Source organism: Kangiella sp. M94 (assembly GCF_054926195.1).
Map to the genome: position 1 here is coordinate 2,415,083 of NZ_CM142903.1, position 115,343 is coordinate 2,530,425.

Here is a 115,343-nt window from a genome sequence, read left to right on the forward strand (position 1 = left end):
TTTATTGACTGTATGCCAGTTCTATTTTGAGTTGGTTCATTCATATAAATAGCGAGCAGCTGCCTTGCTCATGGCCCGATAATCGTGTCCCACCCCAGGGATTATTTTTATATTCCAGTTAAAATCATAATCCCTGTCTTGCGCTAATTGCTTGGCTTTTTGGAAAAAATATTTCCCTCTGGCAAGTCGGTATGTTCCCTGCTCATCGATCACATCATTGCGTACTAAGTGACCTCGTGTTTCGCTTTGATCATCCTTCTCGCCTAAAAACACCGTCAATTTTTGCAGAAAGCTTTTATCAAGTGTTTTATTAACAACTGGAGCTTGCTTCAATCCATAGGGAAAAACCTGCGAACAATCTGGCACAGTGTACCAACCAGAATTACTGGCAAGAATTCTGTTTGCCTTGTTCGTCGGATAAAAAAGAGCAAACCGATGCAACACTTGTCCCCCGGCAGAATGACCAAACATATCGTATGTCTTAGCTTTTAGTGAGAGTGAGCTCATCACAACATCAAAGATTCTATCGAAATCTGAATATATCCAAGCATTCTTATCCTGTACCACCTTGTATGAGTCAATAGCCGTCCGCTGCTCATTGATCACGACATCGTCAATCATCCCAGCAAGGTTATAACTCCAAAATTCTGGATAATATTTTTCAGAGTAACTGGGGGACAAAACCAATACGTTGTATTGTTCCGATGCTTCCTTCCATGCATCTCGGTAACTCCAACCATTTCTTCCTGCTCCGGGAATTACAAATAGAACCCTGGTATCACGACTGAATGAATTTGGCTTGTGGTAATAAACTTCTAAAGTCTTGTCTGGATGTTCTTTACCACCCGCTATAACAAAACTGCCAGAGCCCGATTCAATGGTTATCTGTTCTGCAGAAACAGTCGTAGTACTCAAGATTAATATGACAACTATTGCCCTAATTATTGATTTCATATCGTTTCCTTATTGATTTGATAAGTTTCAGTTCGCAGTAAATGCTTGTCGGTATCTAAGAGGAGATATTGATAAGTTTCTCTCAAAAGCTCTTTTAAATCCGTCATAGGATCCGTAACCAACCGAAAGCGCAATTTTCTTCAGGTTTTCATCCGAACTGACTAATAATGTACGCGCCAGATCCATTCGCAGCTCTTCCAGATAATGCGCCGGTGGCTTGCCAACCTCCTTTAAAAAGGACCTGTATAGTTGCCGCTCACTCATATTTGCTTTATCTGCAATCATCTGCACCGTTAATTGCTTCTGTAAGTTTTGTTTAAGCCAGTCAACGATGGCAATAAGGCGCTCATCACTTGGTGTCTGAAGTTCCAAAAATTCTGAATACTGTTGCTGAGAACCGGTTCTTTTCAGATAAACCACCATATGTTGAGCCACATGCATAGCAGCTGTTTTGCCATGGTCTAATTCTATTAATCGCAAGGTCAGATCAATACAGGCAGTTACGCCTGCTGATGACCAATACTTTCCGTCCTGAACATAGAGGCTCTTCTTATCGACCTCCAACTCAGGAAAACTTTTGGCCAGCACATCAACAAAGGCCCAGTGAGTAGCAACTTTTGTTCCTTTGGGTAAACCGGTTTCTGCCAATAAAAATGCACCGGTACAGATGCTAACCACTCGTTTACATCGAGCCATTAACTGCTTGAGCTTTGCCATTGAATCAGTAGTAAACACATTGTTTCTAGCACCTTTACCACCGGGAATAACGAGTGTGTGGCAGTTTTGTAAAGCATCAATGGTCATATTGGGTTGTATTTGAGTTCCAGCTTCACTAACAACTAGGCGATCATCAAACCCCACAACTTCCACCGAATAGCTCTCTTCAACGTATTGACTGGCTTCGTAAAAAGCTGTCTGTGAACCTGCCATATCTAGCAGTTCCATATCGTTATAAACTAGAAAAGCGACTACTTTTTTTCGCATTGTTTTCTCTGCTGCAACTCGTAATAAGATCCTATTATAGTTACGAATGTCATAAATGACATAGAAACTACCATTTCTGCCAAGAGTTAAATTCTAGTTATGGGGAGATTGCAGTTAAAAATCTTCTAACGCTATCCAATTTGTTTGACTACTAGAGCTTTAAGCTCAAAAATATTCGCTAATATTTACAAGATACTTAAAGCTGTTTCTTCAACTCATCTTGTTATATATTGCCTTGATAACTCTAAGACAACTTCACTAAGGGACTAGTCATGACTACTGCACTATTACCAACATCTTCTGAGCAGCGTTTTCACGCACTAGACTTGATCCGTGGCGTCGCAGTTTTAGGTATTCTGATTATGAATATCTACGCCTTCGCCAATATTTTTGCCTACTACATGAATCCTTATGCGTTAGGCGAGCCGTCCACTTCAGACGTTTGGGTTTGGTCGATTACGCATATTTTTGCCGATCAAAAATTCTATACGCTTTTCTCCATGCTTTTCGGTGCTGGTATCATGCTGATGGCTGAACGAGCCAAAGCACAGGGTATTTCTGGGGCCAAGTATCATTATCGACGTATGTTCTGGCTCATAATATTTGGTCTGATACACGGCTTATTTATCTGGCTCGGCGATATTCTGTTTATTTATGCCTGTATGGGGCTTTGGGTATTTCTGTTTACTGATACGAGTCCTAAAACCAAGCTGATTACCGGTGTCGTGTTGATAGTGCTTTACAGCGCCTACATGTCGATGGCCAGTATTTATATCGATAGAATCCCCGCAGAAGATTTAGAGTTTATGCTCAGCATGTTCTACCCCGACCAGGCAACTATTCAAGAAGAGACTCTGCCTTACTTAACCAGTTATACCGCGCAAGTCGATGACAGAGTTGATTTCTTCCAGGAAAATGTTTTGTCCATGGGGCTAACCTTTGGCATTTTCCGCATTGGTGGCTCTATGTTAATTGGCATGGCACTCTATCAGTATGGGGTATTAACTGCTGCTCGTTCTACTAAGTTCTATTTAGTATTGTTAATGATTTGTTTTGCTATCGGTTTTGGCTTAACCGCTTATGACGTAAATAATTTATTCAGCAATGAATTTTCTTTTGCAGAGCTAATGTTTTCCTACATGACCTTAACCAATGTGGCAGCTATATTTATTTCTCTGGGTTACGTAGCTCTGTTGGCATTATGGTGCAAATCAGATTCAAGAGGCAGAATAAAAAAATCGTTTGAGGCCGTTGGACGAATGGCTTTCACCAACTACATCGCGCAAAGTTTAATTTGCACCAGTATCTTTTATAGCTTTGGGTTTGGATTATTTACCGAGCTCTCACGCTTGCAGTTAATGGGCATTGTTGCGATAGTGTTTTTATTGCAACTTATCTGGTCACCCTGGTGGTTAAAACGCTACCACTATGGCCCTCTCGAATGGTTATGGCGCTCACTGACGTATGCAAAAATCCAAGCTTTTAGAAAACACTGATATACCCATTATTGATCTGCGCCCTGTCGAACAATATCGGCAGGGTCATATACAAGGTGCTACCAATATTCCTTTATCTGAAATTGAAGATTGCTGGTTCGAATTACCCCCTAAAGATACGACGCTGATATTATTTACCAATACCACTGATCAGCAGGACGTTCGGAGTTTATTTGAGCGACAGCAATATCCAATCGAAGCGGTATTTACGGCCGAGGAATTTACTCAACAAGATCACTCTCAGACCAACTGGACCACCGATCACAACAGCCGCCGCCTGTGGCGAGCAAGTCCTTTGCTCGAAGATTACATCGAACTAATTGAGCAACACTTACCTGCTAGACCTGCTAGCGATCCGCTAGCCTTTGATATAGGCTGTGGTTCGGGCAGAGACAGTATTTTCCTTGGCCTGCATGGTTTTCGAGTGCTAGCAATTGATCGCAATCCCATGGCCATTGAACGCATCACCAGCTTTGTTGAACGCTGGGAGGTTGATGTCACGCCAATGAAGTTAAACTGCGAAGAAGAATATCAGCAGCTGATCCAGCTAATTGATTTACAAAAGCCATCAATGATTCTGCAGTGCCGCTATCTACATCGTCCTTTACTTGATCTGTATCACCAGCATTTGCCCGCCGGAAGTCTGGTCGCTATTCATACTTTTATGGAAGATGCTGCCAAGTACGGCAGTCCTAAGAAACCGGCATACTTGCTTAAGCCCGGTGAACTGGCAGAAAAGTTCGCCGACTGGGACATATTGCTGGATCAAACTCATGTACTTCGCGACAAACGGCCGCTATCCTTATTCATAGCCCGAAAGCCTTTTTAATCTTCACATTTTAATGACGCGATAAACCTGATAGTCGTTGACTTCTTAGCGCCACTTCTTGATCATAGATAGGCAGAGGCTATCACTTATGACATTAACAGAGTTTAGATATATTGTTGCAGTTGCCCGCGAACGCCACTTTGGTCGTGCCGCAGAGGCCTGCTTTGTCAGCCAACCGACCTTAAGCGTTGGCGTGCGCAAGCTGGAAGAGCAGCTTGGCGTGATTCTGTTTGAGCGTAGCAAATCCGATGTCAAAGTAACCCCGGAAGGCAAACCGATTATCGAACAAGCTCAACACATCCTTGAGCAAGTCAGCCAGTTAAAACAAATGGCGAAACAAAATTCTGATCAACTCGATGGCCCCTTAAAAATCGGTGCCATTTTTACCATTGGTCCTTATCTCCTTCCTTCGCTCATCCCCATGCTAAAAAAATTGGCCCCCAAAATGCCACTGCATATTGATGAGGATTACACCCACAATTTACGCACCAAACTTCGCAACGGCGAGCTGGATGTGATTTTCGTGGCGCTGCCATTCGATGAGCCTGAAGTGGACGTTGTTCCTTTGTATGAAGAAGAATTCATCGCTTTGCTGCCTGAAAAGCACCCTTGGGTGAAACGTGACAAATTGCATATCGTTGATATCGCCGATGAAGTCATGATTATGTTGGGTGCAGGCCACTGTTTCCGCGATCAGGTCATCGAAGCCTGCCCGCAATGCAAAGACTCCAGCCTGAATCCGCAAAAAGACTGGATCACTGGCAGCTCCATTGAAACCATTCGCCAGATGGTCGCCAGTGGTTTGGGAATCAGTGTCATTCCTCGTTCGGCTGCCAATTTCCACAATGAAAAACTGGGGCTGGTCACGCGAGAATTCGACACCCCAAAACCTAGCCGCAAAGTGGCGCTGGCTTTTCGTCGTAGCTTCCCACGCAAGAAGGCTTTGGAAATCATTAACAATGCGCTATCGCAAATCACCATTGAAGGTGCCAAACCACTCGACTAATGGCTATTTCCAAACTTGCAGCTGATATCAATTTAGAAAACTTGCCCTGCACCAGTCTGAAAGGGGTAGGGCCGAAGGTGGCCGAAAAGCTTGAGAAGCTGCATATCCAATCGGTACTGGATTTATTGTTTCACTTGCCATTGCGCTACGAAGATCGAACTCGGGTGCGCACCATTGCTTCCTTAAAAGATGGTGAGCGCGCCCTAATCAAAGTCACGGTCGAGTTAGCGCAGGTCAAATTTGGCAAACGGCGCTCACTTGTCTGCCGCGCCAGCGATGAAAGCGCCAGCATCGATTTTCGTTTTTTTTATTTTAATAAAGGCCAGCAGCAGCGACTGCAACGCGGTGCCGAATTTTATGCGTTTGGCGAAGTCCGGCGTTTCGGCTTTCAGTTCTCCATGGTTCATCCTGAGTTAACGGCAGTTAATCCAAGCACCGCCGCACCTTTGCTGGAATCTTTGACACCGATTTATCCTGCCACCGAAGGCCTGCATCAGGCCAGCTTTCGGCATATGATGCGCCAAGCTGTAGCGCTTCTTAAAAAGCATCCAATTGATAATTTATTACCGCAGCCACTGCTGCAAACACTTAAATTACCGGACATCAATGCATCATTGGCCTGGATTCATTCACCGCCAAAAGATGCTGACTTAGTACAGCTACAATCCAATCAGACACCGGCCGTGCGACGCCTGATCAGCGAAGAGTTATTGGCACAGCAGTTGAGCTTACTGCTGCAACGTAATCAGCAAAAAGATTATTCAGCACCTGTACTTAAGAGCTCAGGAAAATTACAGGGTCAGCTGTTGCAGCAATTGCCTTTCCAGCCGACAAAGGCGCAGCAAAGAGTTTCTCTGGAAATTATTAAAGATCTGGAACAACCGCACCCGATGCTACGACTATTGCAAGGCGATGTTGGCGCAGGAAAAACACTGGTCGCTGCCCAAGCTGCGCTGCAAGCGATTGAAGCGGGTTATCAGGTGGCGATTATGGCGCCCACCGAGCTGTTGGCCGACCAACATTATCAGTCATTTGCTCAATGGTTTGAGGCGATGAATATTCCCTGCGTTTTCCTAGCCAGTAAATTAACCGCCAGTCAGCGCAAAAGCGCACTCGAATCGATTGCCAGCGGTGAAGCCAAGTTGATCGTAGGTACTCATGCACTGTTTCAGAAAGGCGTGGAATACCACAAACTAGGTTTAGCCATTATTGATGAACAGCATCGTTTCGGTGTCAATCAGCGTCTGATGTTGAAGCAAAAAGCGCCTGCTGGTTTGCAGCTGCATCAGTTAATGATGACGGCCACGCCCATTCCGCGAACTCTGGCGATGACCGTCTATGCCGATATGGATGTTTCCATTATCGATGAATTGCCGCCGGGACGAACGCCGGTGCAAACCGTAGCCCTTTCCGATCAAAAACGCGATCAAGTCATCAAGCGCATCGAAACCGCCTGTCGTGATGAAAATAGGCAAGTCTATTGGGTCTGCACCTTGATTGATGAGTCCGAAGAAATCCAATGTCAGGCGGCCGAATCCGCAGCCAACCAACTGACTCAACAGCTGCCCAATTGTCGTGTCGGCTTATTGCATGGCCGCTTAAAGCCGGAACAAAAACAACTGGTCATGGATAAGTTCAAGCAAGGCGATCTGGATATTCTGGTTGCCACAACCGTTATCGAAGTTGGCGTTGATGTACCTAACGCCAGCTTGATGGTTATAGAAAACCCGGAACGGCTAGGCTTGTCACAACTGCATCAGCTGCGTGGCCGAGTTGGCCGTGGTTCCGTAGAGAGTCATTGCGTTCTACTGTATCAGCACCCTCTATCCGATAATGCAAAGGCACGCATTCAGGTCATGCGCGAAACCAATGATGGCTTTGTCATCGCCGAAGAAGACCTGCGTTTGCGTGGCCCCGGCGAAATGCTGGGAACCCGCCAGACCGGTGAAGTCAGCTTACGTTTTGCTAATTTAGTGCGCGATGCTGAGCTGATTCCGGCCATTCAGCAGCAAGCACATGATTTAATTACTGAAAATAATGAGCTTGCCCATAAAATCTGCCAACGCTGGCTAGGCTCCCGTCAGGAATTTGCCGACGTTTAGTTCCAACCGTACTATAAAAATTTACCGCTAATTTTTTGCTTAAACCCCGCTTTATAGCCCGTCGATCATAGGATTTAGCCTTATTTTATGCTAAAGTTGCGCCCTTATTTCATCATCTCAAATAACTGAGGATTCAGGAATGAAACAGCCTGTTCGCGTTACTGTTACCGGTGCAGCCGGCCAAATTTGTTATTCACTATTATTCCGCATCGCCAGCGGTGAAATGCTTGGCAAAGATCAGCCAGTAATTCTTAACCTTCTAGAAATCACTCCAGCACTTAAAGTGTGTGAAGCGGTTGCTATGGAGTTGAATGATTGTGCATTCCCATTAGTTCAAGACATCGTTGTTACTGATGATCCAGCGGTAGCCTTTAAAGACGCTAATATCGGCCTGATGGTTGGTGCTAAGCCTCGTGGTCCAGGCATGGAACGTAAAGACCTGTTAACTGATAACGGCAAAATCTTCAGCGCTTTAGGTAAAGTGATTGATCAAGTTGCTGACAAGAACATCAAAATTTTAGTAGTGGGCAACCCTGCTAACACCAATGCATACATCCTTGCTAAAAATGCCCCAAGCATTAATCAACGCAATATCTCTGCATTGACTCGTCTTGACCATAACCGCGCGATTTATCAATTAGCTGAAAAAGCGGATTCTGATATCGCGGGAATCAAGAAAATGATCATCTGGGGTAACCACTCAGTAACTCAGGTTCCAGACATTTCTTTCGCTACTGTTAACGGTGAAAAAGCAGCAGATAAAGTTGATGCTACCTGGGCAAAAGAAGAATTCATGCCAATCGTTGCTAAGCGTGGCGCAGCAGTAATCGCTGCACGTGGAGCTTCATCAGCTGCTTCGGCTGCCAACGCTATCCTTGATCACATGCATGATTGGGTACTAGGGTCAGCAGAAGGCGACTGGGTCAGCATGGCCGTTCCTTCAGATGGCAGCTACGGCATTGAAGAAGGCTTAATCTACTCTTACCCAGTAGTCTGCAAAAATGGTGACTATGAAATCGTTCAAGGTCTTGAAGTGTCAGACTTCATCAAAGACAAAATGATCGAGTCACAAAAAGAATTGCAGGAAGAAGCAGAAACTTGCAAAGACTTGTTCTAATCAGTCTTTATGCAGTTTAAAAAACCGGCTCAAGTAGCCGGTTTTTTTATGCCTGACATTTTCCTTTGATTAGATCTATTTTGTACGGACAAGTCATGACTTGTCCCTACGCCCTCATATCTCGGTAGGGATGGTTCCTATGTGCCCGCCCATTGATGCATACACCATTCCACCAACACTGTCATACCGCGGCTTGACCGCGATATCCAGTGCCGTTAAATATACGACTACATCTATAGATGTGATTTATTTCAATTCATACATAATCAGTAAGCCTTTCAAATTCTTTCTATCTCTATAACAAAAGCCGCGGTATGACGTATAATTTGGATTTATAGTATTTCTTTTATCCTAGTATTTATGGCAAAGTAATCGCACATAAATTATAAATTACCCACCATGATCATCTCTGAAACAGAACGCCTTCGAATACGCCATCTTCAACATTCAGATGCGAACTTTATTTATCAGCTCTACAACCAACCGAACTTCATTAAATATATTGGTGATCGCGGTGTCCATTTACCCAAAGATGCCGAAGTTTTCATTAAAAAAGTACAAGATAACTATCAACAATTTGGGTTCTGGCTTTATCTTATCGAGCGAAAAGACAATGGACAGGCGGTTGGAGTTAACGGACTGATTCAGCGCGATTATCTGGACGCACCGGATATTGGCTTTGCGCTGACGACTCAATTCTGTGGTCAGGGTTATGCCAAAGAGTCTTCATTAGCCATTCTCCAACACAGTAAAGCACAAGGACATAGCCACCTTTACGCCATTACTTCTCCTAATAACCATGTTTCAGAACATCTGCTTATAAAGCTTGGTTTTCAATTCCAACGTCAGGATTATTTCGACAATAGCACTTCGCCTATTAACCTGTTTCAATTGTTCCTTCAATCGTAATTGTTTCAGGCACAAAACTACTAAATGTCCGACGGCTTGTTAAAAAAGGTTTTGTCTAGAGCTTGACCTAAGTTGGTTGAGAAACTATGATTTCGAAGAAATGGATTTCAAGGTCAATCATATAAATGAATCGACAAACACTATTCAATGGACTGCAACTGCTGTTGTTACTCTTCATCTGTTACAAAGTATTAGAGCTTGATAAGCGTACATCTAAACTTCAACAGACGACAATAACCGGCACTCAAGCAACTCCTACATCTAAAGCAGATCAATTAAATACTGATAAAAATTCTTATTCACTATCATTAACCTCTGATCAAGTTCGAACCGTGATTGCAGAGGAGCTTGATAAGGCTTTAGCTAATCAGCCGGCAAGCTCTCAAATAATTCCAACCGATCAAAATCAACAAACTCGTTCATCAAACCCAGCCGCTGTGGCAGAAGTTAATAGCCAAATTGTTAATTATATGAGCGATGGGACGCTTACTGAGTCAGAGCTTGCAACTATCGAGCGCTCAATGGCCCAGATGAACGAATTAGAAAGGAAAAAAATTATTCAGCTGCTTGCAAAAAACGCGACAGATTTTTCTGTAATAATCACTCACTAAAATAGAAGGACTTTACTATGTTTTTAAGATCACTATTAGCTGCTATGGCTCTTTCACTTTGCGTTACCTCTGCCAATGCTGGCTCCACTTCAGAAGTACCGGTAACCATCGATACTGAAAACTCAATAGCTTTTGGCAACATGGTCACAGCTCGCTTTTCAGATAATCCTGATGAAATTATCGGCTGTGGTGTACGTCACTATGCTTTCGCAGATGGAACCGAGTATTCATGGGGGTTCTGCCAGGCACGTGTTGAACCGGGTGTTCTCCAACTATGCTCAACAACTAACCCGGTTTTACTGGATAAGATGTCTAATATTAACGACTTTTCATACATCAGCTTTGGGTGGGATGAGAATGATGAGTGTACTAACGTAGGTTTCTCTACTCAGTCGCAATATATTCCTGAATTCAAAGGGAAAGATAAAAAGAATAAATAATTACCTTTTAAGAGAGCTCCTTCGGGAGCTCTTTTTTTATCGAGGATCTGCAATATTTACTAACACTTTGCCTCCCTTTGTTTCTTTTTACTGCTTTCAAATTAATCTTCCTTGCGCTTAAATAAAACTATAGATTCAGTGAGGAACACACTATGTCATTATTATTAAACATTCTATGGTTACTGTTTGGCGGTATTTTCGTCTTTCTAGGTTATATCGCAGGTGGTATCGCGCTTTGCTTAACTCTGATTGGTATTCCGTGGGGTGTGCAGCTGTTCAAGCTGGCCATCTTCTCGCTATTTCCGTTCGGGCAAGACACTCGAATGCGCGCCAACCAACCGCTGGCAGGTATACCCAATGTTCTCCTTAACATTATCTGGCTAGTCTTCGGTGGCGTTTGGGTAGTGCTCAATCACCTGTTCTGGGGTTTATTCCTGTGCTTAACCATCATAGGCATCCCATTCGGTATCCAGCATTTCAAGATGGTCAAACTGGCAGTATGGCCATTTGGGCGCGTGATTGTGGACTTGAAATCATTGCAGCCAGCTTAGTACAAAACAGATTTCATAAACTCTCTCCAAAGAGACTGTTCGGCCTGCTTCGGCAGGCTTTTTTTGTCTGATAGTTTCTTATCTTCATTTTTCTGCCACATTTGGCAATCACTCTCCATTTTCCCAATCTATTCACGTCACAGTCTATTGTTCTAATAACTCATAACAACTAATGAGTCAGGAGCAATCATGAAGCGGATATTATTTTTTTTATTGTGGGGAGCATTTTTTCTAGGTCTTAATACTAGCAGCCATGCTATCGAAGAAGCTTTTCCTTCGAGCATCAGCTATCGTTCACTAGAAAGCGATTTGACCTTTAAGCAACTACCTCTTTCTACCGACATCGAGATGCACATTAATAGCGTCGTTTCTCGTGTATCAGTTAAGCAAACCTTTTCCAACCACTCGGAACAATGGCTGGAAGGTGTCTATCAATTTCCCCTGCCAGAAAATGCAGCTGTCGACACTTTGAAAATGCATATTGGGCAGCGCATTATTGAAGGTGAAGTCCAAGAAAAACAACAAGCGAAACGTACTTACGAAAAAGCCAAAGCCGAAGGTAAGCGAGCCAGCCTGGTTGAACAGGTGCGTGATAATTTATTCACGACCAAGCTGGCCAATATTGCACCGGGCGAAAGCATCACCATCCATATTGAATTTCAACAACTGGTACATAATGATGGGACTCATTTTTCTGTGCGTATGCCTTTAGGTATTACGCCACGCTATGAACCTTCGCAAGCAATTTCTACGACTAAAAATGACTATGATTATTTTTCGTCGGATGCCAAGCCTGTAAGTTCTGAAACCTTTATAGCTGATCATGATAGTGCTCAACTTTCACCAGCCACGACCTTATTTAACACCGGAGAACAACCTCATCGACCCGTCAATGTCACGGTCCATTTAAACCCAGGTTTTGATCTGTCATTATTGGAAAGCCCCTATCACCAGATAGTAACGCAACAGAATGGTGATCAGTACACCATTCAGCTGGAAGATCCAGCCCAGGCTGAGCGTGATTTTGTGCTTAACTGGCAACCACAGTTAGGGCAAAAACCTGGAGTAGCCCTGTTCAGTGAAAGTCATGGCGATCATAATTATCATGTGCTGATGATGTTGCCGCCAACCCATGATTTTGTGCAACAGAAAACTCAACCTCGTGAAATGATTTTCGTTATCGACTCTTCTGGCTCTATGTCAGGTGATTCAATGCAACAGGCCAAACAAGGTTTGTATTATGCACTGACTCAATTGGGTAACGAGGATACCTTCAACATTATCGACTTTGATCACGATGCTAATAAGTTGTTTGATGAAGCGGTTCCTGCCACACAATCTAATCTAGAAATGGCTAAATATTTTGTCGCTACTCTGGAAGCGGATGGTGGCACAGAAATTGCCAAAGCCATTAATTTAGCATTAGATAAACCCCACAGCTCACAATTGCGTCAGGTGGTGTTTTTAACAGACGGCAGCATCGGCAACGAACGTCAGATTTTTCAGATGATCGAAAATCAGCTCGGCAATAACCGTTTATTCACCATCGGTATTGGTGCGGCTCCTAATAGCTATTTTATGAGCAAGGCAGCCAACTATGGACGTGGCACTTTTACTTATATCGGTAAGGCTTCTGAGGTTCAGTCTCAGTTGGAAAAACTCTTTAAGAAACTTCGCTATCCTGCTTTAGAAAACCTATCACTAGAGAATGGTGCAGCTGGCAAGCTAGAACTGTATCCTGGTCGCCTACGTGACCTTTACCTTGGCGAACCTTTGTTCGTGTCCTATCGCACGGCTAAAGGTGGGCAGAACTCCATCCAGGTCAAAGGGCAGGCTGATTCGTATGATTGGTCATTTAAGTTACCGCCTGTTACCAACGGTAAGGACAAAGGTATTGCACGACTGTGGGCGCGTATGAAAATAGATTCGATTAAAAGTGATTTCAATTTAAGCCATAAGCAATCGCGCGAGCAAATCTTACAGACCGCTCTCAACTATCATTTAGTATCTGACTACACCAGTCTGGTCGCCGTTGATAAAACCCCGGCAAGAGTTATGGAAGAGCTGAAAAAATTGCAGCTGGCAAACCGTACCCCAGCTGGCTGGAAAGCGCCGCATGGTTCTCAACACGGGTACCCTCAGGGCGGTACAACAGCTAACCTTGCCATGCTGATTGGTTTACTGTCGCTACTGCTAGCTTTAACTTATCAGTTCACACTGAGCCGTCGTAACCGTAGCAATGCCTAAGAGAGTAAAAATGAAAAGGTTCTTACGCAAATACGGTGTTCTCTGTGCCCTACTGACCATAAGCCTCACGGCTTTTGGTCAGGCCGGTTACATCAAAGCCAAAGCCATTCTCGCGCAGTACCTTTTAGATGATGCATGGCAGCAAACCTTAGCTGATGGGCAAGCGCACAAACCCTGGGACTGGGCGGATACCTTCCCTGTAGCAAAACTGACTGTGCCCAGCCAAAACATCGAGCAGTTAGTGCTATCCGGTGCCTCGGGGCGCAACCTCGCCTTTGGCCCCGGCCACCTGCTATCTAGCAGTCTGCCCAGCCAACCCGGCCACACTATCCTGGGCGGCCATCGCGATACTCACTTTGAATTTCTACAATACCTCAAAGCAGGTGAGCAGATTTCAATACAGGACAAACATGGTGTTAGCCACCAGTACATCGTCACGCAAATAGAAATTCACAATATCGAAACCGATCAGATTCAAGACAGAGGCATCAACCAGCTTACATTAGTCACCTGCTACCCCTTCAATACGCTAGAAGTTGGTGGACCATTACGTTATCTGGTTCATGCAGAGAAGGTTTGATTAAATTCTCTTGGAATGGAATAAATCTCAAGGCTCTTCGTTATATAAAAACATTAACGGTGAGGAGTGTGCTATGAAGCGATTAATTCAGGGGATTTTATTAGTCTTGATGTTGGTTGGGATTGTGATTTTGTTGTTGCGCTAAAGATCAAAGTCACTGGATCCCGCTATCAAGTAGCGGGATGACAGAACAACAATTAATTGCGTGCTATTTGTTTACTCTTTGCAACTCTACAAACTGATAATGATAGGGATTTTTGTCATCCGGCTGATGCTTTTCGCGCGAGACTTCCTGCCATTCTAAATGGGTCCAGTCGGGGAAGTGGGCGTCGCCGTCTGTATCTAAATCAATGAAGGTCAGGTAGAGCTTATCGGCATGATTAATCATCTGATAGTATATATTGGAGCCACCGATAATCATGACTTCTTCAGCATCACCGGCTGCGTTAAAAGCTTGTTCAAGGCTGGTAACAATCTGGCACTGTTCGTTATGAAATGCTGAACGGTAATCGGGGTTGCGGCTGATGATGATATTTTTGCGGCCCGGTAACACCATGCCAATCGATTCATGAGTTTTACGGCCCATGATCACAGGCTTGCCTAAAGTGACAGCTTTGAAGTGCTTCAAATCAGCGGGCAGGTGCCACGGCATTTGATTATCTTTACCAATGACCCGTTCATTGGCCATAGCAACGATTAAGCTGATGCTCGGTCTGCTGAAGGTCGGCTTGCTCATATCCGTACCCTAAACTGCTACCGGAGCTTTGATGTGCGGATGACTTTCGTATCCGACAATTTCAAAATCTTCAAACTGATAATCAAACAATGAATCTGGCTTACGTTTGATATTCAATTTCGGTAACGGCAATGTTTCGCGCGACAATTGTTCTTTGGCTTGCTCAAAGTGGTTGCTGTACAAGTGGGTGTCTCCACCTGTCCAGATAAACTCACCCACCTCTAAACCTGTTTGCTGTGCCATCATATGAGTTAACAGAGCATACGAAGCGATATTAAAAGGTACGCCTAAGAATATGTCTGCGCTACGCTGATACAACTGGCAGGATAACTTGCCGTTGGCCACATAAAACTGAAACAGTGAATGACACGGCGGTAAAGCCATTTCATCAGCAACGCCCGGATTATAGGCCACCACCATCAGGCGACGGCTGTCTGGATTGCTTTTAATTTGCTGTAAGACATTTGAAATTTGATCAATAGTGGTGCCGTCCGGTTTTTTCCAGGAACGCCATTGCTCACCATAGACAGGACCCAGATCGCCATTCTCATCGGCCCAATCGTCCCAGATAGAAACGCCATTATCTTTCAGATACTTGATGTTGGTATCGCCATTCAAGAACCATAACAATTCATAAATGATCGAGCGAAGGTGTAATTTTTTAGTGGTAACTAATGGGAAACCATCCTGCAAATTAAAACGCATCTGATAGCCAAATACGCTGCGCGTTCCGGTTCCGGTTCTATCGCCTTTATCTTCGCCATTGTTGAGTACATGGCGCATCATATCGAGATATTGTTTCATAGTGACTACCGTTTCTACCCTGTCGTCGTGTCAATTAAGTACAACAATCAATTAAGCCTGTTTTTTTGGTTTGCTGTAGGCCATTACCAATAAAATTAAACCCGCTACAATCATTGGCGCGCTTAGCACCTGCCCCATCGTCAGCCAGGAAATGATTTCGCCTAAATGCGCATCCGGCTCACGGAAAAATTCTACGCCAAAACGTGCCGTGCCGTAACCCAGCAGGAATAACCCCGACACCGCCATGCGTGGACGTGGCTTGGCTGAGTAAATCCACAGCACGATAAATAATACTAAGCCCTCAAATAGCGCCTCGTACAATTGCGATGGGTGGCGCAACAAACCCAGCTGGTCGCTCGGAAAGCGCATCGCAAGGAAGAAGTCTGCACTTGCTTCGCGTCCCCATAATTCGCCATTGATAAAGTTACCAATACGGCCAAACATTAAGCCCAGCGGTACCAGAGGAATAATAAAGTCGGTTACTTCAAAGAAAGACTTTTTGCTTTTTCCTGCAAAATACCAGGCGCCGCCTGCAACGCCAAGCATACCGCCGTGGAAAGACATGCCACCTTCCCAGATTTTAAATAGATACCAGAAGTCCTGTTTCCACCATTCGAGACCATAAAACAACACGTAACCAATGCGGCCACCAATGATGACACCGATGAAGGCATAAAATAAAAAGTCGGCGACCTGATCTTTGGTCCAGCCCGAATTGGGGCGCCCTGCACGATAATTGCCCAGCATCCAGGCTGCGATAAATCCCAGTAAATACATTAGCCCATACCAACGCAGGGCAATCGGGCCTATTTCAAAAATGATTGGATCAATCTGTGGTAAATTCATCTATCTCTCTAACATGTTATAAGTATTCTGTGATAATTTTAATGCCGACTACAATGAGCAATAATGCAAAAAATCGTTTAATAACCTTGGTTGGCAAGCGGTGCGCCAGATAGGCACCAAAGGGCGCGGTTATGATTGAGCCGACGGCAATCGCAATCATAGCAGGCAGATAAACATATCCCAAATGATAATCGGGTAATCCAGCCACATTCCAGCCCAGGGCAATATAACCGACAGCCGCCATCACCGCTAATGGCAAACCGCAGGCAGCAGCAGTGCCAATAGATACAACCAGTTTTTCCTTATGGAACAATAAGTAAGGCACCACCAGACTACCGCCACCGATGCCTACCAATGAAGACAAGGCACCCATTACTACAGCGCTGGGACTAGCCTGTTGCCAGTGCAGGCGCTCGCCTTTAGCGACTGGCAACTTGTCGATCATCATGCGTAAGCCCATCAGTATCGAGAAAAAGCCAAAGATCCAGGCTAGCCACTCGGTATTCATCAGCTTGGCTAAATAAGCTCCCAGCAAGGCTCCGACCATAATGCCCGGTACTAACAACTTCAATAGCCTTACAGAGACAGAATCGCGGCGGTAGTGCGCCACAGCAGATGAGACAGCGATAAAACAAATGGTTGCCATCGAAGTGGCCAGTGCCATATGCATGATGTGCTGTTCTGGTACGCCGATTTGCGGCAACAGCCAAACCATCGCCGGCACAATCACCAAACCACCGCCGATACCGAATAAACCAGCAAGAACACCGTTTAAAAGGCCAAGGCCCAGTAGTAATAGCAAAAAGTAAGGTTCTAGCGCCATGCAAGCCACTTAGATTATGGTTTTCGTTGCTGGGCATTATGACGAATGATGCCAAGTTAGGCAAAAATCGAATTCTTCAATGAGCGGTTATTCAGTGTACCGTAGGTTGGCGATGAACGAAGTGAATCCCAACAGGTGTTGTTTGGCTAGAAAGATGTTGGGATTCACTTCGTTCATCGCCAACCTACCCTTGGATACAACATACCTAGATCCTCATAAAATTTTTTTAACTGCCAATCAATAACTTGTTCTGATAAAGCGCGATCAGTTAACATGAAACCATATCAGTTCTATCGAAAGGATGACTCATGCGCCGATTCAGCGAAGCGTGCGAACGTAATAAAGGGCCAATTCTGGATGCCATCAAGCCCTATTTACAACACAGTAATGAAGTTCTCGAAATAGGCTCCGGCACCGGCCAGCATGCGGTGTGGTTTGCTGAAGCTATGCCGCATCTAACCTGGCACACTACCGATTTGCGAGAAAATCATCCTTCTATCATTGCCTGGGTCGAAACCAGTGAACTGCCGAATCTGCGCAAACCACGGACACTGGATGTTGGGCAAGGCGTTTGGCCAGTTAATCAGGTTGATGCTATTTTCACCGCCAACACCTGCCATATTATGCCCTGGGAGCGAGTGCGCGATATGTTCCAAGGGGCAAGCCGTGTGCTTAAGCCCGGTGGCCATTTGCTTATCTATGGGCCCTTTAAGGTCAACGGTGAATATACTTCAGAATCCAACAAAGAATTTGATGCCTCTTTGAAGCAACGGGATCCTGAAAGTGGACTGCGCGATTATGACGATATGAATCGAGCCGCTCGCCATAATGGCTTCTCATTAATCCAGCGTCATGAAATGCCCGCTAACAATATGCTGTTGGCCTACCAAAAGAATTCAGCTTTTTAATTTCGATAATCAGAATTCATCACTTTTCAGCCATCAGAACCTCCTTTTTTCAGCGTCTAATACGAGCTTTAAGAAGGAGGACTTATGCTTACCAAACTTACTGTTTCCATTTGCTTGTTATCTTTAAGCTTCAATGCGTCCGCCTGCGGCGGCTCTAACTCCTCTTTGATGGAGGATCTTCTTATCATTATCTCTTTCGGGCTGATTCTGGTCTGCGTCTTCATTCTGCCGCTCAGCATTGTTCTGTTTAACAGTCGCAACCACTCTCCGCATACAGCTTATTTTATTGGCTATTTTTCTTGCGCAGTTGGAACTATTGTACTGATGTTCTACGCAAGTAATGAGCTGGGGGTATATCTAGTGGTAGTTCTGTGTTTATTTTGTGCCCTGCCGACGTTCCACGCCCTGGTGCTGGCAGTCCTCCAAAATAACCTCCAGAATAACCACACAGGCAAAAAAAGAGCAGCTGATTAGCTGCTCTGTTGGTCTTTGTTGCCTCGGTAGGGATGGCGCGGACGGCGCTTCCGCTTACCCTGCTTGTTGCCCCCATCATTACGATGCTGATGGTTAGGGCGAGCTCTTGATTCCTCGCTAGGTGGGGTTACACCACGCTGATTGGCGTCATTCTTTTCCGAACGATAGTGCTTGGAAGGTTTACCCTTAAACTGAAAGCGGAACATGCTGCTCATCAGTTCAGACAAGGCAGCGCGATAAACATCGCGCTTGAAATTCACCACATTACGCACTGGATACCAATAGTTCACCCAGATAAATCCATCAAATTCTGGATGGTCGGTGGCAGCAAAATCAATTTTACTTTCATCAGCCATTAGCTGGAGCAAGAACCACTTTTGCTTTTGCCCAATACATAACGGTTGAGAGTTTTGTCTTACTAAACGCTGGGGCAATCGGTATTTATACCAATGCTGCGTACTCCCTAGAATACGGACATCATCTTTTTCAAGGCCGACTTCTTCGTATAATTCTCGGTACATGGTCTGTTCCGCGCTTTCGCCGGGATGCACTCCTCCTTGAGGGAACTGCCATGATGTTTGTCCGAAGCGGCGTGTCCAGAGCAACTGGCCCTGGTCATTACAAATGATGATGCCGACGTTGGCTCTAAAGCCTTCTGCGTCGATCATCGATCTATCCAAATCATAAAACTTTGTTATCATTGTTCCACAGACTTGGATTTTCGACAATAAAAAAATATATAGCCTATGAAGCAGCAGACTTACGCAACGAAACAAGAGCTACTCGACAAAGCTCAATCACTGGCAGGCTTTACCCTCGGTGAACTGGCGGCACAATATCAGTCCGAATTGCCGCAACACCTGTTGCGTGAGAAAGGGCGCATAGGACAATTCTTCGAATATTTGCTCGGCGCTACCTCTGGCTCACTGGCACAGCCGGACTTTCTTGAGCTGGGTATCGAGCTGAAAACCTTGCCCATAGATAGCTCGGGCAGGCCTCTCGAATCTACCTATGTCAGCGTTGTACCACTGACCGATCTTCATGGGCTAACCTGGCACAACTCAGTGGTTCGACATAAGTTAATGCAGGTGTTATGGATTCCGATTCTCGCTGAACGCACAATTCCGGTTGCCCAACGGCAAGTAGCCATGCCATTTATTTGGCAACCAAACACTCTACAGGAAAGCTTATTAAGAAAAGATTTTGAGGATACGATTGAGACAGTCGCAATGGGCCAAATTGAACAAATTGATGCACGCTTCGGTGAAGTGATGCAAGTTAGACCAAAAGCAGCAAACGCCAAAGCATTAACGGAAGCAGTGGGACCAGAAGGCGAAATGATTAAAACATTACCAAGGGGATTTTATTTAAGATCGTCATTTACTAGTCAGATTATATCAAGCCAGTTTGCCTAATCAATTTGTACACTTGCCATATAGTGAGCCATCTTGCGCTGATTTGTAATGATTTCTAACTGTTTTTCTAACTGCATATATTCTTGATAATATTGAACTGACTTTTCAAGATCATCTTTTGAAGAATATATATTGGCAAGAATTTTGCATGATTCCATCAAACGAGTTGTATCATTATATTGTTTTGCCCGTTCGTATGCAGAAAGGGCATACTTTAAAGCTTCGTCTATTTCTTTTGCTTTTAACAGCGATTCAGACAACTTTATTTCGTACAAATTTCTTAAGTTTTTGTAGTCCAACTCCTTAACTCTATTTTCCCAAGGCTTTAAGGTTAACACTGCAGCTCCAGGGTTTTCTAATAATAAATAGTGCCTCGCTCTAATTTCAGCTACCAGGATCTTGAAAAGGTCGTCGCCTGTCTTATCGCAATAGTCCTCTGCTGACTTAATTCTTAAATCGGCTATTTCAATTGAGCTTTTTTCTACTTCCCAGCTCGCCATTTCATAATGGCCAACACATAGCCGAAGAACATCTTTTTGCTTCTCAGCAATACTCAACATTTGTCGGCTATACTCCATTGCTTTTGACAGAAGGCCCGACTGTTTATACAGACTGGATGCATTTTGCAATACCGCAAACTTATGCAATTTTTTCTCATCTAGATCATTTAAATTCTCAAGTGAATGAGCAGAATGAATAAATGCTTCTTTATATTTTCCTTCGAATAAATATATATTGGAGAGTAAAGAATGGGCCCTTGATTTTAAATCTATAGTTGTAGCAGTAGATGTAAGCTTAATGAGTTCTTGTTGTGACTGGTTATAGTCACCAGCGATAGCTAAGGAATGGGCAAAGTAGAGGTGATATAAATCCCTTTGTTGTAAATTCAATCGCTCCATTTCCCCTTTAAGTTCTTCTAGAATACTTCTTGCTAATTGAGGATTTGAAGTCTTAATCAGCTCAACTGTTGCTAATTGAGCATCATAATCACTTGAGTTAATCTCAGAGCCGTGACTAACCTGACAAATCAATACAGTTAAGCTTATGATTAAACTAATTAAAAATTTATGTTCCATATATTTCAATCCATTATTACCTAGAGTCGAGCTTAGTTTTTAAGCTTATATTATCTGTTTCACGTATAGACTGGAAAGCCAACTTTCTTTGCCTAACCTTAGTCCTTAGCTCATTATTGAGCTCCATATATTCTTTGTAATATTTGATCGCTGATTCATTGTCATTTGCTACAGAATAAATTTTTGCTAACATGCCTGCTGCGCCTAAAACCCTCTTCTTATCATTATTCTTTTTAGCAATTTGATAGCCACTTAACGCGTACTCCTCGGCTTTCCCTAACTTGTCTTTAGCTAAGTATATTTCTGCGTAAATTATTTGTGCCCTAGCAGTTAATACGTCCCAACCAAAAAGCTTAACCCTTTTATAAGTATCTTCCATAATGCGGTCTGCTTTTTCATAATGCTCATTTAGCATAGCTATCTCTGCTAAACTTGCTTCTATTTCAAGTAACGCCAATTGCTCACTGGCACTTTCACAGTAAGGCTTTGCTAGCTTCAATCTTTCTTCTGCAATTTTGGTTTTCTGCGCCATGATTTCGATTGAAGCCAGCTCATAATTTGCATGACATAGTGGCTCATTTTTGTTGCTTCGGTTTGCTTCTGTTAAGTGTCTTCTAGAAAGTTCTAATGCATATTCAATAAGTTCCGCTTCTTTATAAACTCCTACAGCATTTTGCAAAATATCCAATCGATAAATCGGATCTGAAACTTCTGAAAGCTGACTTAATGAATTGTCCAGTGCGACAAAGGCATCAATATCATTACCCCGGATATTTTCTATTGCAGCAAGTATTGAATAAGCTCTGGAACGGATATCAATGGAGTCACTTTCGAGCGTTAGAGACGTTAGTATCTCTTTTGCAGAGTCATACTCTGCTTGCATGGCTTTAGAGTGTGCTTTCAGGAGGCGATATAGATCTAGTTCCTTTTGATCAAACTCAGATTCAAAGCGGCTCAGTTCTTCCAATCTTTTTCGAGTATCAGCAAGACCATTTAACCTAACAGATTCAATATATTTTAATTTGCCATAGTAATCCTGTCCCTTATCAGCAGCTTTTGCATCTAAAGGTATAAATAATAATACACAAATAAGTATTGGCAGGTATTTTTTCATTTCCATATGATAGCAGAATTTCCTGATTGGTTAACTATTGACCAACCTTTTAGCTATATCCTCTTCCTTAATCGTAAATTGATCAAGAACTTTTTTGTTCGCCGATAACTTTACGGCTGGCGGCACTACTAGCGTCGAATAGAGTTTAAGTGTTTGTTTATGAAGATCTTTCAATCTAACTTTATCCTTGCGGACAGGTTCAATTGGTAACACAGAGGCTTCATAAATAATGACTTCATGTTCTGGCGGATACCACTCAAGCATGTGCTCACAAAATTGTTTTACCCACTTAGCGCTAGTGCTGAGTTTGGTAGCCGTATGCTCACCTACCAAACCTATTTGCCATAAAATCAAATATCCCCGGTTATTCGGGATATGGTCGTAAAACAAAAACTGTGAGGCTTCAAAGTGTTGCGCACCACAGGTGCCAGGATCTATTCCAAGGTCTGCATAGAGACAGGCTTCCGCAGAAATTCCAGGCTCCATGTGTGCTTTATAACCTTCGGCAGTGGCCTGTCGCACTGTTTCATGTGGCGCCCAGGCAAAGACACCAGCATGACCATAAAATGCACCACAAACATTTTTCCCAGCCCGAACTTCCGCCATCATCATAGAAACCATTTCTTCATAAGTATCCATGCGATGTTTACCTTCTGCATACAAGCTTTGCAAGCTAATCACATTGGGATTGATCTGTTTTAACCAGGTCTCGATCAGCGGATGAGGTACTAAGCAGAATATCACGTCGGCATGTTGTAAATAACTGCGCGCACGCACTGAAATATGTCCAGCCAACAACATGCCGGTACTGACGGCTACAAATTGTCCTTGCTTATTTGGCACGGATTAATCTTTCATCATCTTAATAATTGTAATCAAGTGAGCTTTCTCACCAATCAGTTTTTTTATCTGCTTTTGATCGCCAGACATTACTGCCTTTATTTCATCCTGATCGAGTCCCATCTGCCCCATCACAGCTTCTGGGTTTTCAAGGTAAGACTGATTTAACTGGCTATCTTCGGATAATTTGATAATGAATTCTTCTAACTTTTTCTTAGACATAGGTCCCTCCTGTTATTTTTAAGCCTTTCTTGTATAAACGATCATGCACTAAAAAGCCAGCAAACGCTGGCTTTTCTCTTTCTGATTAGTCCTGATCCTGATAACTTTCAATGCTTGGGCAGCTACAAATCAGATTACGATCGCCGTACACATCGTCAATACGATTGACCGTTGGCCAGAACTTCGATTCGATAGTTGATGGCGATGGATAAACCGCTTCGGTGATTGAGTAGGGCTTATCCCAGTTACGGATATCGGATTGGGTATGCGGTGCATTTTTCAACGGGTTGTTTTCCGCATCCCACTCGCCTGAGCGTACTTTCTCAACTTCCTGACGAATACTGATCATGGCGTCAATGAAGCGATCCAGTTCGTATTTCGATTCACTTTCAGTTGGCTCAATCATGAAGGTACCGGCTACCGGGAAGCTCATGGTTGGTGCGTGGAATCCGTAATCCATCAAGCGTTTGGCGAAATCCACTTCGCTGATACCAGTTTCAGCTTTAATCTGACGCAGGTCGATAATGCACTCGTGCGCAACCTTGTCGTTACGTCCCATATACAATACTGGGTAATGAGGTGCTAATTTATTTTTTAAGTAGTTAGCGTTCAACAAAGCTACTTCCGTGGATTTACGCAAGCCTTCACGGCCTAGCATTTTAATATAAGCCCATGAAATCGGTAGAATCATGCCACTTCCATAAGGAGCAGCTGAGACCGCTCCGTCACGTGCTTCAACACTGTGGATTTTACGCACCGCATGGCCAGAAACAAATGGAGCCAAATGCTTTTTAACACCAATCGGCCCCATGCCAGGGCCACCACCGCCGTGTGGAATGGCGAAGGTTTTGTGTAGATTCAAGTGCGATACGTCAGAACCAATTTCGCCAGGCTTTGAAATACCAACCTGAGCATTCATATTGGCGCCATCCATATAAACCTGGCCGCCGTTGTCATGAACAATCTGACAGATATGCTTAATCTCTTCTTCAAACACACCATGCGTTGACGGATAAGTCACCATCAGTGCCGCCAGGTTATCTTTTAACTCAACCGCTTTGGCTTCCAGATCTTCAACATCCACGTTTCCTTTTTCATCACATTTAATGATGACAACTTTCATGCCGGCCATCTGTGCAGATGCAGGATTGGTACCGTGTGCTGAACTTGGTATTAAGCAGATATTACGGTGATCTTCGCCGATACTTTCAAAGTATTTTTTAATCGCCAATAAACCAGCATATTCACCCTGCGCACCTGAGTTAGGCTGCATGGACACAAAGTCATAGCCGGTAATTTCGACCAGGTCGGCTTCCAACTCTTTGATCATGTCGAGATAACCAGCTGTTTGCTCTTCTGGCGCAAACGGGTGGATATTGGCAAATTCAGGCCAGGTCACTGGAATCATTTCGCTGGTGGCGTTCAATTTCATGGTACAGGAACCCAATGGGATCATGCCGTGTGCCAATGAAAAATCTTTATTTTCCAGACGCTTTAAATAACGCAACATATCTGTTTCAGAATAGTAATCATTAAAAGTAGGGTGCGTTAAGAAATCTGAGGTGCGCTCAAGGCTAGCCGGAATGCTGCTCTTGGCTTCTGAATCCAGTGCAAACACATCAGCCTTGTTGCCAGTTAATACTTCAATCAGCTCTTCAATGTCGGTCTGGTTTTTCGCTTCGTCAATTGAGAAACTGACCTGGTCACCATTATAGCGCAAGTTAATCAAAGCAGCGTTAGCGCGCGCCTGAATCGCATCCACACCTTTGGCTTTAAAAGTCACTGTATCGAACCAGCTATCATTAACCAGCTCTAAGCCTGCGTCTTGCAACGCTTTAGCAACTATCGTGGCATAACGGTGAATGCGGTTAGCAATAGTGGTTAAGCCTTTCTTACCGTGGTAAACCGCGTAGAAACCAGCAATGTTTGCTAGCAACACCTGCGCAGTACAGATGTTGGAAGTCGCTTTTTCGCGGCGGATATGCTGTTCACGAGTCTGCATCGCCATACGCATGGCCTGGTTGCCGCGAGTATCCACTGACACACCGATAATACGGCCAGGCAATGAACGCTTGAATGCATCACGAGTCGCAAAGAAGGCTGCGTGTGGACCACCAAAGCCCATCGGTACACCAAAACGTTGCGCAGAACCGAAGACCACGTCCGCGCCCATTTCACCCGGCGCTTTCAAAAGCACAAGACTCATGATGTCCGCGCCGACACAGGCAATCGCCTTGTTATCGTGCAATTTACTGATGATAGGTTCTAAGTCGGTAACCTGTCCGTTGACGTCGGTGTATTGCAACAAGGCTCCAAACACATCGTGGTTAGTTGCTTCGGTGACAGGCCCAACAATCACATCCCAGCCATAATGCTCGGCGCGGGTCTGCACCACGTCCAGAGTTTGCGGAAATACTTTTTCATCCACAAAGAAGCTGTTGGATTTCTTGTTTTTTGACGAACGCTTGGCCAAAGCCATCGCTTCGGCAGCCGCAGTTGCTTCGTCCAGCAATGAAGCGCTGGCCAATTCCATGCCAGTTAAATCCATGGTCATTTGCTGGAAGTTCAAAATAGCTTCTAGACGACCCTGAGCAATTTCAGGCTGATACGGCGTATAAGCAGTATACCAACCAGGATTTTCCAGCACGTTACGCAAAATCACGGTGGGCGTAATGGTGTCGTAATAGCCCATACCAATATAGGATTTGGCAATTACGTTTTTGTCGGCTAACGACTTAAGGTATTTCAAAGTCTCCGCTTCTGAGCGTGACTCTTCAACCGCCAAAGGCGCATCAATTTGAATTTTGTGTGGGACAGCCTTATCCACCAAATCATCCAGCGAGCTTAAGTTTAGCTCTTGTAACATCTCCTGGATTTCGTCCTCACGAGGGCCTAAGTGACGACGAATAAAGTCATCGGACTGTTGCAGTTGTTGCAAAGGTGCCCCTTTCAAACTCAATGTGTCAGCCATAGCTTTCAAATACCTACTTTGGTTAAACGGCTAAAATCAGCCACTAATTAAAACAGAAAAAGCCCCGATATTGATTCGAGGCCTTAAATCAAACTCTTACTTGTATATCCAAAACCTGATGAACTCTTTTTGATTCACCGGGCTTACTCCCAACGGCTTATCGCGCAAAACTTAAGGAAATTTTTCTTAGGCTAGACTAGTTTCCTAAAAGCTAAAAAGTATTCAGGTTTCTAGCGCAAGGCAAACGTGCCATCCTGGAAATTATTCAAGTTTCTGATGCTAGGCAAATGTATTAATTACGAAGCGTGGTTTACTTAGGTAAACGAGCTGAGTAATTAACACATTTAACGACGCAGCAGGAAGTTGAATTAGTCTTCAGCAATTTCGTCAGCGTACTCATCTGCCGATAATAGGCTATCCAAATCACCCGCATCGACCAGCTTCATCTTGAACATCCAGCCATCACCATAAGGATCACTATTAATGTGCTCTGGTGAGTCTTCCAGCTCTTCGTTCACTTCTAAAATGGTACCCGCCAATGGCGCATAGATGTCAGAAGCTGCTTTAACAGACTCAACCACTGCGATCTCATCGCCGACATCCACTTCGCTGTCAACTTCTGGTGCGTCTACGAACACAACGTCACCCAATAATTCTTGTGCGTGGTCAGTAATGCCTACTGTTACAACTCCGTCACCCTCATCACGGATCCACTCATGGCTAGATACGTATTTTAATTCTGCTGGAATCTGGCTCATTTAAACATTCCTCAATGATTAGCCTGTTGTCGGCTTGATGTTAATTGACTATCAATTGTCGCTCAAAAAGTAAGCGTATTGTATATGAAACTTTTCATCTGCCCAAGCAGAAACCACCGCCTGGGCCGACTGAATCGATTATATTAGTGACTTGCCCTGACGCACGAAACTGGGCTTTACCACCTTGGCTTGGAGCTGCTTTTTACGCACCTGAACTAAGACTTGCTCTTCATTCAGGTCACGATTAACGCGCGCCATGGCGATACTCTTGCCAGTGGTTGGTGACATGGTGCCTGAGGTGACCACACCAATGACTTCATCATTCACTACTATTTCCTGACCTTCACGCATGATGCCTTTATCTTCTAATACCAGGCCAATCATTTTGCGTGGCGCGCCTTGTGCTTTTTGCTCAGCGAGTGCTTTACGACCCACAAAATCTCGGTCTTCTGGTTCCCAGGCGATGGTCCAGCCCATGTTGGCTTCCAGTGGCGATATACTTTCGTCCATATCATGACCATACAAATTCATACCAGCTTCCAAACGCAATGTGTCACGCGCCGCCAGGCCGCATGGCTTAACACCCGCTTCAACCAGTTGATTCCAGAATTCGATAGCTTGCGAATCTGGCACCATGATTTCATAACCATCTTCACCCGTGTAGCCAGTACGCGCTACAAACAGGTCGCCGGCTTGAGCTGCCACAAAAGGCTTTAATTCGGCGACAGCGTCTTTTTGCTCATCGCTCATAACACTTTGCGCTTTCTCAACCGCATTCGGCCCCTGTACCGCAACCATGGCCACATCAACGCGCTCTTCGATCGCTACGTCAAACTGTTGTGCCACGTTTTCCATCCAGGCCAGGTCTTTATCACGAGTCGAGGCGTTAACCACCACACGATAATGCGTATCAGTAAGATAATAAACGATAAGATCGTCGATAACGCCAGCTTCTTCGTTCAACATACCGCTATAGAGAGCTTTGCCAGGCAGTTTTAGCTTATCCACATCATTCGCTAACAAGTAACGCAAATAGGCTTTGGCTTCGCCACCTTTGACTTCAACCACTGTCATGTGAGAAACATCAAACATTCCCGCGTCTTGGCGTACTGCGTGATGTTCATCAATTTGAGAACCATAGTTAAGCGGCATATCCCAGCCACCAAAATCCACGATACGTGCATTGGCGTCGACATGAGCTTGATAGAGAGGGGTTTTGTTGGCCATTAAGGTGTGTTCCAGTCGTTCATTTAATGGCCAGCGATTATACAGGGGAAAAGGGCTTAAAAGAACCCTGCGACACTAGAATTATAGGGCTAAATAACCTTTGATTATGCCTTGCTTATTGTATGATTGGCTGTACTTAGAGACAAAGCCAATTGTTTACACATAAAGGCCGCTGAGGAAGGGCAAATTCCAGCGAACTGTTTCGACTGAGCAATCGGTTCTGGAGCGCTTGCTCGATCCATTAGCACGTAGCCCATTCTACTGAAAAAGTCGGTAGCTGTGGTGGTCAGTAAATACAGATCCTTCACACCCAATATCTGTGCTGCTTCTTCTGCATGTTTCAACAAGAGTACTCCCAAACCCTGTCCACGCTCACTTTCAGCCACAGCCAATGAGCGAACCAAGGCGCTGTCACCATGTAGCTCTATGCCGACAACTCCAATGATTTGTTCATCTTGCTGCAACGTAAACAGCTGAACTCCTTTTTGATATTCGCTGTCCTGCAAATCATCAACGGGTAATTGCGTTGCTTTTAGCAATGTTTCCACAGCAGAATTGTAGGCGACCGAGCCAGAGGAAAGTTTATACATGGTGTGTCACTGATGAGCCAAATAAGGGGAAGACTGTACTAATTTTACGCCTGTCAGTAATTTTTAGAAATAAATTTCAGCAACTATCAATACTAAGATTCACTTTTCCTGATCAGATATATTACCGGCAGGATTCCAACCGCGACTAATAATACCGCAGGCAAAGCGGCCACTTCCCACTCGCCTTCGGAAGTTAATTCATAGATGCGCACTGCTAAAGTGTCCCAACCAAAGGGGCGCAACATTAAGGTTGCCGGTAACTCTTTCATTACTTCGACGAATATCAGCAACAAGGCGGTAAACACACCTGGGCGCAATAATGGAATATAGACGCGCCAGAAGCGCTCTTTCTGATTGGCGCCAAGGCTGGCTGCCGCCTCTACTACACTCGGCTTAATTTGTGACATAGAACTGGCCACTGGGCCATAGCCAATGCGCAAGAAACGGATAATGTAAGCCAGAATCAATGCAAACAGACCACTGGCCAACCATTGGCCTTTAATGCCAAATAAACTGGCAATGCCACCATCGATCCAGTTCAAAGCCATCATGATGCCTACTGCCAATACAGTGCCGGGCAGCGCATAGCCTAATTGCGAAAATTCAATGGCTAAGTTGCGACCTGTAGACTCCTTGTTGCGCTTAGCCCACACCATAATGGCTGCTACCATTAAAGTTATCAGTGCAGCGACAATTGCTAGGATCATGGTATGGCTTAACAACACCAGGGTTCCATCGGTGTGACGCTCATAAGTTTTAATTGCCCACACCAATAGCTGAATAACCGGCAACACAAAACCAAACGCGAATACCGACCAGGCAAAAATTTGTACCAAGACACCCCACCAGCCGATCAGCGGTTGGCGATATTCTTTCAGAGCGATACCCGTCTGTTCATAGCGACTTTGACCACGTCCCCATTTTTCCACCAGCACCGACAAAGCAACAAACAATAGCAAAATACAGGCCAGTTGGGCCGCTGTGCTTGCGCTGAAAAAACCATACCAGGATTTATAAATCGCCGTCGTGAAGGTATCAAAGTTAAAAATAGCTACTGCACCAAAATCGGCCAGAGTTTCCATCAAGACTAAACCTAAACCTGCAATCCAGGCTGGCCTGGTCAGTGGAATCACCAATCTCCAAAAAGCTTTAGCACGACTATAGCCTAGCGTTCTAGCACTTTCATAACTGGTGCGGCCCTTACGCTGCAGGGCGCTTCGCATCAGCAAATAAACGTAGGGGTAAAGTGACAGAGTGAAGATTAAGGCCACGCCGAACACATTTCGCGTATCAGGTAACCAGGCAATACCAAGCCCTACCGACTCCAGCACATACTGTAAAGGCCCTTCGTAATCGGTAAAACCAAGCAGGGTAAAGGCCAGAATATAAGGAGGGATCGCCAGTGGTAGCATTAAGCCCCATTGCAGAATCGAACGCCCAGGAAAGTCATGCATCACAATCAGCCAGGCCAGCGATACGCCGATCAGGAAACTGCCGGTGCCCACTAACAAAACGAGCCAGAAGGTATTGCTTAACAATTGCGGGATTTGTGTATCCCACAGGTGTTGCCACAACTCTGGCTCAAGATCGAACCAGGAAAACAGCAGTGGTAACAGTGGCAATAAACAGATCAACAGAATAGCCCATAGCAAAAAGCCATCCACTTTCTTCAAAACGCCAAAACGCCAGCCTTTAGAGCTGGCGTTCTGCGAGTGCTGTTGATCAGTATTGTCGGTCAATATAATTAACTTTTCTGCATTTATCGATAACCTGCGCGATCCATTAATTTAACGGCAGCAGGCTGTAATTCACCGGCTTTGGATAAGTTGGTGCTATCCGCTTTAAACTCACCCCAGGCAGCAACTTCTTCAGTTGGCTCAACATTTCGATTGGCCGGATATTCCATATTCAAACCGGCAAACATTTGCTGTGCGTCTTCGCTAGCCAACCACTCGATCAATTTTAGCGCATTTTGTTCGTTATCAGAATGCTTTGTGATCCCCGCGCCAGAAACATTGACATGCACACCGTACCCTTCGTCGGTTTGATCAGGCCAGAATAAAGCCAGAGGCAGGTCAGGGGTCTCTTTTTGCAAACGACCAAAGTAGTAAGTATTTACTATACCCACATCACAAACACCGGCAGTAATAGCATTCATTACTTTAGTATCATTTGAGAAAGGATCAGTGGCTAAATTAGCAACCCAGCTTTCAACGATTTGCTGTGTCTTTTCTTCACCATAGCGAGCAATTAACATAGCAACCAATGACTGGTTATAAACCTTTTTCGAAGTACGCAAACATAAGCGGTCATTCCATTGCTCTTCACCCAAAGCCTCATAGGTACTTAAGTCTTCGGGGTTAACACGTTCGGTACTGTAGACCATGGTACGGGCACGAACAGTCAAACCAAACCAGTGGTTCTGTGGATCCTGTAAGCTCTCTGGGATAACGGCTTCTAACGCTTGTGACTCGATAGGCTGTAATACACCTTCTTCAGTTGCCAGCCACAAATTTCCCGCATCCACAGTCATCAACACATCCGCCGGTGTACGCTCACCCTCAGCCTTCAAGCGGCTGATCAAAGCAGCTTCGCTGTCGGTGATGTAATTTACTTCAATGCCGGTTTCGGCTGTGAATTGCTCAAAGAAAGGCTTAACCAGATGCTCCTTGCGCGAGGTGTAAACCACGATTTCTTTATTATTATCCTGAGATTGTGTGACAGCTTGCGATTCTTGAGATTGGGCTTTAGTTTCATTTGATTGTGCAGACTCGTCAGAACAAGCACTCAATACCAATAATGCAGTTGCCGACAAGCCGCTAAGCCATGTTTTCTTCATAATCATAACACCAGTTATAGAATTCGTGAGAAGTCCGCAAATGATAATTATTATCATTAAGTATTGCAATAGGTGGAGGGTATTATTTCAGGTTTAAGATGTGTAGGGATGATGTGGATCAAGAGTTCCTCCTTACATTCTCCTCTTCTCGCCAAACTTTAACTCTTCTTTATTGCCCTTTTCTTTGTACCCGAGGCATTCCTGTCAGTCACTCTCCAAAGAAAAGGGCGAAAAGAAAAGACGCCCCAGTCGTTAGGTCCTTCGGACTACCCTCGCTCATAAAAGTTATAAACGCGCCGCCAATACGAAACGTCCTGTTTCGAAGTGGCTAAATTGGGCGTTACCCGAGGGCACTTCCTTTGGTCGCCTTCCAATTTGCCCTATAACTTTTCTTCTCTCAGCTAACTCTAAGGGGGGTTCTTGGTGCAAACCGTCTAATTTCGTTAAACAGAATAATGTGAAGTAAATTTTAGGCTGACTTATAAGACCTTTTTACTTCTACAACTTCCACTGAGTAAGATTCATACCAGCGTTGTTTGCCGAGTTTTTGTGCGGCTAGGTGTTCAGTATGTTGTTTCCAGGCTCTGATATGTTCTTCTGATGGCCAGTAGGATAATGCAATTTCCAAATCACCTTCGGTGACGGCGTTAAACTCGAGACAGCCAAATTCTGTTAAAGCCAGTTCACGCATGCGTTGTGCGGTTTGTGAATACTCATCATCGAATTGACGAACTTTTGCTTTAAAAATTACGACGAACATTATTCAGTTTCTTCTTTGAGTTTTGTGTATGTAAAAGTATTTCCTGAAGAAAGGTTTTGATAGGTCAATTCATTCTTAGAGACTTTTAATAATTTATAAGTATCATAATTATTTGCGTCCACTGGATTCGAATATACAGGCTCATCATTTTCAAACCAGCCCTGATATATAGTGAAGTAGATCCCGCCGGACACTCCCCACATACCAAATTCTTTTCGGCTATATATTAAATCATCATTTTCAGAGTAAAACTCAAAATCAATGACATAAGTGCCATTAGGCGCTCTCCTGATAGTGGCTTTTCTTGTCGCACCACTTTGGGTTTTTTGAACCGAAACCCATTCCCCAGTAAAGGTTAACCTTTGGAGCTGCTTCTTTTCTGAAACCAGGGGTTTAATATCAGTTACTGGGCTTAACTCTGCCCCAGTAAGATTCATTGAAAAAATTAGGATTATGACTGTTATTATATGTTTCATTATAGCCTCATTGGTTTTTCACTAGAGCCCCATCGCCTGTTTAATCAGCTGTTGTTTCAGTAATGGATGCTGATTGGTTAGCGCCAGTCCATAGCTCCGAGTCATTTGTATTAAAGGGATTTCCTGCTCAAATAATACTTTAAATCCCTGCATGGCTTTTTGCATCATAAATATCTCGCCTTTACGCGCTCGCTCGTAAGGGCGAAGATTTCTTTTTAGGCCGATGTCCTGTTGTTTTCCAAGGTTTTTTTCAATGGTCTGCGCTAGCTCTTCAACATCGCTGAAGCCGAGGTTAACACCCTGCCCAGCTAAAGGATGAATAGTATGCGCTGCATCGCCAATCAATGCGATTCGATCTTTGACCAGGCATTCGGCAGTACGCTCTATTAATGGGAATGCTACTCGCTGACTGGTTTCCAGACATTGCCCCAGCGTGTATTCAAATGTCTGTCCCAGTCGCTGCAAAAACTCTTTATCTTTTAAGGCCATCAGTTGCTCGGCATAGTCGCTTTTGACTGACCAGACGATTGAACAATAATGTTGATCAGTTAAAGGTAGAAAAGCTAATGGCCCATTATGGTCAAAGCGTTGCCATGCGGTTTCTTGATGCGGCTTTTCAGTTTTGATGGTGGCTACAATGGCTTTATGGCCATAAGGCTTTTGCTGGATATCTATACCACTTTTTTTTCTCAGCCAGGACATGGCACCATCGGCAGCTACCAGTAATTTCGCCGAAATACTTTTACCATCAGCAAGCTCGATAATCGCCTGCTCCGACTGATACGACACCTGGACACATTTTTGTGGCGATAGAAAATCAATATTTCGATAAGATTTTATGGCTTGAAACAGGCTTCGACGCAGAACACGGTTTTCGATGATATATCCCAGGTTTGGCTCAGCCAACAGCTTTGCATCAAACTCAATATTGCCACGACTGGCTTCACCGTCCCACACATACATTCTGCAATAACCGGTTTTCTCATCCTGCTCGATCAAACTCCAGGCACCAATCTCATCAAGCAACTGCTGGCTGGCCCGAGTTATGGCGCTGACTCGCAAATCATATTCTGTTTTATCCCAGCTCATAGCGACAGGCTTGGGATCTATAATGGCAATCTTAAGTTGTGTTTGTGCCAGACGGGCAGCAAGCGCCAGGCCAACCATGCCGCCGCCGACAATAATCAAATCATAATCTGGATTACTGTTTGGCATACTGATCTTCCTCAAAACAGCCGTTAATGACCTGCTCTTCGAGTTTGTTTTGCTCCAGAAGACGCCATAGCTCAGGCATCTTTTGCTCGACATCAGCGTATAATGTTTCTTTGTAATGCTGTCGTTTCTGGCGTGCCAACTCAAGTTCCATACGAATCTTTTGAGCAGCAGCCTCGATCATGGCATCAGTAATATCATCGCGTTGATAACCTGGCTTTAAAATCCCTGCAAATCGCTGAGCAAAAATATCATCGACATCTTTAGTCACTTCTATCCAGCCAAGCAGTTTTAATCTTAATCGCAATTGCTTCTGCGATGGCTCTCCTTGATCTTTAGCCATTTGTTTAACCACTTTCTCTCCATAACTACTGATCATGCAGCTGGTCATGGCACTGAAGCCATCTGCTAGTGCTATATAACAGTATTGTTCTGCATCGCTAAGATTTCCACCGAGAAAGTAATAATTACGTTGTGCCAGTTCTAAATTGGCCGCTTTATCGCCGTCCTGAGCCAATTGCCTCAGAGTTTCGGTTGAAAACTCATCGTAATCTGTTGTCTGATAAAACTTCGAATCTTTTACCAGATAGCCCTTGCTGACTTTCCATTGATATCGCTCATAATCAAAAGCTTCAGAGACCCAGAGATCATGATAAAGCTGCCAGTCATCATAACGTTCAACTTCGCTGCACAGCTCAGATGAAACAGTTTCGGTCTTTTCGCTAGCATTCGGGGGAGTATGCCTGGCATCTGCCACTGTCGAACACAGGCAGAGCATTATCCCGCTTATGGCAAATCTGAAACTGTGTATGATTTGTTGTACTGTCATCTGATGTTTCATCTCATTATACAATGCTCTATTCAAAGCACTTGGCAACCGCATCTTCCTGAATATTATGTTCCACCGCATAAACAATAATGTCTGGCGCTGGCTTGCTATCGAAAGCCCCTAGCCCTAAATTATTTCGTTGTGCAACTAAGTCAGCATAAAGCGCCTGCGCTTTTGCCTCGACCTCTTCATCACTAATCTCAACACCCTCTACCGCAGACATAAGCGGAGTGGTAAAAAGCTCTCCGAGCGGATCTTTTCTAAGCTCATACATTTTCTGCCATGCTTGCACTTCAATGTGAAGCTCCTCAATTCGCTCCACCTCAGGTTCTTCTGAATTTTCATGATTCGCCAATAAATGATGGAGAAACGAGACTTTACAACGATGCATCGCAGAATATCCATCCACAATCGCTCTTTCACAATATGGCTGTGCTTCTTCTAATGAGCCAGGATCGCCTTCCAGGAATAGTCGGTAAGCCAACTTAACATTCGCTATAGGATCGCCTGCGTCTGCCATCTGTTTTAAATCATCCGTTTCATAGTAGTCATAATCTGAAGTCTTTTTGATCTCCATGCCACTACCGTTATACTCCATTTCAAAGTAACCACGAGTATTACCCCAGCCCCGGATATCATCGATCAGCTTTTGTGAGTTGTATCCTGATGATGTTTTTTGCCAGTCGTCATAAGTTTCCACCAGGTCACACAATTCAGGCTCAGTAACTTCCGTCTCCCGGGAAGCCTCTTCGACTGCAGTTTGTGTTTGAGCATCTTCTGTCTTGCTCCCCTGTACCCGCTCTTCTTGTTGTAGTTGCTCGCTTTGTTTGTTTATTTTTGGTGTGTTAACCGTTTGCTGCTGAGCACTCTCAATATCTTCCTCGCCAAGCTTATTGCCATTGTCTTCTGATAAGGTCTGCCAACTGATAATGACGAGAACCACAACCAAAACAAACATTAATAAGATAATAATTTTATTCTTCATGACTCGCCATTTGACTATTATTAAATCCAAATCCCATCGCCTGATTGGCAAAGATGCCTTTTCCCATCGGCGCAACATCCATTGCTTTCAACAATAGATTTCGGGCTATCGACATTGGCAACCAGGGATTACTGAAAAGACGGGCTAAAGACTCCGTCACCCATAAAGTTTGTTCTCGATCTGACTGCCTGCTCTCTTGGTATTGTCTTAACACCTGATAAGCACCCAGTTGCTGCGTTAATGATTCACCACTGTCTGCAACAAGCTCTTTTACAGATGCCAATATCTCGGTTAATTCCGCCACATCACGCAGGCCCAGATTAAAACCTTGCCCAGCGATGGGATGCAAAGATTGAGCTGCGTTACCTATTAAAACGCAGCGACCGCGAAAAAGGGTTTCAGCTTTGAGTTGAATCAGTGGAAATGATTTTCTCGCACCGACTTTGGTAATCTTGCCAAGACGCGCACCGAAGGCTTCTTCCAGCTGTTGAGCAAACTCAGCCTCATCCAGCTCCACCAGCGCCTGCGCCTCTTTTGAAGGCTTCGACCAGACCAGCGCCATTCGATTTTTAGTTAAGGGTAGCAATGCCAAAGGCCCATCTTGGGTGAAACGCTCATAAGCGCAGTTTTGATGGGGTAGTTGCGTGGTCAGGTTACAGATAATGGCCGACTTCTGATAATCATTCACTTGAGCATCAATATGCAACTGCTGCCGTAAAGGCGAACGCGCACCGTCAGCCAACACCACTAACCCTGCTTTAACTTCTTGCGTGCCATCTTTCAATTCAATGCGCAGGGTGGCGTAATTTTCTGCTTGCTCAATATCAATGACCTTAGCCGGCGCATGATAGTCAATTAAAGCTTGTTTGCTAATCGCCTGATTCAGCGTCTGCCCCAATTGCCAGTTTTCAATCACCGCACCCAAGGCTGCTACACCACACTCGTCTGCATCAATTCGAGCAAAGCCACAATGCCCCTGATCGGAGACATGAATGGTCTTGATCGGTGCCGATACCGAATAAAGATCTTTTTCCAGTCCGAGCTTTTTTAAAATGTTCAGCGATGCCGCAGAGAGCGCCACCGTTCGGTCATCAAAACCCGGCTGAGCGTTTGACTCCGGTGCAAATGCTTCAAATACAGCATTTTCAATACCCGCATTAGCCAACGCCAAAGCCAAACTGGCTCCAGCCATACCGCCGCCAATAATCACCACCGGATACTGTTTCATTTCAGATACTGTTTCACCTTTTAGATATTCTCGCTTATCTGCTTTATTTGGCCATCAGACTTTCAATTTCTTCGCGTTTTTTAGGCACATCTTTTGACAGGATGTCATAACCATCACGAGTCACTACCACATCATCTTCAATTCGAATACCAATGCCGCGCCACTTTTTTGCCGCTTTGGTATTATCTTGTGCGATATAAAGCGCCGGTTCTACCGTTAAAACCATGCCAGGCTCCAGCACTCGCGGTTGGCCATGCACCTGATAATCACCAACATCATGCACATCCAAGCCAATCCAGTGACCCGTTTTATGCATAAAAAAATCACGGTAAGCGCCGCGTTTAATGAGATCTTTGACACCACCTTTCAATATTTTCAGTTCAACCAATCCCTTAGTAATGACCTCAACTGCTTTATCATGGATTTGCGCCCAATGATTGCCGGGCTTGATCATTTCAATGGCTGCTAACTGCGCTTCCAGCACAAGATCGTACAGTAGAGCCTGCTCCTTGGAGTATTGCCCATTAACAGGAATAGTACGCGTAATATCCGAAGCATAATGCTCAAACTCACAACCGGCATCTACTAATAATAAGTCACCATCATTAAGCACATCACCATTTTCCACATAATGCAGAATATTAGCGTTATCGCCACCAGCCACAATCGAAGGGTAAGCTGGAAAGCGACAGCCGCCTTGCACATAATGATAGTGCAAAACCGCTTCCATCTGCATTTCTGTCTTGTCTGGCTCACAGGCTTTCATCAACTCACAATGCGCTTTGGCGGCAGTTTTTGCCGCGTGGCGCAGGCGCTGAATTTCAGCAGATGATTTTATCAATCGCATATCATGTAGATGATGACGCAAATCAACCAACTCCCCGGGCGGCTCCGAGCCACGAACCGACTGTGACTGCAGCTGGCTGCGCCAGTCCATAATATGTTGATCGAACTCAGGGTGGGCACCAAAAGCGAAATAAATCCGCTCCTTGCCTTCCATCAGGCCCGGCAAAATGTCGTCAATGTCCGAAATCGGAAAAGCATCGTCCGCGCCCAGCTGCTCAACAACGCCCTCCTGCCCCAGACGCTTACCATGCCAGATTTCCTGAGTAACATCCTTTTCCCGATTAAACAGAATAAACTCACCGTGCTTACGCCCTGGAATCAGCACTGCCACCGACTCCGGTTCGTTAAAGCCGGTCAAATACCAGAAATCGTTATCCTGGCGAAAGGGATAATGCACATCATGACTACGTACCTTTTCAGTGGCCGATGGCAAAATCGCAATAGAATTAGGTCCCATCCATTGCATCAGTTTTTTTCGTCGGGCGGCAAAATTGATTGCTTGCATCAAGTATCCTGTTTGTCCAAATGAATCCGGGAGGGCTAATGAATGTTTTTATTTTGTGGCTTTACAGGCACAGCTTTATTAGATTGAAAAATGATTTGCGCGGACATCTTCACATGCTCAGAAATCGTCACATAAGCTGACTCTAGCTCTTCTGAACTACCATCCTCAATAGAAATATCAATTTTGGCGATTTCACTCATGTCTCTTAATGCTTCTTTAGCATCATCATCCAATTCTTTTTCCTGTTTAATTAAGCCGTAGCCGGTCAAGTAGCCCTGACACCACTCGCCTAATGCCTGAGCTCGCTGGTCAATGGGTGATTCATCTTCGGGTATTAGAAGGTCAATAGAAAAGGAGTCTGGCTGATAGTCTTTTTGAGTAAAGGCTATAATTTGCTCAAGTATATCTTCTGCTTCTCGGCCAAGCGGCTCGCCATTGGCTAAAAAGTCGCTCATTTGCTGTGGCCAACGGCCCGCTTCAGGCACAAAGCCATGACCCACCAGCCCATGCAACATTCCGGCCAATTCAGCACCGGACAAGTCGGGCAAAAAATTTTGGCAGAACTCGTTAATTTGTAAATAATTCATTAAGTTAAACGCTTTTCATCTTGTAATTTCGGTTGCAGGCCCATAGTTTAACCCGCTAAACGGTTAAAACCCAACACTCTTGCCCTGCATTTATTAGCAAAAAAGGTGGTAGCGGCATCACAAGTCGAGCTGATTAAACATTGACCAAAAACCAGCTTAACTTTATAGTGTGCTTTAACAAAATCGGGTAACTCACTATGACACAAGGTCAATTAGAGAAGCTAGAAGATAAGATCAACGCCTTGTTAGCGCGCTTCGAGAAGATCAATCTTGAGAATAATCAGTTACGACAACAGATCAACGAGTTGCGTAATGAGCGTGATCGCCTGCATAGCAAAAATGAAACTGCACGCAAGCAGATTGATATTATGATCTCTCGACTGAAGTCGATGTAGATCGCATTTAAGGTTTTTATAACAATATGGCAAAACCAAAAGTTACACCCATAAACATTACTATTTTGGGGAAAGAGTTCCAGGTTGCTAGTCCTGAAAGCGAACATCAGAAGCTTTTGCAGGCGGCAAGCTTTTTGGACAAACGAATGAAAGAAATTCGCGAAGCGGGCAAGGTGCTTGGTCTTGAGCGAATTGCTGTTATGGCAGCCTTGAACTTAAGCTATGAATTAATCAATACGCCAGCACTGGATAGTGATCAAGCACAAGATATAGAGCAAAGACTCAGCCATATGAGTCAAAAAATTGACCAGGCTCTAAAACACAGTGAGCAGATAGAACTTACAAACTCTTAACATAAAATATAAATAGCATTCTCAATCGAGCAGGAACGCCACTTCACTTTTAACTTTTGTTGAAAGTGTCAGACAGTTAGCGCCTTTTCGCCAACTGACGCCCGGAAGGACCCAGCTAAACTTGAAACATCGGTCAAGGTCTATGTTACAATAGATCTTCCTGGGCTGTTCGTCAGTAGCGACCGTCCTCGAGCCGATAATACTTTACTTGGGACTCCTCAATGGAAGTGTTGCGCAAGTCCGCTTCGACCGGAAAGCCTGATCTTCTACATGGACTCCCCCCTGAACCTCTGGGTTCATGGGCTATTACCTACAACGGCAGTCCGGGGTTTTATTTTAGACGCAATGAACGAAGCAGTTGCACAAAAACATTATCTTAGAACCAGAATTAAGCATGAACGCTTAACGCTGACCAAACCCTTTATGGAGCGAGCAGCTCTAGCCCTCCTCGGTCATGCCTCCGAAGCCAAACTCATTGAAGATCACCACTCTATCGCCTTTTACCTGCCAACTCGTGGCGAAATCAGTTGTATGCCAATGATTGAATATGCGCTAAAACTAGGTAAAAAATGCTACGTCCCTAAAATTTATCCCAATAAAAAGCGCGGCATGTGGTTTTTGCCCTATACCGGCAAAGAGTCGGTCAAGGAAGGAGCCTTTGGCTTACTGGAACCAACCGCCGCCATCAGCAAAGCCGTTCGCCCCAGTGAGCTCGATACTATCTTTATGCCACTGGTCGCTTTCGACCTGAAGGGTAATCGTCTCGGCATGGGCGGTGGCTATTACGACACAGTACTTGCCAACATCCCTAAGCACGAACAACCCAAACTCATCGGCCTTGCCTACAACCTACAACAGGTACGCGACATCCCACAAGAAAAATGGGATATCCAAATGGACGCCGTCATCACCCCCAGCAACTACCGCGTATTTGACCGCAAACCGAAAGCGCTCATAAAAACAATCCTTACCCCTAAGCCTTAACTAACAATTTTACAGCTCATGCTTTATACTTTGCGCTTTAGTCATCAACAAGCCTAGAGCACTATGAACTATTGGTTAATGAAGTCTGAGCCGGATGTCTTCGGCATTGAACACCTCAAAGCCCTGCCTAACAAAACAGATCACTGGGATGGCGTTCGTAATTACCAGGCGCGCAACATGATGCGTGATGAGATGAAAAAAGGCGATAAAGTTTTCTTCTATCACTCCAACTGCAAACCACCAGCAATCGTAGGCATCATGGAAGTGGTCAAAGAAGGTTATGTTGACCATACCGCTTTTGATCCCGACCAAAAATACTACGACCCTAAAAGCAATCCTGACAATCCTCGCTGGTATATGGTCGATGTCAAACATGTGCGTGATTTGAAGCGGGAAATTCCGTTGGATGAACTCAAACAATACCCTGAACTTGCCGACATGAAGCTGGTGCAAAAAGGCAACCGCCTTTCAATCATGCCTGTCACCAAGGACGAGTGGGACTTTGTTTTAAGTATTGAAAAACAATAGGAGAAAATTATGACACAGGACGAATTGAAAAAATTAGTCGGCGAAGCTGCTCTTGAGTATGTCGTCGAAGATTCGATTGTTGGTGTAGGCACTGGCTCTACCGTCAACTACTTCATTGATGCACTTGCCACCATGAAGCACAAAATCAAAGGCGCTGTGTCCAGCTCTGAAGCATCAACTGAGCGCTTAAAGAAGCACGGCATTGAAGTTTATGAACTCAATGAAGTGGGTAAGCTGCCAGTCTACGTTGATGGCGCAGACGAATCGAACCATCTATTAGAACTCATTAAAGGTGGCGGTGGCGCTCTAACTCGCGAAAAAATTATCGCGGCAGCTGCCGACCAATTTATCTGCATCGCCGATGAATCCAAGCTGGTACGTCGTCTCGGTGAATTCCCGTTACCAATTGAAGTCATCCCCATGGCGCGCAGCTACGTGGCTCGCCAAATTGTTAAGCTAGGCGGAGACCCGGTTTATCGCACTGGCTTTATCACTGACAACGGCAACGTTATTCTTGATGTTCATGGCCTGGTTATTAATGAGCCCATCAAGCTTGAGCGCATTTTAAATAATATCGTCGGTGTTGTGACTAACGGATTATTTGCTGAACGTGCTGCGGATGTTTTGCTGCTTGGAAAAGATGGCAAGGTTGAGACCATGACGCGATAGGTTAATATTTGCCTAAGATGAATCCAATACTACAGGTCAGATTAGGTATAGCCACCATCTGACACAGAACAGGGCGAGCGCAACTCGCCCCTACAGAGTAGGTAATTAGATTATTTTCAATTTGAAACTATTTTCGCCTTTAGGCGACCTACTTTTCTTATTTTAATTGTAGCTGGGCAAGTATGAAGGAACTCTCAGAATAATAGTCTTAATATGGGTATGATCCTTTTCCTTAAGAATCAGCTCCCTGCAATTCATGTACGAAGATATACAACATCCCCCACAACAAGCTCCCCAATCGAAATTTAAACCCTGGTTTTGGCTTTTGCTCCTTCCTTTATACCTGTTCGGCTGCCTTTGGGCACTTAAAGGATCCGCTTCATCTTTGCAGGACATGCTAGTCAGTTCCAACGTTTCTACTCTATCGCTGATAGTCATTATTTTTTCCATAGTAATGCTGGTTTGGCTTGGTTTTGAGCTAATCAAAGGATTTAGCAAACTCGCTGAGTGTTCCAAATACGAAGTCTATCTAGCCGAAGTGTTTGAAAACCGGGATCGGCAACGACCCGCACAAAATGCGATGCGTTTAGATTACTTAAGAAAACTACGGAAAATGAATAGCGAAGTGCGCGGAGCGACAGCAAGCAAGCAAAAGCAGCTATTAGGTATGGCTATTATAGGTTTGTTGATATTGCTGGCTGGAAGTATTGGACAGCTAGTGAGTCAGTTGGTGATTGCTTAGTCTCTTAGTTGAATCGGGCGAGCGCAGCTAGCTGCTACAGTATCTAGCCACTGGATCCAAATGGTCAAAGTAGCTTGATGACAATTTGTCCCTAACTACCAAGCTCGCACCAATATCCCCTTAGATTGTGCTGAGGAGTAGCCAAGACATAGCAATTCAAATCTGTGACTGAAAGGAATCCCTTTAGGGAGAAGATTTGAATAGTAAAATTCGGGCAGGTAACCGAAGGAAATCCCTTTAGGGGGATGGAACGTATTTTACGGTACCCAAGGGGGCAGACCCTGCGTTAAGTGGCTTGGCGGATACGAAGGGAGTTTCGCTTGCGAAACCTCAATCTCCGGGGTGGCCTTCTTTTATGAAGTACATCCTGTACTTCACCCTTCGGGCTAGCTTCGCTATTCAAAATCGTTCCCGACGATTTTGTGGTTACTAGAAGCAAGACAAATTTGTCTGGAACAAATTTGAACAGCGGAGTAAAGCGACGCTGGCTTAAGCGGAATACAGGGATGTATTCCGTAAAAGGAACTCGCTGAGTAGCGAAAAAAATATTGGAAATTATTAAAGTGTCTTGAGAGTCCAACTCATCTTAAAAGAGCCAGTCACTGGATCCCGCGGTAAGCGATCGAAAGAAGTACCCTTGGTACCGCGGGATGACAATTCAAAAACTCAACTACTAATACTATATTTATCCATCAAACTGTAGAGTGTGGGGCGGGTTAAGCCTAATAATTTTGCAGCTTGTGAGATATTACCGTCGGATAAAACAATGGCACGTTGGATGGCGCGGGTTTCGGCGGCTTCTCTGACCTGTCGTAGGTTCAAAGGCATTTCGCGCAGTTGGGCTTCGTCAATTTGCAGATCTTTGGCTGTGATCTGGTTACTGTCGGACATGACCACGGCGCTTTTAATTTTATTTTCAAGTTCACGAACATTACCTGGCCAGGCATAAGCTTCCATTGCCTGCACTGCGTCTTTAGAGAACCCTCGTATGTTGCGCGAATACTGGCGATTAAATTTTTCTAACAAGGCACGTGCAATTAAAACCACATCACCATTTCGCTTTGCCAGCGTGGGGATTTCCAGTACCACTTCACTCAGTCTATAGTAGAGGTCTTCGCGAAATTTTCCTTCGTTAACCAGGTCTTCAAGCGACTGATGAGTAGCGGCAATAATTCGAACATCAACGGGCAGCGATTCCCGACCACCAACTCTCTCGACTACGCGCTCTTGCAAGAAACGCAATAGTTTAGCCTGCAGGGCCATAGGCATATCGCCAATTTCATCGAGGAATAAGGTTCCGCCATTAGCATATTCAATCTTACCGATGGTGGTTTTATTGGCACCAGTAAATGCACCGGCCTCGTATCCAAACAACTCACTTTCCAGCAAATTATCGGGGATGGCGGCGCAGTTTATTGCCACCATATTCTTGCTACGGCGCGGACTGATACCATGCACGGCTCTAGCCAATAATTCTTTTCCTGTACCGCTATCGCCCAGCAATAAAACACTCACATCGGTCGGCGCAACCTTTTCAATTTTCTGGCACACTGCCATCATTTCTGGGCTGGTGGCGATGATGCCGTGGAAACTTTCTTTTTGTTGCTGAAAGTGGCGACGGTTTTCGTCTTCCAGCTTTGCCAGTTCAAAAGCCCGCTTGATTATCAACGTTAACTCTTCTGGCTGGATTGGTTTTTGATAATAATCGTAGGCACCAGAATTTACAGCCTGCATAGCGATTTCACGCTGATCATTACCGGTGACCACAATGACTTTACTGGTCGGTGATAAGGATAAAATTTCCTCAAGTAACTCAAGTCCAACGGTGGCATTTGCAGGATCAGGCGGCAGGCCTAAATCAAGCGTAATGACCTGAGGTTGATAGCGTCGGAGCTCTACCAACGCACTGTCACGGTCTTCTGCAAGAATGACGTTATACTGATCGAATGACCATTTAAGCTGTTTTTGCAGCCCTTTGTCATCCTCAATTATTAATAAGTCGGGGTTGTTTGATTGTGCCATCCTGTCCTCTTTATTTTCTATTCTCCGGGCGATAACGTTTGCAAAATAACGATGCAACGTGTTCCTTTCCCCAGTTCACTTTGTATTATTAAATCACCACCGAAGCTTTGGAGCAAATACCGGCACTGATAAACACCAATGCCCATGCCCGCATTGCCTTTAGTGGTGGCAAATGGTTTGAATAACTGCTTGCGCACAAAATCTGCATCCATGCCCTTGCCCTTATCCACAATATGCCAGTGCAGCTCTTGCCCCAGCTGGTCAAATCGATGATGAATTCTATCATTCTCATTACTGGCATCAATCGCATTCTGGTGCAGATGCTGAATAATATTGATCAACTGATCCTGGTTAGCATACACCTCAACTTCAGGAATATCTCCAATCACATTCAATCGATTGGCAGCCTCTTTAAACTTGGCAAAGACCTCTGGGATATAGGCTTGTACAATTTCTTTCTTCGGCAATTGCTTTCGCTGCAGCTGCTCTAACATTTTATTCAGCCGCTGGGTCGCACTGGCCACCGTTTCAAAAGTATCATCCACAAACTCAGGATTATCGCGATAGCGATGGGCATTATGAGTAATCAGCTCTAACTGAGCGGTGACATTCTTTAGATCATGTACCACAAAGGCCGACAGTCGGTTAAAGGCATCGAACTGTTCCTGCTCGTAAATTTGCGTAGTTGCTTCAAATAGTGCCAGATAACTAGCCATCTGCTGACCTGCCGCTTTAAGCAAGTCATGGTCTTCCCAATTTAAGCTTGGTTTTGAATAACTGCTACGCAAGCCCACCACCGCGACCAGCTCTTCACCGCGACGTAGTGGAATGAATATTTGATGCTGTTGAAACAATGGCGAACGTGATTCTAACTTAAGTCCTTGATACACATTACTATTATTTTGATATTCATTAATATCAACCACCCAGTTAGTGCGCTCAATAAAGTCCACCAGTTCGGTTGGTAACTGGTAGGCCAGTTCACCGTTTAAAGGTGAGTTTAGTGGTGATTGCCAGTTATCGGTATAAATAAACAAGTCACCACGACGACTCCACAACTTGCCTGCCGGGCTACTGATAATATTCGCCAGCGCCTTAATTGATAACTGATAAAAATCGCCGCGCACATTCGCCTCATCTAGCGCACGGTTAAAACCTAACCAGCTTTCCCGATAGTCGTATTTATAACTGGCAAACAACTTGGTGAACATAATTTTGAGTTGGCTGAGCAGTTTTTTCTTATAAGCCAGCCAGACAAAACCAATCAATGCAGAAGCCAAAATTATTGAGCCCAGCAATGGTTGTTGCCAAGCCACACCAATCAGCATGTATCCGACTACCGCCAACCAGCATAAAATGGCAAAAACGTTGAGGCTGCTGTGCGGACGATAGGTTTGTTGGATATTCTCCAAATCAAGGCGTGATTGATCGATCCGCTGAATATGAACCAGGCTGAAAGCCATAGCGATGCTGACAATAATTGCACGCGATACATCCAATGCTTCCACATCCACATTCAAGTTCAGCATCAACACCAGCATCGACAACAGATCCCAGATCAGGACTATGCCCAAAGCACCGCCCAGAGTTGAGATTTCTGCTCTTAAGGTTTCTGCGAACTCATTGCCTGCCCGTTCCATCATCTGCATCATCAGAAGCAAAATAAATCCCGCAATTGCCGGATTTATGATCCGCTTCATATCACCAGAATAGACCACAATAAAGCCAATCCAACCAGCAAAAGCGAGCAATATAATGAAACTTAATAATTTATGGTGAGCAGCAAAATAGAAGAGAAAGAAGGACAAGGCCGCATAGATACCAAACAAACGACCCCATTCAATCATCCAGTGATTAAGCTCAAAACCGGTATCAACCAGTTTCAAGCCACTCCAGCCGATAAATGTCAACGCCAATAGCAGGATCGGCCAGCCAAGCGTAGAGCCACGCCAGCGTAAAAGAACGGTCATGAACAACAAGCCTGCCAAAACGATACAGGCAATAAATCCGGCCATTTCCCTGCTTATCTTATTTGTTTGGAGTCTATGGGCTGTTATAAAAGAAAAAGGCCGAAAAAGCTACTTTTCGGCCTTAAAAATCAATTATCTATAAGGACTGACTAAATCGCTGTGGCTGCCTGCTGCACTTCCACAAACTCAGTCAGGGTGGTTACGGACTCAAAAATCTCGCCCGTCAGCTCATCATCTGATATTTCGATGGCAAAGGTTTCTTCAATTTGCATCAAAATGGAAACAATGGCCATTGAATCAAATTCCGGCAAATTACCCAGCAGCAGGGTCTCTGCCGACAACTGATCGGCATCAATCGATAAGGTCTCGCTGAGCAAGATTATCATTTTATCGATGTTGGTCTGGTATGCCATTCGGCAAGTCTCCTCAAATCATACCCTGAAACCAGGTGCTTAATAATGCGCTTTTATCGTGCAAGAGCGCCGCTCCGTTGCGGCAAGGCGGCAGATTGTAGCAAAAATGCCCCTTTTAGACACCTATTTTGCACTTATGACCAATATTTATAGTTAATAACTATTGCCTACTTTTACATGCTGATCGGATCTGTTTTAATAGACTTTCGTTGCCTATCTACCACTAAATAATCCAACATGGCAAACACATCATTTGATAAACAACAACTGAAAGTTTTACTCCTAGAAGGAGTCCACCCTAAAGCAGAACAATTGTTCAGGCAAGATGGTTACCATCAGGTAGAAAACCTAAAAACCGCTCTATCAACCTCAGAGCTGAAAAGTGCTCTGCAGGACTGCCATTTCCTGGGCATTCGTTCGCGTTCGCAGATCTCTCCTGAAGTACTGGCCGAGGCTAATAAACTGGTCGCTATCGGTTGTTTTTGTATTGGCACCAATCAAGTCAACCTCAATGCCGCCCAGCATAAAGGCATTCCGGTTTTCAATGCGCCTTATTCCAATACGCGCAGCGTAGCGGAGCTGGTGTTGGGTGAAATTATCATGCTATTGCGCGGCATCCCCGCTAAAAATGCTGCAGCCCACCGTGGTCAGTGGCTTAAAACGGCTCAGAATTCCAATGAAGCTCGCGGCAAAACATTAGGCATCATAGGTTATGGCCATATTGGCACTCAGCTTGGCATTCTCGCCGAAGGCATTGGTATGCAGGTTAAGTTCTATGATATCGAAACCAAGTTAACACTTGGTAACGCCAATCAGGTTGCCGATTTAAATCAGCTGTTAGCTGAATCCGATGTAGTAACTTTGCATGTGCCAGAAACGCCACAAACCAAGGGCATGATGGGCAAAGCACAATTAGCAGCCATGAAGCCAGGCAGTATTTTAATCAATGCCTCGCGCGGTACCGTGGTGGACATTGATGCGTTGGCAGAAGCTTTACGAACAGAGCACCTCCTTGGAGCTGCAATCGACGTTTTTCCGACCGAACCTAAGTCCAATACCGAAGAATTTCAGTCGCCCTTGCGTGAATTCGATAACGTTATATTAACGCCGCATATCGGTGGTTCGACACTTGAAGCGCAAGAGAACATCGCCATCGAAGTAACAGAAAAGATGATCAAATACAGCAACAACGGCTCAACCGTCTCAGCAGTCAACTTCCCGCAGGTTGCATTACCGGAGCACGTTAATACTCACCGGATTCTGCATATTCACCACAACAAGCCCGGCATCCTGTCGCAAATTAACCAGATCCTGTCGCTTAACGATATCAATATCTCCGCACAGTACCTGCAAACCCAAGGCGACATCGGCTATGTAGTTACCGACATAGACAAAGGCTCAAGCCAGTTTGCGCTGGAAAAGATGCGTAAAATTAATGGGACTATTCGAGCGCGGGTGTTGTATTAGCACCGGTCAAAATCAGCCCACAGTATTGGACTGGTGCCGCCAGTCCAATACTGTGGATTAAGACAATGCCATGCTTATTGAAAATAGAGAGTGTCGCTAACGCCGGTTACCGCTTCATCATTTTTATGTAACTCTCTAACCAATATATCGTTGTCAGAATCATATTCGTGACATTGACCCAAGGTGTCTGACCAGCTAATGGGTTTATGCACTAAAGCTTCGCTATTGTTCTTCGTATAACCAAGCGTCTCATTATTTACCCTTAACACCACGCCTGCTACTGCATTTACATACACTGGTCCATTGCAGCTCGACTGAATGAAGTAACGCTTAAGTTCGTTATCGGCGACTTTGCCCGCAGCATCAACCACAAACAAGTAACCCTGTTTGCTTCGAGTGGTGAGCAAGCTACCCGCTTTCTCCATCCCTATCACGACACCTGCTTTACCCTGGCTATGGTATAGAGCTAACGCTTCCTGTTGCGACTGACTTTGTGTATTCCTTTCTTGTTCTAAAAAGCGCTCAACCGCAGCTGACTGATGTTGAACTTCTTGAATGATGCGTTGTTCCTGCTCTGTAAAATTATCGCCTAAAACATAAAGAGTATCTCTTAAACCTTGTTGCTCTGATTTCATGCTGATTAATTCGAAGGACTGCCAGATTAATCCTGCAATCAGCAATATAAATAGCACAATAAATACCCTGCTGATGCGCTGATACTGTTTGAAGGACGTTGCAAAAAGTTGCTTCAAATAATCGGTCTGTCCTTTAACCTCTTTGATCATTTGTTGCTGCTTGTCTGTTTTTGCAATTTCATCCAACATCCTTTTGCCATAATGGATGGTGTCTCGACGTAAGTCATCAGTTGCCTTACGCACTTTATTAGAGAGTTGTGGTGAAAATTGGTTTTCCAGAAAAGATTCCAACCAGACTTTGAGTTTTTCATCTGAGCCAGGCTGAAGAACCTCTTCATTTACCTTGTCAGATGATGCTACACCCGTGACAGGACTCCATAGCTTTAACTGAATCAGTACCTCTTCCACTTCATCGACGGATAGCTCTTTAGGTAATACGCCTTCAGCACCCAGCTCTTTGACCGCTTGCAGGTATTCTTGCCCACTTCTGGCAGTAAACATCATCACGGGAGTATCAGCATTCGAGCTGCTTTTGATTTCTTTAATGGTTTCAATACCGTCTTTGCCTGGCATGGCCTGATCGAGAAAAATCACGTCGACTTTATGATCTTTAAGGTAAATCAGAGCTTGATCGCCGGAATTGGCATGAATGCCTTCGATATTATAATTTGCCAATATTCTTGTCAGAACCATATAGGCAGTTCTGGAATCATCCACAATTAGAGCTTTGTATTTTTTTGTTGCCATAGCCAACCCCCAAGAACTAAAGTCCGGCTACCATAGCGTTTATAGGTGGTTACACTATTGCAATACTGTACTTTTACAGCCTGGTTCACGAAACAGCTGGCTTAACGTTTCTTTGGAGTTTTTGAATAAGCAAAAATAGAGCCAGCGATTGCTGGCTCTGAAATGATGACTTGACCCTGAGGTCAAGCCGGGTTGCGCTGGATGTGTCCTACCATTTTTAATGAACAGTTACCGGTAATTCCTTTGGGGCCTTTTTACCTATCCAAATCTGTGGATTGGAAAATTCATAGCCTTCCTTCTCCTCCCAGCCCTTTACTTTTTCGACTGCCTTGGCAAATTGCTCTTTTAAATCAATAGTATCGCTTGGTAACTCTGAGAAAAAGGCCTTCGCAAACCAGGTTATGTCGCTCTCATTGCTGCACCCAAATGAGGTGGTCGTTGCTGAAGCTGCCGTGATCACTGTGGTAGTTTCACCTTTTAATTCAGGAATATAAGTTCCGGAGTAACAACTGGAGATGAAGATTATTTTATTATCGATTGATAGCTGGTCTAGACTATCTGCCAAAGTTTTATGATAGATATTGTTCAACCGGAGTGGGCTTTTCTTAATGCTAAAAGCTCCCTCTTTCGAGCCATGACTGGTCATATATAAAAATAACACATCTTCTGGGTCCATTTTTTCCTTGATTGCACTTAATGCAGCGTCGATGGTTAATGTTGTTGCCAGTGGATATTTACCGTCATATTCCTGTTGGTTAACTAGTAATAATGATCGCTCTTTATCAAAATATTGGCTGATAGTTTCTACTTCTTTTTCAAAAACTTGCTGCGTACCATCACCCGCAATAAAGAGACTGAAGTAATCTATTCTGCCAGCAATCCCCGCTTCAAGTTTTTCAATGACATCCTGTAAGACAATTCCATTTTTATTCAGCATCCTTTCAGAGTCATCGGATTTCTCAACCAGCCTAATGTTTTCTTCACTATTTTGAAGCTCTCCATTTAGCCACTCCCCTTCATAAACGCCTCCATTATTTTGCGCCATCACTCCTGTCCCATTAGGTAAACCACCCCTAAACTCCCCTTCATAGGTAGTGCCATCTGCCTGCGTCAGTTTCCCAACTCCATGATAAAGGCCGTATAAAAAATCTCCTTCATAGTGCTCTCCATTATTCTTTGTTAAAACGCCTTTACCATGATATTCCCACGCTTCAAACTCACCTTTATAGTGCTCACCATTTCTGCCGAAATACTCGCCATCTCCTTCAAAAATCCCTGCGACAAAATTGCCTATATAGCTTTCTCCCGATTCTAATTTATAGGTTCCATAGCCATCAAAGTTGCCCTCCTTGAACTCTCCAAAGTAAGCATCTCCGTAAGGATAAATCAGATTACCTTTTCCACTAAAACTGCCGTTTTTAAACTCACCTGTATACTGAGTACCATCTGCATTGGTTAGTACTCCATTACCATCAAATACACTATTTTTAAAACTTCCTTTATAAACGTTTCCATGGCTATCGGAATAGACTCCCTTTCCTTCCATAATGCCTTTTACAAACTCTCCTTGATATTCAGTTCCGCTACTATAATCAAAGCGTCCCTCACCATGTTCCAACCCGTGCTCAAAGCTGCCGGTATAGGTACTTCCATCTGCCAGCACCATCGTTCCCTTGCCGTGCATCAAGCCATCTTTAAACTGTCCTTCATACTGGTCGCCACTGCCCCATGTTAAGACACCTTCACCATGAGCCATGCCATCATCATTAACTGTTCCCTGATAAACACTACTATCGGCAAATCTGAGCTCCTTAACTTCAACAATCTGATAGTTTAATAAGTCCCATCGCTCAAATGTAAATTTGGCGATTAACATTCCAATAATAAACGTTAGTAGGTAGCTAGTTATTTTCATGATCACTCCATGTTTTTTCTATTCTTCGTTTTTCTTTACAGGCTTTCTAAATCTCATGATGAAATCTACGATCGTCGAACGGCCGAATAGCAACAATAATCCAACAATGAGAGAAACCAGTGAAGGAGCCAATGCAAACCATATTATTCCAGCCATCTCTGACATGACAGAATGAAATACCATAGAAAGAATATCTATTAGAGCTTGCAGCGTAAAATATAAACCCAATAATGCTACCAAAGGAGTCATAAAATCCGTTTGACTGCTAATAGGTTTCTCTTTCGGCAACCCCGAAATTTTAGATAGTAAAATATTTGGGAAGAACCAAAATATAACAACTACAATTAATTGAAGAGATAATGCATATAAGGTTCCGATATGAAGAATATTGTTATCTAACACCCTGCCAAAGCGTTTAAAGTTTTCCGCTTCCTGAAACATCCGTCCCAAGTCGCTCATCATTGAAATAAACAGTAATATAGCAGCTATTCTTAGAGTTATTATCAGAATGCCTTTCTGACTCATTATTATTCCCCTTCTATCTCGTAAAAAAAGAGCCGGCATTTGCCAGCTCTTTTTTCATCGTCTTATTACTTAACGCGTGGCTCAAGCTTACCCGCTTTGTAATCCAGCGCCATCTGTTCCATATTGATCGGCTTAATTTTGCCTGCGTTGCCGGCCGTGCCAAAAGCTTCATAACGCGCTTTACAGATTGCCTGCATCGCATCTTGGGCAGCTTTGTTGTATTTGCGTGGATCAAACTCTTTTGGATTATGCTTCAAGAATTTGCGCACCGCACCAGTTGCTGCTAATCGTAAATCAGTATCAATGTTGACCTTACGAACACCGTGTTTGATGCCTTCCTGGATTTCTTCAACTGGCACACCATAAGTTTCACCCAGGTCACCACCGTATTCATTGATGGTCGCCAACCAGTCTTGGGGCACTGACGATGAGCCGTGCATGACAAGGTGCGTATCTGGAATGCGCGCATGGATTTCTTTGATGCGCTTAATGGCCAAGACATCGCCTGTTGGTGGACGGGTAAATTTATAGGCACCGTGCGAAGTACCGATGGCGATTGCCAGTGCATCCACTTTAGTGTCTTTCACGAACTGAGCTGCTTCTTCCGGATCTGTTAGCAGTTGGTCATGACTTAATACGCCTTCTGCGCCTGAGCCATCTTCTTCACCAGCCATGCCCGTTTCCAATGAACCCAGGCAACCTAGCTCACCTTCTACAGAAACACCACAGGCATGAGCCATCTCGGTGGCCAGCTTAGTTACGCGAACGTTGTACTCATAGCTTGCTGGCGTTTTCATATCTTCTTCTAGAGAGCCATCCATCATTACTGATGAGAAGCCAAGCTGGATTGACTGCTGACATACTGCCGGCGATGAACCGTGATCCTGGTGCATACAGATTGGGATATGCGGGAACTCTTCGGTTGCTGCCAAAATCAGGTGGCGCAGGAAGTTTGATCCCGCGTATTTACGAGCACCCGCAGAAGCCTGAATGATCACTGGACTGTCAGTTTCATCCGCTGCCTGCATAACAGCACGCATCTGTTCAAGGTTGTTTACGTTAAATGCCGGAATACCATAATCATGCTCTGCTGCATGATCGAGTAATTGGCGAAGTGTAATTAAAGCCATTTTCTTTCCCCTTAACTTTGTATCCTGTTCGACAGTCTTTTAAAGTTAGCCTTTCGCTCGCTCTTCTAAGATTGCCACTGCTGGTAATTCTTTGCCTTCCAGGAACTCCAGGAAAGCACCACCACCAGTTGAAATGTATGAAACCTTATCTGCAATACCGTACTTATCAACCGCCGCTATGGTGTCGCCACCGCCTGCGATTGAGAAGGCATCACTGTCAGCAATTGCTTTAGCAATCACTTCCGTACCGTGACCAAACTGGTCAAATTCGAAAACACCTACTGGACCATTCCAGACAATAGTTTTCGCTGCTTTTAGAATCTTGGCAAGATGTTCGGCTGACTGTGGGCCAATATCGAAAATCATATCATCTTCTGCCACATCATTAACTGACTTAGTCTCCGCGGCTGCCGATTCTGCGAACTCTTTACCGGTTACCACATCAACCGGCACTGGAATGTCGCCACCTTTGGATTGTGCCTGTTCAATTAAACGCTTGGCTTCCGGCATCAAGTCTTCTTCGTACAACGACTTGCCCACCGGGTGACCTGTCGCAGCAATAAAAGTATTGGCAATACCACCGCCGACAATCAATTGATCAACAATGTGTGATAGTGAATCCAAAACTGTTAGCTTGGTCGAAACTTTTGAGCCACCAACAATCGCAACCATTGGACGTGCCGGATTATCCAGAGCTTTGCCTAAAGCTTCCAGCTCACCCGCCAGCAATGGGCCTGCGCAGGCAACTGATGCAAACTTAGCAACGCCATGAGTGGATGCCTGAGCGCGATGAGCAGTACCAAAAGCGTCATGCACAAATACATCGCATAAATCAGCGTACATTTTAGCAAGGCGATCATCATTGGCTTTTTCACCGACGTTACAGCGAACGTTTTCAAACAAAACCACTTCGCTCTGATTAACTTCAACGCCATTTAAATATTCAGTAACCAAACGCACCGGAACATCCAAAACCTCGTTTAAATAATCAGCCACGATTTGCATGGAATCGTTTTTAGTCAGCACACCTTCAGTCGGACGACCACGGTGCGACATCACCATCAGCTTAGCACCTTTTTCCAGAGCCAGCTTAATGGTTGGTAATGCCGCCTGAATGCGAACATCACTGGAAATTTTGCCGTCTTTCACTGGCACATTAAGATCTTCACGAATTAAAACGCGTTTTCCCTGAAGATCCAGATCAGACATTTTCAACACATTCATAGTCTTAAACCATTCATGGTAGTTAAATAACCAAAGCTGATTTAGCCCTGGTTTAGCTTTAATTTAGAAAAACAAATGGTGGGCCAAGGCCCACCCTACAAAAGACAATGCCTTCCAGAATTAATACTCTGGATAGCTTAGATTTTGAGTATCACGACAAAAAAATATCACTAATCTAAGCTAGAATTTTTGGTTTTAGGCGAGGCGCCTGTCATTTTTAGAGTGTGCGGTGTACAAGAGTACATAATCACGATAAAAATGACAGGCAACAAAGCATAAAAACAAAAAGACTGCTTAGACAGACATCATCTTGATGGCAACGTCTAACATACGGTTACTAAAACCCCATTCATTATCATACCAGGTCACTACTTTCACGAAGTTGCCGTCTTGTACGCGAGTCAAACCAGAATCAAATGTTGATGATGCTGGGCTGTGGTTGAAGTCTACTGAAACCAATGGTTCGTCGTTGTAGCACAGTACGTGACCGTCTGCCGCTTTCTTAACGATGTCGTTAATTTCTTCGGCTGTAGTGTCGCGACCAGCTTCAAAAGTCAGGTCAACACAAGAAACGTTGATGGTTGGCACGCGCATAGCGAAACCATCTAGCTTGCCGTTCAATTCTGGAAGTACTAAACCAACTGCTTTAGCGGCACCAGTTTTAGTTGGGATGATGCTTTGTGCTGCAGCACGCGCACGACGCAAGTCTGAATGCTGATTATCTATCAGGCGTTGATCGTTGGTGTAAGCATGAATGGTGTTAACCAAACCTTTGTTGATACCAATGGTGTCATTTAAGACTTTTGCCAATGGTGCCAAGCAGTTTGTAGTACAAGAAGCATTCGATACCACGCGGTGTTCTGGCTTAAGAATGTCATCATTAACACCAAATACAACCGTAGCATCCACGTCTGCAGCACCTGGGGCTGAGATAAGAACTTTCTTCGCGCCACCTTTGAAGTGCTTGGATGCGCCGGCCTGATCTTTGAACACGCCCGTACATTCAAAAACAACATCTACGTCCTGCTCGCCCCAAGGAATGAGCTCTGGGTTACGCTCGGCATACAACTTAATTTTGTCGCCATTAACGATCATGTATTCGCCGTCGGTTGAAACGTCGGCATTAAAACGACCGTGAGTAGTATCATACTTCGTTAAGTGAACGGTGGTTTCCGCTGGGTGTGAAGAGTTGATAGCAACTACTTGAATGCGATCACGATAACCGTGCTCGTAAATCGCTCGAAGGGCGGTACGTCCAATACGTCCATAACCATTAATTGCAACTTTAACTGTCATCTTTGTCTCCAAAAATTACTCACGCGTTTAATCTAAAAGTTCTTCGGCTACAGCAACTACATTGTCTACTGTAAAACCAAAATGTTTGAATAGGTCACCGGCAGGGGCTGACTCGCCAAAGCTGGTCATGCCAACGATGCGACCGTCAAGGCCAACGTACTTGTACCAGTAATCTGCAATACTCGCTTCGATGGCAACTCGACTTGGTACATCGCTTGGCAACACCGCTTCTTTATAGCTGGCATCCTGTGCTTCAAAGACATCGGTTGATGGCATAGAAACTACACGCACCTGCTTGCCTTTTTCGCTCAAGACTTTTGCTGCCTGAACCGCCAGTTCAACTTCTGAACCGGTGGCAATGAAAATTAATTCTGGTTTGTCCGCACTTTCCACCAGGATGTAACCACCACGCTCAACATTAGCAAGCTGCTCTGCATCACGCTGCTGATGCTCAAGATTTTGACGGCTCAGACTCAAAGCTGTTGGGCCATTGCGACGCTCAATAGCCGCTTTCCAGGCCACTGCAGTTTCCACTGCATCGCATGGACGCCACACCGACATGTTCGGCGTAGTGCGTAAATTCGCTAACTGCTCGATAGGCTGATGGGTCGGGCCATCTTCACCGAGGCCTATAGAGTCGTGGGTGAATACATAAATCGCCTGCTGCTTCATGAGCGCTGCCATGCGCAAAGCATTACGCGCGTATTCCATAAAAATCAGGAAGGTGCCGCCATAAGGCATCAAACCGCCATGTAGCGCCATGCCATTCATGATGGCGCACATACCAAACTCACGCACACCGTAATACACATAGTTACCACTGGCGTCTTTCGCTTCAATGCCTTTGGAGTGGCTGTGAATGGTCAGGTTTGAACCTGCCAAGTCGGCAGAACCGCCAACTAACTCAGGTAATAATGGTGCATAGGCGTTGATTGCCATTTGCGAGGCTTTACGAGAAGCGACTACCTGGCCATCTTCTTGCAGCTTACTGATATAAGCTTGTGCTTGCTCTGCAAAGTCTTCCGGCAAACGGCGACTTAAGCGACGCTCAAGCTCACTGCCTAATTCCGGGAAAGCCTCTTTGTAAGCAATGAATTTCTTGTTCCAGTCTGCTTCCTGCTGTTGGCCCACTTGGCGCGCGCTCCATTCTTCACGAACAATTTCAGGAACTTCAAAGGCTGGGTGTGGCCAGTTTAGCTGTTTACGGGCCAGTTCAATTTCATCATCTCCTAATGGCGCACCGTGACACTCTTCTTTACCTTGCTTGTTAGGCGAGCCGAAACCAATAATGGTTTTGCAGCAAATCAGGGTTGGACGCTCACTATCCGCACGCGCTTCTTCGATGGCTGCCTTGATAGCTTCTGGATCATGACCATCTACCGCTGGAATCACCTGCCAGCCGTATGCTTCAAAACGCTTTGGCGTATCGTCAGAGAACCAGCCGTCCACTTCACCATCAATCGAAATGCCATTGTCATCGTAGAAAGCGATTAACTTGCCCAGACCTAAGGTACCGGCTAGTGAGCAAACTTCATGGGAAATGCCTTCCATCATGCAACCATCACCCATAAACACGTAAGTGAAATGGTCGATAATGTCATGCTCAGGTTTATTAAATTCTGCTGCCAGCTTCTTTTCGGCAATCGCAAAGCCTACCGCATTGGCAATGCCCTGACCCAGCGGGCCAGTAGTGGTTTCAACACCGGGGGTATAACCGAACTCTGGGTGGCCAGGCGTTTTTGAATGCAGTTGACGGAAGTTTTTCAGGTCATCAATAGAAATGTCATAGCCAGTAAGGTGCAATAACGAGTAAATAAGCATTGAGCCATGACCATTAGACATCACGAAACGGTCACGATTAACCCAGTCAGGGTTTGCTGGGTTATGGGCTAGATAGTCATTCCACAGGACTTCAGCGATATCAGCCATACCCATTGGCGCGCCGGGATGACCAGATTTGGCTTTTTGCACCGCATCCATACTTAAGGCACGGATAGCATTCGCAAGTTGAAAACGGGTAAGCGAGTCATTACCTGACAATGACATGAGGTCTCCTCAAAAGGCAGCATTTTTTAGGCCGCATATTGTCGCAGACCCGCCCTGACCAATCAAATGATTTGCCTGTTTTTTATTCAGTTTTTTTATATCACAAGGCAGTCAACTCGGGCTTTATAGCCAGATTCATGCAAATCTCTCTTTGCCATTAGAACAATTAGTCTGATTCGTTATGAGCTATAAATTCATCCAGATCAAAGTCAGTGATATTCAACATGGTCTCAATATCCCAGGGCGGAACAGGACGACTGAATATGAAACCCTGAATTTCTTCACAGCCCATTTCGCGTAATGCTTCCACCTGGTTACGATTCTCGACACCTTCTGCCACCACCTTAATATCAAGGTTATGGGCCAGCGTCACAATCGAAGCGACCAAGTTCCGATCACGATCAGAGTCTTCCAGATCCCAGACGAAGGTTCGGTCAATCTTTAAGGTATCAATGGGGAAATCCTTAAGATTGCCGAGCGAGGAATAGCCAACGCCGAAGTCATCTAGTGCCAGACTAATGCCCATATCTCTTAAGGTACGCATTTGTTGTAGCGATTGAGCCAGGTCTTCCATTACCATACCCTCGGTAATTTCGAACTCTAACGCATCTGCCTCAATTTTGGCTAAATGCAGTGCATTTTTGACCGTTTCCCACAAATTTTCATGGTAGAACTGAACGGCAGACAAGTTGACTGCTACTTTGCCATGGAAGATGCCGCGGTTTTGCCAGTCACGGATTTGCAGGCAGGTTTTTTCAATAACCCTTTGGCTAATCGGAATGATAAAGCCAGCTTCTTCAGCTAACGGAATGAACTCACCCGGTAACACCAAGCCTCGTCGAGGGTTACGCCAGCGCACCAAGGCCTCCATGCCAGTAATCTTGCCGGTTTGCAGGCTAACCTTAGGCTGGTAGAACATGACAAACTCATCTTTTTCTATCGCTTGCCGTAACTCACCTTCCAGATTAATACGCAACTTGGCCTGCTCGTTCATCTGACGGGTATAGAATTGATAGGTATTCTTGCCCTTTTTCTTAGCGTAATACATTGCCGTATCCGCATTCTTTAATAACTCTTCTGCGGTCAGGCCATTTTCTGGATACATCACAATCCCAATACTGGGCGATACCACTACCTCAGTTGTTGAAAGTGATAGTGGCTTGGCAAACTCATCCAGTATCCCTTGGGCGATTTTGGCCGGCTTGTTCCAGGTATCTACTTCCTGCAATAGCACAGTAAATTCATCGCCACCCAAGCGAGCAACAATGCCATGCTCTTCACTGACTATATCTTGTAGAATCTTTGCTACATAAATAAGCAGTTGGTCACCAATACCATGCCCCAGTGAGTCATTAATCCGCTTAAAGTTATCCAGATCAATAAACAGCAGCGCATGCTGATCACCACGTCCCGAATTATCAATAAGTTGTTCAAAGTGAGAACGGAAGCTGGTTCGATTTTTCAGATCGGTCAACTGATCGACGGTAGCTAATCGGCGTAACTCTCGTTCCGCCTGTTTGCGGAAGGTAATATCTGAAAAAACACCCACATAGTTGATAATTTCTCCGTCATTATCCCTCACAACATCAATGTTAATTTCAATTGGGTAAGAAGTTCCATCTTTGCGCTTGGCAATCAATTCTCCGTACCAACACCCTTTTTCGGCTAACTCTGCACGTAAAACCTGAAATTCATCATCCGTTATCTGATGCAACGCACTGACCTTCATCAACTTGCCCAGCACCTCAACCTCTTCGAAACCGGTAATCTTTGTGAAGGCTTTGTTTACCGCAATGTAATGGAATTTCTCATCCAGAATCCAGACGCCGTCCGAAATATTATCAAAAGATTTGGCAATCATACTAAGCTGCTGCTCAGTACTTTTTAACTCAGTAATATTCTTTAAGGTGCCCGCCATGCGTAACGGTTTCTGATTTTCATCGCGACTGACCACCTTGCCCCGATCTAACACCCAGACCCAGCCTCCTTTTTCATCACTGATACGGTAAGTGCTTTCATAGTGCATAGATTTGTCAGTTAGATGAGCATTCAGAGCCTGACGAACAAAAGGTAGGTCATTGGGATGTATATTCGAGTTAGCCATTGAATAACCACTTCGAATGCCGTCCCTGGGGAAATCGTAGGGCCATTCATTGGACAAATGCAAAGCTCCTGACGGAATCTGCCAGTCCCACAACTCATCACCGCTTCCCCAAAGCGATAATTTCAAACGCTCTTCACTTTGCGTTAACTGCAAAGCGGCTGTTTTACGCTCACGCATTCGCGCCCAAATCAAGTAAGAGAAGGCCATAATAATCAGGCCCAGAATAAATCCATATAACGTGAACGCCGAAGCGGTTAACCAACTGGATGTTTTTATATGAACCTTGAGCTGCGCCGGTTTTTCACTCCAGACTCCATCTTTATTAGAAGCCTGGACCTGGAAAAGATAATCTCCCGGCTGCAAGTTAGTGTAGGTAACGCGGCGTCCTTTAGCATCCGTTTCAATCCAATTATCATCATGCCCTTCCATGCGATAACGATAGCGATTATTTTTTGGATCCGCATAATTCAAACCCGCAAACTCAAAGCTTATGCTGGTATCCTCTGGGAAAAAGGTTACTTGCTCGGCTAGATTTGCTGGTTTATGCAAACGTTTTTTATGTTCATCCTCAATAACAATTGGATTGTTATTGATCAAAATCTCCGTAATTACCGGAGTCGGCGGCTGTTTATCCGGTTGATAGGCTTCTGCACGGAAATTAACGATACCATTTATACCACCAAAATATAGGTTGCCATGGCGATCTCGAGTACTTGCTCCCGTATTAAACTCAAGAATAGGTTGATCTTCGGCGAGCGTAAACTGAGTCAAGCTGAAATCATCTGGCGAGACTCTGAACAACCCCCGTCCTGTCCCTATCCAGACAAAACCATTCGAATCCAGCTCCATGCTGTATATGCTGTCATGAATACCTGAGGTTGTGCTATTCAGAGCTGTTGCAACCTGTTTGGTTAAATCGATCACAATCAATCCATTACCAAAAGTGCCAACCCATAATCGATTAAATTTATCAAGCTGCAAACTCAACACTACATCTTTCGTTTCTTCGGGTGGATCTTTTATTAACTGGTCAAGCCCGCTAAAGCTCGACTTATCAATATCAAACAAATGAACACCGCTTTCTGTGCCAATCCACAAAGAGCGCTGATCGGCTGTTGGTAAAATCGCATTAATACGATTGTTACGATGAAAGTCTGCATCAATGACTTTATAACGTTCCACCCGGTAATTCTGATCCAGCTTCCATAAACCTTCAGTCGTCCCTAACCACAAATTTCCCTCGAGATAATATGCGGTTAGCAATTCTGCAGTATAACTTTCATTCTCAAAAACCTGCTGTAAAGCCTGAGTGTTAAGATTAAGTAACCACACTGAATCATAGGTCACCACCCATACTTTTCCCGAGCTGGCGGAACCAATATAGTTAATGCTTTTATTATTTAATTCAGGGGGAGCAATAAGCGCCAGCCGTTTTAAGTCAAGCGGATCTCTTGCATCCATTACAGTCACGCCATGCCCGTCACTGCCTACGACTAATTTGTCATCAATGGTCGCTTGAAGTGCAAAAGACACATCCCCGGCCAATGAGTCAACCGAGTCAGGTTGATAATAGTTATGGTTGAATAGTATAGCGTTGGGATTGATTTTATTGATATAAGCTGAAGTTCCAACCCATAAAATATCATTGCTGTCTTGAAACAGATGATTAATGGTGTTGCTGCCAATCGAGCCAGGTCGACCATAGCGATAATGATTTGAACGACCCGTTTTATGCTCAATTGAATAGAGTCCTTCTCTCACCGTACCCAGCCAAAGATTCTTATCTGCATCAAAAAAGACATTACTGGCCTGGATGCTAGTATCTCCTAAACCAAGTTCAGAATAATTAATGGTTTCAAACTCATTCTGTTCTGGTCGGTACTCAATAATTCCCTGTTGATAAGAGACCAGCCATAGATTACCTTCCGGAGTTTCTTTTATATCGCCAATGGTACCGAACTGATTGCCTGTTGATGAGTGAACGATGAAAAACTGCTCACTGCCAGGGTTAAACTCTGCCAACTCACCGCGAGTGGTTATTGCCCACACGCGCTGCTTACTGTCCACATAAATCTGACGTAATTCACTAACGGTAGCTGTGACTCGTCGGCTTAGCATGATGGGGTAAGTTTTGAAGCCTTCAATCGCAGGGTCATAATAAGAAGGGCCATTAAAGGTTGCTACCCAAACGCCACCCTTATCGTCTTTTGCCAAACTGGTGACATAGTCATTAGCCAGAGTGAAAGGCTCTAAAGGATTATGATGATAATTTATTATCTTTCCGGTCTGTTGTTGATAAATATTGAGTCCGTTCTCGGTAGCAATCCAGACGTCACCATTATCCGCAATCAGCAGGTCATGAATGGTGGTATGTGAAAGGTTGCTATTCTGCTTCTGAAATACCTTTATTTGATAACCATCATAGCGATTCAAGCCATCTTCGGTGCCAATCCACAAAAAGCCTTGTTGGTCTTCCACAATGACAGTAATGACACTTTGTGATAATTGATCTTCAATACCAATAGCATCAACAAGCTGTTGGTTAGCTTGCATCTGCTGGCTAAAAAAAATGGTCCCAATAAAACAGAAAAGAAAAAGAAGTCGTGTCACTATTAATGGCCCTTTGCGACGTTATTTACGCCTTTATGTGATCCTACCCAATAGGCTGCCCTCTAGTTTCGGTTAAAACGTCCTAAAAATCAAAGTTCTTACCCCTGACAGCTGATTTTGCTTATATTATGATGATGTTTAGACTTCACTCGATTGATTTGGAAAGGGAGAATTATGAAAAAGATTGCAGTTATATTATCTGGCTGTGGTGTCTATGACGGCGCTGAGGTTCATGAAAGTGTACTAACGCTGTTGGCGCTCGAACAGAATGGCCTGGACTATCAATGTTTTGCACCCAACATTGAACAAATGCACGTTATCAATCACCTGACCGGCAATGTTGCCGAAGGTGAGTCCAGAAATGTGCTGGTTGAAGCAGCTCGAATCGCACGAGGAAATATCAAGGATTTAGCAGAGGCCAAAGAATCCGACTTTGATGCGGCTGTATTACCCGGTGGCTTTGGCGCCGCTAAAAATCTGTGCGACTTTGCAGTGAAGGGCAGCGATTGCACAGTTAATCCCGAGCTAGAACGCTTTATCAAAGCCATGGCTGCAGCTAAAAAGCCGGTTGGCTTTATCTGCATTTCGCCAGCCATGATCCCTAGACTGTATGGCGAAGGTAGCAAGCTGACCATTGGTAATGATAAGGATACTGCCGAAGCCATTGAAGCCATGGGCGGTGTGCACATGGCCTGCCCAGTCGAAGACATTGTTTATGATGAGGAACACAAGCTACTTTCAACACCGGCTTATATGCTGGCCGGCAGTGTTTCCGAAGCCGCCAGCGGGATCAGCAAGCTCATCGCAAAATTGGCCAGCTTGCTGAAGTAAGTAGAAGCTTACTCTGCTTGCACAAACTCCCGTATCGCATCAAATGACTCCAGTGCAGGGAAGCACTGGCGTTTTCGACAACAATAAGCCACTGTTTTTTCTTGTGCAGGATACTTGTCCTTTAATAGATCACAGCTCGATTCAAGGCTAAACACCCAGCGCTGACCATATTGGCCAGTACTCAGATACTCTTGCCAGCCAATGGTCTGATGAAGCTCGCCTCGTAACACCCATATTTCTGAACCTTTTTCATAGGCATTTAAAGCACGCACCACCGATGGATACTGCAACGGCGCTTTGATAGCTTCTGCGCTCGCCTGTTGTAAGCTTTTTTCGATGAAATCCTGCCAATCCAGCTTGCCGGTCAAGTCGCTGACCAGCCATAACACCTCCAGTGCCTGGCAGGCGCTGTTAGGCATCGCATCATCGCTCCAGCTTTTATGGCGGGTAATGACCGTTTCAGCATCATTACTGGTATAGAAGAACCCGCCATTTTTCTGGTCCGCAAATTGAATCCATAACACATCGCACAGCTGAAGCAGCCACTTCCAGCTGCGTTCATCAAAATCAATACTTAACCTCATCAACAAGGCTTTTGCCAAGTAGGCGTAATCATCCAGAAACGCTGATTGATAGGCCTGCCCCTTTCGATAACAAGCCTTCAGTTCTGTACCATTCCAAACAGTTTGATATAAACCCTGCTGACAATCTTTGGCCTGCTGTAAAATGACATCATCGCCTAACTGGCGCGCCGCACTCAATAACCCCTGCAATAACAGACCATTCCAACTAGTTAATTGCTTGTCATCGAGAAACGGTAAAGGACGCTGGTCACGTTGCGCCTTCAATTGTTGGCGCACCGATTCAATCAGCAAGGGCAGCTGCTTTAAGTGTATTCCGGCCTGCTCGGACACTTGCTGCATTGAGTTGCGGCAAACCAAGTGCCAATGCCCCTCAAAATTGGGCTTGTCCGCTAAACCATAATAGGCTTTGGCTACCGCTTGCTCCTGCTCGCTTAAACTCTGTAGATCAGCTTGTTGCCAAACATAATAGGCACCTTCTTCACTATGCCCATCTTCATTTAAGCTATCAGCATCCAAGGCAGAATAATAAGTCGCCTGCTCGCTTACCATTTGCTCGCCCAGCCAACCGATACTTTGCTTTACTCGCTGCATCCAGTCGCCTTCTGCATAGTAATGACCAGCTTCTGCCATCAACTTGATTAGCTGACCATTGTCATAAAGCATTTTTTCAAAATGTGGAATATCCCAAGACTCATCCACACAATAGCGGAAGAAGCCACCGCCAAGATGATCATACAAACCATAGTCAGCAAAAGCGTGCAGGGTTTTAGACAGATGCTCACTTAACGCCGGTTGTTCGCTACTGTCATCAATCACCAGCTCAAAGACCGCTTGCCAGATAGCAGCCTGGGGGAATTTGGGGGCACCTTTTAAGCCACCAAAATCCTGATCGGCGCGCTTTAATATTTCCTCGACAAAGGCCTGATTAAGCACTGTCGAGTTAACCTCCGACCCTCCTTCAGAGCTACTGACTGAACCTGAAACAAACTGCAGCGCCTCCTGTATCTGGCCATTTTGCTGTTTGATCTCTTCTCGCTTCTCGGCAAAAACTCCCGCAATGTTTTTCAGCAAATCGGTGAATGCAGGCATACCGTACTTAGGTTGCTTGGGAAAATAGGTGCCGCTAAAGAAAGGAACCAGTGTTTGTGGGTCTAGAAAAGTCGTTAGTGGCCAACCACCCGCCTGCCGATTCAGCAGCTGATGGGCGAGCTGATAAGTTTTGTCCAGATCAGGCCGCTCTTCGCGATCCAGCTTGATATTGATAAATAGCTGATTCATCACATCTGCGGTCGCCGCATCTTCGAAAGACTCATGCGCCATAACATGACACCAATGACAAGATGAATAGCCCACTGATAACAAAATCGGCTTATCCTGCTGCCGTGCCAGCTCCAGCGTTTCATGATTCCACTGCTGCCAATGCACTGGGTTATCTTTGTGCTGATGTAAATAAGGGCTACTTGCATTCTGTAAAGTATTCTTGAGCGCTGTCTGCTGGGTCATAAGGTTATGAAACGATTCCATAAAGTTGCTTGAATTAGATCTTAAAGCATGGCACTTTTAACCTTACTCCTGCAACCACTTATGCCCAAGTTTGAGGCTTTCACATGAACCTATCTTTTTTACCCTTGCTCGACTGGATAGCCTTAGTCTGGTTTTTAATTTGCTGGATTGGTTATACCCAATATGCTCGCATACAACATGGCAAACGCCCGACCATTGCCAACCAACTAGCCGCCAATCGTGAGCAGTGGATTCAGAAAATGGTTGCCCGCGAGCTCAAAGTTGCTGATGTCACCAGCCTGGGCATTTTGCAACGTAATGTGACCTTTTTCGCTTCGACCACCATTTTTATAATTGCGGGCCTACTGACCGTTTTAGGCTCCACCGAAAAAGCTATTCACCTGTTGTCAGCCTTACCCTGGATTGAAATCGCCTCACGCGCCGTGTGGGAAGTTAAAATTATTCTACTGGTGATATGCTTTGCCTATGCCTTCTTCAAATTCACCTGGTCCATGCGGCAATATAATTTTGCGGTGGTTCTGTTTGGTGCAGCACCGGACCAGGGCTGCGATGAAAAAGAGCATCAGCTGTTTATCAAACATACCAACTGGTTACTAAGCCGTGCCTCCAACTCTTTCAATTACGGACTGCGCGCCTACACCTTCGCCATTGCCGTACTAGCCTGGTTCTTCAACTCCTGGTTATTTATTCTATGCGCCAGCATAGTGGTCTTGGTTTTGTATCGTCGAGAATGCCGATCAGCCACCTTGGCAGCGCTATACAACACCAGCCACCATAGCAGCGAAAAGCCCCTACCGGATTATTGGGGGTGATGGGGTTAGTTTAGCTTGGTTGTTATTTAGCAGTAGGTTGGTTATTAAATAATTACTGTGGGTTCGAAAAGCCAGGAATTGGCTGCCTTCCGATATTTAATTGGGCGAACGCAGTTCGCCCCTACAGACAATTTTCGTCGTATCACAAAGATTTCAAATAACGTAACACTTCAGCAAAACGGTCAATTTTCATGGTGTGGTTAGCATCCGTTGCGAATTGACCTTTAATGACGACCGTTGGTGCGTATTTGATTCGGTACTTTGCTGCTAAATCTTCTGCTCTTTGAACTTGGCGATATAATTCTTTATTTTCAAGCAACTCAGTTAAAGCTTCTTTATCGATGTCCATCGTCAATAACTCTTCCTGCATCGCATTGAAGTCGGTTACATCAATTTCGCCTGCATCAATTTTTGCAATCATGTCATTCTTTTGCTTTTCGCTTAGCTCCAGTAGTTCCATAACATAATGCAACTTGGCGGCTGCTCGCCATTCTGGACGGGCTATCAGTGGAATATACTCCAGCTCCTCAAGTTCCCCTGCCAGCTCTTGCTCAAGCATGCGACATGAAGTGCAGCCCAACCAACTAAAATACAGGTTATCTTCGGTATTCAGCTGGCTTTCATCGGTTAGAGTAATTCGCCAATAGTCTTGACCTTGCTCAATGGCATGAGCAGTACCCACATTGGCCGCAAGCAGAAAAGCTAAGACAGAAACTGATAAGAAATGCTTCATAAGTGTTCTCTAGAATATTAACTGAAACGAATTGCTAAATTATACGCCATAAAAAAAGGCGACCTAAGTCGCCTTTTTTACCCTGATTCAACAGGTCATTGCAACTTTAATAAGGTCAAATTAATGAAGACCCAACATAAAGTGTGCAACAGCTTCAATTTGCTGCCCTGACATACGGTTGGCGATGTCACGCATTACTGCGTTGTTATCATTGGTACGCTTAGCCCATGAAAAATCTTTTAATTGCTTGATAGCATATTCTGGGTGTTGGCCTGAAACCGCTGGATAACCCGCTAAATCAAGACCCTGGCCAGTTGCACCATGGCAAGCTGAACAAGCTGGAATGCCTCGCTCTGCGTCGCCCTGGAAGTAGATTTTCTTACCCAGCTCAAGGAATTCTTTGGATACAGCACCCAACTGAGTCTCTTGAGCGGCGTAGTACGCAGACAAGTCTGCAATATCTTGCTCGCTCAAATTAGCAACCATTGGTGCCATTGACGGGTCATAACGACCTTGTGATTGATCTTTCGCGCCAGCTTGAAAATCTTTAATCTGCTTTTCTAAGTATTTTGCGTTTTGACCGGCTAGTTTTGGCCACATCGCATTGGCACTATTACCATCCTGGCCATGGCAAGCGGCACAGGTTGCTGCCAACTCGGCACCTTTGGCGACATCACCTTCCTGCGCAGAAGCAGTAGCACCAAATAAGAATAATGCAATAATTGCTAACTTTTTCATCAGGTTACCCGTATAGTTCTGTTAAAAGGTCATCGCGGAGGCGCAATGACAGAGAATTCGAAAAAAGTTCGGTGAATTATAGGGAACTAACCAGTAAAATGCCAATATCTCTGATAAAAAATACTCTCTTATGAATTATCACATAGCCAAATATTTGCTTGGCGCAGCAAAACTCGCTCAACTGCCACCAGACGAAGGTGTCGAAGTTGCCTTTGCGGGTCGTTCCAATGCTGGTAAATCAAGTGCGCTCAATACCTTGACCCAACAAAAAAGCTTGGCGCGAACCAGTAAAACTCCAGGCCGAACCCAGCTGATTAATGTTTTTACTTTGGACGACGATCGACGCCTGATTGACCTTCCTGGTTATGGCTACGCCAAAGTTCCGGAAGCTATGAAGCTACAATGGCAAGCAGAACTCTCGCGCTATCTGCAACAACGCCAGTGCCTGCGCGGATTAGTCTTATTAATGGATATTCGCCATTTCCTCAAAGACAGCGACCAGGAAATGCTGGCATGGGCTGCCGAAGTTGGCTTGCCCGTTCACTGCTTACTCAGCAAGTCGGACAAACTTAAGCAAGGCGCTAAATCAAAAGCCGTCATACAGTGTAAAAAAGCGGTTAAAGAACTTCATCCAAACGCCACCGTTCAAGCATTTTCATCCCTTAAGCGTGATGGGCTCGATCAACTCTATAAAGTCCTTGATGAGTGGTATGAGTTACCACAGGATTCCGTCACCATAACTGAGTAGTCACTCTCTTCGACGACGGCTAAAAGAAAAGGGGCCATGAAAGCCCCTTTAATCTATTGATGTAACAATGTTAATTAAAACCTGAACGTAAGATCGTATTGTTTGCTCGAGCTTAAATTAAAATAGTTAGTAGCTGATGCAGTGACTTTTGCGTACATGGTGCCACCCACTCCCCCGAGACGGCTGCAAATTTCATTCGCTTTTTTTAGCACTGCTGTAGTACTGACAACTTTGACCTTTGGGACTTCATCGCCTGAACCCGGTAACGGAATACTTCGATCCAGATTTTCACCAAGCTCACTAAAACCATACTCTTTCTCGCTTCCATCTGGATTATAACTTCTCACCTGACACTTAAATTTCACCCTAAATTGAACAGATACATTTTTAACCCCCGACTGCAGGTCTTCTGCGGTGGCTAAGAATGTAAATCTCGTATTTGGGTTTACTCCACGAAAAACTGCTGTCTCATCTTCGCGTAAGTAATCGACATTAACGGTTGTACCGTATGCCGCGCTCAAATCCGTGCCTGGCATTGACACTTTGATTGTTGGTGGGCTGTACTCACCACCATCAGGCAAGCGAACGGTTTCACATCCAATCAGGAATAGTGCTGCTATATAAATGGGATAATGTAATATACGACTGACTTTCATTTTAAACTCCTTGTAAGTTATTTGGGCTTCATGCCCACCCATCAGACTACAAGCTACGATTTCACTTTTCATAGAGCAAAAGGCTTATATTAATGTGCGTTATATCTGCTTTGTTTTGCAAAGCACTGCCGCCTTCGCTAGGATCAGACCATTAAGCCTTTGTTTATCCGAGCGAGGAAACCCATGACCATCCGTATCATTGCTGTAGTTATATTTCTGTTCAGCACCACGACTTTTGCAGCAGAACAAGAAAATACCAAAGACCAGCCAACAAAAAACAACGCCACTACAGCGCAGTATCCTCCACTCATCGAGCGCTATATTCTGGATGAGCTAAAGAGCATTCGCCATGATCAACAGGCATTCAGAGCAGAAGTGGAACACAAAGTAGCAAATGCTCGCCTTGATGTATCCGATCGAGCGATTCGTTACACCACCGACACTCTTAATAATGTCTTCATCATTATTACCACTGCTGCTTCTTTATTAGTATTAATGGGCTGGAGATCGCTGCGCGATGTTCGAAGCAAACTTAACGAAGTAGTCGAAACTAAAATCACCGAACTGACCAGTAAATATGAACTGCGCTTAAAAGATTTGGAAGACAAACTCAAACGCCGTTCACAAGAAATTATTGAGGCTCAGGAAGACATATCGAAAGCTAACGAAATTCACTCGATCTGGATGCGTGCCGCACTTGAAACCAACATGCACCAGAAAATAAAGCTGTATGACGAATTACTCGCTATGAACCCCACTGATATCGAAGCATTAATTTATAAAGCTGATGCAGCGTTTGAACTGGGTGACTACGAATGGGCCTTTAGTCTCGCCAACCGTGCCATTGACCAAGATGAGGAATATGGCCTCGCCTACTGGCAAAGAGCCTGTGCCAACGCCGCCAATGGAGCTCTTCAAGAAGCCATCAGTGATATCAAAATAGCTGTAGAAAAAGCGCCTAAGTTAGCCGAAGAAATCGAGCGTGAAACTGCGTTCGAACCTTTACATGACCTGGATGAGTTTAAAGAATTATTAGGCTAGAAAAAAAGGCCAGCAAATGCTGGCCTTTTTTTATTACTAATTTCATTGCATTATGGAAATTGTAGTGTCCCCTCCGCATGCTTTTTCCAGCGACGCGTATCGTAATTTTCAAAGTACCAGAAGTCTGAAAACTCCTCATTTATTTCACCGAACATTAGAGGATGGTAGTTGAAACTATGTTGATTAATTGTATAAAAGTAATCACCATTCATCTCAAATAGATCAAGCGTTCTTCTGTTAAAAACAAAGCAATCTGGTGTTAATGATTCACAATAATTAAAAGAAGCATCGCGGTATCTTTCAACAACTAACTTACCAGCTTCTAATCGCCACTGAACTGGTTCAAAGTTATACTCAGAACTATCAGCAACACCATCTCCATTTTCATCAACACCCGTTGCCTGATAACCAGTTTGGTCTTCTTTCAGATATACTAAAAAGCTTAACTCTGGTGAAGTTAAGTCACCTTCCAACTCGTACAAGCCAACCACATTACTTTCATCCCACAAGCTTGGCGTTTGTCTAAGGGCAATATTACCACCTAAAAACCCTTTATTATTTAGCAAGCTATCTTTAACAATAACACCAACGTTATTTTCACTGGTTTTAATGACTTCGATTGTCGCTCCACTCAAGGTGAGAGTTAAGGTACCGTCTTCATTTAAAGTCCAGACTCCATCTCCCAGTTGAGGCATGCTGTTATAGACCATGCCGCTTGGGGTTAGCTCAAAACTAGATGCATCATGTTTAATATCATTCGTTAGAATACCGTAGTTATTGGTAACTCTTTCTTCAGTATAGTTTAAGAAGTCAGCTCTTAATGGCAGCATCAATTGACCAACTACGTCATCTTCACTTAATGGTATTAGCTTCTTTGTCATAACAGCAATACCATGTTCTACAAATGACTCATCAGCTATTTCAGGGTTATTTGGATAATGATAAGTTCCATTTGTTGTTTCAATAACGATGTCAATATTAGTAAAGCTTTTTAAAAGCCTTAATTTTTTCGAATCATATGATTTTTCTTGGCTTACATAACCGCTGCCTCTGTAAACCGAAACAGTTGACACAACCACATCCGTTAGAAGCACAACTTCTAATTCAGCTCCTGTATTTAACCATTGACCCTGATGCGGGTACTCGCTATAGATGTAAGTTGCCTGTTCACTTGTATCAAAGTCATAATATCCAGTAAGCTTGGCGAGATCTCCCGTGGTATGAATATAGAATTCAGGAGTCGCTTGGTATGCAGTTATTAAATCCTGTGAAGTGAAAATCTCATTCTGAATATCAGCAAACGTATTTTCAGTTTCTACTGACCAGTCAGTGCCATAAAAGGTTCTATAATTCTCAACGTTTGAAACCAACTCCCACGTATTACTGACACCTTCTGGGAGAACTGCTTCTTGATTTGTACTTGAATAGTCAACAAGAAACTTAATAGATGCCGCCATTCCTAAAACTGCGGTACCATCAAGCTTTAGAGCGGCAGCCTCTAATTCAGACAAAGTCAAAGGCAACTCATTCTCATTGCGATATTTTAATTGGCCCAGAATAGCCGTAGAAATATGAGTAACATCTACACCATTATTCTCTTCAGCAGTTAAGATATTATCATCGCCCGCTTGTTCTAAAATGCTACCAAAACTACCAACAACAGATTTCAGGTGAACATAAGATTGTTCATCTACACCTTCGGCACTTACTATTACTACCGCCTCGCTGATCTCTTGATCTTCGTCAACTCCAATCTCTAGCGTATAGTTACCGTCAGTATCAGCGGTAGTTGTATATGTAGTACCAGCTACTGCTACGCTCACTTGAGCATTCGCAATCGGTTCGTCTGTTACAACACCTTGCAGAGTAACTTTTTGCTCATCTACAGGGTTGACGGTTACAATGACACTGTCTGAACCTGAGGCCCCGTCATTGTCGGTTACTGTTAGTGTGAACTCTATACTGGTCGCCTGTTTTGCAACTGGAGCAGTAAATTCAAGATTTTGTTGACTGGTATTGCTTAAAGTAATTTGTGGACCCGAAGTTTGTGCCCAAGAGTAGGAAGCAATGGTGCCATCACTATCAGTACCTGAGCCTTCAACTGTTACCGCTGTCTGCTCGTCAACGGTTTGATCAGCTCCGGCATTCGCGGTAGGTTTTTGATTAACAGGTTCCGGATCCGGTGAAGAGTCAGAACCTCCACCACTACAGTTGATAATCCCCAGCGAAAAAATTGAAACAAGTAAGAACTTAAACCCTTTATTATTCATGAAGAATTTCCTATGTAATTATTAACAATGCGCTTTTTAGCCTTGCGGATAATAAACGGATTTGCTCATATTTCAAGCCAAAATGTCATTTATGCATTATTTCATTTCATATTAGAAACATTGAAAGTAAATATAAATTATAGGCGCGTCTTTATGTTTTAATGATTTAGCCTTGCCATTATTGATAGTGATCACGAATTAACTTGAGGCAAAAAAAAGGGGTGGCCTGAGGGAACAAGGCACCACCCCAAATGCGCAATTCAGCTTGGGGGGGCCGAATTGCAAATCCCGCTGGAAGGAGGGAGTCGCGGGGAGCGCATTCGTTGCGCTCAGTTTAATAGACACTGCTTTGGGGTGTTTGTTGCAAGAAAAGTGTCAGCTTTTGTAAAGACTGGTAAGAAATGTGAACCGCCTAACGATAGCAATCTTAAGCTTAAAAATGACTCACAACTTTGATCGCTAGCGGTTCACATTTTGCAATGGTTTTACAGGTTTTGCTTATATAAATTTAGTGTGCTTCATCCCAATTATCACCAACACCCACATCTGCAATCAGTGGCACTGATAGATCAGCAACACTTTCCATTAGCTTTGGAATTTCTTTTTGCGCCAATTCAAGTTGGTCTTCCTCAACTTCAAAGACCAGCTCATCATGCACCTGCATGATCATCTTGATGCCTTTAACGTCCCTGAGCCATTTATCGACTTCCAGCATCGCCAACTTGATGATATCGGCTGCACTACCTTGCATTGGTGCATTAATCGCAGTTCGCTCGGCAGCTTTGCGGCGCATTCCATTTTTAGAATGAATTTCAGGTAAATATAAACGACGGCCGTATAGCGTTTCCACATAACCTAAATCAGCCGCCTTTTCTTTCGTAGAATCCATATAACTTTCAACGCCTGGATAACGAGCAAAATAGGTATTGATGTAATCTTGCGCAGTATTACGATCGGTATCGATTTGTTTGGCCAGACCAAAAGCGGACATGCCATAAATCAATCCAAAGTTAATCGCTTTAGCATTACGACGTTGATTTGATGTCACTTCATCCAGTGCCACATCAAATACTTCAGCTGCTGTTGCAGAATGCACATCCAGGCCTTCTTCAAACGCTTTGAGTAAACCTTTGTCTTGTGACAGGTGAGCCATAATTCGCAATTCAATTTGTGAGTAATCCGCTGCTAAAATTTTGCTGCCTTTTGGTGCAATAAATGCGGTGCGAATACTACGACCGGCTTCTGATTTAATTGGGATATTCTGTAAGTTAGGATCAGTTGATGATAGCCGACCAGTGGCTGCAATGGCTTGATGATAAGAAGTATGTACGCGGCCTGTTTTGTCGCTAATCATCTTTGGTAACTTATCGGTATAAGTCGACTTCAGTTTACTTAAACCACGATGTTCAAGAATTAATTTTGGCAAAGGATAATCTAGCGCTAACTCCTGTAAAACCTCTTCTGCAGTAGACGGTTGACCCTTTGGAGTTTTTTTCAAAATAGGCAGGCCAAGCTCTTCGTAGAAAATAGCTTGTAGTTGTTTGGGGGAACCTAAATTAAACTCTTTACCAGCAATATCATAAGCTTCTTTTTCTAACTCTTTTAAACGCTTTTCAAATAAGTGGCTCTTTTCCAGCAGTAACTTGCCATCAACCAAAACCCCATTACGCTCTATTTTCGAGAGAATCGTCAATAGTGGAATTTCAATTTGCTGGAAAACCTGTGTTGGTCCTTCATTTTGTTTAAGCTCTGGCCATAATTTTTGATGCAGACGCATAGTGATATCTGCATCTTCTGCAGCATAAGGCGCGGCTTTTTCCACTTCGATCTGATCAAACGTTAGCTGGTTTTTTCCCTTGCCTGCGATTTCTTCAAACTTAATGTTAACGTGATTTAAATGATGCAACGCCAGAGTATCCATGTCATGGCGACTGGCCACACTATTTAGACAATATGATTCCAGCATGGTATCAAACTCAACGCCTCCGAGTTTAATATCATAATTAGCCAAAACGCTCATATCATACTTCAGGTTCTGACCAACTTTCTTGTACTCTTCAGATTCTAAAAGTGGTTTTAACTGCTTTAACACTTCATCTCGGTCAAGCTGTTCTGGCGCGCCCATATAAGAGTGGGCAACTGGTAAATAAGCCGCTTCCCCATTATCCAGCGCGAATGACATACCCACTAATTCTGCTTCAATATAATTTAAGCTGGTCGTTTCAGTATCAAAGGCAAACAACTCAGCTTCTTTTAATTTTTTTATCCACTTATCAAGATCTTTCTGCTCAAGAATAGTTTCATATTTAGAACGGTCAACAAGCGCTATACTAGGTCCCTCTTCTGAATCGCCATCTGATGATTCGCCTGCTCCACCTTCACCAAGCTCCTTTAACACCTCAGTTAGCCAACGGCGAAACTCCATATCACTGTATATTTTTTTCAGCTCTTTTAAATCAGGCTGACCAATGTTTAATTCCTCAGGCTTAAATTCGAGGTCACAATCCAACTTAATGGTCGCTAACTCATAGGACAATGGCAACCTATCTGCCGCTTCACGCAGGTTCTCGCCAATCTTGCCACCAATCTCATCGGCATGATCAATCACCCCTTGTAAACTGCCGTACTGTTCTAACCATTTCACAGCAGTTTTTGGGCCGCATTTATCAACGCCCGGGATATTGTCTACTTTGTCACCAACCAATGCTAAGTAATCAATAATTTGTTCAGGCTTGACCCCAAACTTCTCAACCACTCGCTCCCTGTCCGTAATCGGATTGGTTTTATCCATGGTGTTAATCAATATCACATGCTCGCTGACCAACTGCGCCATATCCTTGTCGCCGGTCGAAATCAGAGTTTCACGGCCTTCTTTACAGGCCTGCTTGGCCAGAGTACCAATCACATCATCGGCTTCGACACCATCAATTACTAACAGAGGTAAGCCCATCGCTTTGACGATTTCATGAATCGGTTCAATTTGCTGGCGAAGATCCTCAGGCATCGGTGGGCGATTCGCTTTGTATTCCGGGTAAAGATCATTACGGAAGGTTTTACCCTTAGCATCAAAGATCACCGCCATATGCTCAGGCTCGTACTCTTTGATCAGGCTTTTCAGCATATTGATGACACCAAATACCGCACCGGTCATCATGCCGCTGGAATTTGTCATGCGCTGTAATTGAGGCACGTGATACGCGCGGAATAAATAGGAAGAACCGTCAACGAGAATAAATGGGGGCTTTTTGTCTGACATGTCAGTAGCGTTACTTGTGATTGAATGAGGCTAGTGTAGCAAATTTCGTGAGCTACTCGCAGTCACTTTCATGTCCACAACACCACAAACCATAAAAAGAAGGCCGCGAATGCGGCCTCAGGTCTTACTTTGCTTTATTTGCAGATTATTTACTTTCTGGGATCTTAGCTACCAAGCGTAATGAGGTGCTCAGTTCTTCCAGTTGTAACCACGGCTTCAACCAGGCTTTCGCATGATAGACACCCGGACTGCCTGGTACCTCTTCAACCTCGACTCGAGCTTCGGCCAATGGATATTTAGCGCGAGACTCCTGGCCTGCTGCTTCATCGGCATTGACGTAATTTAGGATCCAGCGATTTAACCAGGATTCGCAATCTTCCGGTTCCATGAAAGAGCCAATCTTGTCGCGTGCCAACACTTTAAGATAGTGAGCAAAACGAGACGTAGCCATGATATACGGCAAACGAGAGGAAATATCAGCATTAGCGGTTGCATCAGGACTGTCATAGCGCTTTGGACGCTGCGTGGTGTTTGAGCCAAAGAATACTGCATAGTCAGTGTTTTTATAATGACATAAAGGCAAGAAGCCTAATTTACTTAATTCAGCTTCACGACGATCAGTAATGCCCACTTCAGTTGGACACTGCATATCCATATCGCCATCATCACTGAGGAAATTGTGCATTGGCAATGAAGTCACTTTACCGCCACCTTCAGCACCACGAATAGCAGTACACCAGCCGTGCTCGGTAAAGGCCTGAGTTAATTTACTGCCCAGTACATAAGAGGCATTCATCCAGCAATAATCTTTATTATCAACACTATTGGCAACTTTAGTGTTGCTGTCGACTGGCAGTTCTTCAAAAGCAAACTCTTCGATTGGGCGGGTTTGCTCACCGTATGGCAAACGAGCCAACACACGAGGAGCCGTCAATGTCACAAAGCGAGAATCTTCCGAGTCTCTGAAACCACGCCAACGAGCGTATTCTAATGAATCAAAGATTTTCTCTAAATCACGCGGCTTTGATAATTCAGTCCAATCATTGAATCCAAACAATTCTGGAGATGATGCTGAAATGAAGGGGGCAAAAGCTCCGGCTGCAACATTCGACGTTAGCTCCAATGTCTCTATATCTTCTGGATGATTAGTAAATTCATAGTCACCAATTAAAGCACCGAAAGGTTCGCCACCAGCTGTACCAAATTCACTCTCGTAAATTTTCTTAAAAAGCTGACTTTGATCGAACTCTACCGCTTTACTTAAGTCCTTGAACAGTTCGCGCTTCGGCAAATTGATCACTTTCAGTTTCATGGAAACTGAAGTATCAGTGTTTTGCACCAGATACTGCAAACCACGCCATGAACCTTCCAGCTTCTGGAAACGCTCATTGTGCATAATCTTTGATAGTTGAGCCGATAGTGCTTCATCAATTTTGTCGATAGCTTCTTTGAAAGTAACAGTCAGGTTTTTATTCCAGGTCACAGTACCTTTCATCGCCTCAGAGGTTAACGCTCTCAACAACTCTTCTGCCCGACTCGCTTCCGTTTGCTTAGTCGCAGCAATCGCCTGGCTTAAAATATCCGGGCTTTGCTCAACGAGTTGTTCCTTAGCGGCAACTTTTTCCATTTCTGTCATTGCTCATCTCCTGTCTTTTCATCGATTTGGCCAAGAGCCTCTGCCAGCGCATTTAAGTCATCGCTATTCTGCAAGACCTTTTCCATTAACCCTTCCAGCTCTTCGGAACGGTCAATCTTAGTCATCAAATCACGTAACTTATTACGCGTATCCATTAACTTCTTGAGTGGCTCCACTTGTTCAACGATAGCTGCCGGTTCAAAGTCTTCCATCGAATCAAATTTCAAGTTGACGGCCATTTCCGAGCCATCATCCTCTAAAGTATTGTCGACTTTAATATTGAGGCCGGGTGCCATGTTACGCATCACTTCATTGATATTGTCTTTGTCAATTTGAATAAATCGACGATCTTTTAATGGTTTCACCGGTTTTGTTGAGTCGGCACTAAAATCACCCATAACACCAACTACAAAAGGCAACTCTTTTTCCAATACGGCACCATCGGTTTCCACATCATAAGTAATGTGAACTCGTGGCTTACGCACTTTTTTCAAACGATCATGTATACTCGCCATATGTTTCTCCTTTAGCTTTTGAGGGTTCAGATTTATTGGTTACTACCCGCATCGATCCCTGTTAGTTTAAAATACTGCTCACGCGCACCTTCTTCTGGAATCAACTGCTGCAATAATTCTGGTAGCGACAAATCGCTCCAACGAATGCTCTGCTCCAGCAAATACGAAATAGGGGAATGAGGTTCGGTTTCTCTAAAATATTGTGCGACTTGTCTCAATGTATTAACCGCTTGTTCGCGACGATTGATAGTCTGTACTTCCACACTTAGGCTGTCAGTAGCACTATTTTCATCATCTTGACTGACTGATTCTTCTAGTGACGCTAATTTGTCCTTTGCCAAGTACTCAACCGCTTCAATACACTCTTTCAAAGCATTTCTGATATTAGACGTTGGTTGGGGTAATGATTCGCACACTCGATCAAATTCATGGGTAAAAGTTTGGTAGGTTGCTAAAGCAGATTGCACGTCATTAAGAAGAGCTTTATAAAAACTTGGTTCTGTCAGCAGAACCGATTTCTTAATACTCTCTAATGGTATTGCGCCATTCTCAATTCGGCTTTGCTTTTTCTCTGCGTCTAGCCGTTCCAGTTGTACGGCCTGTTCATACTGCCAAACACAAACCGGCAAATACTCATCATTATCGGTAATTACTGCCGATTTAATCGGGGTAATCAGTGTTCCGGCACCATCAAAACCATTCAGCCCGGACAAGGGAGCTACTCTTGTTTCGATACCATCCTCATCGATTGCAGGATAAATTCCTTGCTCCCAATAGTTGTTGATTAATTCACTCGCTAACTGATAACCAAAACTTAACCCTTTGATGCCATCAATTCTGGTCAAAGCTTCAATTAACCAGGCAACTACTTCGAGATCTTTTGTCTCCTGCTCTAATGCCTGCAAACCCAGTTCTTTCAACTGAAACCAGTTTTCATCAATGGTCCCTGTATCCTCGACATCGGCCAGCGCTAATCGCTCAGCCTTTCTTGCTGAATTTCGAGCATCTCTTAATTTGTAATATATTGATTCAACACTGGTGTCTTCTCGTAAGTCTCGCCCACAAGGATTGTCTTCACTAATCGGTTCGATATAGTTTTCAATATCCATTTAATGAATTCTCCTCTGATTTGTGAGTATTCCAGGCAGGGATTGTCTGGTCGTTGCCGACACTGCCTTCAACGCGCACTGCGATTGCAGTAATATTATCTTGTGCGCCCCTGACCAGTGCTGAGTGAATGAGTGCTCTATTAATTTCGTCGACATCGCCCGAACTAAAAAAAGGTGATATTTCCTGATCCGTTAATTCTTTATTTAATCCATCACTACACAGCATAAAAATATCGCCATGCTTTAACTCACCATCGATTCTTTCAAGATTGAGTGTTTGCGATGCCCCAATGGCTCGAGTGATGACATTAGCCAGTGGATGATCTTCAACTTCATCTTCTGTTAATAAGCCTGAGTCAAGCAGGTCATTAACCTGGCTATGATCACGGGTTAATTGCTCGAGCTGTCGATTTCTAAAGCGATACACACGACTATCGCCAGCCCATAAAATGGTGTAGTTATTTTCGTACAAAATCAGAACCACAACCGTGGTTCCCATGACGGCCTGTTTATCAAACTTCTGGAATGCCAATTGTCTTAGCTTTTGATTAGTGATGCTCAGCACTTCAATAACCCGCTCGATAAACTCTTCGTTATTTCCAGTACGCCTGACCGCTGACAGTTCATCAACCACCATGCCACTGGCCACATCACCCGCGCTATGACCACCCATACCATCAGCAACAACCCACAATCCTATTTCAGGTTTTTCGATCTGATTATCTTCATTGACTTCTCTTACCGCGCCCACATGAGTAGCAGCCGAGGATAACCAGCGATATTCGATGGTTGTTTTATCTTGTTCTGCATTAATCACAACATACTTCCATTGTTATTTTTTCATCGTCACATTTTTCTACTTCTTCAACAGCATTCACTGAAAGCCATCCTGAACCGCTCCAATCACCGTCAAGAGTTGCATGAATTCCAGCTATCGGCGGAAACCCATGGCACAAAAGTACAGTCGGGCCCATATGCTCAGAGCCCTTTGTCCACCAGAGACTGGACAGATTTCCGCTGATCTCAGACTCATGTCTGTATAGGTTGGGCACCTGATTTTCTGTCGGCATAGAGCCACTCTGGTCTAGCAACAAACTGGTTACTGTTCCTGTAACTTGCTGATTGCCTTTAGTGAAGACTGCTCGTAACTGGCTGAGTGGAATCTGTCCTTGTAGCTGACTTGTTAAGCGACTTTCTGTCTCGGCATTTTCATTCAACTGATCCAGTGCTTGTACAAACTGCTCTTGTTCAACACCCTTATCTAAAGTACTTAGCATTATCGTTTCGACTTCTTCCAACAAGCTGACATTCAAGCCACCATCCTGGTTGATAGTTTGTAAAACGATTAACGGATAATAACGCCCGACTTTATCCATGCTCGGCATCATGGTGCCGACGATCACCTGTTCTGAGTCAGGCTCATCTATCACAAAATTCCAGACCGGACTTGTCAGAAAATACTCAAGCCATTGTTGCTGAAACCTTTCTTTGGTTTCGGCCAGCCCAGCTTCCAACCATTGAGTAAAGATCTGCTCAATTGCACACGGCACGTGGCGACTGATGAAGTCACCACAATTGCGTATTTTTCCAAAGCAACCCAGTCGCATAGCAGTCATATCCATCACAAGTCCGTTGGGCAGTTAAACCCTTCCAGATCTGAACCAAAAAATGGATTGTTAACGCTGTGAGCCTGCAGCTCAAAAGTGGCATCAAATGGCGCCTGTTTGAACTCCACCAGGAACTTGTCATAAGCCAATGTCTTTTTTAACTTGGCCTTATCCAGCAATCTAAAAAGACTCCAGAAACCGGTTGTTCTGACCGTTTCAGTCTGACCACCGTCAGTTGGAGTAAAAGATATTGACGTGGCTACTTGTGGTTTTGGTCCAGGCCAGCGGGTGGGATATGAACGTAGTGGCCCATGTCGATAGGATAAAATCTGCCCTTCAATATCCATTAATACCTGACCGGCATTAACACTCAGGCTTGATGGTTTTAAGGTGAAGTTAACAGATATGTCAGATCCATTTCGAACGAAGAAGCTTTCTCTGATCGACTTTGCTTTCTCCAGTTGTCTTAAGGTGTAGTTGCTGATGCCAATATCTTTCAGTAGTCGCCAGCGACCTCGAGAGGTATCAACAAATACACTTAAGTGCTGATCAAAGAAACGGTCAATAGTACCGCCATAAGCAAAGAAGCTTCTGAAGTCATCCAGAGTGATATCTTGTCGGCTTCTTTTGTTTACCGGGTATCTGCCTTCAATAGCTCGACGACACTCAGTGAGTACCTGTGTTCTCCATAGATTATTCAGATAGGAATAGGTGCCGGTGTTAGTCAGCGTTTTTCCGCTATTTTCAACTTTGCCTAACCACTCACTCATCGGTTGTGGCGTGACGCTGGCTTCCTTCTCGAGCTCGCTGATAATGCTGGCCGCCTGCGGACTGCTAGTCACTTCATAAGTCTTTTCTTCGGCATTATTAGCATTACTAATCGACTCCAGGAAGATCTGCATATTCTTGAGTGCGCCAAGACTCTGTTTCAAGGCACTTGCACTGCCGGGGTCGCCGACGTAATGAATAATCTCACCAAATGCATCATTCACCACCTGTTCTGGTACCGCATCAATATCAGCACTATCAGGAATGAGTCTTTCATAACGATTGATATTATTATTTACCCGAGAAGATGCTGCTGTATCAACCACATCTTTTGCTGCATCGAGATCCACCCCCTCACCTTTAGGTCTTGCCAGCATCACATTGTCACGAATGGCTGAATACAAGCGTTCTATCGGTGCATTGACTCCAGTCAGCTCCTGCAGCATCAAGGCTCCTTCTTCTGGTGTAGAAAACTCTCTAACAGCTACATCACTAATTAATTCTTTCCAATAAAAGATATAGTCACTGAAGTATTTATTGCGAACCTGTTCCTGAATGTCGAGTATGGAAAGCTTATCCAGGCTTTCAGTTTCATCAGAGGGAAGAACCCATGAGTCTTTTGACAGAATCTCACTGATTTTTTTGCTTTCTCTTTTGAATACTCCATGATAACCAGCCTGGGTATAGAGCCCGGGGATTCCCTCACGTAAAGACTTACCACTTTTTCGGTAGAAGTAGCCCTCGACTTTTTGTGATAGATAGTCACTTGGCTTGAACTCTGGCATAGCCGTCAAATAATTATCTAACAGGCTGTTATAAACGCGCTCAACCAAAGATACCTTGCTTAGTTTATTCTGCGCATATTCAATTAACTTGTCATCTTGCTGGGGCAGAGCCATTTGCTGATCAAGGAAATAGCTCAAGTGGGATTTCAGATCAGTTCTTAGCTCTTCGTTAATCTCGCCTGGAAAGTCTCGACGCCATAAATGTTCAAATAAGGAAGCAATGTCTTTATCTTCTTTGTGCTGCGGCATGTAAAACATCAAATATATTCGTAATAATTCATACAAATAGTCATGATGATTTTTTGCCTGCAGCATTTCTTTTTCTAAGGTCCCCTTTAGATATGGACCATAATAGTTCACTAATCCTTTGCTGTAGACTTCACGGGTGACACCACCAAACTTGTCTCCTTGATACAAGCCAAAGCCTTCGCTTAACGCATTCTTGTTTGCCAGTATCTGACTGGAGAACTTCTTTAGGACATTCAGGCCACCGTTTAACTCTAAAAGATTGGACTGCTCAGTTATTCCGCCATTACTGGCCTCGGTATATTCGGATACTAGCGAAGAAGTGCTATTGATAATCTGCTTATTATTAGCGTAGCTATGTGACCAGAGATAACTCAAAGTGACAAAGCAGAAACCGGCAACTGCATAACTAACGCGATGAATCAGGCGCTGTCTTTTCTGGTAGCTAATATTAACGCCGACCAGTTTGTCTTCTTTAAATATGACGTCTTTCAACAGCCGCTTAATGAAATAACCTTTGCCTTCTAACTGGCTTGCAGCACTGCGCTCTCGTTGGAAACCAAAGCTATTGGATATTTCACGACCGATCCGATTTATAGGTGTGCCTTCCTGCGTGGCACTGGTGATATAAACACCTCTCAACAAGATAGGTTCTTCATATCGGTTCTGACTAAATACCACCTGAATGAAGTCATCAATATTCTTTTGAGCAAGACGTAACTCTCGTGGGAAGCTGTAAATAAGTGCTCGTCTTTGCTCACTTTTTTCGGACTGCAACTTCTTTGCCAGCTTTCGCTCAATACTTTGTATCAGCTCGACAAAATATTTATTAAACTTCGCTACTGCATGATGATGGCTAAAGTCCTCATCCACTTCAAAGGTTAAACCAAACACTTCTTCTCTTTCATCACGGGAAATGTCATCAAACAGTTCATTGAAACCAGCTAGTAAATCACCTTTACTCAGCATTAGGTAAACCGGGATATTTACTCCCAGCTGCATTTTCAATTCTTGAATTCTTTTGCGAATAGTGCCAGCCAGCTCATTGATTTCGGACTGGGTTTGTTGCAATAAATCGGCAATACTAATCGTGACAATTGCCCCGTTGACGGGGCGCATTGGTCGTGACTTTTTTAACAGTTCCAGAAAGCCTAGCCACGCTCTTGAGTCAACCTCTCTATAACTATCCTGAGTGGTATAACGCCCGGCCGTATCAAGTAGTACAGCATCATCGGTAAACCACCAATCGCAGTTTCTGGTACCACCAACCCCTTTAATAGGGCTCGCCCCAAATTCATCTGCCAGCGGTAGGTTTACGCCCGAGTTGACGATGCTGGTAGTTTTACCGGCACCGGGAGGACCAATTAAGACATACCAGGGTAACTGATAGAGGTTTTTTCCTTTAAAGTCACTTTTCTTTAGATATTGCAGCGCATCGGACATGCGTTGTTCCAGCACCGCAATTTCATCATCCGATGATTGCTCAATCTCAAGCTGGTCTTGCTCTTCTTTTGAAATATGCTCAATCAGCTTTTTGTTTTTACTGCTCGCCTGTTGTAGTTTCCAAAACTTAAAAGCCAACCATATACAGGTAATAATCAGTATTAAACTGATTCTGGCGCTTACACTGGCTAATATTTCATAACCGCCAATACTAATCAGCGGCCCACCGAACCATACCAAAGCGACAATAGCGAACACCACTAATACCGTTATGGTGATTTTGTGTGTTATTACCTTACCTATTTTTCTTATAATCCCTGACATACTAACGCCCACTCACTTCCACTGTTTGTTGATCTTTAAAGTTGTCCTTAACCCACAACAGAATTTCTACTCGTCTGTTTAATGCTCGATTAGTATCAGTGTCATTGGCCACTCTTGGCTCGGCAGCACCGCGTCCTTCTGCTGTCACTCTTCCCGCTAGGTTTTGATTCTGATTTAAAATCCTGACCACCGAGTTAGCTCTGGCTAAAGAAAGCTCCCAATTGGAATGATATTTTGCTGTAAATATTTTCTGGTCATCGCTATGGCCCACCACTTGAATGTGACCAGGCGTGGTGGTCGCAATCTGTCCAATTTTTTCGATCAGTGCAATACTGTTTTCATTTAGCTGAGCACTCGCTGAGGAGTACATTTGATTGCTGGTAATAATGATTGCAACATGATCGATATCCTCAACCACCTGCAATAAGCCTCGCTCGATTTCTGTACTTAATAATTGACGCAAGTTTTTCGCATAGTTAATCACTGACTCGCTACTTGCTTGATTAGCCCTATTTTCCGGCACTAAAGAAGCGATGCTATTATAGACAGGTTCTGCTTTTTGACTGAGCTGATAACTAAAGGAAAGATATAACCCAAGCAGCATAGTTACGGTTAAGATACCCACCGCCCACAAGGGAATTGCTCGTTGCTTTTCGATGAGGTCGGTCACATTGCTGCGCCAACGGGGCGACAGATCTTTTTCTTGTTCAGGTTGCAGTTTTTTTAGTACAGCATAGAGTTGCTCCTTTTCAACTTCTAACCGTTCAAAGCCATTATCTTCTACTCGGTATTTACCTTTAAAGCCCAGCTGTAGGCATAAATACATCAGCTCTAACAGATACTTATTATTGAGCGCTACCTTGACTCTTTCATGGATAATTTTGAAAAACTGTTCACCACCCCAGGTTTGCTTATAAAAAACACTTAATAAGCTTTTTGTACTCCAGATACTGTTCGCACCCCAGGGTGAATTAAGAACAATCTCATCTATCAGCGAACAAATGGCATACCTTGCTTCAGCAATCGTCTCTGAACTGATATCGTCCTGTCTCAGTTGTTGTTCAAACTCTTTGATATGACTCATACACTGCTTGTGCAGCATGTTTATATTATTAATTTGTGTTGCCTGCTTTAACTCAATAGCAAGACTCAATAAAGTTGTAGCAGCATCGATGATCGGATTTACCCCAATCTTAAACGCGCTTAACGGTATCTTCTGACTTCTGTTTAAATCAGGTTCCAGCGTTTGCTCATTAGCATCCACCGGCCGTTGTATTCCTCCCGGCCTTGGCACCAGCACTGTTCTATCCATATCCCTCATATCATCACTCTCGTTTTTTATTCCTATACATTACTCAGGACAGTTCATTTTTGATTGCCCATAACTCCACATTTAGTCCAGGGAAGTCACCAGAAATATGAAACGCAATACTTCTTGAGTTACTATTCTCAGTCCACAATGGAGAACGGCTATCAATTGCAAAATAGCTGTAATCTTTTTTAACCGGTACTTCTCTTGGTGCTACCGACATTTCCGATAGGTTTATTCCCGGTAGCTGTGCATTAACCAATTGTCGGATATTGCTCAGGCTGCCAATTTTTATTTGTCTGGGTAATTGCTCTTTTAATTCTCTTGTTGCTATTTCAGCTTTAGCAGCAATCACAAAACTGGCTTGTTTAAACAGTTCTACCTGATCGATATGAGCAACTCTTACGCCATACCCCTTATCTTCCAGTGCTATTTCATGAGCACTTTCGTCTAACACGTGACTTAAGTATTGCTTAATGGTCGTCTCGACCTGGTTAAAACATTCGTCAATCATGTTTTGCGAGTAAGCCATCTGTTTTTGCGGCTTACGCGTCGCCCCATAGAAGGTTGCCAATTCCGCTTCCAGACTCACCAAAGACAAATACAATTCATAAGGAATGGTGAATTCCTGCTCCAGTAACTGCTGTAACTCGGCTAAATACTTATTTAGTAATTGCAAAATAAGATAGTTATGAATACTGCTCGCTGTCGAGTTATCAACACCCATGACTTTTGCGGCTAATTTTTCCCTACGGTGATCAAGCAGACTTAGCAAATTATTCATTCGGCTGTTAAGCACATCGCTCGCATGTACATCTAGCACAATCGGCACAAAGGTCTCATCAAGCTTAATGCTGCCATCCTGCTTTTTCTCTTTTATTCTTGCGATTGGTAGACACTCATAACCATCCTGACCTTTACCCTCGACAATCAGTCGATAGCTTTCCTCAGCTACTTCAATAGCAGTCTCACTCTCTTCGCCTTCATTGATACTGCTAATTTTCTTGAGCTCTTTTCTGTATCGCTTACTAGAGTCGGTACCAATCTCTCGAGCTACCAATTTCTTATTGTCGACATTTTCTGCAATGGCCAGCATGATTCTCTTATCATTGATGTCGTTCACTTCCGATAGGTCTAATAGCGACGGCAACAGGTTTCTCTCAGGAATCGCAAAATAGGTACCATCTTTCAACAAACCTTCGGCTTCCTTTAAACCAAGCTTCCCCTGTAACAGCTGCTCTTTGTTGAGTGTCAGTTTCTTTAATCCAAAGCCATGCCTGGACAAAGATTTTGCCACTCTCTTTAACTGATACTCATTGTATTGGTCTTGTTGCTGAAAGTGCTCAGGGGTTAAAAATAAGCCTTGTGACCAAACCACCTTGTTGCTCATCGAATGTCCTTATTGCTTAATGATTGTTTTACCTTCTATGGCTATTGTTAGCTCATCAGATTGTTCAAGGTCGTGCATCACCTTCCATTGGCTATTATCAATATCTTTAAATGCAGCCACTATCATCAGATGTTTTGTTGATACATCGGTTAATACCGTTTGTACTATTGCTTGGCCAGGATTGACCTGAAATTCTTTCATGCTTGAAACAGCTGCTTTAAACTCGGGGCCGGTCTGATCATAGACACTGAAAAAGTCCATACCGTCTGTTGCTACCGCTTTCTTTAACTCATACAGGCGGATAACAATTGGTGAGGAACGACCAAGCTCATCTGGGTTCACTTGCTCAGCTACGTTGATACGCAACTCGACTTCTTCCCCTTCACCACTTTTTAATAAACCACAGCCGGTTAGCACAACCGCCACCGCAAAAGTCAAGACTAGTTTTTGTATTCCATTTATTACTTGCATATTTTGTCTCTACCTCACACCCAATGCTGTTAGCTGCGCTTCATACGCTTCTGCAAACTCTTCGGAAAAACGCTTACCCGAACCTTTGCCCAACTCTTCGTTGACTCTCTTATACTGTTCTTTGTATCGATCCCAGTGTTTTGCTTTTTTGGCTACAGGTATCCACTTCTCCAAACTTTTATTTTTATCTTCTTCCACATCAAAATTTTCTGGGCTTAACTGATCAAGCACAGCATTCACCGCACCTTCGGTACCGGCCATCAATGCCAGCTCATGACTGCTCATGTCTTTAAAGCATTCCTGTATTGCCTGATCCCAACTTAAAAAACCCGGAATGCGTCGAGCAAACAGGTTCCTAATCGCTTCATCGACATTGATGGAGAATTTCAAAGGATTATTTTCCTGAGTTCGAATCGTGGTTTGCATCACCCTGAACTCACTTTTCATGCTGGCGCGGGCGCGTAAAATATCCAGCATACCTTGCAATGACAGCCTTAAAGCTGCACCCAATCGATGATAAAACTCAGGCTCATTACTCAGCTGGATTTCTTCTGCAGTTAAACCAAGTCCTTTCAGCAGAGCCGCCATACAAACTTGTGCATTGTCTGCGCTTACGGCGATTGTGGCTTGATTAGTCGTCACATCGTGTTGAGTCACAGGTTCGGTTGGCATCGGTGGTACGTTTTGTGGTTCAGCTTTTGGTTCGAGCTGTGGTTGCGGTTGCGCAGACTGCCCACTCTGAAAACCTCCCTGAATACTCTGCTCCCACTCTTCAGGTATTGGCTGACTTTGAGCTACCGCTCTAGTTTCGGCAGGTCCATCCTTCGGTACAGGAGCGGGAGTATGGTTCTGCTTTGGAGCTGGCGCGCGGTAACTTTCATTCAGTGGATTCGGACTTGCTTTTAATTCATGCGCCCTCGGTTCATAACCTGCTTGCTGACTAGTTGCCAGCTCATGGTATGCAGGCATTGCTGCATTGTGAGGAGATGCTTCAATGTCGGGAGAGGCTTGATAGTGGCTGTGATCCTGGGCCTGTACGCCACCGGAGTGTTCAAAATCCATTGCTTCATGGTTTCTGACTTCAACCTCGACTTCATACTCACCGATTTGCAGATAATCTCCATCCTGCAATAAGCGAGACTGACCTTTACCAACCGGTTCTACGGAGCGATTGATAAATAAACCATTGGTTGAATAATCGGTGACTGAATAGCTGCCGGCTTCAAAACTAATGACAGCATGCGTACTCGATACAATTTTTTCTGGGTCGGGTAGCACCCAGTCTGAATCTGCCGAGCGCCCAATTACACCACCCACACGATCAAAGGTCTTAGTGGCGACCTGATCCGGAGCTAAACGGTGAAAGCTGGTGATTCGAAGTGTTAATTGCTTCATCTTCTATGACCTTTGTTCTTATCCCTTTTCGACTTAACCTCTAAAACGGCAAAATTTTTTGCGCCATTCGATTGTTAGTCCAACAAATATGCAAATACTTTTATAACAATATGTTATATAACTTTATGACCCTTCAATGACCGCCTTTCGTTTCCATCCTGATAGCTGCTTGCGCATACAAAAGTCGGTAAATCTCTTAGAGAATAAAAAATTAGGCGCCGATGATAGATGATTTAATCAGCAATTTAAACTCATTTTGGAATATTTGATAAATACTTCTCAGATATATTAAAGAATTGAATATTGCTTGAGAATCGGTTAGATTAGCGCGCTTGATAAAGATTGGATCAGAGTTTTAATCAAATGGAACACTCACCGGAAGACAATAAAAACGAGCATAATCAAGAAGATAACAGTCCTTCTAAGCCATTAGAGGGCAATGATTCTCATGAAGCAGAATCACAAGCGATTGATAACGACAAAACCGTAGTTCAAGATTTTTCTGCTGCCCCTTTTTCTGCCCACACTCTTTCTACCAGGAATAAATCAACACCCACTACTGATCAGGTCAAATTGGGTGATTTGCTCAGCGATCGCTACCGCTTAGTCGAACTCATCGGCACCGGCGGTATGAGTCATGTCTACAAGGCGATTGATTCTTTTGCGGAAAAAGCAGGCGATAACGAGCCCTTTGTTGCGATTAAGATCTTAACTTCCGAGTTTGCCAGTCACCCCGATGCAGTGACCATCATGCAGCGCGAAGCCAAGAAAACCCGTCTGCTGGCCCATCCAAACATTGTCCAGATCCTTGATTTCGTTTTAGAAGGCAGCTTGTGCTATATCGTGATGGAGTACTTACAGGGCGAAACTCTCGATCAAATCATTAAGCGCAGCAAACCCAATGGGCTACCGAAAAGTGGCGTGCTCAATATATTAAAACAGATGAGCTCCGCACTTGAATTTGCCCATCAACAAGGGATTTTGCACAGCGATCTTAAACCGAGCAATATTTTCATTACTCAACAACAGCGCGTTAAGATTTTTGATTTCGGTGTGTCCCGAGGCTTAAAGCAGAAGGTCGATGATTACGCGGTGCAACTTCATTCCGACGAACCAGAATATGAAGTCGGCGGCTATACACCCGCCTATGCCAGTCTTAATATGCTCAACCAGCAACCCCATGACGTTAAAGATGACATTTATGGATTGGCCTGCATTACTTACGAAATGTTAAGCAGCAAGCACCCGTATGCACGTAAACCAGCCAATAAAGCGTTTGCTGAAAAATTAAAGCCACAAAAAATTCAAAAGCTCTCTTTCATAAACTGGAAGGGGCTCGAAAAAGGACTGCAACTTGAACACGCTCAACGCACCGAATCAGTCAGTCAGTTTCAACAGGGTCTAACTCGTAGCATTCTTAAGCCGGTAGCGATTGCTGCCTCTGCACTGGTCGCTTCTGTTTTAGCAATCAATCTATGGCAAAGCTCCAACCAAACAATTGACCAGGCTCAGTCTGAACTTTCACTTTATCAACAACAGGAAGCCCAATATCAGCAACTGCTGACGCTTGCCCAGAACGATATGTCAGCTTCGCTTGAGCAACTTCAGGAATTGCCCAACGTTTATCGAACCTCCGTGCTAAACCTGCTGAATGATGATATTTACCAGCATTTTTATCAACAATCCGAGCAGTTTCTAAAGCCGACAGAGTCTGGCTATGCTGATTACCCAAAAGCTTTAGCAGTTATCGCACAAGCAGAAAACTATTTACTCGATTCACACAAATTGAGTAGCTTTAAACAGCAGGTTCTCGATTCACAGCAACAGCTGGTTTCGACTTTGGAAAAAAAGTTTAATCAATTGTTGGAACAACAGGATTATTCAAAACGCGAGTCGGGCGATGATGTTTATTCCCTACAGCAAACCTTGCTTTCTATTGCTCCAGAACAGACGCCAAAAATTTCGCAGCAGGCGCAACAACTGTTCCTGGACGGCATCCAGCAAGCGCTAGCCGAGCATGATGTTGCTGAGCTTAACCGCTACCAACAAGTAGGCGATGCCATCTTTGCTGCCAATAACGACTATCAGTCGCTAAAGCAACAAAGTGAAACTTTCCTGTTGGCAGCTAAGCAAATCGATGACTATCGCAAGCAATTATCCACTAATCCCGATACATCTTTTCCAACTAAGGCAGCCAGTGTTTTTTATCAGAAGCCGATTAATGAATTAAAAATTAAGATTAATGCTGCCTCCAATACCCGCGAGTTAGAGAAGGTTGATGAGGAGGTTTTTACGCTGGTTTCAACCTTGCCACGCAATTTCGGTTTATCGCTTGATTTACAAAATGAGCTGGCCAATGCCTATCTCAAACGTGCTGACGAACTGAATGCAAGTCGTAGCTATCGAGCCGCAGCAAAAGCGCTCAGTCGTGGTCGAGAAATTTTAAATGAGATGAATCAGAATAATACAGAACAAAGCTGACAACTAGATAACATCACCCAATATGGTAGGTGCGCCTTTTCGACATTGAGAAGGCTTTCTTTTCATCGTAATAGGCGGCTTCATTGATGAAGCTGATGGTGCAATCATCACCTTCATAATATTCGTCTTCACCATTAAACAAATGAAATATCGGTTCGCCTGACTTTAATGTTTGGAAGTCTCTATCCTGAATATTTTTATGCACCATGCCGCAGATATTACCTAGTGGATCAGTGGGTAAATGCATGACCCCGAAATATTCATAGATATCGATAGATTCAGAAGGTTGCGGTAACTTGTGCTGGTTATAGTGCTCGATAAATTCAACGATCAGCTGCACCGCCTGTTCAGTTCTTTCGAAGACCTCATGTTTGAGCTGGGCTTGCGGAACAGGACCTACTTCAACCAGCACATGGCGATCTGCAACGGTCATTAAAAAGTGATGGTCAGCTTGTTGTTCCAGCGTAACGGTCACTTCATCCATCCGTTGTTGTACGTAATCGACCAGCATTAGATGAAAGGTGTCGGTTTTAGTCAGCACCAGGTTAACGCCCATTGGCGCAGTTGAGGTATGCAGGTCAACAATCATATCTACGCGAGAGTCACCTTTCGGCCCAAGCTGATCGTTGAGCTCTTTGGCACGAGCGTTTTCATAGCCGGCCAAAAGTGGGTCCTTTAAATCCGATAATTTAAAGCTACGATTAAGATCGCGATCCAGGTAACGACGGTTTTTCTTGAAAGCTTCAGGGTTAGCTAGCAGGTATTCAACGTCAAAGGTTTTAGGCTGAAGAAGATGTGGATACTCATGGTATTTTTCGAGTAAATAAATCCCTGTGTACTCATTGCCGTGCGTGCCGCCGACTATGGCTACCTTATTAACTATCTCCCTTTCCATGAGCCTCTCCTCATATTTTTTTTGCGCCATTCCCACGGTTCCATACGCTTATTTTCGGGCAATGACCACAGACCTTTTTCCTGCTCTCTAGCAATATCTTCCAACTCTTTTAACTTTCTACTCTTGCTGTATCGCCAACGCCAGGCCATACCTTCAGTTACCATGATTTCATTAACGGACTCACCATCAACGATTAAATCGACTAATAACCGCCCATACTTATCTCGCTTATCACCAATTAATTCTACAGGCTTTCCCATGACCAAACTTTGCAGATATACACGCGATTTTTTGGCAAAAGGTTGCTCACGTTCAGGGGCATCAATATCTTTTAGTCGAACGGTAAAACCATTACCCTGTTCGCAACAAATAATCATACTATCGCCATCTTGTACGAACTTAACTCGATATTCTGCACCAACTGACTCGCAGCCAGTCAACAAAAATATCAATATCAGGCACAGCAATCGCCTTATCATGTCACACCCCCAACTTTATCATCAATGCGCTTAATTAGCTCAACAGCCAAACTCCTAACTTACATAATTGCCTATTAACTCAAGGACTTACCTAACTTTGCTTTTGTTTTTGGTTTTGGCAAAGTCGCAATCGACGAAATCAACAAGCCTGTTACTAACGATATACCTATAATAATCATATTAAAAGCGGTATCCAAGCCGCCAATAATGTCGTGGTCCAACAATGCAGTCAGGCTTTTAAAACCGACACTGCCCGGGACCAGAATAATGAATCCGGGCATTAAACAGGTTGCCGTCGGCACTTGCTTAATGCGGTAAGCCAGATTTGCGAAGAGCCCTACTGATAAAGCCCCGATGAATGCACCGCTTGCAGGATTCATCAACTTCACCCCCCAACGCGACACAAAATAAGCAATGCAAACTGCCGCCACTATCCACAGGAAGCTCTTCCATCGCATTTGAAACAGCACCACAAATGAAAAGGAAGTGGCTGCAATGGCAATCCAGATGGTCCAGGTGGGTAATAGGATCAAGGGTGTCATGACTTCAGAAGGAAATAGAAAGTTGCCCAGCTGGCTACCAATCGCCACCCCAAACGTCATCTGAATAAAAATCACCGCTGAACCAAGCAGACGTGCTGTCCCAGAGACCAGGTTTTGAGTTGCCAATTCTGCCATGGCAATAGTCAGCATCATACCGGGTACTAAAATAATGATTCCAGCAACAATCGGAATATAAGTGGAGCCAAGTCCCAACCATTTATTGAAGCCTACCGAGATCACAGACGCCATAAAGGCAGCTAACGCTGGCATTAAGTTAGCAACCGTTTCCGAGCGCGTACCACCAATATTGACCAGCAAGCCTACCGACAAACCAATCACTGCTCCGGTAATGACTTCCAATAAGCCACCATTAAAAATCCTGGCAATGGAGGCTGAAACCAGCATAAAGCAGATTATGGTCCAGTAACGATTGTGTACCGGTTTTGACTTTGTGATGTCATTGAGCTGGATAGCACCTTCTTCAGTGGTCATTTCGTCATTGATCACTGCGTAGGCCACATCCATAGTGCGACTCAACTTATCCACATCCACTTCACCCGAATTTGAGCGAATCACGTAGGTTTGTGGCTTATCTTCTTCCAGCATGAAGGTCATGGTAATACTGGTCGGTACCGCAATACACTGCAGACCATAGCCAAGCTGTTCAGCCACATTGGTCAACAAGCGCTCTAATTCATAGCTGGGCACGCCATAGGTATGCAACGCTTTGACCAGACGTAGCATAAAGCCCACAGGCTCATGGCGATTGGGAAAATGAGGTACCTTATCGAGCCTGCGCTCGGAAATAGAGTCAGGAATTTGCTCGGTTGCCTTTTCACTCATATTTGTCACTCATTGATGCTGGGTTCTCCCTCTACAATCATCCTTGAGGTTAGACCGGAACATGGATTCTTCGCCTCATGCTACCTGTTTTTGATCACTATTTGTAACATTAATCCGCTAATATCGGATTGCCTATGAGTTATAAGGTCTATAGTATATAGGGCCTCTGTAAGAGGAGTCGAAATACATGAGCAAATCCATTAAACACATACTACTGATTGTCGCTTTGCTAGGCATGGCGCTGGTAGGTGTTGCTCATGCTAAAGCTCCCGATCATGAGACCAGCGATTGTGCGATCTGTCTCTATCAAACGTTTAAAGATAGTCACAGCAGTTCTGCGCAACTCGTGGTGCCGTCTCCTAGCCTGATTGCGGAGCATACTCTAGCTTGGCCAACACCTGTAACTCATTCCCGTCCACAAACGGGCTACCGCGGCCGCGCCCCACCAGTTTCAGCTTAATTTCTCAATTTTTTCGATTTATTTATTTGTGTATTAACCGAATAGACGCAGGTCTGTTCGCATGAGGAATTTTAAGTATGAAATTATCTGCTATCGCTTTAATGTTATCCGTAGCTTTAAGCCAACAGGCCCAAGCTGCCGAGAGCTCCGCTCTTTCTGGCGTCCTTCAAGATAGTGAAGGGAAGCCGCTGGCTAATGTTGAGATCTTTATCTCTTCACAAAATCAATCGGTGACTACCGATGAAAATGGTCGTTTTGAATTTACCGACCTCGAAACAGGTCGCTATGTCCTTGATATCAAAGGCGGCAAACAGGGCCATATCAACAAAGCTGTACAACATACCGGTGAAAGCCTGACCGTTACTGTTGATTATTCCGATACCCAAACTCTGGTCATTACCGGCAACCCACTGGAACACACGATTCTTGAAATGGCTGCTCCAGCAGTAATTATCAGTGGTGAAGAATTAACTCAAAAACGCGGCACCAATATCGGTGAAACTCTGGCGGAAGTGCCAGGTGTCAATCTTTCCAGCTTTGGTGCTGGCGCTGGCCGTCCGGTCATCCGCGGGCAACAGGGCAACCGCGTCACTGTTCTAAGTAACAACAGCGCGACTCAAGATGCTTCCAACGCCAGTCCTGATCATTGGATTGCGGCAGAGCCACTGCTTGCCAAACGCGTTGAAATTCTAAAAGGACCAGCAACACTTCTTTATGGTGGCGGTGCAGTCGGCGGCGCAGTCAACGTAGTGGATAACCGTATCCCAACCGAGCTACCGGACGGCATTGAAGGCGGCGTAGAAGTTCGCCTTGGCGACTCTGCTACCGGCGAACGTAGCACCGTAGGCACTTTTTCAACTGCCAAAGGTGGCCTTGCTTTTAACATTGATGCATTTAAATCAGAAACGGATGAAGTGGAAATTCCAGGCTTTGCCGAATCTCATTATTTACGTGAACTTGAAGAAGCCGAAGGCGAAGCAGGGCATGACGAAGAAGCCTCTGGTATTCTTGAAAACAGTGATACCGATAGCGAAGGCGGCAGTGTGGGATTTTCCTATATTTCTGATGCTGGTTACTGGGGTATGTCTTACTCTGATTATGAACGAAACTATGGCTTACCTGGTCATGCTGAGCATCATGATGAATCTGTTATCGTAGAGCCTGAACCAGCTGAGGAAGCAGTGCGTCTGGATCTTCGGCAAAAACGCTGGGACATGAAGGGTCGCTGGAATGACCCCTTCGATGGCTTCAGAAGTTTAAGTCTGCAATTCGCCAGTACCGATTATAAACACCAGGAAATTGAAGGTGTTGAAATCGGCACCACCTTCTTAAATGATGCACAAGAAACTCGATTAGAGCTTGTTCATGATGCCTGGAGTGGCTGGCAGGGCGCTTTTGGTCTGCAATACTCCGACAGCGACTTTGTGACGCTTGGCGATGAAGCTTATATTCCCGCCTCCAATACCGAGAAACTTGGCCTTTTCTGGCTGGAAGAGTATGAAGTAGGCCAATGGCACACGGAACTGGGCGCTCGTTATGACAAGCAGACGATTACCACCGACATGTTCGGGCAACGTGATGATAATGCCTTCAGCTTTGCTTTTGGTTCATTGCTGCATATTGATGAAGATTGGACCTTACCCATTAATATCACTCGCGCACAACGTTTCGCTGCGGTAGAAGAGCTGTATTCCAATGCAGGGAATGATGAAGCCAATTATGTACCACATCTGGCAACCGCCAGTATAGAAGTGGGCAATCCTGATTTAGGTAAAGAAACCGCTAATAATATTGATATTGGTATTCGTTACAATTCTGATATTACTAGCGCATCGGTTTCGGTATTCCATAACCGTATTGATGACTATATCTTCCTTGCTCACCAAGAACACGAGCCAGCTCCGGGCGAAGTGCACGAACACGAAGAGCTACCTGTCTTTGTTTACAGTCAGGCCGATGCCACTTTTGAGGGTGCCGAAGCTGAAATAAACTGGACCTTCGCCAGCGATGGTTTAGCGGTTATCCGTACTGGCCTATTTGGCGACTACACCATTGCAAAGTTGGATGATGGATCTTACTTACCACGTATTCCAGCTAAGCGCCTGGGCGGTTCTATAGGCCTGGATTACGACATGTTCACCAGCAACCTGACCGCGATTAAAGTTTTTGATCAAGATCGTTTGGCAGAGGACGAGCTACCAACTGATGGCTATACCTTGATTAATCTGGATGTTGGTTATAACGTTTTCTATGACGACTCAGAGTTGTTCCTGTTCTTGCGCGGCCAAAATCTGGCCAATGAAGAAATCCGTGATCACTCTTCTTTCCTGAAAGACAGAGCCCCACGCGCCGGACGCTCACTGACCGCCGGGTTCCGCTGGACTTTTTAATATCATCCCTTTAATTTCAATCATCGGCAAGTAATGGGCTTTCCCATTACTTGCTCTCCCTTTTAAGCTACTTCTGAAGCTGGCTATCCCCCTTTAAATTACCTATACTCTTTTTGCACTGGTTATATTTTAACCAACAATAATAATGGAGGAGGGAGTCATGACTATTCGTCATTTCAAATGTCTGTTCGTTTTACTGTTAGCACTGATGTGTCTGTTTTATGCGTTCCAGAACATCGCCAATATTGATGCCTGCTATCAAGCGATTGCCTACGTCTTATCCATGCAGGAACATGCCGTCTATCCAGACTCTATCATACCCGCTATCGAAGCCAGCTTTCTGGTTTGGTTGGTGGTCATATTAATTATAGCTACAGAAATTTTAGCAGGCCTGGTACTACTCAAAGGCACCTGGGATCTATGGTCAGCACGTTTAGCGGATGCCATGGTTTTTAAGCAGGCAAAGAAGTACGCCTTGATGGGAGCTGGAATTGGTATTCTGGTCTGGTTTGGCTATTTTGCGGTTTTCGGCGGAGCATTAATGCAAATGTGGCAGACTCAAGCTGGCGACATGTCTTTAAGGGGTGCATTCCAGTTTTTTAGCAGTTGCGTTTTTATCTGGTTAATTGTAAATAGTAACGATAGCTAAATGAAAAGCCTCGTCTGAGGCTTTTTTTAATATGCTTCGATCTTTTTGAGCACATTCAAGACAGGAAGAATAACAATGCCCAAGGATACAATGAAACTACCAATCACTATCGTTCCGGCCAAAGGAGGCTATTGCGCGCCGATTCAGATTGGCTGTAATCAGGAAGTCGCCCACCTTTTGCTGGATACTGGCAGCAGCACTATTGCCGTTGAAACCAAGGCTTATAATCATGCCAACGATTTTTACTTGAAACCCACATCACTGGCGCAGGCTTTAACCTATGGCATCGGCGGCTGGGCTGGACCAATTATTGAAACCCACTTATCTCTTGAGCACGACAACAAGCGTATGCTGCTAAAAGACGCGCATATTGCGGTGATTAAAACCGAGCAACAGGATAACTTTTACGGCGCCGATGGCATCTTAGGTCTTGGCTATCGCGAGCTAAATCGTGCTCACGACCTGACAGAATATTTCACTGAACGAAACCAGGATCCAGCGCATACCTATCCCTGGCCGTTTGAGGTCGATGCCAGCAAAAATGGCATTCGTCAATTTCGGAAACAATTAAAGCGATACCCTGGGCTATATCCCAAAGCACTCTTCACTCAGCTGGAAGAACAAAAAATCAGTAAAAATAAATTCGCGCTTTATACCAAACGCTCCATTGTCCATGTTGCCGACCCGACCTATACCGAAGAACATCTGCACGCTGATCCATTAAATCAGGGCTTGCTGATCCTCGGCGCGGGCGAAGTTCATCGCGAACTTTACCACGGCAATCTGGAAACCATCGACGTGGTACACGATAGCTACTACAACACCAAACTGATTTCGATGCAGGTAGGTAATGGTCGTGAAATTACGGCACCACCGATTCAGGATAATTACCGCAGTAAGGGCCGCTCCAATAGCATCATCGACTGTGGCTCCAGCTTCCTGGTCTTGCAGCGCTACTTATATCAAGAACTGATGGATGAATTGATTGATATAGATGTCAGTTTTATCCAGCATATTGAGCGCTTCCAGAATGCCAACCAGGCCGGCAAAGGTTATTTCCCCACCGACCTCGATTTAGCCCAGTGGCCAGAAATCCATTTTTATTTCCTAAGCCCTTATGGCGATAAAATCCGTATGAGCTGTACACCTGACAACTATTGGCAGATTAACGCACTGGAGCATGGCCGCGCCTATTTCATGGTCATGGATCAGCTTAATAACTGGCCTGATATGTCGATTATGGGTTTGCCTTTGATGAGTGATTATTACTGTGTATTTGATCGCGAATACGATGCCAACGGCGTGATTAAAGTTGCCAAGGTGAAACTCTAATCACCTCGGCAGCTTTGCTCTAGAAAGGGAAAAATAGTGGGATGACCACGGTCGCTAACAACGCAAAAATAACATTCAGTGGGATACCAATTTTCAAGAAGTCTTTAAATTTATAACCGCCCGCACCATACACGAAAGTATTGGTCTGGTAGCCAATTGGCGTTGCAAAACTGGCGCTGGCCGCGAACATTACCGCCATGATAAAAGGTCTGGGATCCAATCCCAATTGCTCAGCAAGTGCGATGACCAGCGGGCCAATCAATACCGCTACTGCATTGTTACTGATCATTTCGGTCAATAGTGACGTTAAAACATAGACCGCAAACAATAAACCGACTGGACCAATATTATCAGTGATACTAACCACTCCATTAACCAACAACTCAGCGGCGCCCGTTTTTTCCATGCCCAGACTGAGGCCTAACATCCCAAATATCAAAAACAGAATGCGCCAGTCTATCGCATCAAAAGCCTCATCAGGATCAACGCAACGTGTCACCATGACAATTGTCGCACCAATAATGGCCAGTCCCGCAATTGGTAATACATTCATCGCTGCCAGCACCATAATGCCGATAATGGTAATGAAAGCGATAGGGGCTTTACTGCGCCGAATAGGTCTGTCTTGTGGCTCCGTTAAGTTAATAATATTACCGTCTTCCAGCAAACGTTTGATCCCCTCAGCGGGCCCCTCCAACAACAAGGTATCACCAAACTTTAATTTAATATTTTCAAAGTTTTCATTCAGATTCTCATCATCACGATGAATTGCAATCACATAAACACCGTACTTTCGAGCCAGGCCTAAATCCATCAATCGACGCCCCATCAAACTGGATTTTTCATTGATACTGGCTTCCATTAACAATGATTCGCTGGCGGTAACGGGCTCAAAACCCTGCGGTAAGGTTGAGCTAAACTCGACTTGCCCATCTTCTTTTAAACTTAACAATTCGCTGGCGTCAGTTTTTAATATAAAGCGGTCACCTGCCTTAACCGTCAGATCCTGCATCCTACGCCTAACTGAAACATTACGTCGAACCATATCGATAACGCTTGCCCCTTCTACCGGCAACGAAAAGTCTTTTACCTGCTTTCCAATGTGGTCTGACTCAGCCGGTATTAGAATTTCGGCGATAAATTTTCTCTCAGGTTGACTGCTTACAATATCAGCCAATGAATAGCGATCGGGTAAAAGAAAGCGGCTGAATATCATCATGTAAGTAAAACCGACCACTACAAAAAACAGCGCCGGCAAGGTCATTTCGAACATACCAATTTCTGGCTGCCCATGTTCAGTTGCCACCGTGCTCATCAAGATATTGGTCGAGGTACCAACTAGCGTCAGGGTTCCGCCAAAAATTGAGGCGAAGGATAGGGGAATGAGTAGTTTAGAAGGCGCCATATTGATGCTGGCTGCCAGCGAAATCACCACCGGCGTCAGCATGATGACAATCGGCGTATTATTCATGAATGCCGACGAAATCATGCTGAAAAACATGATGACCAATAAAGAACGAAGGTAGGAACCTTTGGCACTGCGTTTGAGGATATTGCTAATAATTTGCAATACGCCGGTGCGCTCCAAAGAGGCGCTGATGATAAACATCATGGCAATTGTCATCGGAGCGCTACTGCTGAACACCGACAGAAATTCACTGGTATCCAGAATGCCTACCACCATCAAGATTGCTGATGATGCCAGGGCGATAACTTCTGGAGGATATTTCTCCCAGATAAAAGCGATAAATACCGCCATTACCAGTCCAAAAATAAAAATGACTTCAAAAGTCATACAAGCTCCGTTTGCACCAGGAATAAATCAATGTACCAATCAATTTATCATATATCTGGCTATTGCTAATATGATTCTTTTCTCCTGCTTGATACCAAAAGTTACTGGCCTTTCTCGACTTTCTGCAAATCTTTTTCCACCAGTTTGGCTGCCGCCTTTCTATCTAAACGTTTTCGATTTTGCTGCTTAACCACCCCGATGGTATAGACAATCAAACCCGCCCAAATCAGTGCGAAGGTGATCAGTAGATCTTTGTTAAAGGCTTCTTTAAACACAAATATCGCTAATAAGAACGTTAATGTGGGAGCGAGGTATTGCATAAAGCCAATGGTATTCAGTGGCAATAACCTGGCGCCGGCGGAGAATAGGGCCAGCGGAACTGTGGTAATGATGCCGCCCGCTAACAATAACCAGTCAATAGTGACCGATGTGTGTAAGAAAGCTCCAGTCGCGGTGTACCACAAATAGATGATGTAACCGGCGGTTATCGGCAGCACAATCAAGGTTTCAACCAATAATCCCTGCAAGGGGCCAATATTGACCTGCTTGCGTAACAGACCATAAACACCGAACGAAAAGGCCAGCCATAATGAAATCCAGGGCAGGCTTCCTAGTGAAACAATTCGGTAAAGTACGCCTAACGTCGCCAATATTAGCGCTATCTTACTCCAAGTGGTCAGTTTTTCCTTTAAAAAGGCAATCCCTAACGCAACACTGAATAGTGGATTGATGAAGTAGCCCAAACTGGTTTCCAGTACCCGCTCATTGGTCACCGCCCAGGTAAAGGCCAGCCAGTTACCGGATATCAAGATTGAAGTGATGATAAGAATGGAGATGGTCTTCTTATCTTGCAGGATATTTTTGGGGAAAGGACGCTTGATAACCCACATAATCAGCAAGACCACCGGCACAGACCAGGCCACACGGTGCGCTAAAATCTCCAGAGCGGAAACACCTTCAAGCGCCTTAAAATAGATAGGCGCAAGCCCCCAGATAACAAATGCCAAAATGCCGTAAATGTATCCCGCGCGATTAATATTTTGCATGCTTAAACTCTACTGTCTTTTAAATACAAGGGTCAGCCGACCATATAGGTGCCTGTCGCCACCGCAATTAATGAACCTTCATTGTTCTCCAGCTCCATGCGCACCACCGCGACTTTACGGCCCGCTCTCAGAAGTTGCGCCTTGGCTAAAAATTGCTCGCCTTTCCCCGGACGCAAATAATCCACACGAATGTCTATAGTGCTTAATTTCGCCAGCTTAGTTTTTAACTGTGGTAAATGAGTAGCAGGATTGTCGTTTAAAATCCCCACTGCGGCCATAGTCCCGCCGACCATATCCAGCGCAGAAGAAATGACGCCACCATGAAGAATGCCATGATAGTAGTTACCCACTAACTCCGGCTTCATATCAAACTTGATGATGCACTCTTGCTCACCGACGCTCTCATACTCAAGGCCGATATGGCGATTGAAAGGAATCTTATTAACCAGAGCTTCGCCGAGCATCTCTAACGCTGTCCTCTTCAAAAATCCCATACATAATCCAACTCAATGCTTTAGCGCTAGTTTGCCTGATTTACCCGCAAAAACCTATGTTAGCTTGCTGCTAATTCCGCCTATTTTTTGCACTGAAAGCCTTCTGACTATTTGATCGCTGGGCAATAACCGTTATAATCTGCGCCACGAAAAGCCCTCGACTCATGCCGAGCTGGGCGAACAGGCATATATTAGAGAGAGATGTCATGACCAATTTCAAAAACGTATTAGTTTTTATCGCCAGCTTCACCATTGCTGGTTTTGCGGGTGTTGCTACTGCAAAACACATGAGTGATCACAATATTGAAGAACGCTTGAAGCCTGTGCACAGCGTTTATGTTGAAGGTGACGAAGTACCACAAGTAGCCAATGCAGCTCCAGCAGCCGCAGGCGGTGGCTCTTCAGCGGCACGCTCTGGCGAACAGATCTACAACACCTACTGCATGGCTTGCCACACCACTGGTGCAGCGGGCGCTCCTAAAATAGGTGTTGCTGCTGACTGGGAAGCTCGTACCGCAAAAGGTATGGAAACTGTTTACTCAAACGCCATTAATGGTTTGAACGCCATGCCACCGAAAGGTACTTGCGCAGATTGTTCTGACGATGAAATCAAAGCAACCGTTGATTACATCCTAGAAAGCAATTAATTGACTTTAAAAAAGCCGGTCAACCTGATCGGCTTTTTTGTGCCTGCTATTTATAGCCAAATCAAAACCCCAGACATCACACGCCATGAAAGCCATTTACCTGATCACTCTAAGCCTGTTGGCCATCCTAATATCCGCCTGCACCCCGGAACCACAGGAACGCACCGGCGAAAGCATTTATTACCAGTCCTGCTTTAGTTGTCATGAACGCGGTCACGGCGGCGCACCGATTCGAGGCGATATCGAACAATGGCAATCGCGTCTCGACAAAGGCGAGGAAGCCATGATGACCAGCATGATCGAAGGCTACAAAGGCATGCCACCCAAAGGCGCCTGCTTCGATTGCAGCGAAGCCGACCTGCAAATGGCCCTCGACTTTATGTTATTGCCGAAGGAATAGCGTTACCATATCCTCATGGTAATATTCGCAACCTCTAGTTAATGCGCCTGACCGACCAACAGCTCATACAGATCAAACAAACGGCCGTTGAGCTGGCGAAACAGCATGGCTTTCAGGATCTACGGGTTTCCGATACTGATACCACCGGTTATTTCGAGCGTTTCAAGCAGTGGGTCGATGATGGTTATCATGGTTGTATGTCCTACCTTGAGCGCAATCAGGAGCTGCGTCAGAATCCTGCTGAATTGCATCCCCATACCTGTCGTGTGCTTTCGCTGCGTTTTGATTACCTCAATGACAACGCCAGTTTCACCACGCCACTCAAAGACAAATCCATTGCCAATATTTCACGTTATGCCTTGGGCCGCGACTATCACAAGCTGATGCGCAAGCGATTGCAGCAGGTGATTGAAGCCTTAAAAACCACGCTGAATGATGAAGTCGATTTGGATTATCGCGTATTGGTCGATAGCGCACCGGTGCTGGAAACCGCTTTTGCTGAAAAGTCCGGGCTGGGCTGGAAGGGCAAGCACACCCTGATTATCAATAAAGATGCCGGCTCCTGGTTTTTCCTCGGCGAAATCTTTATCAACCTGCCGTTGCCGGTGGATGAACCAGGCGAAGACATGTGTGGCGGCTGCACTTCCTGTATCACACTGTGTCCGACCAACGCCATTCTTGATGATCGTAAAATTGACGCCCGTCGCTGCATCTCTTACCTGACCATTGAAAATCAGGGAGCTATCCCCGAAGAACTTCGTTCGTTAATGGGCAACCGAATTTATGGCTGCGATGACTGCCAGCTGGCCTGCCCCTGGAATCGATACTCAGAGCAAACCCAGATCGAAGATTTTTCACCGCGCCATGATCTGCACAAAGTTTCTCTGGCCACTCTCTGGAGCTGGAACGAACAAAGCTTCCTCGACAATTTCCAGGGCAGCCCCATTCGCCGCATCGGCTATCAAAACTGGCTGCGAAATCTGGCAGTCGCTATCGGCAACTCGCAACAGCCATCGATGATCGACGCTCTAAAAGAAAAGTACCCAGAAGCCAACGAGATGGTTAAAGAACACATCGACTGGGCCATTGACCAACTCAGTCATCCCGACCAAACCGACACCAGCGTCATTGATAAAAAGACTCAAAAACTGATTAACTGCGTCACAGTGATGCTGCCGAGAGATGCTTAATCATTGCGGAACTTACACTTGTAAAGCGGCACTATTAGAATTAGAGTTTCACAAACACATAAAAAAATAATTAATTAAGGACATTATGAAAATAATAAGTCGTGCCTTTATGTACTTAGCGCTAGCAGGATTCACCGTAAGCTTTATTATCCATATATGTGGTTACATTGGTATTGGTGATTTATTTGGCATTCATCCCATTCAATTACACAGCCTGCTACCTGTTGTCTACGTACCAGCAATATTGGCTTGCATAAAACTACATTATGACCGACCAAAAGAGACGATATTAGTATCAGCCTTACAAGGCTGTCCCCAATGGATGAAAACTTTACTTTTAGTAATATTTGGCTATGCACTTTTCAGCTTTATTGGCTTAAATCTGCTAGAGCATAATAATATATTTACCACAGATACTTATGTAAGTGCCTCACGTCCATTGCTTGTATTTTATTACATAGCTTTTGCCATGCTATATTCGTTCAACAGTGTTTTATCTCATCACTCAACATTAAATTGCAAAAATGGTCATCCGTTAGCGCCTGGTGAAACTCATTGTCTTCTATGTGATGATAAAACAACTTAAATTTATAATTTACCCAATTAATGTTTGAAATTTTGGCAAGCAGTAATGTTCTTTGACCTTATAAAAACTCTTAAAATCAATGTGAGTATTGTCATTCTCGTTACATGGAATGTTATGATGGCCATCATCATTAATCTTAATGATGGAATAGAATATATTCAAACGCCTTCGGCTTTAATTCTCATGACAATAACTTGTGGATCGTTTTTGGCTTTTTTCCTAGCTACTACATTTATTCCCTCATGGCAACATGTCATACTTAGATCGCAAGCAAATCCTAAACAAGCTATACCTGGATTGTTATTTCTGAGCTTTATCGTCTCAATTCCTTTTTTATTTGGAATAATTAAACTCATTAGAATGTTCCTCATCGCCTAATGCATAGTCCTGCTCATTGCAATAATAGGGAGTCGCCATGAAAATCACCGTAACTACCACCATAAAAGCTGACTTAAATACCGTATGGGATTGTTGGAATAACCCTGAAGATATCAAACAATGGAACGCCGCTTCCGAAGACTGGCACACCACACAAAGCATGGTCGATCTTCGCGAAGGCGGTCAATTCAAATCACGGATGGAAGCCAAAGACGGCAGCATGGGGTTCGATTTCACAGGCACCTACACTAAAGTCGACAAACCCAATCACATTGAATATGTCATGGACGATGATCGAGAAGTAGCAATTGACTTTAAACAAACCGAACAGGGCATCACGGTTACCGAAACCTTCGACGCGGAAGAGCAACACGATCCCGAATTTCAGAAACAAGGCTGGCAGAGTATTCTGGATAACTTTGCGAAACATGTGGAAGGTCGGAAACAGTAAAACCTTACATCTCGTCATCCCGCGGTACCAAAGGCACTTCCTTCGGTCGCTCACCGCGGACAAAATCGCAGGGAGCGATTTTGAACAGCAAAGCTGGCCTGTGGCGCAATAAAGGTGACCAAAGGAAATCCCTTTAGGGAGATGTATTTCATAATCCAGTGACTTTAAAGCGTATTGAAAATACGCGACATTTCCAAGTTAAGCTGAGAAATGACAAAAAAATATTGTTCATCCCATACATTCTTGCAGGGCTTTGCATTCATACCTAAAGTAATTATTTCGGCTCTCCAACGATAATAACGATATCCTTTTCTTCACCCTCTTTCGTCTTCACTTTCAAATGAAGCTCTTCGCCGGGCTTTTTGTCCATGTGATCCTGTGCATCATCGGTATCACATCCGGGTATTACGCAGTCTTCAATCGCCAACACCATATCGCCCGCAGATAAACCTGCTTTCTCAGCGGGAGAATCAGCATGCACTTCTTCGATCTCAAACGAAGTAAGTTCTGGGTTAAAGAATCCATCAACCCCAACTTTGGCAGAAAATCCTATCGAACCTTTTTCTTCAGCATATCCGGTGCAGGCCGCGCATAACATGAGGCCTAGTATTATTTTTTTCATCGTCCTATTATCCTTCTTGATTTATTATCGAAAAAACTTCGACTCTGAAAGTCTTAAATAATTCCATTAAAAGTAAAACGCTTGGCTTACTCACTCACCAAACAAAATCCAGCGTCGTGCCGCTTCAAACTCATCAAAGGTAAAATTTCTGATCTCAGCACTGATAAAATGATTGCCGATTGATTGTGCAAAAGAACCTACCGGCGAATCGGTAACGAAAGCGATTCGTTTGACGCTTTTATGATGCTCGCGAACAAAACGAAGATGCGACACCAATGCAGCAAACGAATCCCAGCCGGGAAATGAGCGCGTGCGAATGATCAGCCCTTTTAAAGCCCCCACCTTTTCAATCACCGGATCAATTAATTGCGCCGCCAGTCGAAAGTCATTATCGGTTAAAGCACCATCCGGTTCCAGAATAGCCAATGCATGATCAGCATCAATTTTCACATTCAACATATCCGTATCTCCCTCGTCTATTTCCAACCCATATTAATCGGAATTGGTCACCAAGTGAATAATATTGGACGGACTAGAAATCCAGAAACCCTTAAAACCCTCCGGCAAAGGCTCAATCTCATCGCAACGTACAACGTCGCTCTCCTGAAAATATTCAGCCGCGGCATCCAAATCATCCGTCACAACCTCCAGCCAGATTTCCGCCTGACTCACCGTTTCCACACGATCAATCCACAACACCTTATCGCCAAATTTAAAGCGAATGGTATTGGTCTCCTCATCATTATCCAAAGGAATCAACTCAAATCCCAATACATCACGATAAAACGCCACCGTCTTATCATACTCATGCGCCGGCACCTTCATCGCCATATTCCGACCAGGCTTAAAATCTGGTTTCATAAATCCTCCTTGAAAGAGTTACTAGTTCTGAATGTATACAAATATCATTATCAAATAAAATCGGCACAATAATCACCAATTCAGTACCAGCTTTAGTCAAATATACCGATATATGGAATCTGGAGCACCAGCCCATTCCCTTCGATCATCCTCTAATCCCCAGGTAATCATAAAATCCACACTTGTATCAAAAGGCTAATGATAATAAAGTCTTAGCAATTAATTAGTATAATAAAATGTTATATGTACACGTGAACCAGCCCAGCGATTTAGTGAGGTAATAAATATTATGGAATTACAAGAAGCTTACAACCTGAAGGGATGGGCTGATGAAGAAATAGTCAACAGAGAGGTAGTTCAAAAATATTCTGCACTACAACAAGCTCTTCAGCAAAATGCGCAAAGAGCTCAAAATCAACCACCGATTCCGTTTAATGATCAAAAGAAGGCACTCTTAGAAACCCTCAACTCAGTTAATATTTTCGGTCTTTCAAATCCACAACTAATGGTTCTGGAAAAGCTCAACATACTTCAACATGTAGGCAGCGAGCCTTCGCAAGAGATAAAGGCATTAATGATAGAACATGCCTCCGATTTGGCTTATTTGGCGGAAGAAATTAAGAAGTATCAAACCGAGTTACAGCAAGGCGTAAACCAATTAAATTCTATCTACACATCTTTGACGCCAATTGTTAGCGATGAGGAATTAATTTTGTCTAAAGATGAGATACTAACAAGGGTTACATTCGATAACGAAGCATCAATACATGATGTTAAAGAACTTAGAAACTGGATCAATAGGTTATACAACATCACCAGAGGTCTATCAGTTGCGTGTAATAAGCCATTTGAGGATATAAAAGTAGAAGGAGCAAGCAGGGGTTCCTTTATTATTGACTTAATTGTTGGTCGGTATATTGCCTCAGTATTAACCAAAACACTCAAAGAGATATTTCAGTGCATGACTGAATATCAAACCTTTAAATTGAAAGCTCATGAAGCAGAACTAGCCGCCCTGAAGAAGGATAAGTTTGAGCAAGATTACTTAGAAGATAAAGAAAGATGGGAATCTCGTATGGAGCGCTTAAAAGAACAAGTAATCGAAGACTTATCTGACCATATAAAAAAGGAAGTGGATAATTACAATGATGCCAATGACGGCGAACTTAGAAAATCTGTCAAAGATCTTGTTGAGCTGATTACAAAAGGCGGCGATATCGATCCTGTAATACCACCAATCGACACATCAGATGATGAAGACGAAGAAGGAGAGCAAGAAGGAAAAGGAGAAGCAGAAGTCGTAAGCCTGGCAGACCTTCGAGAAGATTACGTCAAGCTGACAGAGCTTAAGCACGACATTAAGCTGGAACATTTAACAGATTTTATGCCAGATGATGGTGAAGAAAATAATGACGAATAAAACATATACCAAGGTGCTAGTTCTGACGCAAACTACACTGCGCTTCGTTTGCGCCGTACAGCTTGGTCGTTAGCCTACAGTGCCATACACATACGCATCGTTAAATCCCAATAGACAGTTATCAAAGTACTGTCTTAGTTACCTAGCAATGATGCACGGCATAAAAAGCATTGCTGTGGTCAATCTCCAGTTGCCAGTTTTGAAAACTGATGTCGTCATACAGGTGGCAGAGTCTGATAAAAGCAGCGAAGTTGTTGATGGAATTAATAAACTTCTTGGCCCACTGGACTTAAAAGTCACAGATGAAAACACGGGGAATAAGTTCGAATTAAGCGACTTGTGTAACTGTTTGTTTGCGAATGCTAATTTTAATTGGCTCGATTGCATGGTTCCCCTTGCTCACATGACGTTGAACTCTGCATACGAATATTGTAAGGGAATGGGATACGTTACCCGTGACCCAACCTGGGAATTTCTTCGGCACTGTCGAAATGCAATCAGTCATAACGGGAAAATAAATTTTACTGGGCAAGAACCCAGACATCCAGCTTATTGGCGCTCAATTTCCCTCTCGCCCCAACAAAACGGATTGCAGCTGATTAAGAAGGAGGGCATTGGGTTGCTGGAGGCAGGAGACCCAATCGCACTGCTATTAGATATTGAAAATATGTATCCCGCAGTCGTCTAACGTAGAATTAATGGGGTCAGGAATTAAATTAATTAATAAATCTGAGTATATATGAAAGAGAACACTGAACGACCTGGAAAATCTACACATGCTCCTGAATTTGAAGATATTGATATTTTTAAATATGGATTATTAAAAGATGTTCAGAGAACTTTGGATAATTGTACTTTGGGTTTTTCGCTACTCAATACATACAATGATCCTTTTGAAAGCTCATATCAATACGTTCATCGGTTTAAAAATGAAAATGACAGAAATGATTTTTTTTCAGAAAGGTTTAAGGGACCACATTCTAATTCGATAAACAAAATCAAAGAAATTGTAAATAATGAGTTATCCAAAAAAGTGGTTACTTGTTTTAGTAAAATACCCGACGAACCACTAATGTGGGCACATTATTCTGACAAGCACCATGGGGTTTGCTACTGTTTTAATAAAAACACTATTTTTGATAAATATGAGTATAAATTTTCCGAAGTCAGATACTCAAATAAGTTGCCATGCTTAAACTATTTTGATGGATCAACAAGCATGGCTCATCTCCAACCTCAAATAGAAGAAGTTATTTTAACAAAATCCGTCAATTGGGCTTATGAACAAGAGTTTAGGTTTTATACTGATAGTAGCTCACTTATTCACAATTTTCATCCTGAATCATTGCAAGGCATTATAATTGGTTCTAGGGTAGATGAAAGCAATGAAGATTTATTAAAAACCTTTGTTGATGCTTTTAACAAAAAGTACGATACAAATGTGAAAATAATGCATGCCACACCATCAAAAAGTAATTACGAGATGTTAATTAACTATCATAGAGTGAAAGGTGAATCTACAACTTGCCCTGTATATGATTTTAGTTCACCACCAATATTGAAATAGATATTCATAATTTCTGGACATAACAATTTAATGGGACAAGTTTTGACGCCCACAACTCATCCCCACATTAGCAAGTGCAGCCTCGGTCAAACTTCGTGATCGAGGCTACGTTTGCGTTTGCTGCAGCTGTCTATTAACAATAATTAGATTTAGGAGAAGGTTTTGAAGCTAATAGGAATTCTACTGTTATTACTTTCCAATTTGGCCTATTCGTGTGAGATGGAAATTCCTATTGAGGTTAAATGGAAATTTGATAAAAAACCAACAAGTACAGAAGCTGGCGACTTAATGATCCTGGCACCATTAAATTACGAGGGATGGAGCTTGGGTGGAGTACACTTTTATAAAGGAGACAATGCAATCCCGATCATGAAATATGTATCTGAGGAGAAGTTCCCTGGGCAAGCACTATTTCAAGTAACCGCAACCTCAGATTTCTTGCAAGGAACACGATTTGAGGCATTCTATACTCCCGAACCAGTCAAGCAAAAAGACGGCAGTTTTGTCTTTAAACCGTGTTTACATACCCAGGATGTCGAGGTAAAAATCTAACAAGCTGCTCCAGCTGTGAAAGCAAGCTTAGCCTCGAAGTAACCATTGTCACTTCGAGGCTTTATTGAATCACCTTCGGTTTCTACCAAAAGAGGCTTTCTAGAATATATAAATAAATCCGATGCTTACTTCGGCCTCATAGTTGCTGCGCGCGATTGGGCTGTCCTGAACATCGCTACTAAAATGCTCATAGAGTGCTTCGCCGAATATCTGCCAGTTATCGTTGAGGTAATAGCGATACGTGTAATCAATTCCTATCGAACGCAACCCGCCACTCAAGTTGGTTTGAGGCAATCCCGATGCAGCGGATTGCTGTGCGTTTACTCCGAAACCTTTATTGGCATATTCACTATCGTGGAATACCCCAACGAGATTAATTTCAGAGCCGGTTCCGTCAAGTTGATCCCCGAAGCGATAGCCTACTCCGAATAGACCAAGATTTCCCTCGCCCCCGGTCACAACTCGCCCAACAAGCCAATAGCGCCAATCGTCATCGAGCGCGTAACGTGTTTGCAGTACTAACTCAGTCTCTTCTTCTGTATCACCGAGTCCATCTAAGTAACCCTCATCCGAATCAGCTTCTTCACGACCTTCATCGAAGGCCACGGCGGCATCGAATAGCCACTTATCAGCACGAAGACCACGCCATCCTAGCGCCTCACCTGCAAAGTAGAAAATATCATCACCGCTACGCCATTGAACGGCACCAGCAGGCTGGGCTTCGAAACCAAACTCATCTGATCCTTCGTAGGCCGATTCGTACTCAATACCCAGGCCTAGCGCGAAAGCCCAGCCATCCTCACCTTTTGTGAAGTCGTCAACCGAAGGTAAAGGCACCAAAGCCGTTTTTTCGTCTTGTGCCAATGCTGTTTGATTGAATGCCGCATGTATCAGTCCGGCCACCAGTAAAGCTGTAAACTTTTTCATCTAAATTCCACTCCAGTACGTGATGGTATACCACCATTTTTCGAGACTATATGGCATGGCAGATAAATTTTTTGTGAATGGATCACATACATTCACTTTACGCTTGCTCCCCCATAGGGTGGGTTATACCCAAGGGGGCAGACCCGGCGTTAGCCGTAACCCATCAATCTCATAAGCGATGGGTTACGCATAAATGCTAACCCATCCTATAAAGGATCATATAGCTTTGCTCACCCTCACAACCCCACAATCGATACTTGTATCAAAGGGGTAATGATAATAAAGTCTTAGGAATCAATTCGAATAATGAAATGTTGACCCTGACATGAAGCTCAAAACCTTGACCTTAATGTTCATCTTGTTACTTGCGCCTCTGGTGTGCGCTGCAGAAACGAACGGTGATGACTGTAAACGACTAGCCAAAGCTGCGAGCTGGATAGCCTGGGCTGGTTATAGTGAGAACACGAACCTTGAGACAGTAAAGGAATCAGTAGCCGATATAGATGCTGCTAGCGATATCTTTGAAAACCTACCTTGGACCAGTGAGCGTCTAGAGGTAATGATCTCTGAAATTCTCTACCTCAATAAGAAAATTACCCCAAACGAAAATGAGCAAAAAAGAGCATTTCTAGTTGGAGAATACTATCAAATTAGATGCACTCATGAGGGCACTGGCACAGAGTTCCTATCTTTCGCAAAAAGCAAAGATGCATTGCAAAGCTGTCTTAAAAATGAAAATCAGAATAAAGCGGTATTCGAAGAGTGCATCTTAACGAAGACCGTGCAGTGAAAACACCTAGGCCAACAAAGCTTTGAACACCCACAAACCTCAATTAACTTCACCTTATCTAGTGTTTTAGTTTCTACCGCCTCGGCTATAATGACGCAATGAAACTCTCTCATAGTGAAAATGGATTTGTTGATTACAGTTACCAAGGTAAGGTTACTGGAGATAATCTGTATTTGTGCGTGCAGCCGCCACCCCCTCTGAATCGATGGGTGCAATGTTTTTGGCAACTCAATGTTCCCAACGGGCGTTATAGTTACCGCAGTGTTCCTGATAATAATGTCGATTGTATATTTGCCCTGAATGATGTTGAGGATAGTTTTTTCGTCACCCCGTTTCATTCTCCCGCGGTATTCGAAATGGATGGCCCGGTGTCTTACTTTGGCATACGTTTTCGTGTGTTGGCGCAACAGTGGTTAACGACTCTTCCTATTGGCGAATGGGGGGATCTTGATTTAGCAGAAATATTTAGTCGTCAGCTGATTGATGGGCTGTATGAAAGCATCAATGTTGACCAAAGTTTTCATACTCGCTGTAACAGCGTTGGCGAAGTATTACTGGCCAACTTATCCTATCGCGGTATCGACAAGCGATTTGCCAACTTTGTTCAATATGCCCACCAACACCCATCCGCAAAATTCGACCTGTCCGATAAACAATGTGCGGAGTTTGCATTGTCTTCCCGTCATCTCCGCCGCCTGTGCCAACTTTATCTCGGATTATCTCCGCGAAATTTCAATAGAGTATTACGTTTTCAGAAAACACTGCATTTAATGAATACCTCAAACCACCCTTTAGCATGGGCTGACTATTACTATGACCAACCCCACTTCAATCGAGAATTTAAAAGCCTGTCAGGATTAACGCCTGGTCAATTCTCAAACTTGTCCGTTTTGTACAATCCCAGCGATAACTCTGAGTAGATAATAACCCTGAAATAAATCACTAGAGGAATTTAATATGATTGAGTTTCAGGCAATGTTTCCGGTTATGGTCGCTAACGATTTAGAAGCACTTAAACAGTTCTACGAAGATGTTTTCGGTTTTAATGCAGTATATTTTGAGCCCAACTTTTATTTACATCTAGTCTCGCCAAATACTGGTGCCCAGTTAGGATTCCTGGTACCTAATCACGAAAGCCAGCCGCCTTTTTTGCACTCCCGTATGGTGACTGACGGTTATGTTATAAGCCTTGAAGTAGTCGATGCAAAAACTGCGTATCAACAGGCCAAAGAACTGGCACTAGAAGTGGTTATGCCATTAAAGGATGAGGCATGGGGACAACGACATTTCATTATTCAAGATCCTGCAGGATTTTATGTAGATATTGTCGAGCATTATGAAGTTGCTGATAAGTAAGCGTAGCCTCGAAGGAACAATTGTGACTTCGAGGTATTATATTCCGTAGGGTACCCCTAGGGCAGGATCTACGTAAGGCATGAGATTCTTTAGCCAGTAAAGTTTTGGGCCCCCACAAACTCCCTCTAATTAATTTATATCTATGGTTTTAGTTTCTCCCGCCTCAGCTATAATGAGTCATTGTTGCCCTCTTTTGCTGGATATTGGTATGACCGATGAAATCAATTACAAGAACAACCCTTTGAATGGCGTTGGCTTAAAGGCCCTGGTCACTGAATTGGTAGATCATTATGGCTTTGAAATTCTCTACGCCTATTTAAATATCAACTGTTTTAAAACCAATCCAAGCATTGCTTCCAGCGTTAAATTTCTTAAAAACACGACATGGGCGCGAGAAAAAGTTGAAGCCTTCTATTTATATCAATTCAAAAACATGCCCCAAGTATCCTCCGACCAACTACATATTCCTCCGCGAGATCGGATCGTGCCAGACGATCAAAAACCGGGTAAGCCTGCCGAGCTAAGCCTGGAAGATGCTGAGAAACTAAATGAAAAGCGTGCTAAAAAAGCCGCCGAATATGACCAGAATCGTAGTAACCGCCCTAGCAAGCGACCAAAGAAGAAAAGTAATGACCCTTGGGGGCAGTGGAAGAATAACTCTGAAGACTGAGTTTGCTTTGGTGAGTAATTTGGAATTAAATGAGCAACACATTCAGGCGGTATCAGGAATAGCATGAAAACCATTGGACTTATCGGTGGCATGAGCTGGGAAAGCACAATCGGCTACTATAAAGAAATTAATCAACGAGTAAAAAAAGCTCTTGGTGGACTTCACTCTGCAAAGATAGTCCTGCATAGCGTTGATTTTGATCCGATTGAAAAATTACAGCACAGTGGTAACTGGGCTGGCACGGCCGAGATACTGATCGAAGCTGCAAAAAGTGTCGAATCTGCTGGTGCCGACTTTGTACTCATCTGCACTAACACCATGCATAAAGTAGCCTCTGACATTGAACAGAACATTAATATTCCCCTTCTTCATATTGCCGATGCCACTGCTGAAGCGCTGGTTAAAGATGGCATCAAAAAGGTCGGGCTATTAGGCACTGCCTTTACCATGGAACAGGACTTCTACAAACAGCGGTTAATCGAAACCTATGGGCTAGAAGTTGTCATCCCGAATGGAGCTGATCGGAAACTGGTGCATGACACTATATACAATGAACTTTGCCTGGGAAACATTCATGATGCATCTCGACAAGAGTACCTTCGTATCGTTAATGAACTCGCAAAATCTGGAGCCGAGGCAATTATTCTGGGCTGTACA

The 115,343-nt window shown here is 44.2% G+C and carries 106 protein-coding genes, 1 other RNA gene and 1 pseudogene (1 of these 108 cut by a window edge); 45 read left to right on the forward strand and 63 right to left on the reverse strand.

Annotated elements, in window-relative coordinates:
- Window positions 1-36: 36 nt before the first annotated feature.
- Entirely contained in the window at window positions 37-954 is a 918-nt protein-coding gene (locus ACYTXU_RS11180; RefSeq protein ID WP_462206860.1) for an alpha/beta hydrolase family protein, read from the reverse strand.
- Window positions 955-981: 27 nt separating this feature from the next.
- A complete protein-coding gene (locus ACYTXU_RS11185) occupies window positions 982-1,938 on the reverse strand; it encodes a GlxA family transcriptional regulator (RefSeq protein WP_462206861.1) in 957 nt (318 codons plus the stop codon).
- Window positions 1,939-2,210: 272 nt separating this feature from the next.
- Between ACYTXU_RS11185 and ACYTXU_RS11190 the strand changes: the two genes are divergently transcribed.
- The 11 genes from ACYTXU_RS11190 to ACYTXU_RS11240 all read left to right on the forward strand — a co-directional run bounded on the left by ACYTXU_RS11190 (window position 2,211) and on the right by ACYTXU_RS11240 (window position 13,826).
- The gene (locus tag ACYTXU_RS11190) at window positions 2,211-3,434 is read left to right on the forward strand and encodes a DUF418 domain-containing protein (RefSeq protein WP_462206862.1); all 1,224 of its coding nucleotides are present in this window, start codon (window positions 2,211-2,213) and stop codon (window positions 3,432-3,434) included.
- A complete protein-coding gene (locus ACYTXU_RS11195) occupies window positions 3,403-4,263 on the forward strand; it encodes a rhodanese-like domain-containing protein (RefSeq protein WP_462206863.1) in 861 nt (286 codons plus the stop codon). The genes ACYTXU_RS11190 and ACYTXU_RS11195 overlap by 32 nt, the downstream gene beginning before the upstream one ends.
- An 88-nt stretch (window positions 4,264-4,351) precedes the next feature.
- Window positions 4,352-5,269 carry a hydrogen peroxide-inducible genes activator gene (locus tag ACYTXU_RS11200; protein WP_462206865.1) on the forward strand — a complete coding sequence of 306 codons (918 nt, stop codon included), beginning with the start codon at window positions 4,352-4,354 and terminating at the stop codon, window positions 5,267-5,269.
- Window positions 5,269-7,371, forward strand: coding sequence for an ATP-dependent DNA helicase RecG (gene recG / locus ACYTXU_RS11205; RefSeq protein WP_462206866.1), 2,103 nt, complete (start codon window positions 5,269-5,271; stop codon window positions 7,369-7,371). Before ACYTXU_RS11200 ends, recG begins: the two co-directional genes overlap by 1 nt.
- A gap of 139 nt (window positions 7,372-7,510) precedes the next feature.
- Complete coding sequence (locus tag ACYTXU_RS11210; RefSeq protein ID WP_462206867.1) at window positions 7,511-8,488, forward strand: malate dehydrogenase; 978 nt, start codon at window positions 7,511-7,513, stop codon at window positions 8,486-8,488.
- Between the two features lie 399 nt (window positions 8,489-8,887).
- Entirely contained in the window at window positions 8,888-9,397 is a 510-nt protein-coding gene (locus ACYTXU_RS11215; RefSeq protein WP_462206868.1) for a GNAT family N-acetyltransferase, read from the forward strand.
- Window positions 9,398-9,522: 125 nt separating this feature from the next.
- Window positions 9,523-10,008: a hypothetical protein gene (locus ACYTXU_RS11220; RefSeq protein WP_462206869.1), complete on the forward strand. Its 486-nt coding sequence runs from the start codon at window positions 9,523-9,525 to the stop codon at window positions 10,006-10,008.
- A gap of 17 nt (window positions 10,009-10,025) precedes the next feature.
- Window positions 10,026-10,448, forward strand: a complete 423-nt coding sequence (locus ACYTXU_RS11225; protein ID WP_462206870.1) for a hypothetical protein — start codon at window positions 10,026-10,028, stop codon at window positions 10,446-10,448.
- Window positions 10,449-10,600: 152 nt separating this feature from the next.
- Window positions 10,601-10,999: a YccF domain-containing protein gene (locus tag ACYTXU_RS11230; protein WP_462206872.1), complete on the forward strand. Its 399-nt coding sequence runs from the start codon at window positions 10,601-10,603 to the stop codon at window positions 10,997-10,999.
- A 189-nt stretch (window positions 11,000-11,188) separates the two neighbouring features.
- A complete protein-coding gene (locus ACYTXU_RS11235; protein ID WP_462206873.1) occupies window positions 11,189-13,246 on the forward strand; it encodes a marine proteobacterial sortase target protein in 2,058 nt (685 codons plus the stop codon).
- 10 nt (window positions 13,247-13,256) lie between these two features.
- Window positions 13,257-13,826 carry a class GN sortase gene (locus tag ACYTXU_RS11240; protein WP_462206875.1) on the forward strand — a complete coding sequence of 190 codons (570 nt, stop codon included), beginning with the start codon at window positions 13,257-13,259 and terminating at the stop codon, window positions 13,824-13,826.
- Between the two features lie 208 nt (window positions 13,827-14,034).
- On the opposite strand, the gene folA is transcribed toward ACYTXU_RS11240, so the two are convergent.
- From folA to ACYTXU_RS11260, 4 genes are read right to left on the reverse strand one after another with little or no spacing between them, the layout of a single operon-like run.
- Window positions 14,035-14,562, reverse strand: coding sequence for a type 3 dihydrofolate reductase (folA, locus tag ACYTXU_RS11245; RefSeq protein WP_462206876.1), 528 nt, complete (start codon window positions 14,560-14,562; stop codon window positions 14,035-14,037).
- A gap of 9 nt (window positions 14,563-14,571) precedes the next feature.
- The gene (gene thyA, locus ACYTXU_RS11250; protein ID WP_462206878.1) at window positions 14,572-15,366 is read right to left on the reverse strand and encodes a thymidylate synthase; all 795 of its coding nucleotides are present in this window, start codon (window positions 15,364-15,366) and stop codon (window positions 14,572-14,574) included.
- A 51-nt stretch (window positions 15,367-15,417) separates the two neighbouring features.
- Entirely contained in the window at window positions 15,418-16,212 is a 795-nt protein-coding gene (lgt, locus tag ACYTXU_RS11255; protein ID WP_462206879.1) for a prolipoprotein diacylglyceryl transferase, read from the reverse strand.
- Between the two features lie 16 nt (window positions 16,213-16,228).
- Window positions 16,229-17,035 carry a sulfite exporter TauE/SafE family protein gene (locus ACYTXU_RS11260; protein ID WP_462206880.1) on the reverse strand — a complete coding sequence of 269 codons (807 nt, stop codon included), beginning with the start codon at window positions 17,033-17,035 and terminating at the stop codon, window positions 16,229-16,231.
- Between the two features lie 308 nt (window positions 17,036-17,343).
- On the opposite strand from ACYTXU_RS11260, the gene ACYTXU_RS11265 reads away from it, so the two are divergent.
- Both ACYTXU_RS11265 and ACYTXU_RS11270 read left to right on the forward strand, forming a co-directional pair.
- Entirely contained in the window at window positions 17,344-17,943 is a 600-nt protein-coding gene (locus tag ACYTXU_RS11265; RefSeq protein ID WP_462206881.1) for a DUF938 domain-containing protein, read from the forward strand.
- An 84-nt stretch (window positions 17,944-18,027) separates the two neighbouring features.
- Window positions 18,028-18,417: a hypothetical protein gene (locus ACYTXU_RS11270; RefSeq protein ID WP_462206882.1), complete on the forward strand. Its 390-nt coding sequence runs from the start codon at window positions 18,028-18,030 to the stop codon at window positions 18,415-18,417.
- Between the two features lie 155 nt (window positions 18,418-18,572).
- Here the strand turns inward: ACYTXU_RS11270 and rppH are convergent.
- Window positions 18,573-19,085: pseudogene (gene rppH / locus ACYTXU_RS11275) on the reverse strand (RNA pyrophosphohydrolase); the annotation flags it as partial.
- 78 nt (window positions 19,086-19,163) lie between these two features.
- Between rppH and mutH the strand changes: the two are divergent.
- Window positions 19,164-19,832 (forward strand): DNA mismatch repair endonuclease MutH, encoded by a 669-nt coding sequence (gene mutH / locus ACYTXU_RS11280; protein WP_462206883.1) that lies wholly within the window; start codon window positions 19,164-19,166, stop codon window positions 19,830-19,832.
- Here the strand turns inward: mutH and ACYTXU_RS11285 are convergent.
- From ACYTXU_RS11285 to ACYTXU_RS11370, 18 genes are all read right to left on the reverse strand, one after another.
- Window positions 19,829-20,908: a tetratricopeptide repeat protein gene (locus ACYTXU_RS11285; RefSeq protein WP_462206884.1), complete on the reverse strand. Its 1,080-nt coding sequence runs from the start codon at window positions 20,906-20,908 to the stop codon at window positions 19,829-19,831. The two genes, mutH and ACYTXU_RS11285, sit on opposite strands and share 4 nt — an antisense overlap.
- 16 nt (window positions 20,909-20,924) lie before the next feature.
- On the reverse strand, window positions 20,925-22,028 hold the full coding sequence (locus ACYTXU_RS11290) for a tetratricopeptide repeat protein (protein ID WP_462206885.1): 1,104 nt from the start codon (window positions 22,026-22,028) through the stop codon (window positions 20,925-20,927).
- Window positions 22,029-22,052: 24 nt separating this feature from the next.
- On the reverse strand, window positions 22,053-22,823 hold the full coding sequence (locus tag ACYTXU_RS11295; protein ID WP_462209420.1) for an SAM-dependent methyltransferase: 771 nt from the start codon (window positions 22,821-22,823) through the stop codon (window positions 22,053-22,055).
- A 45-nt stretch (window positions 22,824-22,868) separates the two neighbouring features.
- Complete coding sequence (locus ACYTXU_RS11300) at window positions 22,869-23,084, reverse strand: hypothetical protein (protein WP_462206886.1); 216 nt, start codon at window positions 23,082-23,084, stop codon at window positions 22,869-22,871.
- 85 nt (window positions 23,085-23,169) lie between these two features.
- A complete protein-coding gene (gene gcvP, locus ACYTXU_RS11305; RefSeq protein ID WP_462206887.1) occupies window positions 23,170-26,055 on the reverse strand; it encodes an aminomethyl-transferring glycine dehydrogenase in 2,886 nt (961 codons plus the stop codon).
- Between the two features lie 368 nt (window positions 26,056-26,423).
- Window positions 26,424-26,813, reverse strand: coding sequence for a glycine cleavage system protein GcvH (gene gcvH, locus ACYTXU_RS11310; protein ID WP_462206888.1), 390 nt, complete (start codon window positions 26,811-26,813; stop codon window positions 26,424-26,426).
- A gap of 138 nt (window positions 26,814-26,951) precedes the next feature.
- Window positions 26,952-28,040 carry a glycine cleavage system aminomethyltransferase GcvT gene (gene gcvT, locus ACYTXU_RS11315; protein WP_462206889.1) on the reverse strand — a complete coding sequence of 363 codons (1,089 nt, stop codon included), beginning with the start codon at window positions 28,038-28,040 and terminating at the stop codon, window positions 26,952-26,954.
- A 104-nt stretch (window positions 28,041-28,144) separates the two neighbouring features.
- Window positions 28,145-28,630 carry an arsenic resistance N-acetyltransferase ArsN2 gene (arsN2, locus tag ACYTXU_RS11320; protein ID WP_462206890.1) on the reverse strand — a complete coding sequence of 162 codons (486 nt, stop codon included), beginning with the start codon at window positions 28,628-28,630 and terminating at the stop codon, window positions 28,145-28,147.
- 92 nt (window positions 28,631-28,722) lie between these two features.
- Window positions 28,723-30,369 carry an ABC transporter permease gene (locus ACYTXU_RS11325; RefSeq protein WP_462206891.1) on the reverse strand — a complete coding sequence of 549 codons (1,647 nt, stop codon included), beginning with the start codon at window positions 30,367-30,369 and terminating at the stop codon, window positions 28,723-28,725.
- A gap of 20 nt (window positions 30,370-30,389) precedes the next feature.
- The gene (locus ACYTXU_RS11330) at window positions 30,390-31,469 is read right to left on the reverse strand and encodes an extracellular solute-binding protein (RefSeq protein WP_462206892.1); all 1,080 of its coding nucleotides are present in this window, start codon (window positions 31,467-31,469) and stop codon (window positions 30,390-30,392) included.
- Window positions 31,470-31,938: 469 nt separating this feature from the next.
- Entirely contained in the window at window positions 31,939-32,229 is a 291-nt protein-coding gene (locus ACYTXU_RS11335) for an antibiotic biosynthesis monooxygenase family protein (RefSeq protein WP_462206893.1), read from the reverse strand.
- Window positions 32,229-32,705 (reverse strand): hypothetical protein, encoded by a 477-nt coding sequence (locus ACYTXU_RS11340; RefSeq protein WP_462206894.1) that lies wholly within the window; start codon window positions 32,703-32,705, stop codon window positions 32,229-32,231. Before ACYTXU_RS11340 ends, ACYTXU_RS11335 begins: the two co-directional genes overlap by 1 nt.
- 21 nt (window positions 32,706-32,726) lie before the next feature.
- The gene (locus ACYTXU_RS11345) at window positions 32,727-33,920 is read right to left on the reverse strand and encodes a UbiH/UbiF/VisC/COQ6 family ubiquinone biosynthesis hydroxylase (protein WP_462206895.1); all 1,194 of its coding nucleotides are present in this window, start codon (window positions 33,918-33,920) and stop codon (window positions 32,727-32,729) included.
- Window positions 33,907-34,746 (reverse strand): hypothetical protein, encoded by an 840-nt coding sequence (locus tag ACYTXU_RS11350; RefSeq protein ID WP_462206896.1) that lies wholly within the window; start codon window positions 34,744-34,746, stop codon window positions 33,907-33,909. Before ACYTXU_RS11350 ends, ACYTXU_RS11345 begins: the two co-directional genes overlap by 14 nt.
- Before the next feature lie 28 nt (window positions 34,747-34,774).
- Window positions 34,775-35,731, reverse strand: coding sequence for a hypothetical protein (locus ACYTXU_RS11355; protein WP_462206897.1), 957 nt, complete (start codon window positions 35,729-35,731; stop codon window positions 34,775-34,777).
- Window positions 35,721-36,959, reverse strand: a complete 1,239-nt coding sequence (gene ubiH / locus ACYTXU_RS11360; protein WP_462206898.1) for a 2-octaprenyl-6-methoxyphenyl hydroxylase — start codon at window positions 36,957-36,959, stop codon at window positions 35,721-35,723. The genes ACYTXU_RS11355 and ubiH overlap by 11 nt, the downstream gene beginning before the upstream one ends.
- A 43-nt stretch (window positions 36,960-37,002) precedes the next feature.
- Window positions 37,003-38,310, reverse strand: coding sequence for a Xaa-Pro aminopeptidase (pepP, locus tag ACYTXU_RS11365; RefSeq protein ID WP_462206899.1), 1,308 nt, complete (start codon window positions 38,308-38,310; stop codon window positions 37,003-37,005).
- Window positions 38,311-38,345: 35 nt separating this feature from the next.
- Window positions 38,346-38,897, reverse strand: coding sequence for a UPF0149 family protein (locus tag ACYTXU_RS11370; RefSeq protein ID WP_462206900.1), 552 nt, complete (start codon window positions 38,895-38,897; stop codon window positions 38,346-38,348).
- Window positions 38,898-39,094: 197 nt separating this feature from the next.
- Between ACYTXU_RS11370 and zapB the strand changes: the two genes are divergently transcribed.
- The 7 genes from zapB (at window position 39,095) to ACYTXU_RS11405 (ending at window position 42,568) form a co-directional block, all read left to right on the forward strand.
- Window positions 39,095-39,292, forward strand: coding sequence for a cell division protein ZapB (zapB, locus tag ACYTXU_RS11375; RefSeq protein ID WP_015781483.1), 198 nt, complete (start codon window positions 39,095-39,097; stop codon window positions 39,290-39,292).
- Window positions 39,293-39,318: 26 nt separating this feature from the next.
- Window positions 39,319-39,645: a cell division protein ZapA gene (locus ACYTXU_RS11380; RefSeq protein ID WP_462206901.1), complete on the forward strand. Its 327-nt coding sequence runs from the start codon at window positions 39,319-39,321 to the stop codon at window positions 39,643-39,645.
- Between the two features lie 154 nt (window positions 39,646-39,799).
- A non-coding RNA gene (ssrS, locus tag ACYTXU_RS11385) (6S RNA) lies at window positions 39,800-39,979 on the forward strand.
- Between the two features lie 11 nt (window positions 39,980-39,990).
- Window positions 39,991-40,629, forward strand: a complete 639-nt coding sequence (locus ACYTXU_RS11390) for a 5-formyltetrahydrofolate cyclo-ligase (RefSeq protein ID WP_462206902.1) — start codon at window positions 39,991-39,993, stop codon at window positions 40,627-40,629.
- A gap of 63 nt (window positions 40,630-40,692) precedes the next feature.
- Entirely contained in the window at window positions 40,693-41,157 is a 465-nt protein-coding gene (locus tag ACYTXU_RS11395; RefSeq protein ID WP_462206903.1) for an EVE domain-containing protein, read from the forward strand.
- Between the two features lie 9 nt (window positions 41,158-41,166).
- Window positions 41,167-41,826 (forward strand): ribose-5-phosphate isomerase RpiA, encoded by a 660-nt coding sequence (gene rpiA, locus ACYTXU_RS11400; protein WP_462206904.1) that lies wholly within the window; start codon window positions 41,167-41,169, stop codon window positions 41,824-41,826.
- A 385-nt stretch (window positions 41,827-42,211) separates the two neighbouring features.
- Window positions 42,212-42,568, forward strand: a complete 357-nt coding sequence (locus ACYTXU_RS11405; protein ID WP_462206905.1) for a hypothetical protein — start codon at window positions 42,212-42,214, stop codon at window positions 42,566-42,568.
- A 666-nt stretch (window positions 42,569-43,234) separates the two neighbouring features.
- Here ACYTXU_RS11405 and prsR read toward each other — a convergent pair.
- The 3 genes from prsR to ACYTXU_RS11420 all read right to left on the reverse strand — a co-directional run bounded on the left by prsR (window position 43,235) and on the right by ACYTXU_RS11420 (window position 46,973).
- Window positions 43,235-44,590, reverse strand: coding sequence for a PEP-CTERM-box response regulator transcription factor (gene prsR / locus ACYTXU_RS11410; RefSeq protein WP_462206906.1), 1,356 nt, complete (start codon window positions 44,588-44,590; stop codon window positions 43,235-43,237).
- 17 nt (window positions 44,591-44,607) lie between these two features.
- Entirely contained in the window at window positions 44,608-46,605 is a 1,998-nt protein-coding gene (gene prsK, locus ACYTXU_RS11415) for an XrtA/PEP-CTERM system histidine kinase PrsK (protein ID WP_462206907.1), read from the reverse strand.
- Window positions 46,606-46,709: 104 nt separating this feature from the next.
- Entirely contained in the window at window positions 46,710-46,973 is a 264-nt protein-coding gene (locus tag ACYTXU_RS11420; protein ID WP_462206908.1) for an acyl carrier protein, read from the reverse strand.
- 237 nt (window positions 46,974-47,210) lie between these two features.
- Here ACYTXU_RS11420 and serA point away from each other — a divergent pair, with 237 nt between their 5' ends.
- Window positions 47,211-48,440, forward strand: coding sequence for a phosphoglycerate dehydrogenase (serA, locus tag ACYTXU_RS11425; RefSeq protein ID WP_462206909.1), 1,230 nt, complete (start codon window positions 47,211-47,213; stop codon window positions 48,438-48,440).
- A gap of 74 nt (window positions 48,441-48,514) precedes the next feature.
- Here serA and ACYTXU_RS11430 read toward each other — a convergent pair whose 3' ends face one another.
- From ACYTXU_RS11430 to ACYTXU_RS11465, 8 genes are all read right to left on the reverse strand, one after another.
- Window positions 48,515-49,822 (reverse strand): response regulator, encoded by a 1,308-nt coding sequence (locus tag ACYTXU_RS11430; RefSeq protein WP_462206910.1) that lies wholly within the window; start codon window positions 49,820-49,822, stop codon window positions 48,515-48,517.
- Between the two features lie 217 nt (window positions 49,823-50,039).
- Complete coding sequence (locus ACYTXU_RS11435; protein WP_462206911.1) at window positions 50,040-51,737, reverse strand: C13 family peptidase; 1,698 nt, start codon at window positions 51,735-51,737, stop codon at window positions 50,040-50,042.
- Between the two features lie 18 nt (window positions 51,738-51,755).
- Window positions 51,756-52,262, reverse strand: coding sequence for a hypothetical protein (locus ACYTXU_RS11440; protein ID WP_462206912.1), 507 nt, complete (start codon window positions 52,260-52,262; stop codon window positions 51,756-51,758).
- Between the two features lie 65 nt (window positions 52,263-52,327).
- Window positions 52,328-53,392: a class II fructose-bisphosphate aldolase gene (fba, locus tag ACYTXU_RS11445; RefSeq protein WP_462206913.1), complete on the reverse strand. Its 1,065-nt coding sequence runs from the start codon at window positions 53,390-53,392 to the stop codon at window positions 52,328-52,330.
- A gap of 45 nt (window positions 53,393-53,437) precedes the next feature.
- Entirely contained in the window at window positions 53,438-54,616 is a 1,179-nt protein-coding gene (locus ACYTXU_RS11450) for a phosphoglycerate kinase (protein ID WP_462206914.1), read from the reverse strand.
- Between the two features lie 294 nt (window positions 54,617-54,910).
- Complete coding sequence (gene gap, locus ACYTXU_RS11455) at window positions 54,911-55,912, reverse strand: type I glyceraldehyde-3-phosphate dehydrogenase (protein WP_462206915.1); 1,002 nt, start codon at window positions 55,910-55,912, stop codon at window positions 54,911-54,913.
- 27 nt (window positions 55,913-55,939) lie between these two features.
- The gene (gene tkt / locus ACYTXU_RS11460; RefSeq protein WP_462206916.1) at window positions 55,940-57,958 is read right to left on the reverse strand and encodes a transketolase; all 2,019 of its coding nucleotides are present in this window, start codon (window positions 57,956-57,958) and stop codon (window positions 55,940-55,942) included.
- A 166-nt stretch (window positions 57,959-58,124) separates the two neighbouring features.
- Window positions 58,125-62,615, reverse strand: a complete 4,491-nt coding sequence (locus ACYTXU_RS11465) for an EAL domain-containing protein (RefSeq protein WP_462206917.1) — start codon at window positions 62,613-62,615, stop codon at window positions 58,125-58,127.
- Window positions 62,616-62,846: 231 nt separating this feature from the next.
- On the opposite strand from ACYTXU_RS11465, the gene elbB reads away from it, so the two are divergent.
- Window positions 62,847-63,503 carry an isoprenoid biosynthesis glyoxalase ElbB gene (gene elbB / locus ACYTXU_RS11470; protein ID WP_462206918.1) on the forward strand — a complete coding sequence of 219 codons (657 nt, stop codon included), beginning with the start codon at window positions 62,847-62,849 and terminating at the stop codon, window positions 63,501-63,503.
- Window positions 63,504-63,511: 8 nt separating this feature from the next.
- Here elbB and ACYTXU_RS11475 read toward each other — a convergent pair whose 3' ends face one another.
- Window positions 63,512-65,590: a thioredoxin domain-containing protein gene (locus ACYTXU_RS11475; RefSeq protein ID WP_462206919.1), complete on the reverse strand. Its 2,079-nt coding sequence runs from the start codon at window positions 65,588-65,590 to the stop codon at window positions 63,512-63,514.
- Window positions 65,591-65,694: 104 nt separating this feature from the next.
- Between ACYTXU_RS11475 and ACYTXU_RS11480 the strand changes: the two genes are divergently transcribed.
- On the forward strand, window positions 65,695-66,423 hold the full coding sequence (locus ACYTXU_RS11480; RefSeq protein WP_462206920.1) for a DUF599 domain-containing protein: 729 nt from the start codon (window positions 65,695-65,697) through the stop codon (window positions 66,421-66,423).
- A 142-nt stretch (window positions 66,424-66,565) separates the two neighbouring features.
- Here the strand turns inward: ACYTXU_RS11480 and ACYTXU_RS11485 are convergent, their stop codons facing one another.
- Both ACYTXU_RS11485 and ACYTXU_RS11490 read right to left on the reverse strand, forming a co-directional pair.
- Window positions 66,566-67,156 (reverse strand): thioredoxin domain-containing protein, encoded by a 591-nt coding sequence (locus ACYTXU_RS11485; RefSeq protein WP_462206921.1) that lies wholly within the window; start codon window positions 67,154-67,156, stop codon window positions 66,566-66,568.
- Between the two features lie 120 nt (window positions 67,157-67,276).
- Window positions 67,277-67,894, reverse strand: a complete 618-nt coding sequence (locus ACYTXU_RS11490) for a c-type cytochrome (protein WP_462206922.1) — start codon at window positions 67,892-67,894, stop codon at window positions 67,277-67,279.
- A 130-nt stretch (window positions 67,895-68,024) separates the two neighbouring features.
- Between ACYTXU_RS11490 and yihA the strand changes: the two genes are divergently transcribed.
- Window positions 68,025-68,642 (forward strand): ribosome biogenesis GTP-binding protein YihA/YsxC, encoded by a 618-nt coding sequence (yihA, locus tag ACYTXU_RS11495; protein WP_462206923.1) that lies wholly within the window; start codon window positions 68,025-68,027, stop codon window positions 68,640-68,642.
- 74 nt (window positions 68,643-68,716) lie between these two features.
- Here yihA and ACYTXU_RS11500 read toward each other — a convergent pair whose 3' ends face one another.
- Window positions 68,717-69,298, reverse strand: coding sequence for a hypothetical protein (locus tag ACYTXU_RS11500; protein WP_462206924.1), 582 nt, complete (start codon window positions 69,296-69,298; stop codon window positions 68,717-68,719).
- A gap of 183 nt (window positions 69,299-69,481) precedes the next feature.
- Here ACYTXU_RS11500 and ACYTXU_RS11505 point away from each other — a divergent pair, with 183 nt between their 5' ends.
- The gene (locus tag ACYTXU_RS11505; protein WP_462206925.1) at window positions 69,482-70,339 is read left to right on the forward strand and encodes a tetratricopeptide repeat protein; all 858 of its coding nucleotides are present in this window, start codon (window positions 69,482-69,484) and stop codon (window positions 70,337-70,339) included.
- Between the two features lie 50 nt (window positions 70,340-70,389).
- On the opposite strand, the gene ACYTXU_RS11510 is transcribed toward ACYTXU_RS11505, so the two are convergent.
- The 12 genes from ACYTXU_RS11510 to tagH all read right to left on the reverse strand — a co-directional run bounded on the left by ACYTXU_RS11510 (window position 70,390) and on the right by tagH (window position 88,863).
- Window positions 70,390-72,609 (reverse strand): PKD domain-containing protein, encoded by a 2,220-nt coding sequence (locus ACYTXU_RS11510; protein ID WP_462206926.1) that lies wholly within the window; start codon window positions 72,607-72,609, stop codon window positions 70,390-70,392.
- 508 nt (window positions 72,610-73,117) lie between these two features.
- Window positions 73,118-75,865, reverse strand: a complete 2,748-nt coding sequence (polA, locus tag ACYTXU_RS11515) for a DNA polymerase I (protein WP_462206927.1) — start codon at window positions 75,863-75,865, stop codon at window positions 73,118-73,120.
- Between the two features lie 145 nt (window positions 75,866-76,010).
- Window positions 76,011-77,501 carry a type VI secretion system contractile sheath large subunit gene (gene tssC, locus ACYTXU_RS11520; RefSeq protein WP_462206928.1) on the reverse strand — a complete coding sequence of 497 codons (1,491 nt, stop codon included), beginning with the start codon at window positions 77,499-77,501 and terminating at the stop codon, window positions 76,011-76,013.
- The gene (gene tssB / locus ACYTXU_RS11525; protein ID WP_462206929.1) at window positions 77,498-78,016 is read right to left on the reverse strand and encodes a type VI secretion system contractile sheath small subunit; all 519 of its coding nucleotides are present in this window, start codon (window positions 78,014-78,016) and stop codon (window positions 77,498-77,500) included. Before tssB ends, tssC begins: the two co-directional genes overlap by 4 nt.
- 32 nt (window positions 78,017-78,048) lie before the next feature.
- Entirely contained in the window at window positions 78,049-79,125 is a 1,077-nt protein-coding gene (tssA, locus tag ACYTXU_RS11530; RefSeq protein WP_462206930.1) for a type VI secretion system protein TssA, read from the reverse strand.
- Window positions 79,115-79,942 carry a PP2C family protein-serine/threonine phosphatase gene (locus tag ACYTXU_RS11535; protein WP_462206931.1) on the reverse strand — a complete coding sequence of 276 codons (828 nt, stop codon included), beginning with the start codon at window positions 79,940-79,942 and terminating at the stop codon, window positions 79,115-79,117. The genes tssA and ACYTXU_RS11535 overlap by 11 nt, the downstream gene beginning before the upstream one ends.
- Window positions 79,935-80,747 (reverse strand): type VI secretion system-associated protein TagF, encoded by an 813-nt coding sequence (tagF, locus tag ACYTXU_RS11540; protein ID WP_462206932.1) that lies wholly within the window; start codon window positions 80,745-80,747, stop codon window positions 79,935-79,937. The genes ACYTXU_RS11535 and tagF overlap by 8 nt, the downstream gene beginning before the upstream one ends.
- Window positions 80,747-84,298, reverse strand: coding sequence for a type VI secretion system membrane subunit TssM (gene tssM, locus ACYTXU_RS11545; protein WP_462206933.1), 3,552 nt, complete (start codon window positions 84,296-84,298; stop codon window positions 80,747-80,749). The genes tagF and tssM overlap by 1 nt, the downstream gene beginning before the upstream one ends.
- 1 nt (window position 84,299) lies before the next feature.
- A complete protein-coding gene (icmH, locus tag ACYTXU_RS11550) occupies window positions 84,300-85,610 on the reverse strand; it encodes a type IVB secretion system protein IcmH/DotU (RefSeq protein ID WP_462206934.1) in 1,311 nt (436 codons plus the stop codon).
- Window positions 85,611-85,653: 43 nt separating this feature from the next.
- A complete protein-coding gene (gene tssK / locus ACYTXU_RS11555) occupies window positions 85,654-86,997 on the reverse strand; it encodes a type VI secretion system baseplate subunit TssK (protein WP_462206935.1) in 1,344 nt (447 codons plus the stop codon).
- 9 nt (window positions 86,998-87,006) lie between these two features.
- Window positions 87,007-87,468, reverse strand: coding sequence for a type VI secretion system lipoprotein TssJ (gene tssJ, locus ACYTXU_RS11560; protein WP_462206936.1), 462 nt, complete (start codon window positions 87,466-87,468; stop codon window positions 87,007-87,009).
- 9 nt (window positions 87,469-87,477) lie between these two features.
- The gene (gene tagH, locus ACYTXU_RS11565; RefSeq protein ID WP_462206937.1) at window positions 87,478-88,863 is read right to left on the reverse strand and encodes a type VI secretion system-associated FHA domain protein TagH; all 1,386 of its coding nucleotides are present in this window, start codon (window positions 88,861-88,863) and stop codon (window positions 87,478-87,480) included.
- A gap of 363 nt (window positions 88,864-89,226) precedes the next feature.
- Between tagH and ACYTXU_RS11570 the strand changes: the two genes are divergently transcribed.
- Window positions 89,227-91,344, forward strand: coding sequence for a serine/threonine-protein kinase (locus ACYTXU_RS11570; RefSeq protein WP_462206938.1), 2,118 nt, complete (start codon window positions 89,227-89,229; stop codon window positions 91,342-91,344).
- 13 nt (window positions 91,345-91,357) lie between these two features.
- Here ACYTXU_RS11570 and ACYTXU_RS11575 read toward each other — a convergent pair whose 3' ends face one another.
- The 3 genes from ACYTXU_RS11575 to ACYTXU_RS11585 all read right to left on the reverse strand — a co-directional run bounded on the left by ACYTXU_RS11575 (window position 91,358) and on the right by ACYTXU_RS11585 (window position 94,103).
- A complete protein-coding gene (locus ACYTXU_RS11575) occupies window positions 91,358-92,239 on the reverse strand; it encodes an aspartoacylase (RefSeq protein WP_462206939.1) in 882 nt (293 codons plus the stop codon).
- On the reverse strand, window positions 92,224-92,718 hold the full coding sequence (locus ACYTXU_RS11580) for a thermonuclease family protein (RefSeq protein WP_462206940.1): 495 nt from the start codon (window positions 92,716-92,718) through the stop codon (window positions 92,224-92,226). Before ACYTXU_RS11580 ends, ACYTXU_RS11575 begins: the two co-directional genes overlap by 16 nt.
- Window positions 92,719-92,792: 74 nt before the next feature.
- Entirely contained in the window at window positions 92,793-94,103 is a 1,311-nt protein-coding gene (locus ACYTXU_RS11585) for a threonine/serine exporter family protein (protein WP_462206941.1), read from the reverse strand.
- Between the two features lie 187 nt (window positions 94,104-94,290).
- On the opposite strand from ACYTXU_RS11585, the gene ACYTXU_RS11590 reads away from it, so the two are divergent.
- The 4 genes from ACYTXU_RS11590 to ACYTXU_RS11605 all read left to right on the forward strand — a co-directional run bounded on the left by ACYTXU_RS11590 (window position 94,291) and on the right by ACYTXU_RS11605 (window position 98,934).
- Entirely contained in the window at window positions 94,291-94,563 is a 273-nt protein-coding gene (locus ACYTXU_RS11590) for a hypothetical protein (protein ID WP_462206942.1), read from the forward strand.
- A 77-nt stretch (window positions 94,564-94,640) separates the two neighbouring features.
- Window positions 94,641-96,953 carry a TonB-dependent receptor gene (locus ACYTXU_RS11595; protein WP_462206943.1) on the forward strand — a complete coding sequence of 771 codons (2,313 nt, stop codon included), beginning with the start codon at window positions 94,641-94,643 and terminating at the stop codon, window positions 96,951-96,953.
- Window positions 96,954-97,113: 160 nt separating this feature from the next.
- Window positions 97,114-97,602, forward strand: coding sequence for a DUF2165 family protein (locus ACYTXU_RS11600; protein WP_462206944.1), 489 nt, complete (start codon window positions 97,114-97,116; stop codon window positions 97,600-97,602).
- A 90-nt stretch (window positions 97,603-97,692) separates the two neighbouring features.
- Window positions 97,693-98,934: a pepsin-like aspartic protease gene (locus ACYTXU_RS11605; protein ID WP_462206945.1), complete on the forward strand. Its 1,242-nt coding sequence runs from the start codon at window positions 97,693-97,695 to the stop codon at window positions 98,932-98,934.
- 19 nt (window positions 98,935-98,953) lie between these two features.
- Here ACYTXU_RS11605 and ACYTXU_RS11610 read toward each other — a convergent pair whose 3' ends face one another.
- From ACYTXU_RS11610 to ACYTXU_RS11620, 3 genes are all read right to left on the reverse strand, one after another.
- A complete protein-coding gene (locus tag ACYTXU_RS11610) occupies window positions 98,954-100,729 on the reverse strand; it encodes an SLC13 family permease (protein ID WP_462206946.1) in 1,776 nt (591 codons plus the stop codon).
- Window positions 100,730-100,830: 101 nt separating this feature from the next.
- A complete protein-coding gene (rarD, locus tag ACYTXU_RS11615; protein WP_462206947.1) occupies window positions 100,831-101,775 on the reverse strand; it encodes an EamA family transporter RarD in 945 nt (314 codons plus the stop codon).
- A 32-nt stretch (window positions 101,776-101,807) separates the two neighbouring features.
- A complete protein-coding gene (locus ACYTXU_RS11620; protein WP_462206948.1) occupies window positions 101,808-102,269 on the reverse strand; it encodes a thioesterase family protein in 462 nt (153 codons plus the stop codon).
- A 206-nt stretch (window positions 102,270-102,475) separates the two neighbouring features.
- Here ACYTXU_RS11620 and ACYTXU_RS11625 point away from each other — a divergent pair, with 206 nt between their 5' ends.
- From ACYTXU_RS11625 to ACYTXU_RS11640, 4 genes are all read left to right on the forward strand, one after another.
- Window positions 102,476-102,916, forward strand: coding sequence for a c-type cytochrome (locus ACYTXU_RS11625; protein WP_462206949.1), 441 nt, complete (start codon window positions 102,476-102,478; stop codon window positions 102,914-102,916).
- A gap of 37 nt (window positions 102,917-102,953) precedes the next feature.
- Window positions 102,954-103,316: a c-type cytochrome gene (locus tag ACYTXU_RS11630; RefSeq protein ID WP_462206950.1), complete on the forward strand. Its 363-nt coding sequence runs from the start codon at window positions 102,954-102,956 to the stop codon at window positions 103,314-103,316.
- A 41-nt stretch (window positions 103,317-103,357) separates the two neighbouring features.
- Window positions 103,358-104,506 carry a tRNA epoxyqueuosine(34) reductase QueG gene (queG, locus tag ACYTXU_RS11635; protein ID WP_462206951.1) on the forward strand — a complete coding sequence of 383 codons (1,149 nt, stop codon included), beginning with the start codon at window positions 103,358-103,360 and terminating at the stop codon, window positions 104,504-104,506.
- An 85-nt stretch (window positions 104,507-104,591) separates the two neighbouring features.
- Entirely contained in the window at window positions 104,592-105,092 is a 501-nt protein-coding gene (locus ACYTXU_RS11640; RefSeq protein WP_462206952.1) for a hypothetical protein, read from the forward strand.
- Window positions 105,093-105,250: 158 nt separating this feature from the next.
- On the opposite strand, the gene ACYTXU_RS11645 is transcribed toward ACYTXU_RS11640, so the two are convergent.
- A complete protein-coding gene (locus ACYTXU_RS11645) occupies window positions 105,251-105,448 on the reverse strand; it encodes a hypothetical protein (protein WP_462206953.1) in 198 nt (65 codons plus the stop codon).
- A 59-nt stretch (window positions 105,449-105,507) separates the two neighbouring features.
- Here ACYTXU_RS11645 and ACYTXU_RS11650 point away from each other — a divergent pair, with 59 nt between their 5' ends.
- A complete protein-coding gene (locus tag ACYTXU_RS11650) occupies window positions 105,508-105,921 on the forward strand; it encodes an SRPBCC family protein (protein ID WP_462206954.1) in 414 nt (137 codons plus the stop codon).
- Window positions 105,922-106,195: 274 nt separating this feature from the next.
- Here ACYTXU_RS11650 and ACYTXU_RS11655 read toward each other — a convergent pair whose 3' ends face one another.
- The 3 genes from ACYTXU_RS11655 to ACYTXU_RS11665 form a co-directional block, all read right to left on the reverse strand.
- A complete protein-coding gene (locus tag ACYTXU_RS11655) occupies window positions 106,196-106,543 on the reverse strand; it encodes a PDZ domain-containing protein (protein ID WP_462206955.1) in 348 nt (115 codons plus the stop codon).
- 90 nt (window positions 106,544-106,633) lie between these two features.
- Window positions 106,634-107,002: a SpoIIAA family protein gene (locus ACYTXU_RS11660; RefSeq protein ID WP_462206956.1), complete on the reverse strand. Its 369-nt coding sequence runs from the start codon at window positions 107,000-107,002 to the stop codon at window positions 106,634-106,636.
- A gap of 33 nt (window positions 107,003-107,035) precedes the next feature.
- A complete protein-coding gene (locus ACYTXU_RS11665) occupies window positions 107,036-107,404 on the reverse strand; it encodes a VOC family protein (protein WP_462206957.1) in 369 nt (122 codons plus the stop codon).
- A 289-nt stretch (window positions 107,405-107,693) separates the two neighbouring features.
- On the opposite strand from ACYTXU_RS11665, the gene ACYTXU_RS11670 reads away from it, so the two are divergent.
- The 4 genes from ACYTXU_RS11670 to ACYTXU_RS11685 all read left to right on the forward strand — a co-directional run bounded on the left by ACYTXU_RS11670 (window position 107,694) and on the right by ACYTXU_RS11685 (window position 110,943).
- Window positions 107,694-108,824, forward strand: coding sequence for a hypothetical protein (locus tag ACYTXU_RS11670; protein ID WP_462206958.1), 1,131 nt, complete (start codon window positions 107,694-107,696; stop codon window positions 108,822-108,824).
- 148 nt (window positions 108,825-108,972) lie between these two features.
- Window positions 108,973-109,512 (forward strand): hypothetical protein, encoded by a 540-nt coding sequence (locus tag ACYTXU_RS11675; protein ID WP_462206959.1) that lies wholly within the window; start codon window positions 108,973-108,975, stop codon window positions 109,510-109,512.
- 51 nt (window positions 109,513-109,563) lie between these two features.
- Window positions 109,564-110,391 carry a DUF2971 domain-containing protein gene (locus tag ACYTXU_RS11680; RefSeq protein ID WP_462206960.1) on the forward strand — a complete coding sequence of 276 codons (828 nt, stop codon included), beginning with the start codon at window positions 109,564-109,566 and terminating at the stop codon, window positions 110,389-110,391.
- 162 nt (window positions 110,392-110,553) lie between these two features.
- Window positions 110,554-110,943 (forward strand): hypothetical protein, encoded by a 390-nt coding sequence (locus ACYTXU_RS11685; RefSeq protein ID WP_462206961.1) that lies wholly within the window; start codon window positions 110,554-110,556, stop codon window positions 110,941-110,943.
- A gap of 99 nt (window positions 110,944-111,042) precedes the next feature.
- On the opposite strand, the gene ACYTXU_RS11690 is transcribed toward ACYTXU_RS11685, so the two are convergent.
- A complete protein-coding gene (locus ACYTXU_RS11690) occupies window positions 111,043-111,870 on the reverse strand; it encodes a MipA/OmpV family protein (RefSeq protein ID WP_462206962.1) in 828 nt (275 codons plus the stop codon).
- 325 nt (window positions 111,871-112,195) lie between these two features.
- Here ACYTXU_RS11690 and ACYTXU_RS11695 point away from each other — a divergent pair, with 325 nt between their 5' ends.
- The 5 genes from ACYTXU_RS11695 to ACYTXU_RS11715 form a co-directional block, all read left to right on the forward strand.
- The gene (locus ACYTXU_RS11695; RefSeq protein ID WP_462206963.1) at window positions 112,196-112,660 is read left to right on the forward strand and encodes a hypothetical protein; all 465 of its coding nucleotides are present in this window, start codon (window positions 112,196-112,198) and stop codon (window positions 112,658-112,660) included.
- 98 nt (window positions 112,661-112,758) lie between these two features.
- Window positions 112,759-113,580 (forward strand): DUF6597 domain-containing transcriptional factor, encoded by an 822-nt coding sequence (locus ACYTXU_RS11700; RefSeq protein WP_462206964.1) that lies wholly within the window; start codon window positions 112,759-112,761, stop codon window positions 113,578-113,580.
- Between the two features lie 37 nt (window positions 113,581-113,617).
- Window positions 113,618-114,016, forward strand: a complete 399-nt coding sequence (locus ACYTXU_RS11705; RefSeq protein ID WP_462206965.1) for a VOC family protein — start codon at window positions 113,618-113,620, stop codon at window positions 114,014-114,016.
- Between the two features lie 208 nt (window positions 114,017-114,224).
- Window positions 114,225-114,686 (forward strand): VF530 family protein, encoded by a 462-nt coding sequence (locus ACYTXU_RS11710; protein WP_462206966.1) that lies wholly within the window; start codon window positions 114,225-114,227, stop codon window positions 114,684-114,686.
- 63 nt (window positions 114,687-114,749) lie between these two features.
- Window positions 114,750-115,343 carry the 5' portion of an aspartate/glutamate racemase family protein gene (locus ACYTXU_RS11715; RefSeq protein ID WP_462206967.1) on the forward strand. The gene runs 99 nt beyond the window's last position, so the window shows 594 of its 693 coding nt (coding positions 1-594); its start codon is at window positions 114,750-114,752; the stop codon falls past the right edge of the window.

Excerpts from the sequence above, each read along its gene's own strand:
- ACYTXU_RS11670 (WP_462206958.1), top strand. The coding sequence starts at position 107,694 with ATGGAATTACAAGAAGCTTACAACCTGAAGGGATGGGCTGATGAAGAA.
- ACYTXU_RS11645 (WP_462206953.1), bottom strand. The coding sequence starts at position 105,448 with ATGAGTTTAATTATTCCAAATAAAAAAGGAATTGAGACGATAAAGCTC.
- ACYTXU_RS11660 (WP_462206956.1), bottom strand. The coding sequence starts at position 107,002 with ATGTTGAATGTGAAAATTGATGCTGATCATGCATTGGCTATTCTGGAA.
- ACYTXU_RS11500 (WP_462206924.1), bottom strand. The coding sequence starts at position 69,298 with ATGAAAGTCAGTCGTATATTACATTATCCCATTTATATAGCAGCACTA.
- ACYTXU_RS11585 (WP_462206941.1), bottom strand. The coding sequence starts at position 94,103 with ATGAGTGAAAAGGCAACCGAGCAAATTCCTGACTCTATTTCCGAGCGC.
- ACYTXU_RS11580 (WP_462206940.1), bottom strand. The coding sequence starts at position 92,718 with ATGATAAGGCGATTGCTGTGCCTGATATTGATATTTTTGTTGACTGGC.
- ACYTXU_RS11575 (WP_462206939.1), bottom strand. The coding sequence starts at position 92,239 with ATGGAAAGGGAGATAGTTAATAAGGTAGCCATAGTCGGCGGCACGCAC.
- ACYTXU_RS11485 (WP_462206921.1), bottom strand. The coding sequence starts at position 67,156 with ATGAAGCATTTCTTATCAGTTTCTGTCTTAGCTTTTCTGCTTGCGGCC.
- tagF (WP_462206932.1), bottom strand. The coding sequence starts at position 80,747 with ATGGATATGACTGCTATGCGACTGGGTTGCTTTGGAAAAATACGCAAT.
- rarD (WP_462206947.1), bottom strand. The coding sequence starts at position 101,775 with ATGCAAAATATTAATCGCGCGGGATACATTTACGGCATTTTGGCATTT.
- ACYTXU_RS11480 (WP_462206920.1), top strand. The coding sequence starts at position 65,695 with ATGAACCTATCTTTTTTACCCTTGCTCGACTGGATAGCCTTAGTCTGG.
- ACYTXU_RS11665 (WP_462206957.1), bottom strand. The coding sequence starts at position 107,404 with ATGAAACCAGATTTTAAGCCTGGTCGGAATATGGCGATGAAGGTGCCG.
- ACYTXU_RS11640 (WP_462206952.1), top strand. The coding sequence starts at position 104,592 with ATGAAAATAATAAGTCGTGCCTTTATGTACTTAGCGCTAGCAGGATTC.
- ACYTXU_RS11710 (WP_462206966.1), top strand. The coding sequence starts at position 114,225 with ATGACCGATGAAATCAATTACAAGAACAACCCTTTGAATGGCGTTGGC.
- tkt (WP_462206916.1), bottom strand. The coding sequence starts at position 57,958 with ATGTCATTGTCAGGTAATGACTCGCTTACCCGTTTTCAACTTGCGAAT.
- ACYTXU_RS11505 (WP_462206925.1), top strand. The coding sequence starts at position 69,482 with ATGACCATCCGTATCATTGCTGTAGTTATATTTCTGTTCAGCACCACG.
- gap (WP_462206915.1), bottom strand. The coding sequence starts at position 55,912 with ATGACAGTTAAAGTTGCAATTAATGGTTATGGACGTATTGGACGTACC.
- tssK (WP_462206935.1), bottom strand. The coding sequence starts at position 86,997 with ATGAGCAACAAGGTGGTTTGGTCACAAGGCTTATTTTTAACCCCTGAG.
- ACYTXU_RS11270 (WP_462206882.1), top strand. The coding sequence starts at position 18,028 with ATGCTTACCAAACTTACTGTTTCCATTTGCTTGTTATCTTTAAGCTTC.
- mutH (WP_462206883.1), top strand. The coding sequence starts at position 19,164 with ATGAAGCAGCAGACTTACGCAACGAAACAAGAGCTACTCGACAAAGCT.
- ACYTXU_RS11200 (WP_462206865.1), top strand. The coding sequence starts at position 4,352 with ATGACATTAACAGAGTTTAGATATATTGTTGCAGTTGCCCGCGAACGC.
- ACYTXU_RS11230 (WP_462206872.1), top strand. The coding sequence starts at position 10,601 with ATGTCATTATTATTAAACATTCTATGGTTACTGTTTGGCGGTATTTTC.
- ACYTXU_RS11590 (WP_462206942.1), top strand. The coding sequence starts at position 94,291 with ATGAGCAAATCCATTAAACACATACTACTGATTGTCGCTTTGCTAGGC.
- ACYTXU_RS11650 (WP_462206954.1), top strand. The coding sequence starts at position 105,508 with ATGAAAATCACCGTAACTACCACCATAAAAGCTGACTTAAATACCGTA.
- ACYTXU_RS11190 (WP_462206862.1), top strand. The coding sequence starts at position 2,211 with ATGACTACTGCACTATTACCAACATCTTCTGAGCAGCGTTTTCACGCA.
- prsK (WP_462206907.1), bottom strand. The coding sequence starts at position 46,605 with ATGGCCGGATTTATTGCCTGTATCGTTTTGGCAGGCTTGTTGTTCATG.
- elbB (WP_462206918.1), top strand. The coding sequence starts at position 62,847 with ATGAAAAAGATTGCAGTTATATTATCTGGCTGTGGTGTCTATGACGGC.
- ACYTXU_RS11265 (WP_462206881.1), top strand. The coding sequence starts at position 17,344 with ATGCGCCGATTCAGCGAAGCGTGCGAACGTAATAAAGGGCCAATTCTG.
- yihA (WP_462206923.1), top strand. The coding sequence starts at position 68,025 with ATGAATTATCACATAGCCAAATATTTGCTTGGCGCAGCAAAACTCGCT.
- rpiA (WP_462206904.1), top strand. The coding sequence starts at position 41,167 with ATGACACAGGACGAATTGAAAAAATTAGTCGGCGAAGCTGCTCTTGAG.
- icmH (WP_462206934.1), bottom strand. The coding sequence starts at position 85,610 with ATGGATAGAACAGTGCTGGTGCCAAGGCCGGGAGGAATACAACGGCCG.
- tssM (WP_462206933.1), bottom strand. The coding sequence starts at position 84,298 with ATGTCAGGGATTATAAGAAAAATAGGTAAGGTAATAACACACAAAATC.
- ACYTXU_RS11185 (WP_462206861.1), bottom strand. The coding sequence starts at position 1,938 with ATGCGAAAAAAAGTAGTCGCTTTTCTAGTTTATAACGATATGGAACTG.
- tagH (WP_462206937.1), bottom strand. The coding sequence starts at position 88,863 with ATGAAGCAATTAACACTTCGAATCACCAGCTTTCACCGTTTAGCTCCG.
- ACYTXU_RS11620 (WP_462206948.1), bottom strand. The coding sequence starts at position 102,269 with ATGGGATTTTTGAAGAGGACAGCGTTAGAGATGCTCGGCGAAGCTCTG.
- tssA (WP_462206930.1), bottom strand. The coding sequence starts at position 79,125 with ATGGATATTGAAAACTATATCGAACCGATTAGTGAAGACAATCCTTGT.
- ACYTXU_RS11700 (WP_462206964.1), top strand. The coding sequence starts at position 112,759 with ATGAAACTCTCTCATAGTGAAAATGGATTTGTTGATTACAGTTACCAA.
- ACYTXU_RS11420 (WP_462206908.1), bottom strand. The coding sequence starts at position 46,973 with ATGGCATACCAGACCAACATCGATAAAATGATAATCTTGCTCAGCGAG.
- ACYTXU_RS11570 (WP_462206938.1), top strand. The coding sequence starts at position 89,227 with ATGGAACACTCACCGGAAGACAATAAAAACGAGCATAATCAAGAAGAT.
- ACYTXU_RS11345 (WP_462206895.1), bottom strand. The coding sequence starts at position 33,920 with ATGCCAAACAGTAATCCAGATTATGATTTGATTATTGTCGGCGGCGGC.
- ACYTXU_RS11370 (WP_462206900.1), bottom strand. The coding sequence starts at position 38,897 with ATGAATTATTTACAAATTAACGAGTTCTGCCAAAATTTTTTGCCCGAC.
- zapB (WP_015781483.1), top strand. The coding sequence starts at position 39,095 with ATGACACAAGGTCAATTAGAGAAGCTAGAAGATAAGATCAACGCCTTG.
- ACYTXU_RS11675 (WP_462206959.1), top strand. The coding sequence starts at position 108,973 with ATGATGCACGGCATAAAAAGCATTGCTGTGGTCAATCTCCAGTTGCCA.
- ACYTXU_RS11285 (WP_462206884.1), bottom strand. The coding sequence starts at position 20,908 with ATGGAACATAAATTTTTAATTAGTTTAATCATAAGCTTAACTGTATTG.
- polA (WP_462206927.1), bottom strand. The coding sequence starts at position 75,865 with ATGTCAGACAAAAAGCCCCCATTTATTCTCGTTGACGGTTCTTCCTAT.
- ACYTXU_RS11195 (WP_462206863.1), top strand. The coding sequence starts at position 3,403 with ATGCAAAAATCCAAGCTTTTAGAAAACACTGATATACCCATTATTGAT.
- ACYTXU_RS11695 (WP_462206963.1), top strand. The coding sequence starts at position 112,196 with ATGAAGCTCAAAACCTTGACCTTAATGTTCATCTTGTTACTTGCGCCT.
- thyA (WP_462206878.1), bottom strand. The coding sequence starts at position 15,366 with ATGAAACAATATCTCGATATGATGCGCCATGTACTCAACAATGGCGAA.
- serA (WP_462206909.1), top strand. The coding sequence starts at position 47,211 with ATGGCAAACACATCATTTGATAAACAACAACTGAAAGTTTTACTCCTA.
- ACYTXU_RS11350 (WP_462206896.1), bottom strand. The coding sequence starts at position 34,746 with ATGACAGTACAACAAATCATACACAGTTTCAGATTTGCCATAAGCGGG.
- ACYTXU_RS11380 (WP_462206901.1), top strand. The coding sequence starts at position 39,319 with ATGGCAAAACCAAAAGTTACACCCATAAACATTACTATTTTGGGGAAA.
- ACYTXU_RS11600 (WP_462206944.1), top strand. The coding sequence starts at position 97,114 with ATGACTATTCGTCATTTCAAATGTCTGTTCGTTTTACTGTTAGCACTG.
- ACYTXU_RS11510 (WP_462206926.1), bottom strand. The coding sequence starts at position 72,609 with ATGAATAATAAAGGGTTTAAGTTCTTACTTGTTTCAATTTTTTCGCTG.
- ACYTXU_RS11335 (WP_462206893.1), bottom strand. The coding sequence starts at position 32,229 with ATGTTCGTCGTAATTTTTAAAGCAAAAGTTCGTCAATTCGATGATGAG.
- ACYTXU_RS11260 (WP_462206880.1), bottom strand. The coding sequence starts at position 17,035 with ATGGCGCTAGAACCTTACTTTTTGCTATTACTACTGGGCCTTGGCCTT.
- ACYTXU_RS11440 (WP_462206912.1), bottom strand. The coding sequence starts at position 52,262 with ATGAGTCAGAAAGGCATTCTGATAATAACTCTAAGAATAGCTGCTATA.
- queG (WP_462206951.1), top strand. The coding sequence starts at position 103,358 with ATGCGCCTGACCGACCAACAGCTCATACAGATCAAACAAACGGCCGTT.
- ACYTXU_RS11220 (WP_462206869.1), top strand. The coding sequence starts at position 9,523 with ATGAATCGACAAACACTATTCAATGGACTGCAACTGCTGTTGTTACTC.
- ACYTXU_RS11435 (WP_462206911.1), bottom strand. The coding sequence starts at position 51,737 with ATGAAAATAACTAGCTACCTACTAACGTTTATTATTGGAATGTTAATC.
- ACYTXU_RS11610 (WP_462206946.1), bottom strand. The coding sequence starts at position 100,729 with ATGACTTTTGAAGTCATTTTTATTTTTGGACTGGTAATGGCGGTATTT.
- ACYTXU_RS11180 (WP_462206860.1), bottom strand. The coding sequence starts at position 954 with ATGAAATCAATAATTAGGGCAATAGTTGTCATATTAATCTTGAGTACT.
- pepP (WP_462206899.1), bottom strand. The coding sequence starts at position 38,310 with ATGCAAGCAATCAATTTTGCCGCCCGACGAAAAAAACTGATGCAATGG.
- ACYTXU_RS11605 (WP_462206945.1), top strand. The coding sequence starts at position 97,693 with ATGAAACTACCAATCACTATCGTTCCGGCCAAAGGAGGCTATTGCGCG.
- arsN2 (WP_462206890.1), bottom strand. The coding sequence starts at position 28,630 with ATGTATAAACTTTCCTCTGGCTCGGTCGCCTACAATTCTGCTGTGGAA.
- ubiH (WP_462206898.1), bottom strand. The coding sequence starts at position 36,959 with ATGAAACAGTATCCGGTGGTGATTATTGGCGGCGGTATGGCTGGAGCC.
- tssJ (WP_462206936.1), bottom strand. The coding sequence starts at position 87,468 with ATGCAAGTAATAAATGGAATACAAAAACTAGTCTTGACTTTTGCGGTG.
- lgt (WP_462206879.1), bottom strand. The coding sequence starts at position 16,212 with ATGAATTTACCACAGATTGATCCAATCATTTTTGAAATAGGCCCGATT.
- ACYTXU_RS11225 (WP_462206870.1), top strand. The coding sequence starts at position 10,026 with ATGTTTTTAAGATCACTATTAGCTGCTATGGCTCTTTCACTTTGCGTT.
- ACYTXU_RS11490 (WP_462206922.1), bottom strand. The coding sequence starts at position 67,894 with ATGAAAAAGTTAGCAATTATTGCATTATTCTTATTTGGTGCTACTGCT.
- gcvH (WP_462206888.1), bottom strand. The coding sequence starts at position 26,813 with ATGAGCCAGATTCCAGCAGAATTAAAATACGTATCTAGCCATGAGTGG.
- ACYTXU_RS11475 (WP_462206919.1), bottom strand. The coding sequence starts at position 65,590 with ATGACCCAGCAGACAGCGCTCAAGAATACTTTACAGAATGCAAGTAGC.
- ACYTXU_RS11450 (WP_462206914.1), bottom strand. The coding sequence starts at position 54,616 with ATGAATGTGTTGAAAATGTCTGATCTGGATCTTCAGGGAAAACGCGTT.
- ACYTXU_RS11210 (WP_462206867.1), top strand. The coding sequence starts at position 7,511 with ATGAAACAGCCTGTTCGCGTTACTGTTACCGGTGCAGCCGGCCAAATT.
- ACYTXU_RS11390 (WP_462206902.1), top strand. The coding sequence starts at position 39,991 with ATGAACGAAGCAGTTGCACAAAAACATTATCTTAGAACCAGAATTAAG.
- ACYTXU_RS11595 (WP_462206943.1), top strand. The coding sequence starts at position 94,641 with ATGAAATTATCTGCTATCGCTTTAATGTTATCCGTAGCTTTAAGCCAA.
- ACYTXU_RS11655 (WP_462206955.1), bottom strand. The coding sequence starts at position 106,543 with ATGAAAAAAATAATACTAGGCCTCATGTTATGCGCGGCCTGCACCGGA.
- recG (WP_462206866.1), top strand. The coding sequence starts at position 5,269 with ATGGCTATTTCCAAACTTGCAGCTGATATCAATTTAGAAAACTTGCCC.
- ACYTXU_RS11690 (WP_462206962.1), bottom strand. The coding sequence starts at position 111,870 with ATGAAAAAGTTTACAGCTTTACTGGTGGCCGGACTGATACATGCGGCA.
- ACYTXU_RS11705 (WP_462206965.1), top strand. The coding sequence starts at position 113,618 with ATGATTGAGTTTCAGGCAATGTTTCCGGTTATGGTCGCTAACGATTTA.
- ACYTXU_RS11240 (WP_462206875.1), top strand. The coding sequence starts at position 13,257 with ATGAAAAGGTTCTTACGCAAATACGGTGTTCTCTGTGCCCTACTGACC.
- gcvT (WP_462206889.1), bottom strand. The coding sequence starts at position 28,040 with ATGGCCAACAAAACCCCTCTCTATCAAGCTCATGTCGACGCCAATGCA.
- tssB (WP_462206929.1), bottom strand. The coding sequence starts at position 78,016 with ATGGCGAGTATACATGATCGTTTGAAAAAAGTGCGTAAGCCACGAGTT.
- ACYTXU_RS11430 (WP_462206910.1), bottom strand. The coding sequence starts at position 49,822 with ATGGCAACAAAAAAATACAAAGCTCTAATTGTGGATGATTCCAGAACT.
- tssC (WP_462206928.1), bottom strand. The coding sequence starts at position 77,501 with ATGACAGAAATGGAAAAAGTTGCCGCTAAGGAACAACTCGTTGAGCAA.
- ACYTXU_RS11355 (WP_462206897.1), bottom strand. The coding sequence starts at position 35,731 with ATGAAGAATAAAATTATTATCTTATTAATGTTTGTTTTGGTTGTGGTT.
- ACYTXU_RS11235 (WP_462206873.1), top strand. The coding sequence starts at position 11,189 with ATGAAGCGGATATTATTTTTTTTATTGTGGGGAGCATTTTTTCTAGGT.
- fba (WP_462206913.1), bottom strand. The coding sequence starts at position 53,392 with ATGGCTTTAATTACACTTCGCCAATTACTCGATCATGCAGCAGAGCAT.
- ACYTXU_RS11295 (WP_462209420.1), bottom strand. The coding sequence starts at position 22,823 with ATGTTGTTGGCTGGACATATTTCAGTGCGTGCGCGCAGTTATTTACAA.
- ACYTXU_RS11625 (WP_462206949.1), top strand. The coding sequence starts at position 102,476 with ATGACCAATTTCAAAAACGTATTAGTTTTTATCGCCAGCTTCACCATT.
- ACYTXU_RS11215 (WP_462206868.1), top strand. The coding sequence starts at position 8,888 with ATGATCATCTCTGAAACAGAACGCCTTCGAATACGCCATCTTCAACAT.
- ACYTXU_RS11465 (WP_462206917.1), bottom strand. The coding sequence starts at position 62,615 with ATGCAAGCTAACCAACAGCTTGTTGATGCTATTGGTATTGAAGATCAA.
- ACYTXU_RS11330 (WP_462206892.1), bottom strand. The coding sequence starts at position 31,469 with ATGAAGAAAACATGGCTTAGCGGCTTGTCGGCAACTGCATTATTGGTA.
- prsR (WP_462206906.1), bottom strand. The coding sequence starts at position 44,590 with ATGGCACAATCAAACAACCCCGACTTATTAATAATTGAGGATGACAAA.
- ACYTXU_RS11395 (WP_462206903.1), top strand. The coding sequence starts at position 40,693 with ATGAACTATTGGTTAATGAAGTCTGAGCCGGATGTCTTCGGCATTGAA.
- ACYTXU_RS11290 (WP_462206885.1), bottom strand. The coding sequence starts at position 22,028 with ATGGAAATGAAAAAATACCTGCCAATACTTATTTGTGTATTATTATTT.
- folA (WP_462206876.1), bottom strand. The coding sequence starts at position 14,562 with ATGAGCAAGCCGACCTTCAGCAGACCGAGCATCAGCTTAATCGTTGCT.
- ACYTXU_RS11680 (WP_462206960.1), top strand. The coding sequence starts at position 109,564 with ATGAAAGAGAACACTGAACGACCTGGAAAATCTACACATGCTCCTGAA.
- gcvP (WP_462206887.1), bottom strand. The coding sequence starts at position 26,055 with ATGGCTGACACATTGAGTTTGAAAGGGGCACCTTTGCAACAACTGCAA.
- ACYTXU_RS11300 (WP_462206886.1), bottom strand. The coding sequence starts at position 23,084 with ATGTCTAAGAAAAAGTTAGAAGAATTCATTATCAAATTATCCGAAGAT.
- ACYTXU_RS11340 (WP_462206894.1), bottom strand. The coding sequence starts at position 32,705 with ATGAAACATATAATAACAGTCATAATCCTAATTTTTTCAATGAATCTT.